The sequence below is a fragment of the Corynebacterium sp. c7Ub_26 genome (assembly GCF_053760365.1).
The window spans coordinates 576,715-692,057 of the sequence record NZ_JBSNBL010000001.1 but is presented as its reverse complement, the minus strand read 5'-3'; the positions used below and the strand labels follow the sequence as shown (position 1 = coordinate 692,057).

At 55.8% G+C, this 115,343-nt stretch carries 92 protein-coding genes, 5 tRNA genes and 3 pseudogenes (2 of these 100 only partly in view); 50 read left to right on the top strand and 50 right to left on the bottom strand.

Features of this window, described 5'->3' with window-relative positions:
- Positions 1–8, bottom strand: a tRNA-Val gene (locus ACWORE_RS02955) (it extends 64 nt beyond the left edge of the window).
- Positions 9–269: 261 nt separating this feature from the next.
- Between ACWORE_RS02955 and ACWORE_RS02950 the strand changes: the two genes are divergently transcribed.
- The 6 genes from ACWORE_RS02950 to msrB all read left to right on the top strand — a co-directional run bounded on the left by ACWORE_RS02950 (position 270) and on the right by msrB (position 2,355).
- Positions 270–342 (top strand) — tRNA-Gly (locus ACWORE_RS02950).
- An 82-nt stretch (positions 343–424) separates the two neighbouring features.
- Positions 425–499, top strand: a tRNA-Val gene (locus ACWORE_RS02945).
- A gap of 56 nt (positions 500–555) precedes the next feature.
- Positions 556–631, top strand: a tRNA-Gly gene (locus tag ACWORE_RS02940).
- Positions 632–723: 92 nt separating this feature from the next.
- Positions 724–794, top strand: a tRNA-Cys gene (locus ACWORE_RS02935).
- Between the two features lie 72 nt (positions 795–866).
- On the top strand, positions 867–1,769 hold the full coding sequence (locus ACWORE_RS02930) for a dihydrofolate reductase family protein (protein ID WP_455302478.1): 903 nt from the start codon (positions 867–869) through the stop codon (positions 1,767–1,769).
- Between the two features lie 154 nt (positions 1,770–1,923).
- Positions 1,924–2,355, top strand: coding sequence for a peptide-methionine (R)-S-oxide reductase MsrB (msrB, locus tag ACWORE_RS02925; protein WP_296135707.1), 432 nt, complete (start codon positions 1,924–1,926; stop codon positions 2,353–2,355).
- A gap of 84 nt (positions 2,356–2,439) precedes the next feature.
- On the opposite strand, the gene hemQ is transcribed toward msrB, so the two are convergent.
- The 3 genes from hemQ to hemE all read right to left on the bottom strand — a co-directional run bounded on the left by hemQ (position 2,440) and on the right by hemE (position 5,945).
- Positions 2,440–3,201 (bottom strand): hydrogen peroxide-dependent heme synthase, encoded by a 762-nt coding sequence (hemQ, locus tag ACWORE_RS02920; RefSeq protein ID WP_455302476.1) that lies wholly within the window; start codon positions 3,199–3,201, stop codon positions 2,440–2,442.
- A 126-nt stretch (positions 3,202–3,327) separates the two neighbouring features.
- Positions 3,328–4,797, bottom strand: coding sequence for a protoporphyrinogen oxidase (gene hemG / locus ACWORE_RS02915; protein ID WP_455302475.1), 1,470 nt, complete (start codon positions 4,795–4,797; stop codon positions 3,328–3,330).
- Positions 4,791–5,945: a uroporphyrinogen decarboxylase gene (gene hemE, locus ACWORE_RS02910; RefSeq protein ID WP_455302474.1), complete on the bottom strand. Its 1,155-nt coding sequence runs from the start codon at positions 5,943–5,945 to the stop codon at positions 4,791–4,793. Before hemE ends, hemG begins: the two co-directional genes overlap by 7 nt.
- Before the next feature lie 431 nt (positions 5,946–6,376).
- Between hemE and ACWORE_RS02905 the strand changes: the two genes are divergently transcribed.
- Positions 6,377–6,958: a DUF3000 domain-containing protein gene (locus ACWORE_RS02905; RefSeq protein ID WP_448234435.1), complete on the top strand. Its 582-nt coding sequence runs from the start codon at positions 6,377–6,379 to the stop codon at positions 6,956–6,958.
- Entirely contained in the window at positions 6,948–8,348 is a 1,401-nt protein-coding gene (locus ACWORE_RS02900; RefSeq protein ID WP_455302473.1) for an HRDC domain-containing protein, read from the top strand. Before ACWORE_RS02905 ends, ACWORE_RS02900 begins: the two co-directional genes overlap by 11 nt.
- A 99-nt stretch (positions 8,349–8,447) precedes the next feature.
- On the opposite strand, the gene ACWORE_RS02895 is transcribed toward ACWORE_RS02900, so the two are convergent.
- The 4 genes from ACWORE_RS02895 to dut all read right to left on the bottom strand — a co-directional run bounded on the left by ACWORE_RS02895 (position 8,448) and on the right by dut (position 12,153).
- Positions 8,448–9,839 carry a class I SAM-dependent RNA methyltransferase gene (locus tag ACWORE_RS02895; RefSeq protein WP_296135717.1) on the bottom strand — a complete coding sequence of 464 codons (1,392 nt, stop codon included), beginning with the start codon at positions 9,837–9,839 and terminating at the stop codon, positions 8,448–8,450.
- A 9-nt stretch (positions 9,840–9,848) separates the two neighbouring features.
- Positions 9,849–10,544: a DUF3159 domain-containing protein gene (locus ACWORE_RS02890; protein WP_455302471.1), complete on the bottom strand. Its 696-nt coding sequence runs from the start codon at positions 10,542–10,544 to the stop codon at positions 9,849–9,851.
- On the bottom strand, positions 10,528–11,505 hold the full coding sequence (locus ACWORE_RS02885) for a DUF3710 domain-containing protein (protein WP_455302469.1): 978 nt from the start codon (positions 11,503–11,505) through the stop codon (positions 10,528–10,530). The genes ACWORE_RS02890 and ACWORE_RS02885 overlap by 17 nt, the downstream gene beginning before the upstream one ends.
- Before the next feature lie 129 nt (positions 11,506–11,634).
- Complete coding sequence (gene dut, locus ACWORE_RS02880; RefSeq protein WP_296135722.1) at positions 11,635–12,153, bottom strand: dUTP diphosphatase; 519 nt, start codon at positions 12,151–12,153, stop codon at positions 11,635–11,637.
- 221 nt (positions 12,154–12,374) lie between these two features.
- On the opposite strand from dut, the gene ACWORE_RS02875 reads away from it, so the two are divergent.
- Positions 12,375–12,884 carry a DUF3093 domain-containing protein gene (locus ACWORE_RS02875; RefSeq protein WP_406604625.1) on the top strand — a complete coding sequence of 170 codons (510 nt, stop codon included), beginning with the start codon at positions 12,375–12,377 and terminating at the stop codon, positions 12,882–12,884.
- 158 nt (positions 12,885–13,042) lie between these two features.
- Here the strand turns inward: ACWORE_RS02875 and ACWORE_RS02870 are convergent, their stop codons facing one another.
- Together ACWORE_RS02870 and ACWORE_RS02865 are read right to left on the bottom strand one after the other, a co-directional pair.
- Positions 13,043–13,339 carry a DUF4193 domain-containing protein gene (locus ACWORE_RS02870; RefSeq protein WP_041628833.1) on the bottom strand — a complete coding sequence of 99 codons (297 nt, stop codon included), beginning with the start codon at positions 13,337–13,339 and terminating at the stop codon, positions 13,043–13,045.
- Positions 13,340–13,569: 230 nt separating this feature from the next.
- Positions 13,570–14,535 carry an inositol monophosphatase family protein gene (locus tag ACWORE_RS02865; protein WP_455302466.1) on the bottom strand — a complete coding sequence of 322 codons (966 nt, stop codon included), beginning with the start codon at positions 14,533–14,535 and terminating at the stop codon, positions 13,570–13,572.
- Between the two features lie 168 nt (positions 14,536–14,703).
- Between ACWORE_RS02865 and ppgK the strand changes: the two genes are divergently transcribed.
- Entirely contained in the window at positions 14,704–15,459 is a 756-nt protein-coding gene (ppgK, locus tag ACWORE_RS02860) for a polyphosphate--glucose phosphotransferase (protein WP_455302464.1), read from the top strand.
- A 455-nt stretch (positions 15,460–15,914) separates the two neighbouring features.
- Complete coding sequence (locus ACWORE_RS02855; RefSeq protein ID WP_455302462.1) at positions 15,915–17,723, top strand: RNA polymerase sigma factor; 1,809 nt, start codon at positions 15,915–15,917, stop codon at positions 17,721–17,723.
- 138 nt (positions 17,724–17,861) lie between these two features.
- Here ACWORE_RS02855 and ACWORE_RS02850 read toward each other — a convergent pair whose 3' ends face one another.
- Positions 17,862–19,589: a DEAD/DEAH box helicase gene (locus ACWORE_RS02850; RefSeq protein WP_455302460.1), complete on the bottom strand. Its 1,728-nt coding sequence runs from the start codon at positions 19,587–19,589 to the stop codon at positions 17,862–17,864.
- Entirely contained in the window at positions 19,586–19,825 is a 240-nt protein-coding gene (locus ACWORE_RS02845) for a DUF3039 domain-containing protein (RefSeq protein ID WP_012731701.1), read from the bottom strand. Before ACWORE_RS02845 ends, ACWORE_RS02850 begins: the two co-directional genes overlap by 4 nt.
- A gap of 145 nt (positions 19,826–19,970) precedes the next feature.
- Between ACWORE_RS02845 and ACWORE_RS02840 the strand changes: the two genes are divergently transcribed.
- The 5 genes from ACWORE_RS02840 (at position 19,971) to ACWORE_RS02820 (ending at position 24,897) form a co-directional block, all read left to right on the top strand.
- Positions 19,971–20,444 carry a DUF3099 domain-containing protein gene (locus ACWORE_RS02840; RefSeq protein WP_296135736.1) on the top strand — a complete coding sequence of 158 codons (474 nt, stop codon included), beginning with the start codon at positions 19,971–19,973 and terminating at the stop codon, positions 20,442–20,444.
- A 170-nt stretch (positions 20,445–20,614) separates the two neighbouring features.
- Positions 20,615–22,216, top strand: a complete 1,602-nt coding sequence (locus ACWORE_RS02835; protein ID WP_455302458.1) for a DUF7782 domain-containing protein — start codon at positions 20,615–20,617, stop codon at positions 22,214–22,216.
- Positions 22,213–22,689, top strand: a complete 477-nt coding sequence (dtd, locus tag ACWORE_RS02830; protein WP_455302457.1) for a D-aminoacyl-tRNA deacylase — start codon at positions 22,213–22,215, stop codon at positions 22,687–22,689. Before ACWORE_RS02835 ends, dtd begins: the two co-directional genes overlap by 4 nt.
- Before the next feature lie 380 nt (positions 22,690–23,069).
- Positions 23,070–24,050, top strand: coding sequence for a sigma-70 family RNA polymerase sigma factor (locus tag ACWORE_RS02825; RefSeq protein WP_455302456.1), 981 nt, complete (start codon positions 23,070–23,072; stop codon positions 24,048–24,050).
- Between the two features lie 172 nt (positions 24,051–24,222).
- The gene (locus tag ACWORE_RS02820) at positions 24,223–24,897 is read left to right on the top strand and encodes an iron dependent repressor, metal binding and dimerization domain protein (RefSeq protein ID WP_455302454.1); all 675 of its coding nucleotides are present in this window, start codon (positions 24,223–24,225) and stop codon (positions 24,895–24,897) included.
- Between the two features lie 85 nt (positions 24,898–24,982).
- Here the strand turns inward: ACWORE_RS02820 and ACWORE_RS02815 are convergent, their stop codons facing one another.
- Positions 24,983–25,582: a neocarzinostatin apoprotein domain-containing protein gene (locus ACWORE_RS02815; protein ID WP_296135745.1), complete on the bottom strand. Its 600-nt coding sequence runs from the start codon at positions 25,580–25,582 to the stop codon at positions 24,983–24,985.
- A gap of 365 nt (positions 25,583–25,947) precedes the next feature.
- Here ACWORE_RS02815 and ACWORE_RS02810 point away from each other — a divergent pair, with 365 nt between their 5' ends.
- Genes ACWORE_RS02810 through ACWORE_RS02800 form a run of 3 tightly spaced genes read left to right on the top strand, consistent with a single transcriptional unit; the run spans position 25,948 to position 28,912 of the window.
- Positions 25,948–27,018: a heme/hemin ABC transporter substrate-binding protein gene (locus tag ACWORE_RS02810; protein ID WP_455302452.1), complete on the top strand. Its 1,071-nt coding sequence runs from the start codon at positions 25,948–25,950 to the stop codon at positions 27,016–27,018.
- Positions 27,015–28,106: a FecCD family ABC transporter permease gene (locus ACWORE_RS02805; RefSeq protein WP_455302450.1), complete on the top strand. Its 1,092-nt coding sequence runs from the start codon at positions 27,015–27,017 to the stop codon at positions 28,104–28,106. Before ACWORE_RS02810 ends, ACWORE_RS02805 begins: the two co-directional genes overlap by 4 nt.
- A gap of 38 nt (positions 28,107–28,144) precedes the next feature.
- A complete protein-coding gene (locus ACWORE_RS02800) occupies positions 28,145–28,912 on the top strand; it encodes a heme ABC transporter ATP-binding protein (protein WP_455302448.1) in 768 nt (255 codons plus the stop codon).
- A 187-nt stretch (positions 28,913–29,099) separates the two neighbouring features.
- Here the strand turns inward: ACWORE_RS02800 and ACWORE_RS02795 are convergent, their stop codons facing one another.
- A complete protein-coding gene (locus ACWORE_RS02795; RefSeq protein WP_455302446.1) occupies positions 29,100–31,556 on the bottom strand; it encodes a neocarzinostatin apoprotein domain-containing protein in 2,457 nt (818 codons plus the stop codon).
- 636 nt (positions 31,557–32,192) lie between these two features.
- Here ACWORE_RS02795 and galE point away from each other — a divergent pair.
- A complete protein-coding gene (galE, locus tag ACWORE_RS02790) occupies positions 32,193–33,185 on the top strand; it encodes a UDP-glucose 4-epimerase GalE (RefSeq protein WP_455302444.1) in 993 nt (330 codons plus the stop codon).
- Positions 33,186–33,237: 52 nt separating this feature from the next.
- Here the strand turns inward: galE and ACWORE_RS02785 are convergent, their stop codons facing one another.
- On the bottom strand, positions 33,238–34,977 hold the full coding sequence (locus ACWORE_RS02785) for a hypothetical protein (RefSeq protein WP_455302442.1): 1,740 nt from the start codon (positions 34,975–34,977) through the stop codon (positions 33,238–33,240).
- A gap of 347 nt (positions 34,978–35,324) precedes the next feature.
- Between ACWORE_RS02785 and ACWORE_RS02780 the strand changes: the two genes are divergently transcribed.
- Positions 35,325–36,410: a PAC2 family protein gene (locus ACWORE_RS02780; protein ID WP_455302440.1), complete on the top strand. Its 1,086-nt coding sequence runs from the start codon at positions 35,325–35,327 to the stop codon at positions 36,408–36,410.
- Positions 36,411–36,432: 22 nt separating this feature from the next.
- Entirely contained in the window at positions 36,433–38,985 is a 2,553-nt protein-coding gene (locus tag ACWORE_RS02775) for a DEAD/DEAH box helicase (protein ID WP_455302439.1), read from the top strand.
- 41 nt (positions 38,986–39,026) lie between these two features.
- Here ACWORE_RS02775 and ACWORE_RS02770 read toward each other — a convergent pair whose 3' ends face one another.
- On the bottom strand, positions 39,027–39,983 hold the full coding sequence (locus tag ACWORE_RS02770) for a hydrogen peroxide-inducible genes activator (RefSeq protein WP_012731716.1): 957 nt from the start codon (positions 39,981–39,983) through the stop codon (positions 39,027–39,029).
- Positions 39,984–40,102: 119 nt separating this feature from the next.
- On the opposite strand from ACWORE_RS02770, the gene ACWORE_RS02765 reads away from it, so the two are divergent.
- The 8 genes from ACWORE_RS02765 to hrpA all read left to right on the top strand — a co-directional run bounded on the left by ACWORE_RS02765 (position 40,103) and on the right by hrpA (position 52,040).
- Positions 40,103–40,699 (top strand): peroxiredoxin, encoded by a 597-nt coding sequence (locus ACWORE_RS02765; protein WP_012731717.1) that lies wholly within the window; start codon positions 40,103–40,105, stop codon positions 40,697–40,699.
- 75 nt (positions 40,700–40,774) lie between these two features.
- The gene (locus ACWORE_RS02760; protein ID WP_455302436.1) at positions 40,775–41,299 is read left to right on the top strand and encodes a carboxymuconolactone decarboxylase family protein; all 525 of its coding nucleotides are present in this window, start codon (positions 40,775–40,777) and stop codon (positions 41,297–41,299) included.
- 188 nt (positions 41,300–41,487) lie between these two features.
- Positions 41,488–42,306 (top strand): ATP-binding cassette domain-containing protein, encoded by an 819-nt coding sequence (locus tag ACWORE_RS02755; RefSeq protein WP_455302434.1) that lies wholly within the window; start codon positions 41,488–41,490, stop codon positions 42,304–42,306.
- Positions 42,307–42,423: 117 nt separating this feature from the next.
- Entirely contained in the window at positions 42,424–43,035 is a 612-nt protein-coding gene (locus ACWORE_RS02750; protein WP_455302432.1) for an ATP-binding cassette domain-containing protein, read from the top strand.
- Positions 43,004–44,401: an MFS transporter gene (locus ACWORE_RS02745; RefSeq protein ID WP_455302430.1), complete on the top strand. Its 1,398-nt coding sequence runs from the start codon at positions 43,004–43,006 to the stop codon at positions 44,399–44,401. The genes ACWORE_RS02750 and ACWORE_RS02745 overlap by 32 nt, the downstream gene beginning before the upstream one ends.
- Positions 44,398–45,942: an ABC transporter substrate-binding protein gene (locus ACWORE_RS02740; protein ID WP_455302428.1), complete on the top strand. Its 1,545-nt coding sequence runs from the start codon at positions 44,398–44,400 to the stop codon at positions 45,940–45,942. Before ACWORE_RS02745 ends, ACWORE_RS02740 begins: the two co-directional genes overlap by 4 nt.
- Positions 45,943–46,004: 62 nt before the next feature.
- Positions 46,005–47,720, top strand: a complete 1,716-nt coding sequence (locus ACWORE_RS02735; protein WP_455302426.1) for an ABC transporter permease subunit — start codon at positions 46,005–46,007, stop codon at positions 47,718–47,720.
- 93 nt (positions 47,721–47,813) lie between these two features.
- The gene (gene hrpA, locus ACWORE_RS02730; protein ID WP_455302424.1) at positions 47,814–52,040 is read left to right on the top strand and encodes an ATP-dependent RNA helicase HrpA; all 4,227 of its coding nucleotides are present in this window, start codon (positions 47,814–47,816) and stop codon (positions 52,038–52,040) included.
- 30 nt (positions 52,041–52,070) lie between these two features.
- Here the strand turns inward: hrpA and nrdR are convergent, their stop codons facing one another.
- Positions 52,071–52,523 (bottom strand): transcriptional regulator NrdR, encoded by a 453-nt coding sequence (gene nrdR, locus ACWORE_RS02725; RefSeq protein WP_296135775.1) that lies wholly within the window; start codon positions 52,521–52,523, stop codon positions 52,071–52,073.
- A 792-nt stretch (positions 52,524–53,315) separates the two neighbouring features.
- Between nrdR and lexA the strand changes: the two genes are divergently transcribed.
- Positions 53,316–54,050 carry a transcriptional repressor LexA gene (gene lexA / locus ACWORE_RS02720; protein ID WP_455302422.1) on the top strand — a complete coding sequence of 245 codons (735 nt, stop codon included), beginning with the start codon at positions 53,316–53,318 and terminating at the stop codon, positions 54,048–54,050.
- 119 nt (positions 54,051–54,169) lie between these two features.
- On the opposite strand, the gene ptsP is transcribed toward lexA, so the two are convergent.
- On the bottom strand, positions 54,170–55,852 hold the full coding sequence (gene ptsP / locus ACWORE_RS02715) for a phosphoenolpyruvate--protein phosphotransferase (RefSeq protein ID WP_455302420.1): 1,683 nt from the start codon (positions 55,850–55,852) through the stop codon (positions 54,170–54,172).
- 320 nt (positions 55,853–56,172) lie between these two features.
- Between ptsP and ACWORE_RS02710 the strand changes: the two genes are divergently transcribed.
- From ACWORE_RS02710 to ACWORE_RS02695, 4 genes are all read left to right on the top strand, one after another.
- The gene (locus ACWORE_RS02710) at positions 56,173–56,952 is read left to right on the top strand and encodes a DeoR/GlpR family DNA-binding transcription regulator (RefSeq protein WP_012731729.1); all 780 of its coding nucleotides are present in this window, start codon (positions 56,173–56,175) and stop codon (positions 56,950–56,952) included.
- A 76-nt stretch (positions 56,953–57,028) separates the two neighbouring features.
- Complete coding sequence (locus ACWORE_RS02705) at positions 57,029–58,183, top strand: 1-phosphofructokinase family hexose kinase (protein WP_455302417.1); 1,155 nt, start codon at positions 57,029–57,031, stop codon at positions 58,181–58,183.
- Positions 58,180–60,447, top strand: coding sequence for a PTS fructose transporter subunit IIABC (locus ACWORE_RS02700; RefSeq protein WP_455302415.1), 2,268 nt, complete (start codon positions 58,180–58,182; stop codon positions 60,445–60,447). Before ACWORE_RS02705 ends, ACWORE_RS02700 begins: the two co-directional genes overlap by 4 nt.
- Positions 60,448–60,730: 283 nt before the next feature.
- Positions 60,731–61,000 (top strand): HPr family phosphocarrier protein, encoded by a 270-nt coding sequence (locus ACWORE_RS02695; RefSeq protein ID WP_012731732.1) that lies wholly within the window; start codon positions 60,731–60,733, stop codon positions 60,998–61,000.
- A gap of 87 nt (positions 61,001–61,087) precedes the next feature.
- Here the strand turns inward: ACWORE_RS02695 and ACWORE_RS02690 are convergent, their stop codons facing one another.
- From ACWORE_RS02690 to ACWORE_RS02665, 6 genes and pseudogenes are all read right to left on the bottom strand, one after another.
- Positions 61,088–62,389 carry a uracil-xanthine permease family protein gene (locus ACWORE_RS02690; RefSeq protein ID WP_455302413.1) on the bottom strand — a complete coding sequence of 434 codons (1,302 nt, stop codon included), beginning with the start codon at positions 62,387–62,389 and terminating at the stop codon, positions 61,088–61,090.
- Between the two features lie 82 nt (positions 62,390–62,471).
- Positions 62,472–63,878 carry a GTPase HflX gene (hflX, locus tag ACWORE_RS02685; protein ID WP_296136637.1) on the bottom strand — a complete coding sequence of 469 codons (1,407 nt, stop codon included), beginning with the start codon at positions 63,876–63,878 and terminating at the stop codon, positions 62,472–62,474.
- Positions 63,879–64,101: 223 nt separating this feature from the next.
- Positions 64,102–64,527: a FeoC-like transcriptional regulator gene (locus ACWORE_RS02680; protein WP_081429409.1), complete on the bottom strand. Its 426-nt coding sequence runs from the start codon at positions 64,525–64,527 to the stop codon at positions 64,102–64,104.
- Positions 64,528–64,567: 40 nt separating this feature from the next.
- The gene (gene feoB / locus ACWORE_RS02675) at positions 64,568–66,292 is read right to left on the bottom strand and encodes a ferrous iron transport protein B (RefSeq protein ID WP_455302615.1); all 1,725 of its coding nucleotides are present in this window, start codon (positions 66,290–66,292) and stop codon (positions 64,568–64,570) included.
- A gap of 229 nt (positions 66,293–66,521) precedes the next feature.
- Positions 66,522–66,668, bottom strand: a pseudogene (locus tag ACWORE_RS02670) (FeoB small GTPase domain-containing protein); the annotation flags it as partial.
- 176 nt (positions 66,669–66,844) lie between these two features.
- Entirely contained in the window at positions 66,845–67,129 is a 285-nt protein-coding gene (locus ACWORE_RS02665; RefSeq protein ID WP_204088587.1) for a FeoA family protein, read from the bottom strand.
- Positions 67,130–67,439: 310 nt separating this feature from the next.
- Here ACWORE_RS02665 and ACWORE_RS02660 point away from each other — a divergent pair, with 310 nt between their 5' ends.
- Complete coding sequence (locus ACWORE_RS02660; RefSeq protein ID WP_455302410.1) at positions 67,440–68,255, top strand: hypothetical protein; 816 nt, start codon at positions 67,440–67,442, stop codon at positions 68,253–68,255.
- Positions 68,256–68,257: 2 nt separating this feature from the next.
- Positions 68,258–68,923 carry a hypothetical protein gene (locus ACWORE_RS02655; protein WP_455302408.1) on the top strand — a complete coding sequence of 222 codons (666 nt, stop codon included), beginning with the start codon at positions 68,258–68,260 and terminating at the stop codon, positions 68,921–68,923.
- On the opposite strand, the gene dapF is transcribed toward ACWORE_RS02655, so the two are convergent.
- The 3 genes from dapF to ACWORE_RS02640 are packed head-to-tail and all read right to left on the bottom strand — an operon-like array spanning position 68,887 to position 71,639.
- A complete protein-coding gene (gene dapF, locus ACWORE_RS02650; protein WP_455302406.1) occupies positions 68,887–69,867 on the bottom strand; it encodes a diaminopimelate epimerase in 981 nt (326 codons plus the stop codon). The genes ACWORE_RS02655 and dapF overlap by 37 nt on opposite strands.
- Before the next feature lie 9 nt (positions 69,868–69,876).
- Positions 69,877–70,836: a tRNA (adenosine(37)-N6)-dimethylallyltransferase MiaA gene (gene miaA / locus ACWORE_RS02645; RefSeq protein WP_455302404.1), complete on the bottom strand. Its 960-nt coding sequence runs from the start codon at positions 70,834–70,836 to the stop codon at positions 69,877–69,879.
- Positions 70,812–71,639, bottom strand: a complete 828-nt coding sequence (locus tag ACWORE_RS02640; RefSeq protein ID WP_455302402.1) for a hypothetical protein — start codon at positions 71,637–71,639, stop codon at positions 70,812–70,814. Before ACWORE_RS02640 ends, miaA begins: the two co-directional genes overlap by 25 nt.
- A 113-nt stretch (positions 71,640–71,752) precedes the next feature.
- Between ACWORE_RS02640 and ACWORE_RS02635 the strand changes: the two genes are divergently transcribed.
- Entirely contained in the window at positions 71,753–73,075 is a 1,323-nt protein-coding gene (locus ACWORE_RS02635; protein ID WP_455302400.1) for a DUF349 domain-containing protein, read from the top strand.
- Between the two features lie 121 nt (positions 73,076–73,196).
- Here the strand turns inward: ACWORE_RS02635 and ACWORE_RS02630 are convergent, their stop codons facing one another.
- On the bottom strand, positions 73,197–73,985 hold the full coding sequence (locus tag ACWORE_RS02630) for an Rv2732c family membrane protein (protein ID WP_455302399.1): 789 nt from the start codon (positions 73,983–73,985) through the stop codon (positions 73,197–73,199).
- 50 nt (positions 73,986–74,035) lie between these two features.
- Entirely contained in the window at positions 74,036–75,655 is a 1,620-nt protein-coding gene (miaB, locus tag ACWORE_RS02625; RefSeq protein ID WP_455302613.1) for a tRNA (N6-isopentenyl adenosine(37)-C2)-methylthiotransferase MiaB, read from the bottom strand.
- A 284-nt stretch (positions 75,656–75,939) separates the two neighbouring features.
- Between miaB and ACWORE_RS02620 the strand changes: the two genes are divergently transcribed.
- From ACWORE_RS02620 to ACWORE_RS02605, 4 genes are read left to right on the top strand one after another with little or no spacing between them, the layout of a single operon-like run.
- A complete protein-coding gene (locus ACWORE_RS02620; RefSeq protein WP_455302611.1) occupies positions 75,940–76,668 on the top strand; it encodes an amino acid ABC transporter ATP-binding protein in 729 nt (242 codons plus the stop codon).
- A 15-nt stretch (positions 76,669–76,683) separates the two neighbouring features.
- The gene (locus tag ACWORE_RS02615; RefSeq protein ID WP_455302397.1) at positions 76,684–77,637 is read left to right on the top strand and encodes a glutamate ABC transporter substrate-binding protein; all 954 of its coding nucleotides are present in this window, start codon (positions 76,684–76,686) and stop codon (positions 77,635–77,637) included.
- Between the two features lie 9 nt (positions 77,638–77,646).
- Positions 77,647–78,336 (top strand): amino acid ABC transporter permease, encoded by a 690-nt coding sequence (locus ACWORE_RS02610; protein ID WP_455302395.1) that lies wholly within the window; start codon positions 77,647–77,649, stop codon positions 78,334–78,336.
- Complete coding sequence (locus ACWORE_RS02605) at positions 78,336–79,274, top strand: amino acid ABC transporter permease (protein WP_455302394.1); 939 nt, start codon at positions 78,336–78,338, stop codon at positions 79,272–79,274. The genes ACWORE_RS02610 and ACWORE_RS02605 overlap by 1 nt, the downstream gene beginning before the upstream one ends.
- A 30-nt stretch (positions 79,275–79,304) precedes the next feature.
- On the opposite strand, the gene ACWORE_RS02600 is transcribed toward ACWORE_RS02605, so the two are convergent.
- Together ACWORE_RS02600 and recA are read right to left on the bottom strand one after the other, a co-directional pair.
- Positions 79,305–79,928 (bottom strand): regulatory protein RecX, encoded by a 624-nt coding sequence (locus ACWORE_RS02600; protein WP_406604664.1) that lies wholly within the window; start codon positions 79,926–79,928, stop codon positions 79,305–79,307.
- A gap of 23 nt (positions 79,929–79,951) precedes the next feature.
- Positions 79,952–81,091 (bottom strand): recombinase RecA, encoded by a 1,140-nt coding sequence (gene recA / locus ACWORE_RS02595; protein ID WP_221926722.1) that lies wholly within the window; start codon positions 81,089–81,091, stop codon positions 79,952–79,954.
- 343 nt (positions 81,092–81,434) lie between these two features.
- On the opposite strand from recA, the gene ACWORE_RS02590 reads away from it, so the two are divergent.
- From ACWORE_RS02590 to ACWORE_RS02580, 3 genes are read left to right on the top strand one after another with little or no spacing between them, the layout of a single operon-like run.
- Positions 81,435–82,070, top strand: coding sequence for a biotin transporter BioY (locus tag ACWORE_RS02590; RefSeq protein ID WP_406604666.1), 636 nt, complete (start codon positions 81,435–81,437; stop codon positions 82,068–82,070).
- Positions 82,070–82,798, top strand: a complete 729-nt coding sequence (locus ACWORE_RS02585; RefSeq protein WP_455302392.1) for an energy-coupling factor ABC transporter ATP-binding protein — start codon at positions 82,070–82,072, stop codon at positions 82,796–82,798. Before ACWORE_RS02590 ends, ACWORE_RS02585 begins: the two co-directional genes overlap by 1 nt.
- Positions 82,799–82,803: 5 nt before the next feature.
- Positions 82,804–83,511, top strand: a complete 708-nt coding sequence (locus tag ACWORE_RS02580) for an energy-coupling factor transporter transmembrane component T family protein (RefSeq protein WP_455302390.1) — start codon at positions 82,804–82,806, stop codon at positions 83,509–83,511.
- A gap of 62 nt (positions 83,512–83,573) precedes the next feature.
- On the opposite strand, the gene ACWORE_RS02575 is transcribed toward ACWORE_RS02580, so the two are convergent.
- The 10 genes from ACWORE_RS02575 to dapB all read right to left on the bottom strand — a co-directional run bounded on the left by ACWORE_RS02575 (position 83,574) and on the right by dapB (position 96,264).
- Positions 83,574–84,488, bottom strand: a complete 915-nt coding sequence (locus ACWORE_RS02575) for a PspA/IM30 family protein (protein ID WP_455302388.1) — start codon at positions 84,486–84,488, stop codon at positions 83,574–83,576.
- A 102-nt stretch (positions 84,489–84,590) separates the two neighbouring features.
- Positions 84,591–85,040 (bottom strand): helix-turn-helix domain-containing protein, encoded by a 450-nt coding sequence (locus tag ACWORE_RS02570; RefSeq protein WP_455302609.1) that lies wholly within the window; start codon positions 85,038–85,040, stop codon positions 84,591–84,593.
- Between the two features lie 37 nt (positions 85,041–85,077).
- A complete protein-coding gene (locus ACWORE_RS02565; protein ID WP_455302607.1) occupies positions 85,078–85,677 on the bottom strand; it encodes a CinA family protein in 600 nt (199 codons plus the stop codon).
- A gap of 50 nt (positions 85,678–85,727) precedes the next feature.
- Entirely contained in the window at positions 85,728–86,405 is a 678-nt protein-coding gene (pgsA, locus tag ACWORE_RS02560; protein WP_406604671.1) for a CDP-diacylglycerol--glycerol-3-phosphate 3-phosphatidyltransferase, read from the bottom strand.
- A gap of 84 nt (positions 86,406–86,489) precedes the next feature.
- Positions 86,490–87,512, bottom strand: coding sequence for a TerC/Alx family metal homeostasis membrane protein (locus ACWORE_RS02555; RefSeq protein WP_296135831.1), 1,023 nt, complete (start codon positions 87,510–87,512; stop codon positions 86,490–86,492).
- 345 nt (positions 87,513–87,857) lie between these two features.
- Entirely contained in the window at positions 87,858–90,977 is a 3,120-nt protein-coding gene (locus tag ACWORE_RS02550; protein WP_455302605.1) for a DNA translocase FtsK 4TM domain-containing protein, read from the bottom strand.
- Positions 90,978–91,637: 660 nt separating this feature from the next.
- The gene (locus ACWORE_RS02545) at positions 91,638–93,797 is read right to left on the bottom strand and encodes an RNase J family beta-CASP ribonuclease (protein WP_455302386.1); all 2,160 of its coding nucleotides are present in this window, start codon (positions 93,795–93,797) and stop codon (positions 91,638–91,640) included.
- A complete protein-coding gene (gene dapA / locus ACWORE_RS02540) occupies positions 93,797–94,702 on the bottom strand; it encodes a 4-hydroxy-tetrahydrodipicolinate synthase (RefSeq protein ID WP_296135835.1) in 906 nt (301 codons plus the stop codon). The genes ACWORE_RS02545 and dapA overlap by 1 nt, the downstream gene beginning before the upstream one ends.
- A 38-nt stretch (positions 94,703–94,740) precedes the next feature.
- A complete protein-coding gene (thyX, locus tag ACWORE_RS02535) occupies positions 94,741–95,511 on the bottom strand; it encodes an FAD-dependent thymidylate synthase (RefSeq protein ID WP_296135836.1) in 771 nt (256 codons plus the stop codon).
- Positions 95,512–96,264, bottom strand: coding sequence for a 4-hydroxy-tetrahydrodipicolinate reductase (dapB, locus tag ACWORE_RS02530; protein ID WP_296135837.1), 753 nt, complete (start codon positions 96,262–96,264; stop codon positions 95,512–95,514).
- A 307-nt stretch (positions 96,265–96,571) separates the two neighbouring features.
- On the opposite strand from dapB, the pseudogene ACWORE_RS02525 reads away from it, so the two are divergent.
- From ACWORE_RS02525 to ACWORE_RS02510, 4 genes and pseudogenes are all read left to right on the top strand, one after another.
- Positions 96,572–97,553: pseudogene (locus ACWORE_RS02525) on the top strand (ABC transporter permease).
- Positions 97,554–98,414, top strand: a pseudogene (locus tag ACWORE_RS02520) (ABC transporter permease).
- Positions 98,411–100,348: an ABC transporter ATP-binding protein gene (locus ACWORE_RS02515; RefSeq protein ID WP_455302383.1), complete on the top strand. Its 1,938-nt coding sequence runs from the start codon at positions 98,411–98,413 to the stop codon at positions 100,346–100,348. Before ACWORE_RS02520 ends, ACWORE_RS02515 begins: the two are co-directional and overlap by 4 nt.
- Before the next feature lie 71 nt (positions 100,349–100,419).
- Positions 100,420–102,150, top strand: coding sequence for an ABC transporter family substrate-binding protein (locus ACWORE_RS02510; RefSeq protein WP_455302381.1), 1,731 nt, complete (start codon positions 100,420–100,422; stop codon positions 102,148–102,150).
- Positions 102,151–102,194: 44 nt separating this feature from the next.
- Here ACWORE_RS02510 and ACWORE_RS02505 read toward each other — a convergent pair whose 3' ends face one another.
- The 4 genes from ACWORE_RS02505 to ACWORE_RS02490 all read right to left on the bottom strand — a co-directional run bounded on the left by ACWORE_RS02505 (position 102,195) and on the right by ACWORE_RS02490 (position 107,188).
- On the bottom strand, positions 102,195–103,067 hold the full coding sequence (locus ACWORE_RS02505; RefSeq protein WP_406604675.1) for a YwiC-like family protein: 873 nt from the start codon (positions 103,065–103,067) through the stop codon (positions 102,195–102,197).
- 112 nt (positions 103,068–103,179) lie between these two features.
- Positions 103,180–105,462, bottom strand: a complete 2,283-nt coding sequence (locus ACWORE_RS02500) for a polyribonucleotide nucleotidyltransferase (protein WP_455302379.1) — start codon at positions 105,460–105,462, stop codon at positions 103,180–103,182.
- A gap of 275 nt (positions 105,463–105,737) precedes the next feature.
- The gene (gene rpsO / locus ACWORE_RS02495) at positions 105,738–106,007 is read right to left on the bottom strand and encodes a 30S ribosomal protein S15 (RefSeq protein WP_455302377.1); all 270 of its coding nucleotides are present in this window, start codon (positions 106,005–106,007) and stop codon (positions 105,738–105,740) included.
- A 215-nt stretch (positions 106,008–106,222) separates the two neighbouring features.
- Positions 106,223–107,188, bottom strand: a complete 966-nt coding sequence (locus tag ACWORE_RS02490; protein ID WP_455302375.1) for a bifunctional riboflavin kinase/FAD synthetase — start codon at positions 107,186–107,188, stop codon at positions 106,223–106,225.
- Between the two features lie 312 nt (positions 107,189–107,500).
- Here ACWORE_RS02490 and ACWORE_RS02485 point away from each other — a divergent pair, with 312 nt between their 5' ends.
- Positions 107,501–108,511, top strand: coding sequence for a tRNA pseudouridine synthase B (locus ACWORE_RS02485; protein WP_455302603.1), 1,011 nt, complete (start codon positions 107,501–107,503; stop codon positions 108,509–108,511).
- Positions 108,512–108,560: 49 nt separating this feature from the next.
- Here ACWORE_RS02485 and ACWORE_RS02480 read toward each other — a convergent pair whose 3' ends face one another.
- From ACWORE_RS02480 to infB, 5 genes are all read right to left on the bottom strand, one after another.
- A complete protein-coding gene (locus ACWORE_RS02480) occupies positions 108,561–109,190 on the bottom strand; it encodes a 4'-phosphopantetheinyl transferase family protein (protein ID WP_406604678.1) in 630 nt (209 codons plus the stop codon).
- A gap of 116 nt (positions 109,191–109,306) precedes the next feature.
- The gene (locus ACWORE_RS02475; protein ID WP_455302372.1) at positions 109,307–110,653 is read right to left on the bottom strand and encodes an MATE family efflux transporter; all 1,347 of its coding nucleotides are present in this window, start codon (positions 110,651–110,653) and stop codon (positions 109,307–109,309) included.
- On the bottom strand, positions 110,650–111,717 hold the full coding sequence (locus tag ACWORE_RS02470) for a DHH family phosphoesterase (protein WP_455302371.1): 1,068 nt from the start codon (positions 111,715–111,717) through the stop codon (positions 110,650–110,652). Before ACWORE_RS02470 ends, ACWORE_RS02475 begins: the two co-directional genes overlap by 4 nt.
- Positions 111,707–112,174: a 30S ribosome-binding factor RbfA gene (gene rbfA, locus ACWORE_RS02465; RefSeq protein ID WP_012731773.1), complete on the bottom strand. Its 468-nt coding sequence runs from the start codon at positions 112,172–112,174 to the stop codon at positions 111,707–111,709. The genes ACWORE_RS02470 and rbfA overlap by 11 nt, the downstream gene beginning before the upstream one ends.
- A 99-nt stretch (positions 112,175–112,273) precedes the next feature.
- Positions 112,274–115,343, bottom strand: the 3' portion of a protein-coding gene (gene infB / locus ACWORE_RS02460; protein WP_455302368.1) for a translation initiation factor IF-2. 41 nt of this gene lie beyond the right edge of the window; the window shows 3,070 of its 3,111 coding nt (coding positions 42–3,111); its start codon lies beyond the right edge, outside the window; it ends in the stop codon at positions 112,274–112,276.

Sequence of the window (115,343 nt, the reverse complement as noted above, 5' to 3'; positions counted from 1 at the left end):
ATGAGACCGACAAGCCAAAAATTTAGCACGATAGGGAGTCACGAACAAAAATCACGTTGACGTGCTCCCACAATCCTGTGTACCAAACGCGGTGAGGCTCTGTAGAGGCACATTGGCTCGATACGGTCGGTCCGCGTAGTGTTACGCCAGCAACCCCCCGAAATGATCATGCTAGAGCCTGTTTTCCTGGGGATTTGTGCATTAGCTATCGCTACGGCTAGTCTTTCTTTCGCGTGTTACGGGCTTCCGAGCCCAACGCAACACGTCATGCGGATGTAGCGCAGTTGGTAGCGCATAACCTTGCCAAGGTTAGGGTCGCGGGTTCGAGTCCCGTCATCCGCTCAACTGAAATTGACATTTCAGTTATCTAGGTTGACTTTTCGACGATGGATCTATCGAAGTTTCATGGTCTGGTCGACGACATGCGCGATTAGCTCAGCGGGAGAGCGCTTCCCTGACACGGAAGAGGTCACTGGTTCGATCCCAGTATCGCGCACCACTTATCGCAGCGGATTGAGAAAATTTCTTTCATACTTCTGCTGCACGATGAGTCTCGCGGATGTAGCGCAGTTGGTAGCGCATAACCTTGCCAAGGTTAGGGTCGCGGGTTCGAGTCCCGTCATCCGCTCCATGCACCAAGGTGTAAAAGGGCAGATCACTGCCCTTTTGCGCTATCGTGCATCATGATGCGTGAGTGAAATCCTTTCCGCATCATCGTCGTATGGTGGAATGGCCGAGTGGTGAGGCAACGGTCTGCAAAACCGTGTACACGGGTTCGATTCCCGTTTCCACCTCAATCTCAACATATTTATTTCAACGGGGATTTTCCACAGAACTCAGGGCGCACTTCCGCCTACTGTGGAGCCATGGCACCATCACCCACAGTTACGATTTTTCCGCTCGAAAACGATCCTGATATCGACAGCGCATTAGAGCGCTTCCTCCCCTTCCCTGCGCCACAGACACTGAACATTCGAGCAATCATGGTATCGACCATTGATGGCGCTTCCGTAGCATCAAGTGGCACATCAGGAGAGCTCGGCGGCCCGATCGACTCCGCCATGTTCGCCCTGCACCGACGTCAAACCGAAGCCGTCATAGCCGGTCTGTCCACGGCCCTCGCCGAAAGCTATGGCCCCATCGAGTTCACCGCGCATGAAGTCCAGACCCGAGCCGACCATGTGCTACCACCAACCGCAGACTTGGTCCTCACTACCCATCAGTTGGATGACAAAAAGCTCTCAGACCTCCTTTCTTCTCCCCTCACCACCACTGACGACACCAATGACGATCAGTCGGAACCGGTAGACGGAGACGAAAATTCTGGGAACCATTCGTCCGAGGAAACCCAGCACGGGGGCTCAGTTCTCATCCTCACCGATCGAAGTGCGTCAGAAGCATCGACTTTTAGCAAAAACCGGACAATGCTGCGGAACCACGGCATAAACGTCGACGTCCTCGACAAACTCGACGGCACACATATCCGTCAATGGTTAAGCGACCGCTACAGCGTCGTCGATTGTGAAGGCGGGCCTCGCTTTCTGGGATCACTCATATCATCACGCGCCGTAGATGAAGTGATCTTGACAATTCATCCCGGTGTACAGGCCGGCAATGCACCGCGAATTGCCTACGGAACCTCCGACGGAACTGACGAAGATGCCAAAACGATCACCGGCACCCCCACAGATGGTGAACTCCTCGCAATAGGGTATGACCAGGATGGAGCTGTGTTCCTTAGGTACGGTCTACGCAACGAGCACACCTAGACTACACGGACGGTGGTGCAATTAGCCCCTCCATCGGAAAGGGCGAACCAAAGCTTTTATACGGCCCCGTGAAATAACGAACCATAATGCGATGTTGAAATGAGTTAAAACAGTAACCTCTGTTAACAATCTCTTACGAAGCCGGAAGGAAACAATGCCTGACAAAGATGAACAACACGAGGACTTTCGTCGCCTTACCGATGATGAATGGCGAGCCCGACTCACCAACGCCGAATACCGGGTCCTTAGAGAATCGGGAACCGAAGCTCCTTTCACGGGTGAATACACCGATACCGAAACTGAAGGGGTCTACCGGTGCCGAGCCTGCGGTTCTGAGCTCTTCCGATCCCGCGAGAAGTTCCACAGTCACTGTGGTTGGCCATCATTCTTCTCCCCGCTCGCCGGAGACCGAATCATTGAAGTCGCTGATAATAGCCACGGGATGCACCGAGTTGAGGTGAAATGCGCGCAATGCCGTAGCCACCTGGGGCACGTCTTCGAAGGCGAGGGCTATGACACTCCTACGGATTTACGCTATTGCATTAACAGCATCAGCCTCACGCTAGAACCGGCAACCAAGGATTAGCAGCCAAAAATCAAGCGAGGACGTACCGTTTCCCCCTAGCAGTACGCCCCATGCCTTCGTAACGACAGCTTGTTGACGAAACGACTATGGCAAGAGATCGGTGATCTCAGCGATATCGTCAACTCGTCGTCCGGTGAAGAACGGAATCTCTTCACGGACGTGGAGCCGCGCCTCTGTGTAGCGCATGTGGTGCATGAGATCAACGATGCGGTCCAACTTCGGCCCTTCGAAGGCCAGAATCCATTCGTAGTCACCCAAAGCGAAAGCCGGGACGGTGTTCGCACGGACGTCGGGGTAATCACGTCCCATCTTTCCGTGGTCAGCCAGGATCCGACGACGATCCGCAGGATCCATCACGTACCAGTCATACGAACGGACGAACGGATAAACGGCAATCCACCGCTTCGGTTCTTCTTCCGCGATGAAGGACGGCACATGGGACTTGTTAAACTCGGACGGGCGGTGAAGCGCTGCCTGCGACCAGACCCCGGTACATGCACGTCCCAACGTCGTCGTACGCAGGAAGCGATTGTAAGCTTCCTGCAGATCTTCCATCTTTTCAGCGTGCCACCAAATCATGATGTCAGCTTCCGCACGAATACCGGAAACGTTGTAGATCCCTCGTATGGTGAGATCTTCGTGCTCATAGGAAGCAATAAAGTCACGCATTTCCTGGGCCACTGTGTCCCGGTCTTCACCCAATTTACCGGGGGCAACCTTGAAGACCGACCACATCGCGTACCGAACAGTCGCATTCAGCTTCTTATAATTCAGACGATGCTTGTGCTCAGGGTCAGCAGAGCTATCACTATTTTCTTGACGAACGTCGTCCTGTTTTTCAGTCATGGTCAACCTCTTCTTTTCTTCGTAAACTACCGGAACTTCGCGATGTGACGACGAAGCTCGATGCACACGACATATGTGGAACTTTGTTCTTGACTCCACGCGAAGGGAGGAGCCTTCTGATCACTGTCACATAACCGTATCCATCACCTTCTTCGCCGCCTCACGCGCTTGCGCGATACACGCTGGAACGCCGACGCCGTGCCAGATGGCACCTGCAGCTTCTAGCCCCTCGACTTGACTGATGTCCTTAAGCGCCACATTAATGAGTTCATCGTGGCCCATGCCGTAACGCGGCAAACCACCCCACCACTTTTGAAGCACCGTCTCTTTGGGGTGCAGACGTTGGCCCGTAATGGTTTCGAAATCGTCGATAGCGTATTTCACCAGCGTGTCTTCGTCTTCTCTGACGAGTGAATCGTCGCCCCAATGGCCGAATGAAGCCCTGATGAAAGCACCAACGTGATCGTCAACATGGGACCACTTCCGCGATGAGAAAGTAAAGGCTTTAGCATGAAGCCCCGCGTCAGGTGACACGAGAATACCCGTTTTCTCCGGGATAGCCTCGTCAGTCGGTAGCCGCAAACCAAGAACAACACTCGATGCTAGATCCATCGACCCCAGAATGTCTGCTGCCACGGGGGCAACCTTAGCGAGCTGCTGGCCCGCGACATCCGCCGGGGTAGCGACGACAACAGTGTCAAAGTCTTCAGTCTCTGTCGACGAAGAGCCACTCACGACGCGGAACCGACGGGAACTTCCTGCCTCCGCGGGTAATACCGCAGCGACAGGACTATCCACACGAATAGTGGCCGACGACTGCTCAACCAGCGCATCGATCAGATCGCGATACCCCCCGACGAACGACGCAAACACCGGCGGCTTTTTCGCCGACGCACTCGGCGACTCATCATCTGCCGCGCCTCCAGCCACCCGGGCCTCACGTGCTTCATCGCGTTGCTGTAGAACAGCACCTGCAGCTCGCGTTAATGTCACCGGCTCGCCGTGGTTCGAAAGGTCATCCATGGCTGCAGCTAATTCCGGGATCGTCGCGCGTAGACCAAGATCTTCGGCACGGGACGAATACACCCCACCCAGCAATGGGGAAACCACGTGATCCACGACCTGCTGCCCCATCCGCTCGGCGACCAACGCGCCGAGTAAGGTATCTTCGCCTTCCACCCACGGTATGGGGTATGCCTCCCCCTCGGCATCAATCCGTGCGCAGGTCTCGGAATCAACGAGGTCTTTTACAGAGGAACTATCAGCGGGAATTCCCATCACGGTTCGCGACGGAACTGAGTGTAAGGTGCCGTCGCCAATCCATAACCCGGATTTGAGGTCGGACGGATAACGGAGTCGGTCTTTCAGCCCCAAGGATGTAAAGAACCGAGTGGCATCGGCACGGAAAGCGAGGTACGCCTCTGCCCCCACATCAACACTGCCGGTAGCTAGATCAACGGTCTTAAGTTTCCCACCTACCGCGTCGGAGGCTTCAAAAACAACGACGTCGGCATTGGGGTCGCGACGGCTGATTTCATACGCCGCGACAAGTCCCGACAGTCCTCCACCAATAACCGCAACACGCGTCTTTACCACGAATGCACCTTTTCTACGATGTGAGAAATAATGTCCGGGTCAGTGTCTGCGAGAACACCATGCCCCAAGTTCACAATATGACCTGAAATCTTCCCTTCGGAGATAAGCTGATCCGTGGTGGTCAACAGCCGATCGATTTCCTTATCAACCGCTTCTTCACCTGCAAAAAGTAAGGCTGGGTCAATATTCCCTTGAAGCGCCAACCCACCAGGACCTGTGTCCCCGTTTTTGTCCGCTAAAGCTACGTTAATGCGCTGTGCCGCAGTAGCCATGTCCACCCGCCAGTCAACCCCCACGACATCGGGGCCCGTTTGCGCCATAGGACCGAGCAGCTCCCCCGTCGTCACGCCAAAATGAATGCGCGGAATAGGCCGACGGCCACCTTGTGAGGACCTCTCGGACACGAACCTAAAGATTTCGGCCGAGTACGGGGCAACCAGATCGGTATAGTCCCGTGCGTGCAAGTACCCCGCCCAAGAATCGAATAGCTGCATGGCATCAATTCCCGCGTCGATCTGTACTCCGAGGAAAACCTTGATGTAGTCCGTCAACACACGCATGAGGGCGTGCCATGAGTCAGGATCAGCATGCATCATGGCTTTCGTGTGTTGGTGGGTTTTCGATGGTCCGCCCTCAACCAAATAGGACGCAATGGTAAAAGGAGCACCGGCGAATCCGATTAAAGCCTGATCATCGCGGAGTTCCCCAATGATTTCTTGGACCGCTTCGCCGATGACCGAAATGGAATCCGGATCCAGCTCAGGGAGCGAGTCAATGTCCGCCCGTGACCGAATGGGACGATCGACGACGGGGCCACGACCAGCAACAATCTCCACCCCGATTCCTGCAGCCTTCAACGGCACAACGATGTCTGAAAAGAAGATCGCAGCGTCGACATTATGTCTGCGCACAGGTTGCAGAGTGATCTCAGCAGCGGCATCAGGAGTAAAGCATGCCTCCAGCATCCCGATGTTCTCCCGGAGCTTCCGATATTCCGGAAGTGAGCGGCCGGCCTGCCGCATAAACCAGACAGGCCGATGATGCGGGCTGGCTCCATTCGCGGCGTCGAGTAACGATGACTGCGACAACGTGCGGCGCGACGACGCTATATCTGGAGAATCGCCGGAATTCGTACTCATTCCATGCATATGGTTCATAGTGCCAGGTCTCGATCCGAATCGAGCACTCGCGACAATCGCCCCTACCGGGTGTACCCCACCGTCGCTAAAATTCCACTGGCACAGGCGATTTTGCGGTCCCCCCGTCGTTAAGTATTTTTTGCGACGCGGTAAGCCTGCCAGTGCGCAACGTTCAACCGATTACACATCAGCATCCCGCGCGTTTCAGCCCACATCACCGTTCCACCAAGCTAAACCGAGCTAGCACCCGACGGGAAACAACGCACAGGACTCATCGCTAGCTGGGACTTTGACATCAAACCCCCGGCGCGCCTCCTGAGCAAATACAGCAGAAAACTGTACCGTGCCCAAGTGTGAGCATTGATCAGCCATCGCACGACGACAATTCTGCTTCCCACCGGTTAAACGCTGCTACTCCTCGTAAGGAGACGTCAGCATCCATGAATCATGATGGATCCACCGACGAACCCCAGGTTTTCCATGACGCGGTGGCTTCCATGCATACGGCTTCATTGCGTAGGGAAATATCCATGGGGTCAATTCGCCCACCCCAGCGTTTAGCTCCATATAGCTACGCCGTGGGGTTAGAAGTAGATCACGAACAGTCGCGCACTATTCCGCGGGACACGGACGGCGATGCTTTTGGGCGGCTGATTCTCCTTCACGATCCTCGGAGCGACGGGAACTGGTCCCACGCTCTTCGCCTTGTCGCATATATCCAGGCAGACATGGATCCGGAGGTCGCGTCGGATCCGCTGTTGCCTGATGTCGCGTGGCAATGGCTTTCTGAGGGCCTAACCAGTGAGGGGGCACATTATTCGCAGCTCGGGGGCACGGTGACCTCCACGTCGTCGGCCCGGTATGGGAATATTGGGGGCCCGGGGAAGGCGTATCAGATTGAGCTGCGTGCGTCGTGGACAGCGGATGATACTGATCTTGCTTCCCACGTCGAGGCGTTCGCTCACGTTCTCGCGTCGGTAGCGGGACTTCCTCCTGAAGGAGTCGCTCAGCTTGGACAGTAGGATGCTGCGTTATGGCTTGTCCGGAGACAATGATCTTCCCGACGACGGTGACGAGGCTCTACTAGGCGATTGGTACATCTCCCCAGCACCCAAGCCCTCTCCTACTTTCCCTTTATCGCCACAATCTGCTTCTGTACCGTTATCGACACCATCGGGCGGAACTCCGTCGTTAATCTCCACCGAGGATGAGCTGAAGAATGCTGCCCGTGTGTTGGCAAATGGCCACGGCCCGCTCGCCGTCGATACTGAACGAGCGTCGGCTTACCGTTATGGCGATCGCGCCTTTCTTCTCCAACTGAAACGTGCTGGTAGCGGACTATTTCTTGTCGACGCTGAAGCCTGCCGCTCCGATATGGGGCTCCTCGCACCCGTCGTCAACCGGCTAACGTGGATTATCCATTCTGCACGGACCGACTTACCTGCCCTTCTTGATATGGGGCTTGCTCCTCATCGTCTGCTTGACACCGAACTGGGCTGCCGCATAGCTGGGCTGAAGAAGGTCAACTTGGGCGACATGGTGGATGGTTTAGTCGGTTACCGCTTGGCCAAAGAGCATGGGCATGAGAATTGGTCCCGACGACCCCTTCCCAACGAATGGCTCGATTACGCGGCTCTGGACGTCGAATGCCTCCTTGAGCTTTCCACCGCAGTGGCTGGGTTGCTTTCGGAATTAGATCGTTTCGCGTGGTGGACCGAAGAGTGTGAATATATTCGCACATCTACCTTGGCTGATGCCCCCTCAGTGGAACCTTCACTGAGGGTGAAGGGACTCAATAATCTGTCTACCCCTGCTCAACGTGAGCTTGCCTTTACGTTGTCGCGCGAACGGGACCGGCGGGCGCGGGCGGTAGATCGCTCTCCTCATCGGGTGTTATCGAATTCTGACCTCATAGCGATTGCTCGGAAGAATCCTCGGACGATTCAAGAAATGATGGATGCGGCACACTTCCGATCAATGCGAAACGCGCGCTCATGGTGGAGCGCGATTCAAGGGAAGCATAACAAGACCACAGCATCCCCATCAGGAATCGCGCGCTCTCATTGTGCAATCGACGACGACTGGGGCCCGTCACGACACCGGGGACATCACTCACATACTCACTATGCGGGAGGACGGCGATTCCCCAATTCTGAACGCGGGCAGAAAGCTGAAGAACTGTATTCCCTGTGTTCCGAGGCCATCAATGTGGTGTCTGAACAAACCTGTATCCCCCATGAAGTGATCATCACCCCACAGATAGTGAGGCTCATGGCGTGGCATTTTTCGTCGGAACCACAGGTCCATGCGACGGATATCGACATGTTCTTCGCCCGACATGGCGTCCGACGGTGGCAACGACGGATTGTGTCCCCCGTGTGTGCCAACGCTCTTGGAGACCATAACCATTAGAGGTCGCAGAATAGGCCTCGCACAGTTTATTAATCCCGCACAATCCGCGCCTTCATTTCCTCCACTTCCACCAGCGCCAGGCCCGGGGTGATTGCGGATCTATGACTTCTTGGTAAAAGCGGTAATGATCTCCATGTGATGGGTACCGGGGAACGCGTCAATGACCCTCATGGAGGAAATCTCATAACCGTGGTCTAACCAGGCCGCATAGTCACGAGCACCTGTCGCCGGATCGCAGGCGATGTGTACCACAGCTTGGGGGTGCGCCGCCGCTATCTGACCAATCACCTTCGTGCTTGCACCTTTTCGCGGAGGATCAAGAACAACGAGATCCACTCCCCCCTTGTTATTTCGCCGGAGCGACGACCATGCGCGATCAACCCTGGAGGTCAGAAACCTGATCGACGACGGACTGAATGAGGGCTCAGCCAGGGTGTTCAAGCTACGTCGACCCCACGTGCGAGCATTTTTATCAATCTCCACGGAATCAACAGGACCACGCGTTTTTTCGGCCAAAATGTCGGCGAACAGCCCGATCCCACCGTATAAGTCCCATGCAGCCCCACCATGAACCTCGGGGAGGAGCTCACGAACAAGCTCGCGGTAGCGTGTCGGAGCACCACTATGGGCTTGCCAAAAAGCAGTGGGTGGAAGGACGAAGGTTCGGCCCCCCGCGGAATGGGCAGTTCCCTCCGCAGCGCCATCGTTCTCAGCCGGGTTATTACTTGGTCCCGACGGAGTTGAGGTGGCATTATCGGATATCCGTTCAACGCAGTAGTTTCCGCCCTCAATTACCGTGCTGTGCCCCCGTCGTCCACGACGCGATCTACGTGAACGCGCCGTACCGGAACGATGTTTCGACGACGCACCACCATCGACTTCCACAATGTGGCGGATGCCATTGGAATCGAGCGCGAGTATTACTTCAGCGCCCGGACTAAAATGCATGGCATCCAGGCCATCCATCAAACCAGGCACGGCTTGGGAACACACCGCATTCGTCACAATGCGATGCCCGGACTTGACCCGGAGACCAGCGCGTCCTTCGTCGTCGACGGCCAGCCGCATTCTCGTACGCCACCCGCGATAGGGAGACAACGTCTCAAACGTCGGTTCGACGTCAAAATGCCCAATCCGACGCATTTGATCTGCCGTGATGCTGGCTTTCACTTCAGCCGACTTATCGGGCGCAACCTCTAGAAAGTCACAGCAACCTGCGCCTTCCTCGGCGGCTGGGCACGATATCGCTCCATCACCCCGTAGAGGCGAGCGGTGACCAATTTTTCGGGCTTCACCCCTCCACAGGGTTGCTGAACTGTGCTCGGCATCAATATCGACGGCGACATCACGGTCGCCAGCTACAGCACCGTCGACGAAAACAACGTGATTGTCAACGCGACCAATCCCCTGCCCACCGTAAGCAAAATCGGTGATATCCATCGTGACATGGGATGGAACACCGTCGTGTGGGTGATTCTCAGTGTGCGTCACTCGTCTACCTCACTCGTCTGTATCGGAAGCCGTTTGATCGATTTCGTCGATTGCGTCATCGTCCTTGACTGCATCTGCCCTGCGTACCGCCCAAACTGTCACAACCATGACGAGGATAGTGAGCGGCCACCCCATCGCAATCCGTGCGACGGCCAGGATATTCGTCGTCGACGATCCGTAAAGATGATTCTGAACGAAGAACCGTGCCGCAAAAACACAGGCCCACGCAATGGTCGCAAGAACGAAATAACGGCGTTCCGACGTATTCTTACGCCATCGCATACCGCGACCATTGAGCCCGCGCCAGATCACTCCTACAGCAGGCCAACCGACAAGGCAGGAGATAAAAAACACCAGCCCCACGACAGCCGAGTACCAGATCCCGTACAGGAAGTAGCCCTTAGCGGAACCGACGTACCACGCAATGGCCGCAGCGATAAGCACACCCATGACGCCGGATATGGCAGGCTGCATGTTTTCGTGCCGAACAAGGCGCCACACACAAATCAGAAGTGAAACCGCCAGTGCGGAGACCAAAGCCGGAGTGAGCCCCCACCACGAATTCACCGGGACGAGAACAAGAATCGGCACAGTCGATGACACTAAACCGGAAATCCCGCCCAGCTGTTCAAGAAGAGTCGGGCTATCACTCGAGGCCGACTGGTCTTGCTGTTTGATCTGGCGTCGTTCAGTACTTGTCATCATCTTCTTCACGGTCGAGCTCATCCATCGCGGATTCCATTCGCGCGGAGGCCTCACCGCCAGTTGAACGACGACGGCCAGCGCTCTCTGAATCAGCACCTTCCTGCCCCGCATCGGATGATTCTTGGTTTCCGCCTGGGAAGCCCGCGGAATCGTCGGCACTATTCCCTGACGACGCTGCGCTCTGAGGGTTCTCTTGTGCTTGCTGAGCCTGGGCGGCGCGCTGGACTTCCGCGGCACGCTGAGCCATTGCCTTCTGAAGCTCCTGAACCATGTCTTGGGGCAAGGCGACAGGAAGCGTTTCACCAGCCGGCATTGGGCCGTCGCCTCGTTTCACAATGGTACGAGCAGCGATCCCACGCGTGAGGGCGACCAACTGATCGTGAGACTCCTCTGGCCCTACTGCTGTCAGCCGTAGCATCCACCCGGGCCCATTGACACCGATCATGTGCATCATTCCATGGGGCCCAACACCGGTAATCTCTATTCCCCACGGGCCAGACTCATGATGAGATTCGAGTCCATCGTTAGTGATCTGCTGTTCAACCTCGTTCAGCTGTTCTTCCCACAGACCCCCGGAACGAGGAGCAGCGAAAGCAACTGGCGTCACACGGCCATATGGGCTGGCAACGTGAACAGCGCGTGGCCCCTCCTGGCTAACCTCCACCTGGATCTCAGCCTCATGAGGGATCGGGACAAGAAGCGACCCAAGGTCGATGTCCCCCTTGGCGAAGTCACTGAAGTCAAAACGATCGAGATCTTCGCGTCGAGAATCGAACGGACCCGATTCGCCCCCCATTACATCGAACGTCGAATCTGAGGGTGCTGCCCCGGACAGGCCGTTATTACCGGTGGTATCAGGTCCTTCATCACTAAATTCATTGCGCTCATCGCGTGAATTAGTGTGAAAATCCGATTCATTAGTTTCGTCGGGTTGCTTATTTTTCTTCCCAAAGGGCCACATAGGCAAACTCCTTACCCAGAATTAATGTCATGGCGGCATTGACGAGAGCGTGATCGCCTTATTTTTCTGAGCATTGCTCTGAACTGCTCGTATTAATTACTCGTTTTCTCTGCCTGGAACGTAAGGTCTCTACTGCTGCGATCGTAGAGCATGATCTACGCCATCTGTAGCTCCAACGCCCGTCGATCCATAGCCGCCCTGGCCTCGTTCTGTCTCATCAAGATGGTCAACCTCGACGACGTCGCTCAGCACAACTTCCTGGACGACAAGCTGAGCAATCCGGTCCCCCCGTGAAATGGTGACCGCTTCATGCTGATCAAGGTTGATCAGACACACCTTGATTTCGCCTCGATAATCGGCATCGATGGTGCCCGGCGTATTGACGATTGAGAGTCCCTTTTTTAGCGCTAGCCCGGACCGGGGATGGATGAGCCCCACCGTTCCTACCGGTAAACCAAGTGCGATACCAGTTCCGACCAGCTTCCGCTCACCTGGCTGGAGTACGACATCATCGGTCGACATCAAATCAATTCCCGCGTCGCTGGGATGAGCGCGTCGCGGAAGATCAAGGCCGGTATCTAGTCGTTGTACGCGAATACTGGGTGTCTTAGTCACGTCTTTTAGACTAACCGAGCGGCGGACGAACATAACCATTAGCGTTTTCGCCGACTCAGGTCATCGGCTCAACGTATCGACGTAGGTTAAGAGCTTGGGTGATGCCATGTTGTGGCTCATCTTTCCGTTATTACTGGTCATTGCTTTGTTCATCCGCGGTTCATCCACATAAAGGCGCATCAAGGCTTCACGATAAAAACACAGGAGACGACAAAACCGCGAGTGAAAATATAGGCACGCTAGACTAGGGAGCTGTGAATGAACAGCGTGATACTCCCTCACAGAAATCAACCCGCAGTGGCGACGTTCTGTACCGAGAGCGCCAGTGGATCCCGTTTTACTGGTGGGTTGCTGTTCTGGGCCTTGTTGTGCTGCTGTCCTACGAATTAGGGCTCAATCGCCCCTGGTATTGGACACTCATCGGAGCGATCGTCTTTGGGGCGGCGGCGTTATGGTCCCTCATTTCCCTATCGGGGAACGTCATACGGGTTGAGAAAACGTCTCACGGGGAGCGCTGGCTCTATGTGGGACCAGCGAAACTTCCGGCGTCGGTAATCGAGCGAACACTTGCCGTTCCTGCCACAGCAAAAAGCGCCGCTATGGGAAGGCAATTAGACCCGGAGGCTTATGTCGCTTCCCATGCCTGGGTGCCCGAGATGGTGATGTTGGTGCTGAATGATCCGCACGATCCGACGCCATATTGGCTCATCAGTACCAAGGACCCCGACGCACTTCTCGAAGCGCTGGATCGGCCCATCTACTAAGTTTTAGCGGGGCTTAAACGACGGATTACGTTCAGGATCGCCCGTTATTCACGCAGGCGTGTGGGCATGCTGGGCCGTCAACTCAGCGTACCGTGGTAGCGACGGCGCACGGCGGTAACCAAAGTGCTACCGCTGACGGGTCTGTGAAAGGTCAGCGACTAAGCGCAATCGCGGCACACCATTGTGCCGTCATTTTCGGTGTAGGCCAACCGATTCCTGTGCTGAACTAGGTAGCACACGCCACAGGTAAATTCATCTGATTTCTTCGGCACAACATCGACCGAAATCTCTTCATTGGAATAGTCGAAATCAGGGAGATCGATAGGCTCGACGATGTCGCCATCGTCGGTATCGTCCACTGGTCCTTTTTTATTCTCAGCTGCTTGAAGTCCTTCAAGCGAGTCTGTGTCGAAATCTTGCCTGTCCCCACGAGGGGCGTCATAGTCCTTGGGCATGTCAAGCGACCTCCGAAATGATGAAACTGCCGGTCGGACGCGCACTTTAGACCAATTTCTTAGCATTGTCACGTCCTACGTGGCCGCGCCATGTTTCACGGGTCTGCTACATCCGGCTCAATTCACAAAACAGCTGTTCAGAGGGCATGAACCAACTGGAATTTAAAGACGCGAGGAGGGGGAATTTTGGCGTCTTCTACTCCCCCACCCCCGGGGCTTGCTTTCGTCTACTACTCAGACGGTATTGGATCGAGTCCACCTGCTCGGGCTAACCCGTCTTTAAGCTCGTCAAAAAGATCAGGATGGGCCGCCATCAGTAACTCACCGTCACTCCCCGGGCTCGTCCGCTGAGGCACAGAAATGCGTGCACCGGCCTCACGAGCAATAAGAGCACCGGCCGCATAGTCCCAGAGGTTCAACCCATGCTCGTAGTGTGCATCGACACTGTCCTCGGCGACATGGCATAAGTCCAGGGCCGCTGAACCTAGCCGCCTGATATCGCGGACCGTCTCAAGCATCGCGCTCACCACTGTCCCCTGCACGTGCCGTCGAGAAGCTGTATAACCAAAGCCCGTAGACACGAGAGCGTGGGACAAATCGTGTTTACGCGATACCGATAGCTGCTTATCAGACGCGACGACGCGGGGCTCGGTGGTCTCGTGTTCCAAGGCCCCCTTCCGCACGTATGCACCACCGTCGCGTGAAGCGAAGTAAGTCAGATCGTGCCCGACATCGACAACAACCCCGGCAACAGTTTCGCCATTCACCTGCGCAGCTAAGCTCACCGAGTAAAAAGGTATCCCGTACAGGAAATTGACGGTGCCGTCGATCGGGTCGACGACCCACACAGTTCCTTCTTCAGGCAGTTCTCCGCCCGATTCCTCGCCAAACACGGTGTCGTTGGGCCGGACCGTCGACAATAACCGCCGGACTAATTGTTCGGTCGATGTATCTACTTCTGTCACCGGATCGTTGTCGGATGACTTCGTAGCTACCGAAGCGGAGAGGTCAGCGATCTTTGCCCGCTGGTCACGCACATGTCGTCCTGCAGCAATGGCTACTGACAGGGCCACATTAAGCTTTGAGCTCGCTTCATCGGTCAACGTGGATGGGTTCGACGTGTTCGGATCTGCTAATTGTGGGTTGGCATCCGAAGGATCATTGGTGCTTTCGGCGTAGTTTTCTGGAGAAGTCATACGAACCACGGTAACCATTTTCGCCCCTTGCTGCAGCCCAGTATCCCCCAGTTCCACTGACGACGGCACGGCGCACGCCGCCATTTCCTCGGGAGAATTCCTCCGATAACGGCTCGATCGTCGAATTCATCCGGAGTTGCCGTCATGAAATCCGCTACTATCGAAGTTATGAATAATTACGGCTTTGGTATAGACGTCGGCGGAAGCGGAGTAAAAGGCGCAATTGTTAATCTCGATAACGGGACTTTCGTCGGAGAGCGAATCAAGATTCTTACACCAAAGCCGTCGACTCCCGACGCTGTTGCTGACACGTGCCGTCAGATCGTTGAACAGACAGAATGGACGGGCCCTGTTGGGATTACCATTCCCGCCATTGTGAAACAGCAGCAAGCTCGTAGCGCGGCAAATATCGACAAATCATGGATCGATACCGACGTGTCGGAGCTCTTTCATCGCCATATTGGGCCAACCCGAGATATCGCTGTCCTCAATGACGCGGATGCTGCAGGAATAGCAGAGGTGGCCTACGGGAACCCTATTGCGCGGAAAGGCTCGGTCATTTTCCTGACTTTTGGTACAGGAATCGGCTCCGCCTTGCTCATTAACGGGCAACTGTATCCCAATAGTGAGTTAGGTCATTTAAACATCGATGGTAAGGAAGCTGAACGACGTGCCTCCTCTGCTGTCAAAGAGCGCAAAGACTTGTCATATAAAGAATGGGCAAAACGCGTGGACCGAGTACTCAAAGAGTACGAAAAACTCTTTTCTCCCACGACGTTTGTGGCCGGGGGCGGCATATCACGCAAGCATGAAAAATGGATTCCACGATTGACATGCGAAACGACAGTCGTGCCGGCTGAGCTTCTCAACCGAGCCGGAATTGTAGGCGCGGCGATGGCAGCGCGTGACCATATTTGCCCATAAAGTACATACGTTTAAGGACACAGAGTCGGAGCCGCTCGACGTGGAGCGAGGTACGTAGGTTATACTGGGCGGTCGATCCAGCTCGTTGCGCACATGAGTGACTCTGGCTGCCATACACCTTCATTACGCTCAGGTTACATCCTGGGCGTGTGACGCGATCGTCAATCACCATCTCGCGGGACCAACCCGCGACGGCGACGCGCTATCTGGGGTAGGCGCCAGCGCTTGAGATGCGGAAACAGTCAAATCTGTGCGCAGCACCAATCGAAATCTTCATCGATCAGGAAGGGCCATGTGGACATTATCGAGCAACCCCGAGTAGTCGCATTGACGTCAATCGGGAGATCGCAAGATAGGGAGACCGCCTCTGTCGGCCAGGAACCGAGTCTTCATGGAACTCTAGGAATAACCACGGCGCGCACAAGGTTTAATGACGGTGAAGGGGCAAAGCGATAGTGGAGACAGCGAAAACAGGCATGACTGAAACACCGAAAAAGGCTGTAGCCAAAAAAGCGGCCACGAAAAAGACCGCGGCTAAGAAGACCGCGGCCAAGAAAGCCACAGTGAAGAAGACTGCTGCGAATAAGGTAGCCAAGAAGCAGGCCTCGGCATCATCCGCCCTCCACGAAGATACGTCGGCAGCTGCGGACGAGCCTTCTTCCTCGTCCCAGGAAAAGGCTGCTCCGAAGAAGTCCACCGCGAAGAAGGCAACCAAGCGGACAGCAGCTAAGAAGTCGTCGGCCAAGAAAACCGCGGCTAAAAAGACTGCCGCCAAGAAAACTGCTGCAAAGAAGACTGCAGCTAAGAAGACGACGACGAAGAAATCCAGCGCTAAGAAAACGGCGGCGAAGAAATCAGCTGCGAAAAAGACCACGAAGACCGCCAATAAGCGGTCCTCCGCAAGCCGTAAGTCGACTAAGGACACGGCGGCCGAGAAGAATGCCGACGTAATCACGTCGGATGATCAGGTTGTCGACAAACATCCTGATCAGGATGCGTCGAATGGTGCGGATACTGATCTCCATCACGATGGGGACGCTTTCGAGCTGCATGATATCGATGATGACGATGACATCGATATGGATCACTCCGACCTGGATGATGATCTCGATGACGACGATCTCGATCACGATGATGACCTGGACAGTGACGACTTAGATGACGAGTCGGGACTGGACGAGGATGAGATGGACGACGACCACTCGAGCTCGCCCATTAAGCGCACTAATGATTCGTCAACTGACGACGATGATGACGATGACGACAGCGACAATGGCAACTTCGTGTGGGACGAAGATGAATCGGCAGCGCTTCGCCAAGCGCGGAAAGATGCTGAGCTGACAGCCTCCGCGGATTCCGTCCGCGCTTACCTGAAACAAATCGGTAAGGTCGCGCTGCTTAACGCAGAGCAAGAGGTATCCCTCGCGCAGCGTATTGAGGCTGGTTTATACGCGAACCACAAGCTTGAGGAGCTCAAGGCGAGCAACACCAAGCTCAGCCCGGCGCAATCGCGAGACCTCCGCTCTATCGCTCGTGATGGTCGCAAAGCGAAGAACCACTTGCTGGAGGCCAACCTTCGTCTTGTCGTGTCCTTGGCAAAGCGCTACACAGGCCGTGGAATGGCCTTCCTCGACCTGATTCAGGAAGGCAACTTAGGTCTGATCCGTGCCGTCGAAAAATTCGACTACACGAAGGGCTACAAGTTCTCTACGTACGCAACGTGGTGGATTCGGCAGGCCATTACTCGCGCGATGGCTGACCAAGCTCGGACAATCCGTATCCCCGTTCACATGGTGGAGGTTATTAACAAGCTTGGTCGTATCCAGCGCGAGCTTTTGCAGGACCTGGGCCGCGAACCAACCCCCGAGGAATTGGCCCGCGAAATGGACATTACCGAGGACAAAGTCCTGGAAATTCAGCAGTATGCTCGCGAACCGATTTCTCTAGACCAGACCATCGGCGACGAAGGCGATAGCCAGCTCGGTGACTTCATCGAAGACTCCGAAGCAGTTGTGGCTGTTGACGCGGTCTCCTTCACCCTCCTCCAAGACCAGCTCCAGGATGTTCTCAAGACCCTGACCGAGCGAGAAGCAGGAGTTGTTCGGCTTCGCTTCGGACTCACAGATGGGATGCCACGAACGTTGGATGAGATTGGCCAAGTCTACGGCGTGACCCGCGAGCGCATCCGTCAGATCGAATCGAAGACAATGTCGAAGCTGCGTCACCCGTCACGTTCGCAGGTTCTCCGGGATTATCTCGACTAGTCTGCGCAGACTAGCCCGCGCACTTTACCTAGTGTCGCCCGCACCCAAATCCCACGGGATGATGCGGGCGACAATGTATATCAAGACTCAATGTGCCCGTCCGTGCAGGTAATGCACGACGGCTGAGCGCCACGCAGATCACCACTTGCGTAGATAGTTAATTCGGCTCCGCAGCTGGTCAGCGGTGCATAACGCTGTTTGCGGTCCCCCACATGCCTGCCGAACTTCGTTATGTACTTGTCCATGTGGACGACCGGTTCGCGCGGCAGAAATCGATACCAACGCGTTAAGTTCTTTCCGTAGACGGGGAAGATCGTCAATGACACCGCGACTGCTATCGAGGTTGTGGCGATTGTCGTCCCCCTCACCCTCGCGCGGATCGTGGAACCGCCGCCGTGCTTCGTCGGCTTTCTTCTTTTCTCGTTCCCGAGCCTTCAACTGCTCTTGCTGATGGTTTTGCAGCAGCTGCCTCATCTGGTCCGCATTCAGCAGACCCGGAAGCCCCAGGTACTCCGCTTCCTCTTCGGACCCCGATAATGTCCCCGTGCCATAAGATGAACCGTCATAAATAAGGTGGTCAAGTTCCGCGTCTGCGCCAAGCGACTCGTACTTCTTAAGATCATCCGGTTCGGACTCGGTTCGGTTAGCTTGCGCCACCAATTCATCATCCCAACCCTCATTGGGCCGATGCGGTTTACCCAAAACGTGGTTGCGCTCAGCCTCCATCTGAGACGCCAAGTCCAACAACACCGGGATCGATGGCAAGAAAATTGACGCTGTTTCACCGGGGACACGGGCTCGGACGAATCGGCCAACAGCCTGCGCAAAAAATAGAGGTGTCGACGACGACGTCGCATACACGCCGACAGCGAGGCGAGGCACATCGACGCCTTCTGACACCATGCGAACTGCAACAAGCCACCGCTCCGTGGACCGAGAAAACTCTTCGATTTTACGAGAGGATCCGGGCTCGTCGGACAGAACAACAGTCACCGGTTCGCCCGACAAGCGCTCAAGAATCTTCGCGTAAGCACGCGCCGTCTTCGTATCCGTGGCTATGACTAGTCCTCCAGCGTCGGGAATGGCACGTCGATACTCTTTGAGACGGATATCGGCGGCACGCAGCACCGATGGAATCCACTGCCCTTTGGGGTCAAGAGCAGTTTTCCACGCTTTAGCCGTGTGCTCGGCGCTGAGGGGTTCGCCTAGCCTGGCTGCAAACTCCTCCCCTGCACTGTCCCGCCACCGCGCTTCCCCGGAGTACGCTATGAACACGACGGGACGCACAACACCGTCCCGCAATGCGTGCGAATACCCATACGTGTAATCCGCCCGGGAGACCTGATGGCCGTCTCCGTCTTCGATATACCGCACAAACGGGATCGGAGCATCGTCGGAACGAAACGGCGTACCCGTCAGCTCAAGGCGCTTCGCGGAATCGGAGTAGGCATAGCGGATTCCGTCACCCCAACTCTTCGCATCCCCACCATGGTGGATCTCGTCCATGATGACCAGAGACTTTTTCCTCGTCGCCAAGGAGTTGTGTTTAAACGGGTGCATCGAGACCTGAGCGTAGGTCACGACCATCCCGTCAAAAACGGGGTTGAGGGTCCCCGCCGAGTTCGTGAAGTTGGCATCCAGCGCAATCCCCATCCGCGAAGCGGCGTCGGCCCACTGATGTTTCAAGTGCTCCGTGGGGACAACCACGATGATGCGGTTGACAGCTCTCCGATCAAGGAGGCGCCGAGCAAGTGTCAGCGCGAAGGTTGTTTTGCCTGCTCCCGGCGTTGCTACTGCTAGAAAATCGTCTGGATCTGCGTCAAAGTACTGCGAGAGCGCAGCTTGCTGCCATTCGCGGAGTTTCACCGTCGGCGCAGCCCCCGATAAATGCGCTCACATTCCGGGCACACGGGCGAACCCGGCTTGGCTTGTTTGGTGACGGGAAAGGTTTCCCCACACAATGCCACCACGTAATTACCATTCACAGCTGATTCCACTATCTGGTTTTTCTTCACGTAGTGGAAATACTTTGGTGTGTCCGAATCAGTTGTTTGTTCTTCGGTCTTGGTGCGTTCAATCGTGGTTGTCTGCGGTGTTGTCACGGTTCAATCATGCCTTATACGTCAAGTCAGGTGGAGAGTCCCGAGCCATCCCATGCGATGTCCGGGAATCCAGATTGCCGGTTAGGAGCTATCTACCCTACCGCTAACGCTTCGTGATCGCAGTCGAGGGGCTACGGTGGGAAGTATGTTCCACCGACGCAAGCACGTCGCACTTATTACCGACGCCCAGAGGTCGCCAGTTGAGGATTGGCACCGCAGGCGGCGTGAGTATGCCGTCTTGCAGGGATCGCGTATCCCGTTCCTCTTGCTCGCCGCATTGGCGTACATGCTGTTGCACAACTTGGTACTGGCGGCCATTTTTACTGTGATCTCTGTCCCCCTTCCATGGATCGCGGTCGTGATAGCTAATGCCGTGGGTGAAACGCACGATCCGAGGAAGCCACAGGTGTACAAGCCTGCCGTGAATAGAGACGCCTATTACGCATTTCACGGTCTTGTCGACGGAGAACGCGCCCGTGAGTTAGTCGCCGGGAGTGAACAAGCTGCCTCACGTGACTCAGATGAATCAGAGGCAGCCGCTGAATCAAGGACAACGACGGTGGATGTTGATCCTGGCGAGGCCGAGCGGAATAACGTTGATCCCAACACGACCCAGTAATAGTCCAGCGCAGGGTGCGCTATCTACATCTTTTCACTTAGGATTCTCACTTACGATTGTTAGTGATCTACCCGCACTTTAAGTGCCCGTACGTTAACCGCTCGCACCGTGAGCGCTCCATGTGCTTTAGGTGCTTCTCGTTCTGATGAAAGGTTGGAGAACAGGCCACAATGGTGAGCACGCTACCTGATATCTCCGAGCTGCCGCGCTGCGCCACATCCCTCGCGAAACGCCTGAAAGAACTCGGCTATTCGTCGTCGGGCTTACACCGTGTTCTCGGCGATGATGGTCTGGCAGCCTTGGATCGGCACGAACCCGCCGCTGTTTCTTTCGCCTGCAATCGCTTTGAGCACCAAGCCCCGAATGAGCATGATCACCGCCTCGCCCGCGCGGTTCGGTTACTCATTCTTCGCGAGCCACAACCGCGCGACATGTTCGTCGACACTTTCGGCGACAGTTTCTTCACCGACGCTCTCTCCGCCGGCGTCATCGTCGACGAAACCGATACAGATCCACAGCGTTTTCGCATTGCAATTGATATCCGCCCACTGCACGTCGGCCCGTCGGAAAGCTCTGACTTCCTCGTTTTTAGCGATGCCGACGCCTCGATGGTTGATCATTCGGCCGGTCCCGACCACGTCGTGGGCGTGGGTGCTGCGTCGCGGTCACTTCTTCAGGCAACGGGTACGTCCCACGTCGGCTCAGTTTTAGATTTAGGGACCGGATCCGGTGTTCAAATTATGGGCCAGTGGGGACGAGCCCACTTGGTGACGGCAACAGACGTCAGCCCGCGCGCGCTCCTCTTCGCTGAAGCTACGTGCGCTGCAGCCGACGTTGTTTCGAGCGCCGAGTCACGTACGAAGGTGGAGTTCAAGCAGGGCTCGTGGTTCGAACCCGTCCGTGCTCAGACATTCGATCGCATCATCGCGAATCCGCCTTTTGTGGTGGGTCCACCGACGTTGCGCCACGTGTATCGCGATTCTGGAATGGAGCTCGATGGCGCCACTGCTAAGCTCGTCCGCGGTATCCCGGAGCACCTGGCCGCTCATGGTCAGGCATGCGTCTTGGGCGCGTGGATTCACTCAGATGATCAGGCCTGGCAAGCGCGGGTTGCGTCGTGGATTCCGGACCATGGTTATCGTGCATGGGTGTTGGAGCGTGATTGCGTCGATCCCCTGCATTATGTGGGCACGTGGATCAAGGATGAGTCTCTTGATCCTCGCAGTGAGCTGGGCCGATCGCAATCAGAGGCGTGGATTGACTATATGGATCAGGCCGGCGTGACAGGAATCGGCATTGGTTTTATCGCGCTGACTCCGATTGATCCTGAGAAAAACTCCGAGGTTGTGTGTGAGGAATTCACTCAGCCGTACACTGACCCTCTCGGCCCGGAGATTGAGGAATATTTCCGACGCTGCGCTTGGCTTGATGAGCGTACTTCCGACGAGATCCTGGACAGTCGGTTTAGTGTCAGGCCCGGTCTAGCCCTGGAAAAGGTTTCTCTCGCCAAGCCGGAGGCGGACTCCACGTTTACCGACGTCGTCACGCGAGTCACGCGGACCGACGGGCCACGTTTCTCCCACGAGATCGACGAGAATGTCCTGCGCATCCTTCGCGGTTTAGATCCGAATGGATTGTCGGCGCGCGGTGTGTGCGAGATCGCCGAACTCGTCACCCCTACTACAGAAGCCCAGAACCTGGCTGACCAATTTCTCCCTATTCTTGTCGACGCCATTCGCCACGGGCTTGTTATACCTGGAGATCTTGAATGAAAGCCGTAGTCACGCGTGTTCGTTCCGCGTCCGTTGTTGTTGATGATTCAGTGGTTGGATCAATCCCGGACTCGGATGTGGGAGGGATCCTTGTTCTCATTGGGGTAGCCACCGGAGATACCTCGGCCACAGCCCGGGCTATGGCGGAAAAGCTGGCTCGACTTCGGATCTTTGAGGGTTCGACGTCTGAGGGGCGCCCGACTGAGGTCTCTGCGCTCGACCTCGATGCGCCCATACTTGTTGTGTCACAGTTCACCTTGATGGGTGATACTTCCCATGGCCGACGCCCGTCGTGGTCTGCTGCGGCGAAACCGGCCGAGGCTGAACCCATCTTCAACACATGCGTAGAGGAGCTTCGCGACCGTGGGCTGAGCGTCGATACGGGCGTGTTCGGCGCCTATATGGCCGTCGAATCGGTCAACGATGGCCCGTTCACCGTCCTCGTCGATATTCCGAGTGAAGATCGCTCGTAGTCGGTTAATCACCATGGAAGCCCAGTCACGCCAGCAACCCCGAATAGGGGTAGGTGGAAGCGAGAGAGTCAATTCTGGCGTATAGGGCGTTTACCAGCACTTTTGCGGACGTAAATCACACTCATGTGACTTCAAACCCCGTCACACACGATGCCTATCCGCTCTTAACGGCGACCAAGAGCCGTGCGGAAAACTGCATATGGAACCTTTTCACCGACCCATGCGTTGGACTAACTGAATGCGATCGTGACAGCTCGACATTCCGTAGGGACGTTAATCAGGTGGCGTTCGACGACATACGTCCACATCGCCACCCCGTCCCAACCGACCGTCACATTGCACCGCTATCGCGACACCGAGCGCAGTTAAGGAGCCAGCACATGGACGAAGCGCACGTCAGTACGACAACCGAAGTTAATGGTGATCCTGGCCGGCGGGCCAACAACAATGAAAATCCTTCAGCTGATTTAGTTCGGGTTTACCTCAACGGAATTGGCCGTACCGCACTTCTTAACGCGAAAGACGAAGTTGAGCTTTCGCAACGGATTGAAGCTGGCCTCTACGCACAACATCTCCTTGAATCTGACGAGCAGTTCACACCGGCAAAGAAGCGGGATCTCAAGGCTATTGCTAAAGACGGGCGCGCTGCGCGAGCTCACCTTTTGGAGGCCAATCTCCGACTCGTTGTCTCATTAGCGAAGCGCTACACGGGGCGCGGAATGCCTCTCCTCGACCTCATTCAAGAGGGGAACTTGGGCCTTATTCGCGCCGTCGAAAAGTTCGACTACACCAAGGGCTTTAAGTTTTCGACGTACGCGACATGGTGGATTCGACAAGCCATTACCCGCGGAATGGCCGACCAGTCCCGAACAATTCGCCTTCCTGTCCACCTTGTCGAGCAGGTGAACAAGCTCTCCCGCATTAAGCGTGAGATGTACCAGCACTTGGGCCGGGAAGCTACCAATGAGGAGCTCGCGGAAGAGTCTGGTATCGACGAATCAAAGATCGATCTTCTTCTGAAGCAGTCCCGCGACCCGGTGAGCTTGGACATGCCGGTCGGAACGGATGAAGAGGCACCGCTGGGCGACTTCATTGAGGACTCCGAAGCAACTGATGCGGAAGAAGCCGTCGTAGCATCTCTCCGCCACTCCGACATCAGGACTGTTTTGGCGACCTTAGAGAAGAGGGAGCAAGACGTTATTCGTCTCCGCTTTGGTCTCGACGACGGTGTCCCCCGGACTCTTGATCAGACTGGTCGCGAGTTTGGGCTCTCTCGTGAGCGCGTTCGCCAAATTGAACGTGAGGTCATGGCGAAGCTCCGAAAGGGAGAGCATGCGGATAAGTTGCGGTCTTATGCTTAAGTGCTGAGATGCTTATCTCGCATTCGAGCTTTTAGCGTACCCACATTTATTGTCAGCGAAAGTGGGTAATAATGCCCCGGGGAAATATTTCCCGGGGCTCTTATGTTAAGGGTAAAGTAAAAACTAGTACCGTCGTCTTATTTATCGAACTACTTGAGGAAAGGCGTCCATCATGAAGGATCTCGTCGATACCACCGAGATGTATCTCCGGACTATTTATGAGTTGGATGAAGAAGGTATCACTCCCCTGCGCGCGCGCATCGCGGAACGCTTGGAACAATCAGGCCCCACGGTCAGCCAAACGGTAGCTCGCATGGAACGTGATGGACTCCTCCGCGTCGCGGAAGACCGCCACCTTGAACTTACCGACGCAGGCCGCCAGGTTGCGATCGCGGTTATGCGTAAACACCGCTTAGCAGAGTGTTTACTATCTACTACCCTTAAGCTTCCTAAAGAGAAAGTGCACGAAGAAGCCTGTCGTTGGGAACACGTCATGAGTGACGACATTGAGCGCCGTCTTTACGATGTCCTTGATGCTCCGACTCACAGCCCCTTCGGAACGCCGATTCCGGGACTTCCGCAGCTCGGGGTCAATGGCAGTGAACCGCAGATGGAGGGCAAACGACTCACGGATCTTGCTCGCAATGAACTCGTCACCGCGAAGATCCTCATGTTTAACGAAGTACTCCAGTCCGATTCCGCCGTGATGGCAAACCTACGGAACGCCGGAATTGTCCCTGGCAAGAAGATTCACGCGGTTGTTAATGACCGCAATGCCACGGTCTCGGTTGGTGATGAAACAGTGGCCATTCCTGTCAGCTTGGCCCACGCTATCGTCGTTGAGTAAAAACAGAGGTAGAAACTGAGTAGGGTGGTGCGCCATCGAGCTCCCCACCCTACTTTCATATTTGCGATGAAAACTTACATATCCATCACTGGAAAGTGACCGGAATATCCGCTACATCGACGAACCCGTTGCTATGGTCACCGAATAGCTTGATGACACACTCTTGGGTTTTACAGTCGATCTCGTCTCCACCAGTACTGACATTCTTCTGGTTGACGGTGATCTCTTCGCTGAACGAGCCATCGTCCGGAATGGCTCCGTGCTCATTTTCGTTAGAGATCCACTTTTGTGCATTCGGATCCCCGTGAGCCCCCAGACAATCGGGAACATCTCCGGTTTGCTCTTTCGCACACAGGGCGAGGTAATACCCCATGTCCGGATCCGCATCCTTAACATCTACCGTGACTTGCTGCCCGTCCCGCAGATCCTTTGCTTGCGACACCTTCATAACGACGATGTCATCGGTTCCGGTGACTTCTGTGCTTGCACTGTCATCAGTGTCGCTAGCTTTGGCGGACTGACCACTCGACTTAGCGGCAGATGCTGCACCGGATGATGAATCATTCGAGTCGTTATCATTGGAGCACGCAGCCACTCCGAGTGCACACCCCAAAGTGACGACGAGTGCACCGGCCCGCATACCCATTGTTCGTGCCGGTCGAGTGGAATGAGTGTTGTGTTTCATCGCGGAGGGCTCCCTCGTAGGGTTCGTAAAGTCGTACCGTGGTTAACCTTATACAAGAAAAGTATAACCGTCGGCTAAGACAAATAACTTAGCTACATCTCTGCATCTTAACGCACACGTCAACACCCCCTCACTGCATAAGGGTGGTGTGGCCTTTTCCTCTACCCCACCTATAGGTAAGCTAAAGCCTCGACGTGGAGGCTCAGGCTTCCAGTTTTGTCTGTAGTTCGACTCTTCCACGATCTCTGTACTGATCGTTGCGCGTGAAAGCTGTGACCTTGCATTACCCCTCAGGTTTCTTATCGGCCGGCCCTTGTAAAGCTGGCCGCCACCCCTTCAAACCCCTAACCATACTCGTGGGCGCCATGCTCGTCATTGGTTTAACAACCACCGCGTGCGACGTCCCGTCACGTGACGGAGAATCGTCGTCCAGTCAGTCGGATAGTTCGGCTCACCCAGTCCATGCGGAAGGGCTCGTCAATGCGTCATTAAATACTGGTGATCCCCAAATCCTTGCCCAGATTAAACCGAATCTTCCTGCGGAAACGATGTCGCAAGGCAAGAAAGTCACGGTGAAAAAGGCTGATCGTATTCTCGGTATTGACCGCTCCGGGGCTATGGCAGCATCTCTGTGGTCCATGGGCATGGGCGATAAACTCGTCGGAAGAGATATCTCCACCGATTTTCCGTCGGCTCAGAAGCTGCCTTTGGTAACGCCGGGTGGGCACTCTATTAATGCGGAGGCCGTTCTTGACCTCAATCCCGACGTCATTTTCACCGACGGAACAATCGGACCCCAATCCGTTTTCCGTCAATTGGAAAAGTCCGGGATCACAGTTGTGCGTACCGATCGAGACAGGAACCTTGATAACGCAGACAGCCTCATGAAGGAGATCGGACGTGCCTTAGGTGACGAGGATGCTGGCAACCAAGCAGCGCAGAAGGTGCGCAACGGTATTGATTCCGCAAGCAAAGCGGCCCAGGCAGAGTCTGATCATCGTCGCATGATCATGCTGTACCTACGTGGGACGAATGTGTCGATGATCGCCGGGCCAAAGTCTGGGGCACCTGACCTCATTAAATCCCTCGGTGGCGTCGATGCGGGTGAGGGGCTCGGGCTAGACAAGGCCTTTACTAACCTGACATCAGAAGCATTGGTCAAGGCTGCACCCAATACGATCATCGTGATGAAGGAAGGGCTTGAGTCCATTGGAGGCTTGGACGGCCTCCATAAGCTTCCTGGGTTTGATCAGACTCCAGCCGGGGCCCATAACAGCGTGCTGACTGTCCCCGACTCTCACCTGTTATCGTTCGGCCCCGACGCGGGCAACGTGATCACAGCAATGGCTCAGGCTTTGTATGGCAACTCGAAGTCGCCGTCGTCAACTGCGCCGTCCTCAAACGCTACACCTGAGGCCCTGGAGCGTCGGTCATGATGAAACGCTCACGCACACAGTCGTTCCATCAAACGCGAGTTGTCGCGACCGTCATCTTCTTCCCAACGATTATCGCTCTCCTCTCCATCAACCTGGTGTGGTCAGCCACCGCCGGGCAGGTGGAGACAACCCCCACTCAGGTGTTGGGATCGTTGCTCCACTCCATGAGAATATCCTGGTTAGACGGCCCCGATCACGCTAATGCCGAAGCCGCCTTATGGTACGTCCGCTTCCCGCGAATCGTCGTGGGAGCCATTGTGGGTGCAGGCCTGGGAGTATCAGGCGTTCTTCTGCAAGGCGTGTTTTCTAACCCGCTGGCTGAGCCGGGCATCATCGGTGTGTCCTCTGGAGCAGCCATCGGGGCCTCCGCAGCCATTGCTTTGGGGGCATCGACAACCGCAGCTCACCAGGGGCTCGGCCCGTGGATGGTCACGCTCGCGGCTTTCATTGCGGGCTTATGTACTACCGCGTTTATATACTTCGCGTCCCGACGGAATGGCCGAAGCGAAGTTGTCACTCTCATTCTGACAGGTGTCGCAACCAATGCCATGGCCGGCGGTATTATCGCGTTCCTTACCTTTATTGCGGATAATGCAGCTCGCGATCAGATCGTGTTTTGGCAAATGGGGTCTATTGCGGGCTCATCGTGGACAGCCGCAGGGATCATCTGCATCGTCACTATTCCAGTCAGCCTTCTGGCCTGGACTTTGGCTAAACCCCTCGACCTACTCTCCTTGGGTGAAAGTCAGGCCCATCACCTAGGGGTCAATGTTGAGCGTCTTCGCGCGTCGATCGTCGTTATTGTCTCCCTGCTCGTTGCGGTGGGTGTGGCCTTCACCGGCATCATTTCATTTGTGGGACTTGTTGTCCCTCACGCTCTTCGGCTCATCGTCGGCCCCGGCCACCGGATTCTTATACCGGCTTCGGCATTGGGAGGCGCGCTAACACTAACCATTGCCGACGTCGTCGCCCGGACGGCTATTCGCGGTGGTGACCTCCCTCTAGGGATGCTGACAGCGCTTATTGGTGGTCCCGTGTTCTTCTACCTACTCCGTCGTTCGCGTGGCCACTCAGGCGCATGGCGCTAGCGTCCACGACCAAGAACGATCCGTTAGGAAGGTTGTCCATGCTATCTCTTGAGTCAGTGTCCTTACGCCGAGGATCACGCGTCGTTCTTGATGCAGTTAATGTATCGATCAGCCAAGGAGAAGTTGTTGCCATCGTCGGGCCGAATGGTGCTGGTAAATCAACATTATTGGGCGTCACTGCTGGCGATCTCACTCCTGATTCAGGAACGGTCCGGATAGAAGACCACAACGTATCGACGACATCTGCGCCTGATTTAGCCCGACTGCGGTCGGTACTGACGCAATCGAACACCGTCGGTTTTTCCTTTACCGCCGGCGAGACCATTGCGATGGGGCGTGCGCCCTGGGCCAAAACCGAGACTGCCGACGAGGCAGCTGCGGCAATGGATACCGCGATCGAAGAGACTGGCGTTCGTGAGTTTCTTTCCCGCGAGTTTCATCACCTCTCTGGTGGTGAGAAAGCTCGAGTATCTTTGGCTCGAGTTCTTACTCAAAACACTCCGTTAATCCTCCTTGATGAACCAACTGCTGCGCTCGATATTCGCCATCAAGAAGATGTCATGAAGATTTGCCGGCACCGGGCTAAGAACGGTGCCGCAGTGGGGATCGTTCTTCACGATTTATCCCTCGCTGCAGCGTGGAGTGACCGCATCATTGTCCTTGACCACGGCCGGGTGGCCGTATCCGGAAACCCCGATGAGGTATTACAGCCCGAGTTGCTGAGCAACATTTACGGCTGTCCGATGCAAGTTTTTCGCGGGCCGGATGACTCCCCCATTGTTGTCCCGCTGAGAAAGACACAATAAGTTTCTCCCACAACCATCGCGCACGGTCGGTGTTTGGCACGGCTCGTGATTGCTGTGAGCACCACTGTTGCGGCGGAGATGGCTCCGGCAGGTATAACTGAACCCCACCTCACGGTACAAACCATGAGATGGGGCTAAGTCACAAGCTGCTGCTATCCATGGGATGATCCCATGGACGCCGGCTTAGCTATTCGTTGTCTGCACTGTCATCATTGGACGAATTCGGCTGCTGGGCTGCGGAGTTCCTCCGCTTTTCGATGCCGAATAGTGCAGCAAACACGATGGCGAGTGTGCCAAGGATGCCGATGATAATTCCGTAAAGCCATCCGTGATCTGAGCTCGTGTTCTCGGAGTCGATGGCTTGGTCGCCGTCGGAATCTTTAGAACCCTTAGAGTTCTTGTTCTTCTTCTTGGCTTCGCGGGCTTTCTTCCGCGCTTCTTCTGCCTTCTTCTTTTCCTCAGCCTTCTTCTCGGCCGCCTTCACCGCGGACTCTTTTTCCTGCTGAGTACCGGTAACCGTAATGTCTGTCACCGTGTCTTGGCTGCGGTCTGTCGAACCGTGTGCTGCAAAGGTGAAGATAGCGCACTGGTTCTTAATGCAGTTACCGCCATCAAAGATGGGCTCGATGTTCAGCGTGGTGCTGAACGATCCGTTTGACGAAATCTGCTGTGGCCGCACCCAGTTGGTCGCTCCGAAAACAGAGGCATCCGTGAAGGAGAACTTCGATTTTTCGGCAACCCCGACATAAACGCCGTTGCCGCCAGTCTTGAAGCCTTGGCCGGTCACCGTAACAGGAGTTTTTCCGGTCGGAGAGATCGTGGTTCGTGATACCGAAACTCGCGCTCCGCTGCGTGACTGACCCGACGTGCCACTTGCGCCCGAAGCTTGGCTGAGGCCATATCCGCCGCTCGAGCTGCCCGAACCTGAGCTGCCTGAACTCGAGCCGCCACTCCGGCTAACACCTGAGGCAACAGACTGTGCTGCCTGCTGTGCGCTTGATGCAGCAACTCCACCCGCAAAGCTAACCGGTGTGGCCGTATCTTGACTACGGTCGCTCGACCCATGTGCGGCAAAGGTGTACACCGCGCACGCATTCGTCAGGCAATTCGCGCTTCCGAATGTGGCTGACACGGGAAGATCAACAGAGAATGATCCATCAGAATTGAGGTTGCCTTTTTGATTGGAGACCCACACCGTACCGGGACCGAAGACATCAGCATTGGTCGTACTGAATTGATCCTGCTGGGCAATCCCGACATAAACACCATTGCCGCTGGTCTTGAACCCTTGACCACTAACCCGGATCGTGTCTCCGCTCGGGTTAAGTTTCTGAGTCTTCGACAATGTGACCGCCGCGCCACTCGAGGAGTGTGCCCCGGTGGGTGCCGGTGCTGACTGGGCAGGCGCTCCTCCCTGGGGAGCAGCAGAGCCTGAGTTTCCGTTGCTGGACTGCCCGTTTCCACCTGGGTTCGCTGCGGGAGCGGCCTGGCCGTTGTCATTTCCGCCCGATGCTGCCCCGTCGCCGGAGGTAGCGGGGGGCGTCACAGCTCCGTCTTCCTTCTTGGCTACCCCACCTTTGAAGGAGACAGGCGTTGCTGTGTCCTGGCTCCTATCAAAAGATCCGTGTGCAGCAAGTGTAAAGATCGAGCAGTGGTTGTCTTTACAGTTCGCGTTACCGAAGGTCGAGCTGACGGGCAAATCGATGGAGAAGGAACCATCGTCGTTCAGATTACCCTTGCTCTTCGAGACCCACTTCGTATCGGGGCCAAAGGCGTCGGGATTAGTGGTGCTGAACTGATCATCCTGGGCGATACCTACATAAATTCCAGGCCCATCAGTTTTAAACCCTTTACCTTCAACTCGAACAGTATCTCCGCTCGGATTGAGGTTAGTGGTTTTATTTACTGAGACAGTTGCTCCGCTGCTTGATGTGCTGCCCAGGGAGCCGGAGTTTGGCTGGGAATTGCCGCCATTATCCTGGCCGGAATTGCTGTTGTCGCTGCCGCCATCGCCGTAGTGACCGCCCTCTGTGTCAACAGTGACCGGGCTTCCGTTACGGAAACTAATGGGTGTCCACGCGTCCTGGGAGCGGTCAAAGAGCTTCGGGAATGCGGTGAATGACGCGACATAGCACTGGGTGGTGGTGCAGTCGACGTCCCTAAACTTGGTATCGACGGTCAAGTCGGTCGTGAAATTACCCTGGTCATCGGCTTTTACCTTGACCGCTTTGCCGTAAGTCTTTGGATATCCGGACGCGGGCTTTTCGATTGTCTGGGTGACGTAAATAGATTCACCAGGCTTGTAACCCTTACCCGTCGCTTTGAGAGTATCGCCACCACTGATGTCTTTATCTTTATCGAGAGTCAGCGTCGGTGATTGGGATTGTTCATCTCCCCCACCACTATTGAGGAATCGGCCAAGATCAGGCGACCCCGGGAATCCCAAGTCATTGATCGCGTCGCTCAACGAAGACAAATCAACTGCCGACGCAGCAGGGGCAGCAGCTGAACCCATCCCAATGATAGACACCGTTGACAAGGAGGCAACGAGGGCACGAGCCGCGGTACGACCATGCTTTTTCTTACTCGTGTTGCGTGAGCCACTGGGTGCGTGGGTCTCGGAGTGATCTCCGGTGGGAAGCATGAACTCTCCAGGTAATCGAGGGGGCATTTCGAACTCGCCCGGCGCTGCGATCACGACGATGTCCCGTTAACCGATCCGATGTAAGGGAGGGCGTCGTTAGGGAACGCTGGTGCATCAAGAAGTAGCGTTCCATGGCTATCACTTCCCATGCTCAGTCATGCAAATGACAGCCAAGGTTACGCATCTATCCTGATATGAAGGTAAAGCTTACTTGCTGTTAAGTCAATATTTTTCTGCCCTGTGCCTCCCCACTATTTCGCACTCGATCGGGCGGAAATGAAAATGATCACATAACCACGCGATTAGTGGGGCACGTGTTAACAATGTGGCGTAAAAGGCCAGTTTTCGCGCCCTTCTCTCAGCCTTTTTAGGGGGTAAGTGTTTAAAGAGTTGTCCTCTTCGTGTTGTGAGTAACATCAGCGACTTCTCAGTTTGTCGGAAGCGTGTGCCATTCATATGAGGGCTAGACTGAGGACCCACGCCACACGGCACCCGACGACGGCGACTGGCCCCGTTCCCCTGCAGTGAACGTACGCATAGGCCTAGCCAGTGGCACGTCGCGTGAAAACTGGGTGCTCCGTAGATACAAATAAACAGACTGAGACTAACCACCACGTACGAAAGGTGAAGAACAGTATGAAGATTCTCGTAACAGGCGGCGCAGGATACGTTGGCGGCACCGTCGCCAAAGTGCTGCTTGAACAGGGCCATTCCGTCACCGTTATTGACGATCTCACGACGGGAAACACCGACCTTATTCCCGAGGGTGCAAACTTTGTCCGCGGAGATGTCCGCGATGTCGCCGCAGATGTCCTCGCTGACGAAAAGTTTGACGGCGTTGCACATTTCGCCGCCCGCTCGCTCGTCGGCGAATCTGTTGAGAGGCCTCAAGATTATTGGCACCACAATGTTGTGACCACATTGACCCTCCTGGACGCGATGCGCCATTCGCATGTGAACAACTTGGTTTTCTCGTCCACCGCGGCCACATATGGAGAACCGGAGACAGTTCCCATTACTGAAGAGTTCCCCACGCGGCCGACGAACCCGTATGGTGCGACGAAGCTCGCTATCGATCACATGATCACGTCGTACGCCCACGCCTTCGGCTTGGGAGCAACATCGCTGCGCTACTTCAATGTGGCCGGGGCCTACCACGGTCAAGGCGAAAACCGCCCCGTCGAAACCCACATCATTCCCATTATTCTTCAAGTAGCTCTAGGCCACCGCGATGGAGTGAAGATTTTTGGCGACGACTGGCCGACGAAAAACGGCACGTGCATCCGGGACTATATTCACGTCAAGGATCTTGCCGACGCTCACCTCCTGGCGCTTGAAACCAACAAGCCCGGTCAGCACAGGATTTACAATCTCGGATCCGGCGACGGGTATTCGGTCCGTGAAGTCATCGAGATGTGTCGAAAAGTGACTGGCCATCCGATCCCGGCGGATATTGCTCCCCGACGGGCCGGCGACCCCGCGATTCTTATTGCGTCCAGCGACAAAGCTCATCACGAACTCGGGTGGAATCCGACACATACTGACCTCGAGACCATTGTGTCTACAGCGTGGGACTTCGCTCAATCGCTCGGAGATCGTGCGCATTCTTTGCCCAAGGCGACGTCATAGAGAGCACGCAGCTAGACGACGCCATACATAACGCGCACACCATGCGGCCGCGTCACTCTCTCCTAGCCTTTGCGTTGTCTTCGACGGGATCGTGGCTCCACCGCTGTAAACGCCGAGCTGCTTGTACGCCCTCAGACAGTGTTGATGCCCACGGCTCGAAGCGGAACTTATGGAATTCGTCGATGATGGCGTCGACATCAATCGCTCCGAGGAGCGTGTCTATCACTTTTCGTTCACTCGTGACATCGACACCACGGGCGGCGAGGGCGTTGACAGTAGTCACGAGATCATCAAGCGATTCGACGCTCAACGCGGTCAACAGCGCGATACCAGAATCGGTTTTCTGCCCACGATGAAGAGCGAGGAGCGAATAAGGCAACGACGCTCTTTCGTCGAATTTCTGTTCCTGTAAAGCGCGACGATAAGCCACCCCTGCCAAGGATTCATGTTCATTCCGATCCATGATCCCCCACATACACAGGGCAAATGAACGCGACTGGGATGGGAAGGCCTGGGCTGCACTCAAGAAAATATCTCGAAGGGTATGCCGTAGTGGCGAATAGCGAAGACCATGGCTGATGTCCCGCAAACTGCCAGTATTGAGAGCTCGAATCCAACGTTGAGCCACAACGGGATCACTAAAATCGGGCTGTTGTCCTTCTGATGATGCACTGGCAGCAATGTCCTCGGCTATCTCGCCGATCAGGGTGATGAAATCTCGAAAGCTATCAAGGCACAGTGACATCAGCGCACTACTGTCTAGACGCTCGTCGCTACCGAAAGCCGTGTTGAAACGATGTCCGGTCTCCCATGGACAAGCGGTGTATTCGCCCCTGGGAGATTCACTATCCATGTTCAGATCGGGGTCGAATTCGGCACCATCGGTGAAGTGACTAATGAACTCGCGGATGTAGATATCGCTGAGCTGCGCTTCTTCAGCAATTTCATTACCCGCCTCGGGCGGAAAAGGCAGCACCGATTCGTCGGCGTCAAGAATGCTGGCCGCGTCGCTGTTCGGCAACGACGAATCCGTACTAGCACGGAGGTCAGAGAACCAGCTTTTCAGAGCTTCGCCGTGGCCAACGCGCCCGGTGTCGAGATGGCCGCCTGCGTCGAAAGACATGACGGCAAATGGCTGTCCCGCCCGTAGCGTGTCAACGCCAACGACTGCTGTGACCTCAACGCCTTTCGCCCACAACGTCGACATAATGGTGTTGATGGCTCGGATCGTGTCCGCAGATCCGTTTTCAGTGTGATCATCGACAGTCACGGTCGCGCTAAGACCATCGCCGCCCACTTGCTTTGTGACGTGAGCAGATGTGAATGTCGCACCAGGCAGCCCGGCGTTCACTGCTCCCGTGGCCGTCGCCCGTCGTCGATGATTGAGAGAGGACCTCCCGGATTGGCCATCCTTCATCATCGACGCCACAAGATCGACGGCCCCAGGTTCGTCGACAATTAACCAACATGCTGACGAGAGAGGGATATCAAGGGAGCCCAGCGCACGGTCGAAGCTATCTGCGTTATCAACTGGAGCCGCGAGTACACACGCTCCGCTAGACATTCGTTCTGACGAAGATTCTCTCTGGCCAGCGGATGTCTTGGCACCACCACAGTTTTCGCAGCGGGAGTCACCGATCAGGATCAGGTTTTTGTTGGTTGAGTTCTCTCCGAGGATCCGTGGCAACGTTCCTAGAACCGCGCCGACGGTGTCAGAGGATGGGCGGGGACGGGCAAAAATGGAAAACACGTCGGACGTACCGGTGCTACACGAGGAATGGCAATCTGTCATGGCCGCTAGTTTGGCAATTAATGTCGCACCATCACCGCCGAGACGAGGGCAAAACTGCGCACGCTGTGGATAACTATTACCCTGTGGATAACTGGTAGAGCACCATCGGTCACGGCCTCCCAAAGAGCACTGGAAGATACCGTGCCCACCACTATTATTGTGAACTAGTGTCGATACGGGGTGATCGTGACGGTACGTGGAGGTACACGGAAACAGGCACGACGGGGCTAAATTCGTGGAATACCACTACTTATCATGGTGTTGTGGGTAGTGTCGCGTTAATATCGACCCTTTTAAATAACGACCAATTAAACGACGAAATGAACAAATGATATCGAGGACTAATAATGACAATGGATAATGACGAAACGATGTACGAGCTTGAATATCCTGAGCCGGAAACACAATCCGACGCTAGTAACGGCCTATCACTCGTCGTAGCGCTCCAGGGCTACGCTGACGCTGGCCAAGCTATTGATAACGCAGAGTCGCACATCAAAGCAGCCTTGGAACATGCACCATTAGCGACATTTAATAACGATCTGCTTATTGATTATCGCTCACGGCGGCCTGCCGTACATATCGTCGACAATGAGTTAGCACCTGCCGAAAAGACAGAACTCTCTTTAGACGTTGTGCGTGATAATGCAGGAATTCCGTTCCTTCTTTTATCCGGGCCGGAACCCGATTTACGTTGGAGTGCGTTTACTGAGGCCGTCACCGACCTCTCTAAACGTTTTAAGGTGACAAAAGCGGTGAGCCTTTATTCCGCTCCGATGCCGGTTCCTCATACCCGCCCTCTTATCGTGACCCAACATGGCTCGTACAAATCGGATCCGCTCCGGTATCCCCGCTTTGATGGGCGTATTACCGTACCGGGATCCGCTCAGCTCGAGCTCGAGATGAAAATGGCCAAAGAAGGTATTGAGACGGCAGGGTTTACGGCCCATGTTCCGCACTACATTGCCGCCTCGGAATATCCCTCTGCGGTGGTCAAACTCCTCCAAGCTGTGGAAGAAACAGCAGGTGTTTCTATTCCTTTGCAGGCCTTGGAACGGGAGTCAGAAAAAGTTGAGCGCGAACTCGAAGAACAGGTTGAGGAGTCGGGTGAGATAGCTGCCGTCGTCCATGCTCTCGAAGCCCAGTATGACCAAGAAACCGCACGGTATAGGGAGCGTCATGACCGCGGTCTACTGAGCTCGGACGGCGAGGTGCCCACTGGGGATGAGATCGGCGCAGAACTAGAAAAGTTCCTCGCGCAGGTGAACCGCGATAAAGATACTCAGGATATCGATGCTGGGGATGACAGTACCGAGGATATTGGTGCCGAGTCCTGGGACGAGTCGGATACTCCCCGTTCTAATGACGAGGACGACAACGGTGGCGACCGTCGGCCACACTCCGATGGAGGCGATGACTCAGACGAAGACTAAACGAGACTATTAGGATAGAGCCGTGAACCTAGCTAGTTATCTTCCCGACCTTGCTGACGTCCCCGAATCCTTATACGACGAAGCAATTTCTGATTCATTTCGAAGCTGGGTTCGCTCGCGAGGAATTACCCTCTTCCCTGCCCAAGAAGAAGCAATCCTCGGAACAGAAGCCGGTGATAATGTCATCGTCGCAACACCCACCGGTTCTGGGAAATCACTTGTCGCCTTGTATGCGCATTTCTTCGCCCTCGCGCATAACAGGCGAACATTCTATACAGCGCCAATTAAAGCACTGGTCAATGAAAAATTCTTTGCCCTGTGCGACGCCTTTGGTGCGAAAAATGTCGGGATGATGACAGGAGATGCCACTGTCAATGGCAAAGCTCCGATTATTTGTGCAACTGCCGAAATCGTAGCCAATATTGCCCTACGCGATGGTCCCGATGCTGAGATAGACCAGGTAGTGATGGACGAGTTCCATTACTATACCGATCCCCAACGAGGGTGGGCATGGCAAGTTCCGCTCCTTGAACTTCCATCGACACAATTTGTTTTGATGTCTGCCACCTTGGGGGACACAACTTTCCTGCGCAAAGACTTAAGCGCCCGAACGGGACGGGATACAGATCTCGTTGATGGAACTGAACGGCCGGTTCCCTTATCGTTTTCTTACGTCTATACGCCTATTCACGAAACAATTGAGACGCTTATTAAAGACGATAGGGCGCCCATTTACATTGTTCACTTCTCACAGCGGGAAGCGGCGGAACGTGCTCAAGCCCTCAAGGGGCATGTGAAAATTTCCGCAGAGACCAAGGAAAAGATTCGCGAAACAATCGGGGACTTTCGTTTTTCCTCAGCATTTGGGCGTCAATTATCCAGTCTCGTCCGTCAAGGCATTGGTGTTCATCACGCGGGCATGCTCCCGAAATACCGTCGTCTCGTCGAAAAACTTGCCCAGGCTGGCTTACTAACAGTGATTTGTGGAACTGACACACTCGGTGTGGGTATTAACGTTCCTATCCGCACGGTGCTTTTTAGTGGGCTCGCGAAATACGATGGCCAGCGACACAGAGTTTTGCGTTCCAGGGAGTTTCACCAGATTGCCGGGCGAGCCGGTCGCGCTGGTTTTGATACTGCGGGTTATGTCGTCATCGAGGCACCTGAACACGAAATTGAGAATTATCAGGCACGGCAGAAGGCCGGGAGTGATCCCAAAAAGCTGAAGAAGCTGCGGAAAAAGTCGGCACCCGAAGGCCGTGCAACGTGGGCCGAGAGCACCTATGAGCGTCTCGTTAATGCTGAGCCGGAACAAATGACCAGCCAATTTGCGGTATCTAGTTCCATGTTGCTCAACGTGTTGTCCCGCCCGGGGAACGGCTTTGAGGCCATGAAACGCCTCCTGCGCGGTAATCACGAAAGCCGTGCAAAACAAAACCGCCATATTCATATGGCTATTGATCTATTCAGGGGTCTTAAGCAAGCCGGAATAATCGAGCAATCTGACACCCCGGACGATACTGGTCGTTATTGTCACGTGACCGACGAATTGCAACGCGACTTTGCATTGAACCAACCGTTATCGCCATTCACCGTCGCTGCTTTGGAGATTCTCGATCCTGATAGCGAGACTTTTACGCTCGATATCATCAGCGTGATGGAGTCAATTCTCGACGATCCGTCGCCGCTACTCCGGGCTCAAGAAAAGAAAGAGCGGGGCGAAGAGATTGCCGCGCTCAAGGCAGAGGGCGTCGACTACACCGAGCGAATGGCGATCGTCGAGGATATTACGTGGCCGATGCCTCTTAAAGAGGAGCTTGACGAGGCGTTCGAGGCATATAGCGAAGGACACCCCTGGGCGCGAGAATTCTCCCTCTCCCCTAAGTCTGTTGTTCGCCACATGATCGAGCGCGCAATGAACTTCTCCGACCTCATTGCCGCTTATGGTTTAGCCAGGTCAGAAGGGGTCATTCTTCGTTATCTCACCGACGCGTGGCGGACTTTGCTCAATACGGTCCCCGCGGAGTATCACACCGATGAGTTAGACGACATCATTGATTGGCTATCCGAACTCATTATCCAAGTTGACTCGTCGTTGTTGGATGAATGGAACCGTATGGCTGATCCTGATACTCCGATCACCGATAAGGAAGTTGAAGAACGTGCCTTCGGTGATGGTAGTGAACGTGCACTCACTGCCAATACGCGGGCATTTACGCGTATGGTTCGGAACGTCTTTTTCCGGTTTGTTGAGCTCTTTGCCTTCGAGAAAGAGGACGAGCTCGATGAACTTACCGACCGCGTAGCAACCGAAGATCTAACTGACACTCCCGATTGGCCAGCAGCACTCGACGATTACTTCGACAATTTCGCTGATTTAGGCGTGGACGCATCTGCCCGGTCCGCAGACATGATCAACATCAAAGAAAACGGGCGTTCGTGGTCGGTGCGCCAAATTATCGACGATCCGGATGGCAATCACGATTGGGCCATCACCGGGACCGTCGATCTTGATGCGTCTGATGAGGCCGGCGACGTTCGGCTCTCTGAGCTCAGCATCGTTGAGGGCGATTAGCCACAAGATCAGTAGCTTCCACCTCAATCACGACGCCTCAATCAGGACAGAGCATTCGCGTTCCGCGACACTTCTTCGAAAGCCCGCGTAATCTGTCGGCCAATGTGCTGGAACTGCTCTCCCCTGCTCGGCGACGTACTGGAGCGATAAGCCAGTCCGATTTCGCGATGGCAGGGCACAGACCCTTTCTTGAACTTCGCGATCGCGATATTTTCCTGGCGTCCTTCCACGGGCAAGGCAGAGGCAGGCACCAATGTAGAACCCAGGCCACCAGCCACACACTGCACAACCGTCGTCAAACTAGCGACTCGTGTGACAGCTTGGTTTGCTTTTGAGCCTTTACCAGTACGGCGGCAGAGATCCAGAACTTGATCACGTAAACAGTGGCCGTCGTCGAGAAGAAGAAGGTTGAGGTCCTCGAGTACCTTCGGGTCAACGTTTGTCTTGCCAGCTAATTCATGCCCCTCTGGTACGACGAGGAAAAAGTCTTCGTCGTAGAGATGCTGCTCGATTAGTCCACTCTCACCAGATGGGAGGGCAAACACGGCGACATCGATCGTTCCTTGCTTCAGGCTTTCGACTAAATGGTGAGTTTGTTCTTCGACGATATTCGGCTGAACTTCTGGCATCTCGAGGTTGATGAGCTGAAGAAGGTGCGGAAGGATATACGGCGCGACGGTGGGGATAATTCCGATCGTGATCGGCCCGGAGGGGGAATCGCTGACGCCTCGAGCATGGGCGACGAAATCATCGGTAGTATCCAAGGCTGCGCGTGCGTAAGGAAGGAGAGCTTGCCCAGCCGAGGTGACAATGACTTTCCGTGTTGAGCGTTCAATAAGCTGTAGGTTCAGGCCGCTCTCGAGAGCAACGAGAGCCTGCGAGAGGGACGGTTGCGAAATCCCCAAACGCGCTGCTGAAGTACTAAAGTGACGGTGCTCCGCGATGGTCACGAAGGCACGAAGTTGAGCGATTGTAGGGCGATACTCTCTATTATTCATGGTTATAACTGTACACTAGATATTTAAGTTTTACCTCTTGACACACTCGATAAATCATGCCATGCTTTATAGCGTCAGATAATTAACCAATCGATGACACTTTCAAGTAGGAGGAAGCAATGGCATTGCTGACCATCGGTGACCAGTTCCCTGATTTCGAATTGACCGCACTGAAGGGCGGAGACCTGCGCGAGGTCAACGCTAACCAGCCCGAAGACTACTTCGAGGAGATCAACAACCAGTCCTATGAGGGCAAGTGGCGTGTCATCTTCTTCTACCCGAAGGACTTTACCTTCGTATGCCCCACCGAAATCGCAGCATTCGGCAAGCTGAATGACGAGTTCGAGGATCGCGATACCCAGATCCTCGGTGGCTCCGTCGACAACGAGTTCTCCCACTTCAACTGGCGTGCAACCCACCCGGATCTGAAGACGATTCCGTTCCCGATGATTTCTGATATCAAGCACGATCTCATCAAGGCCCTTGGTGTTGAGAATGCTGACGGTGTTGCAGACCGCGCTACCTTCATCGTTGACCCTGACAACGTCATCCAGTTCGTGTCCGTCACCCCGGACGCTGTTGGACGTAACGTCGACGAGGTTCTGCGTGTTCTCGATGCACTTCAGTCCGAGGAAGTCTGCGCCTGCAACTGGCAGAAGAATGACCCCACCAAGAACATCGACAAGATGGATGTTCTCAACGAAGAGCTGAAGTAAGCACCTGCTTCCAGCTCCATTCGACTGTCTCAGTCGTCACCGAAACTATCTCGCTATCATTAAGGACGGTTCATAATGGCACTTGACAACCTTAAAGAGGGTCTCCCGGAGTACGCGAAAGACCTCAAACTGAACTTGGGCACCCTCTCGCGCTCGACCGAGCTGTCGGAGCAGCAGCTCTGGGGCACGTTCCTTGCGACTGCTGCAGCAACGCGGAATGACACCATCGTCTCGGAGATTGCTGAGGAAGCATCGCAGCACCTTTCCGATGAGTATGTCAACGCCGCCTACGGTGCAGCGTCGATCATGGCCATGAACAATGTCGCGTACCGCGCGAAGTCGTTCCTCGGCTCCGACTATGCCCAGGTCCGCATGGGTCTGCGGATGAACATCATCAACAAGTCCGGGATCGACAAGGTTGATTTCGAGCTCATGGCTCTCGCCGTGTCGACCATCAACGGTTGCCACGACTGCACCAAGGCTCACGAGAAGACGGTGACGAGTGAAGGCCTGACCAAGGAACAGGTTTTCGAGGCCGTTAAGATTGCCGCAACCATTCAGGGTGTAGCGCAGGCCATTCAGATCGAGGCTGCTCGGTAGAGTTTTTGCCCCTTTGAGTTCAGTGTGACTCTCTGAGTTTTTCTTCCCTGGCGTCCAGTACGCCAGGGATTTTCTTACATACCCCTTATTTGTTCTCCTTGCAATACTTTATCGACAATTATTTGCGGTTGATTTAAGATCTTCTACGTCCGAATCTTTGCCCCCTGTACTGAGGAGAACGTTAGCCTGTGGTCCGGCCCGCGCATCTCAGCACGACACGTCGCAGTCCTGGAGATTTAGGCTCCTCAGAGGAGTCGGCCTCTCCTAGTTCGCCCCACTCTCCTGGCTCGATTGTCTTCAGGGATTTCTCATTGGCCCCTCTCAACGCCGAATCAACTACTACCCCGGCCGATCCTCCTTCTCGCCCGCTATTGCACATCACTGAGCTGCATATTAACCCCGGGGAATGGGTGGTCGTCTCGGGGCAATCTGGAGCAGGCAAAAGCCTTTTCCTCAACTCAATTATCGACGCCGGTACACGGCCATCAGCAAATTCATCTCGACATCACAACCCCCACCACGCAGGAATACAAACCACTGGTTACTGTTCGATCTCAGGAACTCTTGGCTTTTGTGCTCAAAATTCGTCGACGTCACTTGATCCTCTTACCCCTGTGAGGACACAAGTTTCATACGCTCTACCGAGAGAATCCCGACGAGAAGCAATCGACCATGCAGATGCCCTGCTCGATCGCGTAGGGCTGGACGGCTCCCGTTATCCCCTGGAATTATCCGGAGGCCAACGCCAGAGAGCCTGTCTTATCCTCGCATTGATTCACCAACCCGACGTCCTTGTCGCAGATGAAGTGACCAGTGCGCTGGACCCCGTCACTTCATTAGCAATAGGGGATATCCTGTGCGAGTTTTATGACGCCTATCACCCAACAATCGTGATGGCGACGCATGACGTCTCTGGCTTCGTTCCTCTAGCAACACGACATCTACACATTGATGACGGTGTCGTCGTCGACAAGGAAAGCGCAGAGAGAGAAGCCACATGCCGATAGTTTCTCCCCCCCAACCAGCCGTCGGAGCTCTCTCGATCTCCTTTTGTCTCTTTACACGACGCCACGTGCGAAGGGCGTTTCCATGATTGTTCATGCGATCTCCACGCCGGCGAAAAAGTGGGGATCGTCGGCAAGTCGGGCTCCGGAAAGACCAGCCTCTTGCGAGCGATAATGGGCAGCCTTCCGTTAGATGACGGCGCTCGCACAGCTCCTGACCACCGTGGATGGTGCGCATTTGTTCGACAACAGCCAGATGCCACCTTGCATCCTCTCATGACGGTTCAGTCCATCATCCGGGAAGCGACGCTGATCGCAGGAGTGGAAGCGCCCGACTATGAGGAACTTGTCGGCTCATTAGGGCTCCCGACGGATGTTTTACATCGGCGGCCTCACCAGTTATCCGGAGGCCAGCGTCAACGTGTTGCTTTAGCCCGTGCACTAGCAACCCGCCCCTCTGTCGTTCTTGCCGACGAAGTTGTCTCTGCCCTCGACACGGAGAGCGCGACAACAACCATGAGCGTTCTAAGCGCCTACCAGCAAAAATCATCGTGTGCAGTGGCGGTAACGGGTCATGACGTGAGGTTTATGGTCTCGACGTGTGACCGCATCATCGTTCTTGACGATGGTCGCATTGTTGATGATCGAGCCGCAGCAGAGATTGGTAGCTCAGATGTTCCGCAGACCGCGGATTTGATTCATGCCGATCGAATTTTTCGAGGAGGTGTATGACGTGAAAGCTTTGTCGCTATTCGGAGGTCGTCGGAAATCTGGGCAACCGCTCCCCGCGTATATCTACCTGCTGTTGATCAGCCAATTACTGTTCAACATCGGTTTCTATATTGTTGTGCCCTTTCTAGCGGTCGTCCTGGCAGATGGTTTTGCTCAAGCCGGAACAATGATTGGCTTAGTCCTCGGTTTGCGGACATTTTCACAACAGGGGCTGTTCTTTCTCGGCGGAGGGCTCACAGATAAATATGGGGCGCGCCCTATCCTGTTGACGGGGATTTCTCTGCGCGTAATTGGATTCATCACAACCGGCATGACCAGCCATTACGCCACGGTCAATGGAAAGAGCGACAATCTGGCCAACACATGGTCACTCGTCGGATTCATAGGCGGCGTCGTCATTATTGGCTTTGCTGCCGCATTGTTCTCTCCCGCCGTCGAAACGTCATTGGCCGACTCAGGCGCACGCCTCGAAGCCCAAGGAACGAGCACGAGAGCCCACATCTTTGCCTTAGATTCCGCCTATTCAACCGTCGGCTCTGGACTAGGCCCGCTTATTGGAGCACTGCTCCTTCCTCTCGGGTTCGACATTTGCTGCTACGCGGCAGCTGCGATCTTCGTCTTTTTGGGCATCACTCACTTGATCATGCTCCCCACCTCAGTCCACCCAGCCCGGCGCGGACCGATCACACAAGACTGGAGCCATGTCCTCCGAGATCGCCGTTTTCTCGTTCTCGCAGCGGCATATTCCATGAGTCTCGTCGCCTATAACCAGATGTATCTGTCCCTGCCTGTGGAATTGACGCGAGGGACGGGGTCGGATCAATCGATGGGAATCATGTTCCTCATTGCTGGGGTGTGGGTCATCATTCTCCAAGTCCCGCTGGCTCGGATAGCGGCTCGGTATAGCCCCACGCGGGCGGTAGCCGCTGGTTTTCTCATCATGGCTAGCTCGTTCACCATCGTCGCAGTGTGCGCACCGTGGTCCCGGAGCTTAGCTCCCGCCATCGCCTTCGTCGTCGTTCTCAATGTGGGAAACATGATTGTCAGCCCGATCGCGCGCGACCTCGTTGGAGTACACGCGAAGAACATCAAGTTGGGTACGTACTACGGGGTCCTCAATTCGGTTGGTGGGGCGGCCGTTCTCATCACTTCGCCGCTTCTCGGAAAGCTTTTAAACAGTGCCTACCATCCCACGCAATCAGCAATGATTCCGTGGATCGTTCTTGCTGCCGGGATGGTGGGTGCTGCCATCACTATTTACGTGTGGGGCCGACGCACGGCGAGGCTTTTACAACAGCCACGTCATGCCGACGCGCCTGACAACTCATCACAATTAACTGATCAGATAGAGGAGTTCTCATCATGAAACGACTGTCGCTATTACTTGCCGTCCCTGTGGCAGCGACTGTGCTCACGGGATGCTTCAATAATTCGGACTCAACCGGTAACGACGGGGCAACAATCGGATTGGCCTTTGCCCCGGTGGCAAGTATGTCGCCCTATTCCGACGACGCCGTTCTAGCCAGTCGGATGGGTGTCGGGGAAACGCTAGTCACGTTAGGAGAGAATGGCGATGTTATGCCGTCATTGGCTGAGTCATGGTCGGATGATTCCCCACGGTCGGTAACCTTCCACCTCCGTAGCGCTAAGTTCCATGACGGAAAGCCGCTGACCGCTCAAGCTGCGGCCACCAGTCTCACCCACGCGTGGAACGCCACCAACCGGCCGAAAGCCCTTGGGAAAGCCAACCTTACATTTGACGCTTCCGACGACCACACGTTGGTGGTGACGTCAGAAAAGGACGATCCCATCCTGATTCAGCGATTCGCCGACCCGGGAACAATGATTCTGTCACCTGATGCTTTCACCGGCGATGCCAAGAAAGATGGGGAAAAGAACGACGGTAAGGACGCAGAAGCAAAAGAGGGTCCCTCTGATGCTGCACCGGACTTGGTGAAACACGGAACCGGACCATTTTCACTCGACAAAAAAGCTAGCTCGACCCAAGCGGATCTGAAGGCGAATGACGATTACTGGGGCGGCAAGCCGAAGCTCAATTCAGTCACCGTCAAGTTCATGACCGATGCGAGTGCCCGTACTGCTGCTTTCCGTTCAGGAGAGGTGCAACTCGCGACGGCTATTCCTACCTCCCAGGTTTCGGAGATTGAAAAGTCGGCGGGCGAGATCAAGTCAACGCCACTTCCCCGCGCAGTCCTTCTCCACCTCAATACGAAGAAGGGGGTATTCACCGATCCCGGTTTACGGGCAGCAGCGCAGGAGGCCATCAACAGCAAAGCCATCACGGACTCTGTGTTTGAAGGAAAAGCAGATGCTGCAACCGACCACCTGTTCAATCCGGCTGAAGAATGGGCACGTACCCCGGATGACGCATCCAAGAGCGCTGTTCCTGCTACGCAACCATCACAGCAGAAGATCAAGCTTGCCACCTGGACTGAGCGTGGCGAACTGCCAGAAGTCGCATCGATTGTTGCTGACCAGCTACGCCACGCAGGCTTCGTCGTAGATGTGACGACCAAGGATTACGATTCACTCGAAAGTAGCCTCCTTGACGGCCAATTTGATGCTGTTATTGGGAGTCGTAACTACCTCATCGGTGCAGCCGACCCCGTTTCCTACCTGCAGTCCGACTACACGTGCGACGGCACATACAACTTGTCGCAGCTGTGCGATCCGGAGATTGATGAACAAATCTCGCGGGCAGATGCTACCTCTGATTTCAATGAGCGACGCACGCTCGCGACCGAAGCGGGAGCGCGCATCGTGGCTGACAATGCGGTTGTCCCCGTCGCCTACCCGCGTGGCTACGTTGCGATGAAGGGCATGAAAGACGTCAGCGTGGATTCCTTTGAGCGACAATTGCTCACTGCTAAGAGTCAGCGTGACTAGTTCATCGACGCACCCGCACCAATCCCCCTTGTCACTCCTACGGATCCTCTATACCCCTCATCATGCCTTCACGACACCGTCCTACGTGCTCGTACCGCTCCATCCTGGGCCTCACAAGAACAACTGTCCTCATCGTGCTCGGAGGACTGCTGTTTGCTGCCGTCCTTCCATGGCTTTCCGGGCGCGATATCGCGGTGTCTGTCTTTCGAGCACGTGAGTCAGAACGGACTCCAGATCCGGAAGTCATAGAAAATATTCGGAATGAACTGGATTTGCCGTCGAACCCCATCGAAGATATTCAGCGATTCTTTATCGGCTTCGTCCATCTGGATTTCGGTGTCTCATGGGTAAATCCATCCAACTCTGCATGGAACACTGTCTTGGCAGGGTTTGGTCCATCTGTCTTCTTAGCAGGAACGGCCACTCTACTGGGCACCATGATCGCGTGCGCTCTGATCTGGCCACGGGTTAACGCTTATTCACAGGGACGCAGATCCCACGCAGGTCTATTATCGAGCGCGGTTTTATCCTCCGTCCCTGAATTTGTCCTCGCTAGTCTGCTGATCAGCTTCATTGCCATTCAGCTGGGATACTTGCCCGCGACCGGGTGGGATGGCCTCCGCTACGCAATTCTTCCGGTCATCTCCCTCACCATCCCCATCTCAGGAATGCTCTCACGCATTCTGCTCATCGCCGTGGACACAGCAGCGACCGAGCCTTGGGTCAGAACCTGGTTGGTAAACGGGATACCCGGTTACCGAGTTCGCAGAAGCCTCATCCGACGAGGTTTTGCGACATTAACGCCACAAATCTTCCTCTTTTTCGCTGGAACCTTAGCGTCAACAGCCCTCGTGGAGAACATTTTTTCCATTCCTGGAATCGGACGGATCGCTGTCCAAGCGGCAACCCACCAAGACGTGCCCGTCATGCAAGCACTCCTGACCTTAGTTCTCTTCATCGGTGTAGCGTGCGGGTTTCTCTCGAGATGCATCCATTACTTCATGATGCGTCCGATTGCTCAGTCACACGAAGCCGGGCTCTCCCATGGACAACCACATATCGATGTCGGGTGGGTGCCGCCACTCGTGGCGATCATCCCGTTAATAGTCGCGCTCGTCGTCGGCAGTTTTCGATCCTCGGCTATCACACCCACCGCTCGCTTGGAGTCTCCCTCTATGACGCATCCACTGGGCACTGATCAGGTAGGACGAGATGTACTTGTCAGAATGGCCGACGGAGCAATACCCACCGTCGGAATCGCTCTTATCACGACGGTGGTCTGCGTGGTCATTGGTGTCATCATCGGCCTCAGTGGGGACTGGGCACGCGTCCTCGGTGATACGTTAAACGCTCTCCCCGCTGTTTTTATCGGACTGGTTATTGCCTCCGTGTTTGGAACCTCTGTATGGACAGCAGCTGTGGCCGTCATGGCTGTCGGCTGGATTCCGATAGCAGCACATTGCAGTGCGTTAGCCCTCGACATACGACATCAAGGTCACTACGAGTGGGCCCGAGATAGTGGCGCCGGACGATGGAGATTACTCATCGTCCACACCATCCCCTTCGTTGTACCCGCTGTACTCCGCCACGGTGCGACTCGTCTAGGGCATAATATTTTGGCTCTTGCCGGACTGGCGTTTCTTGGTATCGGCGCCAGGCACGATTCTCAGCGAAGCCGCTCCCTATGCAGACCGGGCCCTATGGTTTGCCCTCTCCCCCACATGTGCCCTCATCCTGGTCGGGCTATCGACGACTCTCCTTGCCGACCATATCGTTAGCCGACGCCGTTCTTAATTGCCGGATGCGTAATCGCCGGCCGAGCAGCCAGCAGCCGAAGCAAGCATCGTCGTCCAGGTAGACTGTGGGAAGTCATGACGAACAAATCCAACCGCCACACCACCGATGCTCGGACGACAACCACGTCGACACCCGACACAATCCCCAGTGCCCCATCACGCAAAGAACTCTATGCTCAGCTCAGCGAGATCAGCGCGGCTGATGAGCACCGGTTTCGTCGTCGTCTGAAAAAAGCCCGATCTGACCGGGCCCGGCACGCCATCGCTCGTGACTTAGCAGTGGCACGGACTCAATTCGCCGCAAAAATCGCAACGCTTCCGACTATCACGTATCCCCCTGATCTACCCGTAACCCAGCGAGTCGACGACATTGCTGACGCTATCCGAACACACCAGGTCATTATCGTCGCTGGTGAAACCGGGTCGGGGAAAACAACGCAGATACCCAAAATTTGTTTAGCCTTAGGGCGTGGTCGGAAAGGCATGATCGGGCATACCCAGCCGAGGCGGTTGGCTGCGCGTACAGTAGCCGAACGAATCGCCAGTGAGGTTGGCCAAGATATCGGCCAAAGTGTCGGATACGCCATCCGTTTTGATGACCGCGTCGGCCCCTCAACAGCCATCAAGCTCATGACCGACGGCATTCTCCTGGCAGAAATGCAACGTGACCGGCTTCTGCGGGCTTATGACACGATCATTATTGACGAGGCCCACGAACGAAGCCTCAACATCGATTTCATTTTGGGCTATATCAAGCGACTATTGCCACAACGCCCAGATCTCAAGGTCATTATCACCTCCGCGACGATCGACCCTGAAAAATTCGCACGCCACTTTGCGGATGCGGAGGGAAATCCGGCACCCATTATCGAGGTCTCGGGGCGAACCTACCCCGTTGAAATTCGGTACCGGCCCCCGTATATCGAACGCGAGCGGAAGGATGGCTCCGTCGAGCGGATAGAAAAAGACCCGCAGGAGGCTGTGTGTGAAGCATGTGAGGAGCTCATGGCCGCCGGCCCTGGAGATATTCTTTGTTTCTTCCCCAGTGAACGCGACATTCGCGAAGCTCATGACGCCATCGAGGCGAAGAAATGGCCTGGTGTTGAGGTCACTCCGCTTTTCGGGCGCCTATCCAACGCGGAACAGCACCGCGTCTTCAGTCCGCACCGCGGCCGTCGGATCGTACTTGCAACCAACATCGCTGAGACATCGTTAACCGTTCCCGGGATTCATTATGTTGTCGACACCGGAACGGCACGCATTTCTCGCTACTCGACTCGGACGAAAGTCCAACGACTACCCATCGAACCAATTAGTCAGGCGAGCGCGAATCAGCGATCAGGCCGTTCCGGTCGTATAGCGAAAGGCATTGCTATACGGCTGTATTCCGAAGAAGACTTCAATTCGAGGCCAGAATTCACCGACCCCGAGGTTTTGCGTACCAATCTCGCCAGCGTGATCATCACGATGACCTCGTTGAAACTTGGCGATATCAACGAGTTCCCTTTCATCGATCCGCCAGAACCACGAGCTATTCGCGACGGCATGATGGTGCTTCACGAACTCGGCGCTTTAGGCGAGGGCGAGCGCGATGGCTCCCCGGTGTTGTCCTCCATCGGTCGCGAAATCTCCCGTATCCCCGTCGACCCCCGGCTAGCTCGAATGCTCGTTGAAGCCCATCACCGCGATGTCGTGGAAGCTACTTCTGTCGTGATCGCCGCATTATCTATTCAAGATGTCCGCGAACGCCCGACTGACCACGAGCCCCAAGCGGATCAGGCTCATGCACGGTTCAAGGACACGGATAGCGACTTTGTGTCGTACCTCCGCCTATGGGCATATCTCACGAGCATCAAAAAAGAATTGTCGGGCAATGCGTTCCGGAAGCGATGTCGCGCAGAATACCTTCACTACATGCGGGTCCGCGAATGGATGGATTTCGTTCGACAACTGCGTCGAGTCACCGAAGACCTGTCGTGGTCATGGGACCAGAATCGTCTTACTCCTGTCATACCTCATAACGACGAACCGTCGACGCCTTCCAAGAAAGAGCGCTCGCGCCCGAACAAAAAGGCGAAATCACAGAACAATAACGCGCATCCCGATATGCCGATGATCACCGTCGATCACGGTGGGCTGCACCGATCTATTCTCTCCGGGCTTCTCTCTCAAATTGGCCTACGCAGCGATGTGAGAAAGGAATATCAGGGCACTCGGGGGACGCGGTTCTTCATTTTCCCTGGCTCATCGCTGCATCAAAAGCAGCCTCAGTGGCTGATGGCTGCGGAAATCGTCGAGACTTCACGAATGTTCGCGCGTGATGCTGCCGCGATCCAACCGCGCTGGATTGAAGAGCAGGCATCGGATTTACTGCGCCATCAATATTCAGAACCTCACTGGTCACGCAAACGATCTGCAGCAATGGCATACCAGCGGTCAACCCTCTGGGGTTTACCGGTTGTCACTGATCGGCCGACCTCGTACCACCGCATCAACCCGCGCGAAGCCAGAGAGATCTTCATCCGCAGTGCCCTCGTCGAAGGTAATTGGGTTACGCGACACAAGTTCTTTCACCACAATCGCGACAAGCTAGCCACTGCCGGAGAGCTTGAGGAAAAGACGCGTCGCCGTGACCTACTTATCGACGACGACACTCTATACGATTTCTATGATTCGCGGATCCCGACCTCGGTAACGACGGGACGCCACTTCGATGCGTGGTGGAAGAAGGAATCGAAAAAAGATCCGCATCTCCTTGATTTCGATCCGGATAAGCTTCTCCATCCCGAAGCGCACACCATTAGCGAGGACGATTTTCCGGACCGATGGCGAGCCCATTCCACCGACGTCGAGCTGACGTACAAATTCGAACCAGGCGAAGACGACGACGGGGTCAGTGTGCGGATTCCGCTCCCCATTATTGGGTCATTATCGTGGGCTGATCGGTTCGACTGGAACGTCCCCGGATTACGAAGCGAACTAGTGACGGCACTTATCCGCACTCTCCCGAAGCCGCTGAGAACCACTGTTGTTCCTGCTCCCGACTTCGCACGGCGGGCCATCGAGATGATGCATCCGTACGAGCAGCCACTCACGGACTCACTCGCTGACGCTCTCAGAGCGGTGGGAGGCTCGGGCATGACTTCTTCAGACTTCGACGTCGCTAAGCTTCCTCTTCACTTGAGGATGAATTTCCAAGTTATCGATAGACACGGGAAGGTCATCGATCAAGATCGAGATCTGGATGCCTTGAAGAAGCGGCAAAGTTCGGCGGCAACGCAGGCAATGTCTGCCGCGTTCAAGCGAAGCAAAGTCGGTTCGGCTCTTTCTCGAGGTCATTCCCACGACGATGGTTCGGCTCAAGACTTGCCACGGACGCAGGCTGATTCCCGAAATGGCACCGCCCGCCGTTCCAGGGAGGACGCGACGACTGTTCCTGATCTCGGGAAGGTGTATGCGGAATGGACTGACAAGGGCATCGGTACTCTCCCCGAGAGCGTTCAAACCACGATCGACGGGCAGCCAACAACAGCGTATCCAGCGCTTAAGGTCACGTCGAAGGGAATTGAGGTGGTGACCTCCGCCTCTCAGGCCACTGCTAAATCCATGATGTTCACTGCAGTACTCACCTTGTTAGTGCAGTCCATCAAGATCAATGAGAACCAAGCAGTGAAGGGACTACCGCTACAGCAGCGAGTAGCGGTAGAGCACTATCCCCATGGGGGCTTGTGCGGACTGGTTAACGACTGCCGAGTTGCGGCGATCAAGGACGCTCTGGTGGAGCACGGCGTCATCGAGCGATCTCCGGATGCCTTTGAAGCCCTACAAAAAGAAATGGCGCACTCTATTCCTGCAGCAACGCGGCGCATGGTTGTGGCCATGGCACCAGGGCTCGTCGCGTATGAGTCCATGGCCGAAGAGATCAAGAAGTGGGACGGGCCAGCTATCGACGATATTAAACGTCAGCTGAATATTCTCCTTCCTCCTAATGCGGTGACACGATATGGCACCGGTCATTTCAAGCACCTTCAGCGGTATATGAAAGCGGTCGAGATTCGTCTGGAAAACATGGAGCGTGACCCCGACCGAGACGCCGACGGCCAGGAAGAGATTAACAACCTTGAACGCGCGTTCCGCTCAAAGCTGAAAGGACTGCCTCAACAGCGAGCAAACTCCTCCGCAGCACGAGCCATCATTTTCTCCCTACAAGAACTACGCGTCCAACTGTTCGCAGAGCGGTTAGGCACCGCGCAGAAAGTGTCCCCCCAAAGAATTACTAAAGCGATCAAAAAGCTCCGTTAGGTCTTGGGCGATCTGATGGCTACCTATTCCCTACTGTGAACGCCGTGCCTTGAATTCTGTGATCTCCCGTTCGAAGTCCTCCATGCTGCTAAATGACTTGTACACGGAGGCGAAACGCATATAGGCGACTTCGTCGAGTTTCCGTAGAGGCTCTAGTACTGCAAGACCTACATCGTTTGAGTTAACCCGTGAACCTCCTTGAGCACGCAAATCGATTTCCACTTCTTGGGCAAGGAGTTTTAACGCGTCGTCAGAGACATTTCTCCCTTGACAAGCACGTCGGACACCGCGGATTAACTTGTCTTTACTAAAGTCCTCTGTCACGCCGTTCCGTTTTTCAACCAACAACACAGATTTCTCGACAGTGGTGAAACGACCCTGGCACTTAGTGCACTGCCGCCGCCGACGAGTGACAAAGCCATTTTCCACGGTCCGCGAATCAATCACCCGAGACTGTGGGTGGTGACAAAACGGGCAAAACACGACGATGATCTCCTATCTACACGGATAACGCCGGAAAACACCGCCAGTATATTAACCCTCACCAGAGGGCGTGACGATCACTGATTGACTGTATGGTGTTTCCTGGTTCATGCCCGCATCCCGCGGTTCTTCCCAGGCGTAATACAGGCTCGCACCCATGAGCAAACCGATTACGACACTGTACGCTGCGATTCTACGTCGCTCAGGAAAAACTGACCGTCTACACGGTTGGGCATATCTTCTCGACGGGTACGCCCTAACGGCAGGACCTCCCCGATGAGCTCTGGGATGAGGTCGGTTTTTCTCCACTACTCTACGGGTGGTGGCAGGCTCTGCATGCCCATTCTTACGTGATACATGGCGTTGGACGGGCTGAGCTGGATAACGGCGGGTCAATGTCGGGATTTGTGTAGGCATGGGACATCCTTTCGACAATGTCGCGAATAAAAAATAATCGAACATCTCATCCCTCATTGAGGGACATCGCCATGACATCATGAAGGCCGGACATAAGAGCACATCACAGCTCATAATTCGAACACTAAAACCCGTTTACCTAGCATACAAGTATGTTTTATTCGAACACGTGCCACCTAATAGAGGTTTGTCATTGTCGTAACTCGCCGGTATTCACGACGACTTTTCCCTAACAACGTGCTAAGTCATCGAACGCACGTCCACGTGCCGTGGGGTGATGTAAACTGATCTCAACGCCGCGTACCAGGCGCACAGTACGGCCAAAAACTTCAGCCATAAGGACCTCTAGATCTAGAACTGGGAGAGACCAGCCCCATGCCTGCAAAGAAATCCCGGAAGTCAACGAAGCCTGACATGGATTCATTGACGGACCGGCAACATCGCATCATCGACGTTATTCATGATGCAATTGTGCTGCGTGGCTACCCGCCGAGCATTCGAGAAATCGGCCAGGCCGCTGGCCTGACCTCGACATCATCGGTGGCATACCAACTCAAAGAGCTCGAGCGTAAAGGATTTCTCCGGCGAGACCCGAATAAACCTCGAGCAGTGGGGCTGAAGATCGCGGATCCGACGAAACCTGCTGGGGCCTCATCGCTGCACCACGCGGATGAAGAATCCACGCCATCTGCATCGGATGAATGCGCGAACAGCGATATTGAGTCCAACCACCCCACCCCTGTCTTTATTCCGACGATCGGTCGGATTGCTGCAGGTACGCCGATCCTGGCAGAACAAGAAGTTACCGACGAGTTTCCTCTCCCCCGAGAACTTACTGGCGAAGGGGACTTATACATCTTGTCGGTTGTCGGTGAATCCATGAGAGACGCCGGAATCCTAGACGGTGATTATGTCGTCGTGCGCTCACAAAATGTGGCCGAGATCGGTGATTTCGTCGTCGCGATGATTGATGGAAATGCGACGGTCAAGGAATTCCACCGGGACCGAACCGGAGTGTGGCTACTGCCCCACAACGATGCGCTCGATCCGATCCCCGGTGATGAGGCAACTATTCTCGGCAAGGTCGTCACAGTTCTTCGATCACTGTGACGCGCGCCAACAACCCACCCCTAATTAACTAAGCCGAATTACCTAGCGACGATCCCCCCGGGCCGGAGCAGGAAAGCAATCCCGCTCCGGCACTGTGTTCCTACACAGCTTCTGCATCTTTAGACAGCGTCAGCAGCTGCTTTCTTCGCGTCGACGGCGGACGTAGCGGCAACCGCAGCGGCCGCCATCTTCTGGCATTCCTCGAGGGTGCGATCGCCAACCTGAGCACCCACACCCGCAGCAGAAGGAGCGGCAACGGACAACGAGTTCACGCCCAAGCCCGTCAAGACGCAGGCAAGAAGCGGATCGGAAGCTGCCTCGCCACAGACTCCGACGGGAGTTTTCGTCTCCGCGCCGGCCTCACAGACCATCTTGATGAGCCGCAAAACAGCAGGCTGCCACGGGTCATTGAGGTGAGCCAATGGGGAGGACAAGCGGTCAGCCGCCATCGTGTACTGAGTAAGGTCATTCGTTCCGATCGAAACGAAATCAATTTCCTGCATGATTTCCCGGGCACACAGCGCAACCGCAGGAACCTCAACCATGATCCCGGGCGTTAAGCCACGGTCGTGGCACATACCCGCATACCACCGAGCTTCGTCGGCAGTTGCCACCATCGGTGCCATCACCCAGGTCGGAGCGTCGCCGCGATCGTTATCCTCGACCGCTTTAGCGATCGCGTCCAACTGACGCTCCAGAATGTCCTGACGATCCCACGCGATGCGCACACCACGAACGCCAAGAGCCGGGTTGTCCTCTTCCTCCGCCTCGACGAAGGGAACGGGCTTATCCGACCCTGCATCGAGAGTACGAACAACGACCTTCCCCTTCGGGAAAGCATTCAGCACGCGACCATATGCCGCTGCCTGATCGTTGATCGACGGCTCCGTCGTCGAAGATAAGAAGAGAAGCTCAGTGCGGAACAGGCCCACTCCCTCAACGGCAGTCGACGCGGCCGACGCAGCCTGGGGACCATCCTGAACATTGGCTAATAACTGAACTCGGTGACCATCTTTAGTCTGAGCAGGGCCTTCCCAGTTTGCGATCTTCTCTGCAAGCTGCTCCCACTCATGAACTGCCTGCTTCGCGGCGTCCTCATCCGGGTTGACCGTGAGCTCTCCGGCAGCACCACTAATCATGCCTTCAGTCTCACCTGAGGAAATCTCAACATCGGTCGGTCCAGTTGCAACAACGCAAGGAATATTGAGCTGACGGGCAATAATTGCCGTGTGCGACGTCGGTCCACCACGACGCGTGACGATGCCGATGACTAAGTCCGGATTCAGCGTTGCCGTATCCGCGGGTGCGAGATCGTCGGCCCACAAGATAGATGGCGTTGTGAGGACCGGGAGTCCAGGCTCCGGAAGGTCCTGGAGGTGGGCCAAAACACGGTCGCGGACATCTTCCAGGTCGGCGACAAGCTCCGCAAAGACTCCCCCGTTGGCCGTAAACATTTCAACAAATGACGCGGTAGCAGTGACTGTTGCGTCGATCGCATTACGTCCCTGCTTGGTGGTCTTCTTAACTTTCCGACGCCAACCGCGGTCAGAAGCGAGCCCCGCAGTTGCATTAACAACATCTGCAGCGTGCCCCTCGAGGCTCTTGGCGCGTTCCTTGAGAGCCTCGGTGACTGCGTTAGCCGCTTGTTCAAAACGTTCGTATTCAGCCTCGCGCTGACCTTCGTCAACCTCAGCCCCAGCTTCCGGAACAGCGGGACGCGGGGCCACCACTGCGATTGGACCAAGGGCGACACCAGGTACTACGGCCTTACCTTTGATCACGGCAGTTTCTTGGGTGTCCATTAAAGTCGCTCCTCATGTCGGATTTCTTTAATCCAAGTCTAACGGGTGATTCCAGAAATATACCATCATTCAGAGTGGGAAAAGTCACAAAACTATGCCCGAATGCTCACGTTCACAGTAAAGTAAACGTAAAACCACAGAAAAGCCACTGATTGGATGGTCTCTTTATGTCCGATCGGGGGCATTCAGACACGGTCTGATGACCGTTTGAAAACGAAACGCGTACTCTTAGGAGCGAAGAAACATGAAGACAACGTAAAACCAACGAATCAAGCGCAGACTCAGCGTGAACCAGACGTGAAAGGACAAGTGACACAGACATGTATGCAGAGGAACGACGGAGACAAATCGCTTCTCTCACCGCCGTTGAAGGCCGCGTCAGCGTCACAGACTTGTCCGAACGATTCTCAGTGACAGCAGAAACGGTTCGTCGAGACCTTGCTCAACTCGATCGGGAAGGCGCTATCCATCGCGTGCACGGCGGTGCTGTGGCGTCCACCAATTTCCAGACATTAGAGCTGCCCATCGACAGTCGCGCAAGGGCCGCGTCCGGCGCTAAGGCCGCTATCGGCCGAACCGCAATGGATTACCTCCCACCACAAGGTGCAGGCATTTTTCTTGACGCGGGGACAACAACAGCGGTCTTGGCTAATCACATCGCGGATTTGTCGTCGGGACGCGGATGGCCCATCGTCACGAACTGTCTTCCCATTGCGATGAATCTGGCAAGCCGGAACTTAACCGATCTTCAGCTACTTGGTGGCCAAATTCGTGCGATTACCCAAGCTGTTGTGGGCGATACTGCGCTGCGTACGCTCGCGCTCATGCGTGCTGACGTTGCGTTTATTGGCACGAACGCGTTGACGATTGACCATGGCTTATCGACGGCTGACCCGCAGGAAGCAGCTGTCAAGAGAGCCATGATCACTAATGCCAATCGCGTTATAGCCATGTGCGATTCGTCGAAATTTGGCCGTGATTATCTGGTCAGCTTTGCTGCACTGAGTGATATTGACGTTCTCATCACTGACTCTGCCGCCCCGGAAAGTTTCCTTTCCCAACTTCGCGAACACGAGATCGATGTCGTCGTTGCACAGTAAGCGCGTGTAAAAGAGCTCGACGCTCTTACGAACACAACAGCGATGTCGATCCACCGCCACCATTTCTAGAGGAATAGTGTCTTCACACTCATCATCGCCGACTCCACAAGAAGGGGAAACACACGATGGCTCTAGTCCATCCGGCATTGAAGCATTAGATAGTCAGTCCTTGCGAATCCCCGACAATGCTGTCGTCACAGTGACCCCTAATCCCTGCATGGATCGCACGGCTGCAATATCCACCCCACTTGATCGAGGTGGAGTAAACAGGATCACTGACGTTACCGATGTACCAGCCGGCAAAGGCATCAACGTAGCGATGGCTACCTACAGGGCCGACGAACCAACCGTCGCCATTGCCCCGGCATCTGCAGGCGATCCATTTACTTCTTTAGTTCATAAAACAGGTCTCAGTTTTGTATCGACACCAGCTGACCATCCCGTCCGCGTCAATCTCACTGTCACGGAACCCGATGGCACGACGACGAAACTGAATGAGCCAGGCAATCCTCTTGAGCCTGACCACGTCGACACGCTGACCCGAGTGATTTCGCAAGTCGCGCAGCGTGCATCATGGATTGTCCTCTCCGGTTCACTGCCACCTGGACTGCCTACATCGTGGTACGCCGACATGGTCGGAGCGATTCGTAAGAGCGCCGACGGGCACGACGTCAAAATAGCGGTCGACACGTCAGATAAACCGCTTGAGGAACTCGGTGCCCGGATTCTGAAGGATCCGACTGTGGCCCCCGATCTTCTGAAACCTAATGGGTTCGAAATCGGCCAGATCCTCGGCCTCGACGGGAAAAACATTGAACACGAGGCATCACAAGGAAATCTCAAGCCCGCGACAGAAGCTGTGCAGCTTTTGGTTGACCACGGCGTACGTTATGTCCTGCTCACACTCGGTGCGTCGGGCGCGGTCTTAGCTACCCAACAAGGGACCTGGTACGCCTCTCCGCCTCCCATCACTCCGGTGAGTACTGTCGGAGCGGGTGATTCAAGCTTGGCCGGCTTCATTATCGGTACCCAAAGACGCGGTCACAGTAACGGAAAGAGCTCAGCTACAGACAGTTCAGTTGAGAAAACTGCACTTCAATACGCTGTAGCCTATGGCTCTGCGGCAACGTCGCTGCCCGGAACGACAATCCCCTTTCCCTCCCAAACACAACCTGAATCCGTCACCGTCATGGCTGGCGCTGGAGCAACAGCCTTGAAAGGAGTGTCATGACATCATCGAGCGGTTCCGGATCTACTCCGAACAAACCGACACAAAAAGAAACAGCACCAGCGGAGGGAACGCAGGCGAACTCCTCGGAGCCTCCCGTAATCACCCCGGACCTCATCATGCTTGACGTGGGTCCCGGTGACACCAAGGAAGCTGTTATTAAAGCTTTGGCTTCACATGCAGCGGTAGCCGGTCGCGCTGATGACGCCGAGGGGCTGACCTCTGACGCCTTGACTCGTGAATCGAAGTCAGCCACGGGTGTGCCTGGTGGCGTGGCAATTCCGCACTGCCGCACCAGCCATGTGGAAGTTCCGACGCTGACCTTCGCGCGACTCTCGAAGCCTGTTGATTTCGGTTCTGCCGATGGACCCGCCGACCTGGTTTTCCTTATCTCCGCTCCGATGGGCGGAGGGAAAGCACACCTGCGGATCCTGTCGAAATTAGCCCGTAGCTTGGTCAAAGCCTCCTTCCGGGATTCGCTGCGTGAAGCATCCGATGAGAAGGACGCAGCCCAGCGCATCCTTGACACCTTGGCTGCCAAACCAAAGAAGAAGTCCGCATCGACGGCGTCGGCAAGCAAGAGTGCAGGCTCAGCGGCGGCGGGTAGCGCTGCGGGGTCGACGCCCGTCGGAGCAGCTGGAGCATCAGCTCAGAGCGCCGACAGCAGCGATAACGCTGGTGGATCCGGACAGGCTGTTACCCACCTTGTCGCGATTACAGCGTGCCCAACCGGTATTGCGCACACGTACATGGCTGCGGATTCTCTATCCCAAACGGCCGACGCACGTGACGATGTCGAGATCACGGTTGAAACTCAGGGATCGTCCGGAGTCACTCCCCTTCCCTCCGACGCCATTAAGAATGCCGACGCGGTCATCTTCGCAACGGATGTCGGAGTTAAGGACCGTGAGCGGTTCGCTGGCAAACCCGTCATCGAATCTGGCGTGAAGCGGGCCATCGATGAACCCGCGGTCATGATCGATGAAGCCGTCGCGGCATCGAAAGATCCCCATGCACGCCGCGTCAAGGGGAAAGCGTCATCGTCGTCTGAGAGCTCTCAGGAAGAGGGCGAGGGACTCGGCTGGGGCAAGCGCATCCAGCAAGCCTTGATGACCGGCGTGTCGTACATGATTCCGTTCGTGGCAGCAGGCGGCCTCCTTATGGCGCTGGCCTTTGTGCTGTCTGGTGCGGATATCGCCAAGGTCTACGAAACCGTCGTCAACCACAATGCTCTGTGGAACCTTCCTGGGCAACACATTACTGTCGACGGCGAAACGTACAACTTCAGCCAGGCTCCTCTGCTGATCTACCTTGGTGCTGTATCGGCCTATGTCGGCACGCTGGGGATGAACTTCCTCGTTAGTGCCCTATCGGGGTATATCGCCTACGCCCTCGGTGGCCGTCCAGGTATCGCGCCAGGATTCATTGGTGGTGCCGTCTCCGTCGCTGTCGGTGCAGGGTTCATTGGGGGTCTGTTCACCGGCCTCATCGCAGGTCTCATCGCAATGTGGTTCAACACGCTTAATCCACCGCGGTGGCTTGCTGGGTTGATGCCTGTTGTGATCATTCCTTTGGTGGATTCGCTCATCACTGGCTTCGCCATGTTTATCCTGCTGGGACGCCCGATCGCCTCGCTGATGGACGCCCTGCAGAATGGTCTGAACTCGATGTCCGGCTCCTCTGCGGTTCTCCTCGGAATCATCCTGGGCCTCATGATGTGCTTCGACCTCGGTGGCCCCATCAACAAGGCAGCGTACTTGTTCGCCACGGCCGGCCTGAATGTCGACGATCCTGCGTCGCTGAAGATCATGGCTGCTGTCATGATTACCGGTATGGTTCCGCCTCTGGCCCTGGCTCTTGCGACGACTCTGCGGCCTAAGCTCTTCAATAAGGCGGAGCAGGAAAACGGAAAAGCGGCATGGTTGCTAGGCCTATCCTTCATCTCTGAAGGCGCTATCCCGTTCGCTGCTGCGGACCCGCTGCGCGTGGTTCCGGCTACGATGCTCGGCGGCGCAGTCTCCGGGGCTATCTCGATGGCAGCTGGCGTCGAGCTGATGGCTCCCCACGGCGGTGTGTTCGTGATTCTGGCCGTCACCCACGTCCTCATGTTCTTCGTCTCACTGGTGGTTGGCGTAGTCATCGCTGCTGCTGGTGTCATCGCCCTGAAGACATGGTGGCCGGTCAAGACACGCGATGCTGCGAAATCGCCAGCGTCGTCAGCACCGTCAGCGCAGAACAAAGAAGCTTCTGCCAAGACCACAGCGTAAAACAGAAGCTCGGCCAATACACTGACATTGGCTTAAAGATTGGGCTGGTACCCGCTGAACAACAAAGCAGCGATACTCCCCGATCAAGAGATACGGAAAAGGCTGTGGCACATGGCACTTCCCGTATCTGAACTACCACACTTGCAGCAACTTATCCGCTACGATAAGTACCGCTGTAGAAATAAATAAAATGCTTTGTGCAGGAGGACTTTAAGTCCGTTATTCTGGCACAAAAGGATCCCGATGATCCACACCTTGTTTTGATTAACAGAAAGGTTCACTTATGGCTTCCACAACCGTGACTGTCGGTTCTACCGTTGGTCTTCACGCTCGTCCCGCAGCTGTTATCGCCGAGGAAGCATCTAACTATGATGACGAAATCTTGATCTCGCTTCCCGACGATGATGATGCAGAACCTGCCGACGCCGCTTCTTCCCTCATGATTATGGCCTTGGGCGCTGAGCACGGTGACACCGTGGAAGTTTCGTCTGAGAACGCCGAAGCTGTCGAGAAGATTGCGGCTCTGGTTTCGCAGAACCTCGATAACGAATAATCCACTAGTTGTCGGGACCGCCACTGTGCGGTGACCAACGGCACTATTGATGGGGATGGCCGAATGTTTCTGGTCATCCCCATTTTTTTAATACTGACGCTGGCTGGCATCCTGCCCTTCCCCAACGTGCTCGAAAAGATAGCGCAAGAGCGGGTATCCAACGATGATCCCCACTGATCCCCACGCGATGCCCTCAATATCGACTGATCCCACCCGCAACGTGAGATTTCCTATTCCCGCTATTAATGCCACTGCGGCCGCGGTCAAATTAACGGGATTGGTAAATCGAACAGTGTTATCTTGCCAAATACGAATTCCGAGCATTCCGATCATGCCGTATAAGACCATGGTCGCGCCGCCCAAAACTCCCGTGGGAATAGTGAACACTAAAGCGCCGAACTTAGGAATAAAGGCAAGAATTATTGCGGTCGCAGCAGCAACCCAGTACGCAGCCGTCGAATAGACTCTCGTAGCCGCCATGACACCAATGTTTTCGGCATAACTGGTTGTACCCGATCCGCCGCAGAATCCTGCCACCGTCGTCGCGATACCGTCAGAAAATAAAGCCTTCCCCGCTAAGTCATCCATATTTCTTCCCGTCATGGCAGAAACAGCCTTTACATGGCCGACATTTTCTGCAATTAACACAACGACGACAGGGATCGTCGAAATAACGATCCCCGTGTGAAAAACGGGAGAATGGAATTGTGGGAAACCAATCCACGCGGCATTCTCTATCGTCTCTGAGGTACCTGGCGCTAAATTACCTGTTAGCGACGCGAAAACCCACCCGACGACGACACCAAAAAGAATTCCTAGCCGCGCGATCATCCCCCGGCCCGCCACGGTGAAGAGCAGAATAGCCGCCAGAGTGACGCCGGCTACTAATGGCTGTTTTTGCACGTTGGATGTGGCGGCAGGGGCCAGATTCAAACCGATGAGTGCGACGATTGCTCCCGTGACGGGTGGAGGCATCACGGCACCGAGGGCGTGTTGTCCCGCGGCCATCACAACGAGCCCCACGACCGCGAGCGCTAACCCCGCGGCAAGGACGCCACCCAGCTGGGCGGAGAGTCCCCCGCTATGTGCAGCGGTCAACGGAGCAATAAACGCAAATGAGGACCCTAAATATGAAGGAAGGCGATTCCTCGTGATGAGGAGAAACGCCATCGTCCCTAGACCAGAGAACAACAAGGTGGTATTGACGGGGAACCCGGTGAGGGTGGGGACGAGAAGCGTCGCCCCGAACATGGCAATGACGTGCTGCATTCCCACGCCGATAGTTCGAGGCCAACTTAATCGCTCATCTGGAGCCACGACGGCACCAGGTCGGGGTGTTTTTCCGTCACCATGCACGGACCACGGCAAAAGACTCTTTTTTGCGCTCACGCTTTCTTATTATTCAACCTGAGCAGTTAGATCCTTATCACGACCCCTATAAACACGAGCACGCCCCTGTAAGCAAAGAAAATTATGAGTATTCGTCCGCCTGAATAAACTCTTTCACCTCTTGAGCAACACGAGCAGGAACGCGCACATCAAGAACAGTGCCGTCGGAATCGTATTGTTCGTCTATAACGGTTCCATACTCATGGACTTTCGCCACAATGTCACCACGGGTGTACGGGACATGAAGCCTCACATGGGTATCCAGAGTGTTTAAGAACAGTTCGATTCGGGAGGCGAGTTCATCAATATTCTCGCCAGTCTTCGCCGACACGAAAACAACGTCGTCAAGCTCGTGGCGAAGCTGCGCGAGAACAATGGGGTCGGCCTGATCTATCTTGTTCACAACAATGATTTCAGGGGGCATGGCCTCCGCCCCACTGTTGCGAACGTCGGCAAGAACCTCGTGAACAGCAGCTATTTGCTTCAGTGGGAAGGGATCGGAACCATCCACAACGTGCAGCACCAAATCTGCCGACGCAACTTCCTCCAGGGAGGATCGGAACGCCTCCACCAACTGTGTGGGCAGGTGCCGGACGAAACCAACAGTGTCCGAAAAGATCACCGCCCTTCCGTCGGCAAGTTCTGCACGACGTGTCGTGGGGTCCAAGGTAGCGAACAGAGCATCCTCCACCAGCACCCCTGCCCCGGTGATGGCATTGATTAACGACGACTTCCCCGCGTTCGTGTACCCAGCAATCGCGATTTGCGGAGTGGTAGAGCTATCCCGTCGGTCTCGCTTAATTTCACGAGCAGTCGTCATGCTCCGCAATTCCGCTCGCAAACGAGCCATATCCTTACGCAGCCGTCGGCGATCAGCCTCAATCTTCGTTTCACCAGGGCCGCGGAGGCCAACACCGCCATTAGAACCGGCTCGTCCACCCGCCTGCCGGGACATCATGTCGCCCCAGCCGCGAACTCGCGTATAAAGATATTCCATCTGAGCGAGGGAAACCTGCGCCTTTCCCTCTTTGGACTTCGCATGCTGAGCGAAAATATCGAGGATCAGCATCGTGCGGTCAATAACCTTGACATCGAGCTGCTTTTCTAAAGCAATAAGCTGTCCGGGGCTCAGCTCACCGTCGCAAATCACTGTATCTGCGCCCAATGATCGGACCGCGTCACGGAGCTCAGCGACCTTGCCGGATCCGATGTACGTGCCCGCGTCGGGCTTCTCGCGCCGCTGGTAAAAAGATTCGAGGACCTCAGATCCGGCTGTCTCCGCGAGAGCACGGAGTTCTTCCAGATTTGCTTCGAATTCAGCGGTCGTCCCGGCGGTCCATACGCCGACCAGAATGACTCTTTCTAGCCGCAGCTTTCGATATTCGACGTCATAGCCGTCGGATTGCTCGGTGGTGTGAGCTTGGCTACCACGCGACAGCGCACGGAGTTCGTCACGCTCGCTAAGGTCGAGTTCGCCAGCGGTGGGCATGTGCGCATAGCGAACTCTTGTGTCGTTATGTAGGCCTCCCCCGCGTCGGCCATGGTCATCGGTGAGGTGAGTGTCGGAGTCCGAGTAAGACGGATAATTATGTGAACGTTCAGTCATTGCTCACAAGTGTCTCACAACTAGCCCTCACGCAGTAGTGCGTTCGCTATAGGCTGATGAACCGTAGCGTGCATGCGCTATGTCCACACAGGCCACGGCTCTACACCTAGTGCCGGCCCGCGGAGCTAACAGCTTCAGGCACAGCCGACGTGGACGCAGCCGGCCAGCACTGTGGGCGACGGGTTAAAACCAGCGCAACCGGTCCCGTTCCGCCGATGTGCGATCCGCATCCAGCCCCTCCGTCGGCCTTACCCAATGGGCAGGATGAGCATCCTCCGCCGGGGCAGGATGTACCCAGCGGTTTCTTGGTCAACCAGCCCATGCGTTCGAGGTGCTCAATGGAGGCGTCGACGGTGGTTCGGGCAAGGCCCGTGTTTTCAGCGATCCGTGACCGGTCAACGGCCCCAGAGGCAATGGCGTCACGAACCATGGCAAGCGGACCTTGTGAAGCCGACGATGCCGATGCACGCCCGGAGGAGTCACCCCGCGAAGGTACGCGTCGCGATAAATCTCGTTCTCGACGAAACAGCATTGCTATCACTGCTTTCACGAATCAATGTAGAGGAAATAATCTAGAAGAAAAGGCGTAGTGCCTGGAACGTAATGACGGCCAAAGCCCAGGCCACTGTCAGCTGTATGGCTATCCCCACCACCGTCCATTTCAATCCGATTTCTCTCTTTTGGGCAGCCAGTGTAGCCACGCATGGGGTGTACGCCAACAGGAAGACCATGAAGGCCCACACTGCTGGGTACGTGTGACCACCCGATGAGTGGTTAAAGTCTTCGCGAATGGCTTGAGCCAGCGCAGAGTGCCCCTGGTCCACGGCATCTTCATCCGACGGGTCCTGCAGGGCGTATGTCTGAGCCCACGACGAAATCACTGCTTCCTTGGCGACGAAGCCCGTGATCAACGGACCCGACAGCGACCAGGAATCGAAGCCAGCCGGGGCGAACACAGGTGCCACTGTTTGCGATACCGCGCCGTAGACCGAATCCTGCGGGTCGAGTTCGTCGTCACCCCAGCTGTGACCGCCGACGACGGGAGTCGACTGCAGCAGCCACACGACGATGACCGTCGCGACGATGATCCCGCCAGCCGTGTGCAAGAACCCTTTCAAACGCATCCACATAGCGGATAGTGCCAATCGAGGCACTGGCAACTGGTACACCGGCAAGTCGATAACGAGCGGTTCCGACCCCATACGCCGCCACAAGGTGTTCTTGATCAGCAGCCCTGTGAGCACAACCAACGCGATAGAGATGACGTACATGGCGAAGACAACAGAACCGCTGTTGTGGGGGAAGAAGGTCGCGGCCAGCATGACGTAAACGGTCAACCGGGCGGAGCATGACGTGAAGGGCACGAGCAGAGCAGTCAAGATCCGTTGACGAGCGTTGCCCAAAACTCGTGTTGCGGAAATGGCCGGAACGTTGCATCCAAATCCCACGATGAGCGGGATGAAGGCCTTACCTGGCAGGCCAATCGCTCGCATGAGCCGGTCCGCAACCACTGCAGCACGAGCCATGTAGCCCGAATCCTCCAGCACAGCCAGGCATAAGAACATTAACGCCATCAGCGGTGCGAAGGTCAGAACCATTCCCACGCCGCCGATCAGCCCGTCGACAATCAACCCGTGAACAAACGGATAGTCAAGCCCCAAGGCCTGAAGTAAGGATGTCGCCCCATCACTGACGGGACCGCTGAAGAAGTTATCCAGCCAATCCTGCAGAGGCGCGGCCACCGTCGTCGTGATTTCAAAGACGCACCACATAGCCGCAAGGAAAATCAGTGGCCCGGCGATGGGGTTAAGAACAACCCGGTCGATTCTTTCCGAGACGGACCGGGTGTGATCGTTGTGGATCGTTTCCTTCGAGACCGCTTTATCAATCCAGCTGAAACGTGCGTCGGAGACAGCCAGTTCGCGGTCCGGGCCCTCTAATTCATCGGGAATGTGCTGGCAGCACATCGGCCGGACGGTATCGGCCGGCATCTGTAGCTGCTTTTCAACTGCAGATGCCAACTCATCGACGCGACGTTTACGCGGATCGACCGCGACGACGGGAACCTGAAGCTTCCGCGACAGCACATCAGGGTCAACCTCAAACCCCTGGTTTAGCGCAACATCGCCCTTGGTGAGAACGACAACCATACGATACGGGTGCTCGGCTACTTGAGCCGCGAGATAGAGGCCACGCGAAATCGTGGCGGTATCTGCAACGACGATGACCAGATCCGGCCGCTCCTCCACGTCACGTTCCAAAAGGAGTTCACGTGTGAGAGCTTCATCAGGGCTCATCGGGTCGAGAGAGTAAGCACCCGGAAAATCGATCACGTCATAGACTGTTTCACCCGAGCCGTGTGACGTCTCGGAGTGGTGTCCCCCCCTTTGCCGATTCTTCTGTCTTCGGCTCCTCGTGCTCGCTGGAGCAGTGAGGGCATGCATCCGCCGAATCGACCTGAACGGAACCCGCGTGCTCGTCGCACGTATCTGCGTGATCGACGGCGCTGTGCTTGTCCTTCTTCACTTTCCATGCACCGCGAGACACCGAGACAGTCGTGCCCGGCCAGTTGCCCATTTTGGCTTTTGCACCGGTGAGGGCGTTGAACAGGGTTGACTTACCGGCATTGGGCGCACCGACGAGGGCGATGACTGGTGAGCCCTTCGGCGCCATGGCCGTTCCATGGCTTTCGCAGTGACAGGATGGTGCGTCGGCGAATTGTGTTGTGAGGTCCTTGGTAGATGTGGCCGTCGCCGTGCTGGACGTTGCGACACCGCCCTCCGTCTGAGGACCTAAAGAGTCATTCATTTTTCCTCCGAGAATCCCCTACCGTCATGGGGAAATGACCTCTATGACGAGGTCGAGATGGCAATGTGCTTGAGAGTAAAAGCATCGAGCGCGTATCGAGCGTCAAGAACCTTCACGATGCGGCCGCCGCCGGCGGCGTTTTGAGCCACATGAACGGTAGTGCCCTCGCGCAACCCCAGTTCACGGAGTCGACGAGCGAAAAGAGCATCGACGTCTGAGCCTACGATTGTTGCGGAATGTCCTGGTGGCACGTCATAAAGAGTGCTCATGGCGGGCGAAGAAGTAGTTGCATGACGGTCCGAGCGACTCATGGAAATCTTTCCCATTCCAGGTCTCCTCATCGGCGGTCACCTTGCACTACCTTTCACAGTGCACGGTGACCGCGTTTCCATACTTGCCAGAGAGAGGGAGCCATCTGGAAGGCTCACCGAGGGGTGATCTGCGGGTGGTTGTCCTCGGTCTGGTTTTCCTTAACTTATTTCCAGGTCTATCAGAATTGTGGTTCTGTTCGGCCTATAACAGTTTTCATGGTAGCACGACACAAACGGGCATAAACAAAAAAATGAGGGAAACAAACAAACACTGTGAGCAAACCCGTGAACGGCCGAATTCATAAGAGAGCTAGAATCGACTTCTATGAGCACACCTACCGAAACCCCCGCTGACTCCCAGACTGCGGGAGCACGTACCACGACGGGGCTCACAGCACTTGGAATGGGGGGCGTCCCCTGGCAAGAGCTTTTAGAAAAAGCCTACTCAACCGGCACTTTGTCTGTCACCGGTGAACTATCAGGTGGACAATTGCTCGCGTTTAATGACGCCAGTGGAGCACAGTTATTCATCCTTGCCGCCCCACCGTATGCCGCGTATGCCGGCTTTGACGCATTGACCGAATGCGAAGCAGAAATATCGATGTTATCCGACGTCCTGGCGCTGCTCAGCGTTCATGATGACGAGGGCAACGTTGTGTGTGACATTGCCGCCAACCTCGCCCAAGGTCCGCTTCTGGTTGATGAACCCACCCAATTGGGAACGGTCAATCTTTCTGCTCTTGGTGTTGACACCCACGTCTACTCCGACGAAAAAGGGTTCTCCGACGCCGGCGGAGCAACGACCGGTTTCGTTATCTCGCACGGTGCAGCCGTGGTCAATGCGGGATCAGGCGATACCGAGCCGTCAGCCGCAGGTGACGTATCACTCGTCGTGGCATCCGCAGAGAAACGGACGAACGGGCTCACGGGCGAATCGTTCTGGCACGTCAATGTCGACGCCCCATTCCCCGTCGATCTGTGCCTTCCCGAATCTGCCGCCGAAAGCATCACTAAGGGCAATATTGTCGCTGGGCGGGTGCTATTCACAGCGTCCGTCGCGGCCGATACCAGCGCTGGCGGGTGCTGCGGTGGCGGAGGCGGCGGCTGTGGCTGCGGTGGCTGCGGATGTGGTGGCCATTAAAAGTGACCAGCTCCCCTACCGATAAGGATGGTGTTCCGGCGCTGACGTCACCTCACAGTGATGTCCGGGTATGGCGTCTTATCTCTCTAAGCACCATCCTCACCGTTATCGCCCTGTATCTGATCATTATTTTCCATTGGCTCGGCTTTGGGCTTGTTCTCGCGTGCGCTGTCGTCGCCATCGTTATCGCACGAACGTCAACATTCTCCGCCGAACAAGAACAAGTTCGTCAGTCCATTGAGTTGTCAGCTGCGGACATCACTGCAGTTCTGGACCAGTGGGAAGCATTTCAGAACGGCACATCAGCCGAGGCTGTTACCGATCGATCCACGCATTCCGTGCTCTTGGATGAATCTCACCAGGAGAATCCGATCATTAGCCGGTTCCATAAAGCCAGGGTGTCGAGCGAATTGTTTATCGACGATCTTGAGGGTGTCGTTACTCACGCACGCACCATTCACATGCTGGAGCACATCCTCTCAGCAACCGATGAGATGGCGCGCGAACTACAGGAAGCGTGGGTTGAGGCTCGGCAGTACGCTAGCCAAGTAGACAGCCCGGCGGTACGGCTTCCTGAAAGCCAGACACGTACTAGCCCGTCCACATATGGATGGACTCCTGGGGCTTCTAGCTATAGGTCGTCTTTCCCACGCAATGCGGGCGCATAATGCGCCGAGGCGTATTCACGCAATTGGTCGATATTAATTGTTCCTGACGCAACTATTACCGACGGACCTTCCAAGGTGGCCTGCTCGTCCTTGATAGTCACCGTGACCTCACCACCAGGAACGACGACGTGGACCGTGCCGTCGACCTGACCGCGGTCAGCCAATGCCGCCACTGCTGCCGCAACCGTTCCCGTCCCGCATGATCGGGTCTCCCCCGACCCTCGTTCATGGACGCGCATCGACACAGTGCCATCACCATCTCGACTGTCATCCGGGTGAAGAGGAGTGAGAACCTCGACGTTAGCTCCGTGCGGGAAGAACTCCTCGTCGAGAACAGGCTTGAGGTGAAGAGGAAGCTCGCGCAGACCAGCGTCGTCAAGATCGGGAATAACACATGCTAAATGGGGGTTACCTACATCAATCCCCACACCGGCAAACCTCTGTCGATCAAATGCAGCTACGGACTGACCAATAATGCCCACACGTCCCATATCGACGGCGATCCGTGCTGATGAGTCAGTCGTTTGTGAGGGGTTGACGACGGTTAAGCGCTTTATTCCCGCTCGCGTGCCAATCGAAAAAGTCGGCGAATCACTCACGAGATGATGCGCGAATAAGTAGTGCCCAAATACCCGAGATCCGTTCCCACACATCTCAGCAATCGACCCATCGGCATTGCGATAATCCATGAACCATTCGGGAGCATCTGCCGGCGCGGTATCACCGGACTCACCAACAGTCTCTTTTGCAATGATGCCTTTAAGGATCAAGGCTTCGGTGCGAGCAATGCGGATCACGCCGTCGGCACCCAACCCGGCGCGTCGATCACACAGGACACGAACGAGTGCTGGGTCGAGGTCGATATCAGCGTCGAAGTCTGGCAGGAGGATGAAATCATTCTCTGTGCCGTGGCCTTTACTGAAGAGGGTTGTCTGTTCGGGCATGGGGCCATTCTAGACGTGGTTGTCGATGATCGACGTGGCTTCGCTGACGGTGTCCCCGGCCGCGTCGATCCAGTGGGTTCGTGGGTCGCGACGGAACCAGGAGCGCTGTCGTCTGACATAGCGACGGGTTCCTGTGATGGTGGACGATATGGCGTCGGCGGTTTTCATGTCGCCGGCCAGCATGGCAAGTACTTGGGAATATCCGATCGCTCGCCCAGCGGTGGACTGCGCAATGAGCCCTTGCTGGGTGAGGCCGTTGACTTCGTCGATGAGGCCCCGGTCGAACATGGTGTGGGTGCGTAATTCTATTCGCGGGTTCAGCCACTCCGACGACGTTTGTAATCCGATGATGAGTGTTCCCCATCGTGCTGGCGCGTTGATGGGTGGCTGTGATGCCGCGAAAGGCTTCCCGGTCAATTCAATGACTTCCAGGGCGCGGACAGTCCGACGCGGATCATTGACTTCGATAATGTCGGCAGCCGCTGGGTCAATAGCAGCAAGTTCCTTATGCAGCTGTTGAACACCTATATCGTCAAGGCGATGTTGCCATTTAGCCCGAACTGTGGGGTCGGTAGGCGGGAACTGCCAATCATCGACGAGCGATTGGACATACAGCATGGAGCCACCCACCAAAACTGGCGTTTTCCCTCGTGAACGGATGTTTTCAACATCGTCGACGGCAGATCGTTGATATCGTGCGACGCTCGCCTGCTGGGTGACATCAAGTTTATCGAGCTGATGATGCGGGATGCCCTCACGCTCTTCAGGCGTCAGTTTTGCCGTGCCGATATCCATACCGCGATAGAGCTGCATGGAATCGACGTTGACGATCTCCCCGTCATAGCGGTGCGCGAGTGCGAGCCCCAATGCCGACTTGCCCGACGCGGTGGGACCGACGATGGCCACGGGGAAAGGCAAAGATGCTGGCACGTTATCATCCTGTTCTACATCACGGTGGTGAGCTGCCATACGCCACAATGGAAACCTATTCCTCCATAGGCCGGTGGGCCGTCATGTGTGCACGGATCATCGTGTTGCTCGGCGGTGGTTTGAACGCGGTCATCGATAGAGGACCAGTGATACAGGGTACTCACACCGGAAGGGTGGGATCGACAAAAGTCAGCCCAGGCGATCCACGGTTCCGGGTCAATCCCACAGTGTGCTGCAGCAGTCACGTCAAACAATGGTGCCGACGCCTGAGCTGCAGGATCGATAACAAAACGCCGAAGTTGCTCCTCGAGGGCCCACGCTCCGGGAACATCGCCTAAAGGGGCGTCGGGGTGAAGTCCCGCTCCCCCGTCGGCGGCAATCAGAAGTGGCCCATCCAGCAGCGGCCCATCGTCGGCGAGAAACTGCACGTCGTGGATGTCGACGCTGATGATCTCACCGTCGTATCTCCACCGTCGAAGAAGGGCCCGCAAAACGAGATCGGGTAAATACGTTCCAGCTCCCACGTTCACGTCAATTCCCCATGCCTTGAGAGAACCAACGTGACGTGTCGCCATGGAATCGTCGAGGTGGAAGGCAATAGTGATGGGCCCGTCGGTAGGGAGTATCCACTGCCGGGCACGGTCAATTTCTGTGCGGAGTTGTGCCGGATACTGGGCGTGACCAGTCGCTTCGGGGATAAGCAGAGGAGTTGGCGGCAGAAGCACGACAATGCGCCCCCGGCGCGTCCCAGGCTTGGCGTCGGAACTATCGGTTGGATCTGGACGTCGATGCGACGCGGGTGTGGTCGACGAAGCCGGTGAAGCCGAGTGGGAATGGGTCACATCACTACCCTAACGGGTAGACTCTCGGCGGGAAGTCGTGCAGTCTAAACAGTGGATTGTGTTTGGCAGCCGTGCCGCGCGGCAAAGAAAGAAAGAGTGAGGAACACCGGCCCATGACTACTTCTTCGGTCCCTTCAGCGCCTATCCCTGGACCCCGAGGCGCTCATCCCACACCGGCATCCATGTCTGGCCATGCAGCAACGACGACACCGCCCCGTCGAACGAACAACCCCGAAGACCACGGGCGTATCGACGATGATGGAACAGTCTGGTTAATCACTCGTGACGGTGAGCGCGCTATCGGTGAGTGGAAAGCCGGCTCGAAGAGCGAAGGATTCACTTTCTTCGGTAAGCACTTCGATAGTCTGCAAACTGAGGCGGATATCCTCCGCGTACGTCTCCACACCCACCCCGAAGAGGCTGCCACCACTCGCAAGTCGGCCGAGGAACTACAGGCTAAAGTCGCCGAATCAGCTGCTCTTGGTGACGTCGATGGCCTCTATGACCAGCTCAGTTCAATTATCGACGACAGCTACACCGTCGCTGAACAGGCCGAAACTGAAAAGAAACAGCGCCGGGAGAACGCGATTGCCCAACGTGAAAAGCTTATCGACGAGGCTGAGCGCATTGGTTCGGATTCGACGGAGTGGAAAGAATCCGGCGATCGTCTGCGCGAGATGCTGAACGAGTGGAAGAGCATCCACGGTATCGACCGGAAAACGGATGATGCACTGTGGAAGCGTTTCTCTGCTGCTCGTGAGCAGTTTTCGCAGCGCCGCGGTGCACATTTTGCCGAGTTGGATCGGAAACGCGATGAGGCTCGTCGTCTCAAGGAAGATATCTGCGAGAGAGCGGAGAAGATCCAGGATTCGACGGAATGGAGAGACACCGCGCGTCAGTTCCGCGACCTCATGACGGAGTGGAAAGCTGCTGGCCGTGCACCACGTGGTATCGATGACAAGCTGTGGAAGCGCTTCCGTCACGCCCAAGACACGTTCTTCTCGGCACGGAAGGCCGTTAATGAGGCTAAAGACCGTGAGTATGAATCCAACGCTGAGAAGAAAGACCAGCTCATAGAGCAGTACAGCGACAAGATTACCCCTGAGGAGAACTTGGGCGCTGCTAAGAAAGCTCTTCGTGAATTGCAATCGCAGTGGGAAAGCATCGGATACGTGCCGCGGGGTCGTGTCCGCGAGTTCGAGGATAAAATCCGTGCACTCGAGAATCGGGTCAGTGACGTCGAGAATGAGCAATGGCGGAAGACTGATCCCGAACGGCAGGCTCGCGTCGCCCAGTTTGAGGCTAAAGTCAATGAGCTCTCAGCGGCAGCGGACAGTGCTGAAAAAGCTGGGAACAACAAGAAAGCCGCAGACCTTCGGGCTCAAGCCGAGCAGTGGGCACAGTGGGCCCAGACTGCTCAGCAGGCAGTGGACTAAGGAGCGAATGGTGGACTGAGCAGCACAGAGAACTGAAAAGCCCCACGAGTAACCGGGCCTGGTGGCCGTTATTGATTCGTGGGGCTTTAGTTCTGAGTTATGGGAGTTCTGAACCGGAGTCCTATTTATCCGCGGGCGGCTGTTTCCGCTTACGTTGGTTTTCCGCCACTTGGTGTGCGCGCTCCCTGGCACGTGCACGTCGGTTATCCACCGGCTCCCTGTACTCCTGAACGGTCAATCCCGTCCGAAGATGCTGCTGGGCAGCCCGCGCTTCATCATCGCGGTCGGCTTCTTCACGCCGGATTTCTGCCAAAACGCGCTGGAGGACTGATCGACGGAAAACGACGGTAGAGATGGTTGCGAAAATAACGATGATCGCGGCGAAACCAAAGATAAGCCCGAACGAGGGACCGGATCCCGGCTCTGTCGGTGGACGTGACTGCCGCATCCAGATCGCGAAAATACCGAATACCCAGCAAACTCCGGACACAACCCACGTCACCCAAGCCACGAGAGTGGAGCGTGAAACGATCACGCCAATCGGTAAGAAGATTCCCCCGACCAGCGCCAACCACACATAGATACGCTCCGGCCATGTGGTGACCATCTCTTGAGCGCGGTCGGAGTAAAACAGGACGTCAAAGCCATACACGCTCCCCGAGTGCGGGAGGAAAATGGCGAACAACGTCCCCAGCATCCCGAGCAAGAAAAAAGGAAGCTGACGGTTGATTACCACGGTTCTCGACGCCAAGCGTTCTTCCACATTGATGTTGGCGCGTTTGCTTTCGCCGAAAGCTCGAAGCGCTTCTCTGCGCTCCTCAGCCGTCATCTCTTGGGGCTTTTTCGCAGGTTGATGCCGCTGAGCCGAGCCGTCGCCATCACTACGTCCAGACCTCTTTTTCATTGCCATGCCTCTTACCCTAATCCGTAAACCTCATTCGTGATTCTTACCAAGCTTGGCTACCTTTTCATCGTCTTGATCGTCGGCATTCCCAGACCAACACCGCGTGGCGTCGGAGCGGAAGCAGCCTCAGTCCGGTCCCCCGCCGGCATACGACGATGAGCAAGGACACCCGAGTCAGACAACAGGAAGTGAGAGCGTGAATCGGTGATACGCACCCACACCACATCTCCTGCGCGGATCGCCCGATCAACACCCGGTTTCACGCACTTTTCAACGGAAACTCCGCCGGAAGCCGTCGGATGTGCCATCGGAGTTGCTCCAATGGAATCCCATGCCCGGGCTGTTTCTTCCATCGGTGCAGCATCAGGGGCAAAGTGCACCAGGCGACCGTCGCGTGTTCTGCCCGACAAACGATGTGTTTGAGCCGAGCGTCGACCATCGTCAGCCTGAACAAGGACCTCGACGACGTCCCCAACCATCTCGGCATTGAGCTCGGCGCTGATTCGCTCTTGAGACTCAACCAGTCGCTCATACCGATCCTGCACCACGGCCTTCGGTACCTGATCCTCCATCGCCGCTGCGGGCGTCCCTGGACGCGGCGAGTACTGGAACGTATATGCGCTCGTAAACCGTGCTTTTTCGATGAGATCGAGTGTCTGCTGGAAATCTTCCTCAGTTTCTCCAGGGAAGCCAACAATAATGTCAGTCGTAATCGAGGCCTGAGGGAGCTTCTCACTAACTTCGTCGAGGATCCTCATAAAACGCTTCGTCCGATAGGAACGACGCATCTCTTTGAGCACCTTGTCTGAACCCGACTGCAAAGGCATATGCAGCTGCGGGCACACATTGTGCGTCTCCGCCATCGCGTCGATGACGTCGGAGGTGAACTCGGCAGGGTGTGGGCTGGTGAAGCGGACGCGCTCCAGGCCCTCGATATCGCCACATGCGCGCAACAGCTTTGAAAATGCGCTGCGGTCGCGCTCTAGCGTCGGGTCTTCAAAGTGGACTCCATAGGCGTTGACGTTTTGGCCCAGAAGTGTCACTTCGCTCACGCCGTCGTCGACAAGAGTTTGTACCTCCGCCAAAATGTCACCTGGTCGGCGGTCTTTCTCTTTCCCACGGAGGCTCGGGACGATGCAGAATGTACAGGTGTTGTTACACCCGACAGACACGCTCACCCAGCCGGAATATGCGGAGTCACGTTTCGCGGGGAGGACCGAGGGAAACTGCTCTAACGCGTCAGCAATTTCCACCTGGGCTTCATGATTGTGGGCAGCACGCGCCAGAAGAGTCGGGAGCTTCCCAATGTTGTGGGTACCGAACACCACGTCGACCCAAGGTGCTCGCTTAACAACGACATCCTTGTCTTTCTGCGCCATGCACCCCCCGACCGCAATTTGCATGTCGGGCTTTGTGTCCTTGGCAGATTTCAGTTGGCCCAAGGTGCCATACAGCCGGTTATCCGCATTTTCACGTACTGCACACGTGTTGAACACAACAACATCGGCAGGGTCGTCGCTGCCAACGGGCACGTAGCCGGCTTCCTCCAAAAGCCCGGCCAGCCGCTCCGAGTCATGCACATTCATTTGGCACCCGAAAGTACGCACCTCGTAGGTGCGCGGACGGGTGGTCGTCGTCGAAACCGAAGAATGAGGCGAAGCTGTGAAATAGTTCATGGTCTGTAAATGATTAATTGACATATCAGGGGTTGTGCCGTTCATCGCGGACTATCGTACTGGTCACCCCCGACAGACGGGGAATTGGTTACGGTGTTGTTAAGTTTTTGTTTCCCACACAGCTTTGGCTAAAGAAACCCTTTAAGTTTTTCCGTATGCCAGAAGTTTCCGGATCCGACGTCACAGCGCCGTCGACACAGTCCATTCCCGCACACGCTGCAGACAGCTCTGCACCTCATCCCGACGCTGAAACGGCTGTCAAAGATCCTGGGCATCGCCCGCCGATGATCTCTATGTCCCATGTCAACAAGTATTTCGGCGACTACCACGCGCTCCGCGATATCAATCTGACAATTCCTGCAGGACAGGTCGTGGTTATTCTCGGCCCCTCAGGTTCGGGGAAATCGACTCTATGCCGAACGCTTAACCGGCTCGAGACTATCGACGATGGCGAGATCGTGATCGATGGCGAAGCGCTTCCTGAAGAAGGGAAGAACCTGACTCGGCTGAGGGCGGAAGTCGGCATGGTTTTCCAACAGTTCAATCTGTTTTCGCACAAGACCATCCTCGACAATGTCACTCTTGGCCCTATCAAAGTGCGGAAACGGAGTAAGGCCCAAGCTAAGGATCGGGCTATGGCTCTGCTCCGACGGGTCGATATTGATAGCCAGGCTCACAAGTATCCTGCCCAGTTATCCGGTGGCCAACAGCAGCGTGTTGCCATTGCACGCGCCCTCGCCATGGACCCCAAAATCATGCTTTTCGACGAGCCGACGTCTGCTCTCGACCCGGAGATGGTGAACGAGGTTCTCGACGTCATGGTCGGACTGGCTAGAGAGGGTATGACGATGGTGTGCGTGACCCACGAGATGGGTTTCGCCCGACGAGCCGCTGATCGTGTGTTGTTTATGGCCGATGGCGCCATCGCCGAAGACGCCGATCCGGAATCATTCTTTACGAATCCCCAGACGGACCGGGCCAAAGATTTTCTCTCCAAGATCCTCGGTCATTAAAAGGGGGCGTGAAGAATGACACGAATGCAGTTCGCCGGCCGTCATATCGGCCAGTTTGTTACTTATTTCCGACGGGGCACGTGCCGACGCCACACCCGCGTGCGCGCGGTGGTGGCCGCGGTGACTGCCCTTGTTTTCGTCACCCCGACGCTCACCGCGTGTGGGTCGTCGGAGCCCGTGAGTGTCCTCGACGAAATTAAAGCCGGGCATATCGTCGTCGGCACGAAATATGACCAGCCGGGTATGGGAATGCGCACACCGGATAAGAAATTCGTCGGTGTGGATCCAGATGTCTCGCGGTATGTCATTAACCACATCGCAGAGAAAAACGGTTGGGATAAGCCGAAGATAACGTGGCGCGAAACGCCGTCTGCGCAGCGAGAAACGCTGATTAAGAATGGCGAAGTGGGCATGATTACGGCCACGTATTCCATCAACAAAGGACGCGCGAATGCTGTCGCTTTTGGTGGGCCATACCTGGTCACTCATCAGGCGCTACTGGTGAGGGATAAGGACACGGGGATCAAATCTCTGACAGACCTGAATAGAGGGAAACGTTTGTGCTCTGTGAGTGGGTCCACTCCCGCCCAGAAGGTCAAAGAGGCACTCCCCGACGTCCAATTACAGGAGTTCGATTCCTACTCGTCATGTGTGGAAGCGCTCCACCAAAAGAAGGTTGACGCCCTGACCACCGACGCCACCATTTTGTACGGGTTCGCAACTCAGTACCCGGGCGAGTTCCGCGTTGTCGATATGAAACAGGATGACGGATCGTGGTGGACCGATGAGCACTACGGGATCGGGCATGCGAAGGGTGACACCAAGTCGACCGAGGCAATCAACGATGCCCTGAAAGACATGTGGGCGTCTGGAGCTTACGCGTCCATTGTTCACAAGAATCTTGGCAACGACTTCCCCGTGGGCGATGAACCCGCCATCGGCGATCTCAGCTTTTTGCAGAAGGGATAAGGGGGATCAATGGAGACAACGACTTTATGGGGTGACCTCAGCGATACGCTATGGCCTGCATTCTGGGTCACCATCAAACTCACGGTGTACTCAGGGATCGGTTCACTGATCCTGGGCATCATTCTGACCGCCATGCGGGTGTGCCCCGTCGGGATATTGCGCACCTTATCGTCACTGTTCATTACTGTGTCGAGGAATACTCCCCTGACGCTGATTGTGTTGTTCTCATCGATTGGGCTCTACCAAAACTTGGGCCTGACGCTTGCCCCCGAGAACGACAACTTCATTAAAAACAACAACTTCTGGTTGGCAGTCCTGGCCTTTATCATCTATACCTCGGCTTTTGTCGCCGAATCTTTGCGGGCGGGCATCAACACGGTCCCCTTCGGGCAAGCGGAAGCTGGCCGATCACTGGGGCTGTCTTTTGGACAGAATTTCTCTGCCATCGTGTTTCCCCAGGCTTTTCGCGCGTCGATTGTTCCATTGGGCAACACCCTGATTGCGTTGTCCAAGAACACGACTATCGCGTCCGTCATCGGTGTGGGCGAGGCATCTCTGTTGATGAAATCGACGATCGAGAACCACGCCGACCAGTTGTTCTTGGTGTTCGGCATTTTTGCTCTCGGCTTTATCATCTTGACCCTGCCCATGGGGCTTTTCTTCGGCTGGGCTGATAAACGATTGGCGGTGAAACGATAGTGAGTACTCGCGCAACTGTCCTTTATGACAACCCTGGCCCACGCGGGCGTCAGATCAACCGCATTCTCACGGCCATTACTGTCGTGGTTGCCGCTCTGGTCATCGGGTGGACGATCTCAGTGCTGGCCAAGAATGGTCAGTTGGATGCATCCAAGTGGGATCCGTTTATTAAGTCGACCACCTGGACGACGTATATTCTCCCCGGTCTGTGGGGAACGCTGAAAGCCGCCTTTGTTTCCATTATTTTGGCTATGCTTCTTGGGGCGGTGCTGGGGACTGGGCGTTTGCATCATCGGTGGATCGTTCGCCGGATCTGCGGGGTAATTGTCGAGTTCTTCCGCGCTATTCCCGTGTTGATCTTGATGATCTTCGCCTACCAGCTTTTCGCTGAATATGCGGTGTTCTCTTCAGAGCAGTTGGCTTTCGCTGCCGTTGTTTTTGGGTTGACGCTGTATAACGGCGCGGTCATTGCCGAGGTCCTTCGTTCGGGGATTGAGGCGCTTCCAAGCGGGCAATCGGAAGCTGCTTTGGCGCTGGGTTTGACTCACCGGCAGACGATGCGAATCATCCTTCTTCCTCAGGCTGTGGCCTCGATGCTCCCCGCCTTGATCGCTCAGATGGTGATTGCTCTCAAGGACTCCGCATTGGGCTATCAGATCGGGTATGTGGAAGTCGTGAGGTCTGGCATTCAGTCGGCTTCGTATTACCGAAACTTCCTCGCGGCGCTCGTTGTTGTTGCAGTGATCATGATCATCGTCAACATTGGGCTGACGAAGTTCGCGGAGCGAATCGAGCTTCAGCTGCGGGCTGGGCGTGCTCGGCGCAATATTGTGGCCCATGTTCCCCACCAGAAAGAACAGGGAGTGGAGACCAAGGATGAAGCCGTGGTCGACTGGCATGACCCGGCCCACCGCGATCTACGCAGTACGTTCGAATAATTCCCGGCGGTATGAGGGTTCCTGGCGGTGTTACTCACCATCGGGATCGCTGCTCAGTTCGGTGATTCTCTCCTCCACGACGTCATGAGCGATCCGCTGTGACACTCCCGCCGGGAAGCCCCGTCGTGCCAGCGCCGCGGCAATCCGTCGGAGATGGGCATATTTTTCTTTCCGATCAGCGGGAACCGTCCGAATCCGCCGCGCACGGTCTTCGGCAACGTGACGAGCTAATTTCTGTTCATCGTCGTCACTGACCTCGGCTAACGCATGATCGCAGTCGGCATCGGAAACCCCTTTTCTTCGGAGTTCTTCGCGCAGGACACGGCGAGATTTTCCGCGACGTGTCCTGCGTTGTCTTACCCATTCTTCGGCAAATCGGCGGTCATCAATCAGTCCGCTTTCGGCAAGGTCGGCAATGACGGTATCCACGCTAGCCTGGGGAAACTCGGCTTCAAGGAGACGATCCCTCAGTTCCTGCTCTGATCTAGCCCGGTGATCCAACAGGCGCAATGCTCGCGATCTAACAGGTCGGACAGCATTTTCTTCTTGCGCAATAGATCTGCTGGGATCCACGCGAGAGATGGCTTCACTGAGATGCCCGATAATGTCAGCGGTGGACTCAGCAGAGTTATCACTGTCACTGGACTTAGGCATCGCCTAATTTAGCCCTTTCGCATCTATTCGTCGTCGTCATCGAAGTCTACATTCGGGACGACATCGATCGGGTCGTCATCAGAGCTGGTGCTTTCTGACTCCGCCGCATCATCATCAGTGACATTCGCGTACGGTCCGACCTTCGCGGCCCTCATGATTTTATCTTCAATAGTCCCGGCGAGGTCACTATTATTCTTGAGATAATCGCGGACCTTTTCTTTACCCTGGCCGAGCTGTTCGCCTTCATAGGTGTACCAGGAGCCTGATTTCTTGATAATGCCGTAGTCAACGCCCAGGTCAATAATCGAACCCTCCCGCGAAATACCTTCGCCATAAAGGATGTCGAACTCGGAAACCTTGAACGGCGGCGACACCTTGTTCTTGACAACTTTTAGTCGCGTCCGGTTACCAATAACGTCTTGGCCATCTTTCAGTGCCTGAATACGGCGAATATCACAGCGAACGGAAGCGTAGAATTTCAGCGCCTTACCACCGGTGGTGGTTTCAGGCGACCCAAACATCACACCGATCTTTTCTCGCAGCTGGTTGATGAAAATGGCGGTTGTGCCCGACTGAGACAGCGCGCCTGTCATCTTTCGAAGAGCCTGGCTCATCAAACGAGCCTGAAGCCCCACATGGCTATCGCCCATCTCGCCGTCAATTTCCGCCTTCGGGGTTAGTGCAGCCACCGAGTCGATGACGATGATGGCTAAAGCGCCCGAGCGGATGAGCATGTCGGCAATCTCCAAAGCCTGCTCACCTGTGTCCGGCTGCGCAACAAGCAGCGCGTCGGTATCGACCCCGAGCTTGCGGGCATATTCAGGATCCAGAGCGTGCTCAGCGTCGATAAAAGCAGCAATGCCACCGTCTTTTTGAGCTTCAGCAATCGCGTGAAGAGCAACCGTAGTCTTACCTGACGATTCTGGGCCGTAAATTTCTACAACTCGGCCGCGGGGGAATCCGCCAATCCCTAATGCAACGTTAATCGCAATGTTGCCTGATGAGATCGAGCTAATCGGAGGACGCTTATCATCCCCCAAACGCATAACCGCGCCTTTACCAAAATCCTTCTCGATCTTCGCTAAAGCCGTATCGAGGGCTTTCAGGCGTCCGTCGCCACTACTCTGATTTGTTTTCTTTTTCGTTGCAGTTTTACCTGCCATTGTCCACCAATCCTTCATCGAAGTCAGAGCACTACCGCTGGTATCTAGCAACCTGACCTAACAACACAACATGTACCTGATGACAGCCACTCGCCCGGTCACAGTACAATACGTTCTCAGACCAGCACGACTGTCCTCATCACACGGAATAGACGATGTTACTCCGGTTCTGGTTCCAAGATAGAGAATATTCTGGCGTCGGACACGGCAACACCGCTCTTCATCATACACAAACGTATGTTCGATTCAAAACGCCACCGCCCACCAACCCGCTATCAGCCGCGAGCCACTATTAACGTTCATTCGTCGAGCAATACTAGTGTTAGCCATACTTTTTATTACGATGTCAGCCATGGGTGATAAAACACATAACGCTGGTTCTACCTCCACCTCTGCTCCCCACCAGCAATTATCACGCCGATCTTCATGGTCGAGCCGGGACGTCGCATATGTAGCAGTCTTTGCCGCACTCTTCATAGCAATGGCCTTCGTCTCTATCCCGATAGGAGTGGCCGGCGTTCCTATTGTCATGCAGAACGCAATCGCGATTATGGCCGGAATGATTCTCGGACGACACCGCGGAACAGCTGCCATCGGGCTTGTACTTATTCTCGGCCTTATCGGTCTACCGGTACTTGCAGGTGGACGATCTGCACTGTCAGCTTTCGCTGGCGTTAGCGGCGGATATGTTATTGGTTACCTGATTTCGGCATGGGTATGTGGGGCGATCGCAGAAATAACTCCGCGTCGTCGGCCACTCCAGACGGTTCTCTTTGTCATTGTCAGCGTGCTCGGAATTTTCGTCCAGTACTTTTTTGGCGCCATATGGATGGTTGTCATCAAAGGCTTTAGCCTGAAGGCAGCATTGACAAGCCAACTCGCCTTTATTGGCCCCGACCTGGTGAAGATGATTGTTGTCGGACTCATCGCTTCAGGAGTCGCGGCTGCTTTCCCTCGTTTACTACCCGAACCTCGCTAATGAATTCATCCGTCACCCCACCCATTATTCAGTTCGACAATGTCACAGTGGCTTTTGATGAACGCACAATTCTCAATGACATTTCCGTTAAGCTTTCGGAACGACGAATAGCCATTATCGGAGCAAATGGATCCGGAAAATCCACCTTCGTGCGCATGATTAACGGGTTGGGAACGCCGGATAACGGAACAGTCACCGTTAATGGTCTCAATCCTCAGACCGACGGCCGCGATGTCAGAAAAAAGGTGGGGTTTGTTTTCTCCGACGCTGAAAATCAAATATTGATGCCGACGGTGTATGAAGATATCGAGTTTTCTTTACGAAACATACGTGTAGATGGCCATCGCCTTTCTCGTCGTGAAAAGAACGCTCGTGTCATGGCGATGCTCAGCCGATTTGGGCTGGATAACCGTGCGCAGGCATCGCCGTATCGGTTATCCGGTGGCGAAAAGCAAATGCTGGCACTAGCTGCGGTGCTCATCGGGCAACCACTCACCATTATTGCTGACGAACCAACAACGCTTCTTGATCTATCCAACAGGCTCAAACTTGGACGCTTGTTCGATAGCTTCCCCCAACAATTAATTGTCGTTACCCACGACTTAGATTTTGTGTCCGATTACGACCGTGCACTCTGGATCGACGGTGGACATATCCGAGCGGATGGGCCCGCGAATGAGGTGTGTAAAACATACGAGGAAGCAATGCGCGCTAGGGACCAAGCCTGACAAAGATGAAGAACAAGAGTAATTCTCGTACTCCCCGACAGTGGTTGACTATGCCTCTCGGCCACTATGTTGATAAAAATACCGTCGTCCACCGGCTTAAACCCACCACGAAGATTATGTTCATCATGGTGATGGTGGTGGTTATCACAGTCCTGTCACGGACGATAGGGAGCCACGTCACCACACTCGGCCTAGCGATTCTCGGAATTGAAGTCCTCGTGACCGTCGGTGTTTTCGCCCTCGCCCGCATACCACTCAGCGTCGCAGCATCGCAGTTATTGCCCGTGATCCCTATTCTTGCGTTTATCACCGTATTTCAGGCCTGGAGCGCGGGATGGTGGTCGGCTCTGTCACTGGCCACATCATTGTTGGTCAGCGTAGCTCTGGCATTAATTTTGACTCTGACAACGCGAATCGGCGACATGATCGAGTCGCTCGACCGAGCTCTCCGCCCCCTTGCGCGTTTTCACGTCCCTGTGAACGCAATCAGCGTGGCCATTGCCATCACTATCCGCCTAATCCCCCTTCAGATGGAAAACATCCGCGTGGTCATTGAAGCTCGCCGTGCTCGATCCTCGCGGGGACTACGTGCTTTCGCTTTGCCGGTCATTATCCACTCGATTCGACGTGCCGAAGCAATGGGAGAAGCCTTAGAAAGCCGCGGATTTGATGACTGGGATCCGACGTCGTCGGAGCCTGACTCTCAGGGGTAGGCACTGAAAAAGCACGGTAGCGACCCCCTCACTACCGCGCCTATGAACGTAGCTATGGCAGGTTAGTTCCCTTCGCGTAACTGCCGCAGCTTCTCAGCCACTGCATCCTGCGAGACATTGTCGCCGCCCTGGGAAGAGCGGGTGAATTCCCCATGAACGGAATTATCAGTATCGCTACCGTTCTGGGGCGACTGCTCCAGTAACCGCTGAGAGGAACCGGCAATGCTCCGGTTAATGTTAGACCCAGAGCGCCCACCGTTATTCATCGACGCACGAATTTCTTCCAAGCGAGAGTGCCCTGCCATCTGCACGCTGGCCTGCTGTACCTCTACCATGCGGTTTTCGACTGAATTCTCCGCCAGTTCAGCCCGTCCCAAAGCATTCGAATAACGCTTCTCGATCTTGTCCCGCACCTGATCCAGGTTCGGCGAGTCGTCGTTGGCGGTCAGCTTGTTCATCGAGGAGATCGAATCGGCAACTTTCTCCTGCATCTTGGCCTGCTCTAGCTGGCTCAAGAGCTTTGTGCGCTCCTCAGTCTTTTGCTTCAAGGCCATCGCATTACGTTCAACCGCGGCTTTTGCCTGCTGGGCTTGCTGTAAAGCCTGATCATAGAGCTGTTTGAGATCTTCTACCGACTGCTCTGTCGTCACCAATTGCGCGGCAAAAGCCTCCGCTGCGTTTTCGTATTCGACAGCCTTCGATGAATTACCTTCACTCCGGGCTTTATCCGCTAATGACAGAGCCTGGCGGGTATTGCCCTGCAGCTTTTCCACCTCTGCCAGCTGTCGGTTAAGTTTCATTTCCAGTTGACGCTGGTTGCCAATGACAGCTGCGGCCTGTTTCGACAGTTCCTGGTGTTGTTCCTTCGCAGCCTGAATGGACTGCTCAATTTGTACTTTCGGATCAGCCTTCTCTTCGATCTTGTTGTCGAAGAGAGCCATCAAGTACTTCCACCCTTTTGAAAACGGGTTCGCCATCGTGAAAACCGGGACCTTTCTACACAGAGCTGCTCAGCAACCGATGCTGACAATAACAACGTGGATGAACAACAAGGATGGCACAGAGCACGTGGGTGACTACTACACGGTGGCGTCGAGCTCGTGCCTGAAATCAACTGCTTCCGCCTCCAGGGCCATAATGCTAATGCACTCCAGAAGAACATCTGAAACGCAGACTCCAAGAGCATGGCAGACAGAGGCTAAGAGTTCAGACGACACTTCTTTACGGCCACGTTCAATCTCTGACAGGTAACCGGGGCTCACCGACGCAACATCCGATAGCTCCCTAAGTGTCATCGACGCACGAACACGGAAAGCTCGGAGCGCCTCACCCAGCGTCTCACGCAGGAGAGGTTCAGGTGTTCCCGCCGACGAACCGATAGTGCCGTCGAGAGGGGTCTCACGGTCGTGGCTGAGTACGGGGCTATTGCCCTGTGATTGATGGTGCGGAAAAAGAGCAGGATTATCTAGAACGGTGGTCTGAGTTCTCATCACTGTGTGTAACGAATCTTTGCCCACTTTTGTTCCCATCATTGCTATTTTCTATCGACGCTGTCTTCCGTCGACGCTATTTCCCATCGATATCGAATTCCGCTAACCAGTCGCAGCACGAAGATAACGCCGCGGATACAGACAAGCGTCGAATCGTCTCACGATCTCCACCGATAAGGATATCCGACGTAGCTCGTTTATCTGCATAATTGTGGCGAAAAAGCACATTACCAGCAAGCTGCGCAGTGGCTTCCTTTCCATCAGCGATGCCGATGAATACTTGTCCTACCGGCTTGCCCTCTTGAGACTCTGGCCCAGCAACACCGGTGAGGGCGACCCCAAGCGTGGCCCCGCATGTCTCGCGGATATGAGCGGCTAAGTACCGCGCGGTGGTTAGTGCCACTGCCCCGTCGGCGTCGAGGACGTCACGGGGCACCCCACCAAGGCTCGCTTTAAGCTCTTTCGCATACACGACGATGCCGCCACGTAAGACGGCCGACGCGCCGGGCACGGTCGCCAGCGTCGCGCTCAACAAACCGGCTGTTAACGATTCTGCACACGCAATAGTCACGCCCGCTGACGAAAAGCCGTGGACGACGCGTCGGGCGGCCTCAGACAGCTCGTCATCGGTAGGGCGAGCGAACTCAATAGCACTTTGAGGCGCAGAATTTGACACCAAGACCACTTCTTTCCATCCACTAGTGGATGACTATGAACATCGCGCGACTACGCCGACGTCGTCGCAGATGATGCTGCTCGTGATTGCCGCGAATCGAGCAAATATTGAATACCAGTCACCACGGTGACGATGACAGCAGCGGCCATGACGATACCGGTGAGCCAGTCGGTCCATCCGGGCAGAGGCATGAGGAACAAGCTGACGGCTAGCGACTGTAGCGCCGTCTTCAGCTTTCCGCCCTTAGATGCAGGAACCACTAACCCGCGGTGAAGCATCACCATCCGCCACAGGGTGATACCAATCTCGCGGATCACGATCAGACATGTCACCCACCACCACAGATGGCCGATGATATTTAGCCCCACCAGTGCAGAGATCATCAGAGCCTTGTCGGCAATGGGATCCGCAATCTTGCCAAAGTCGGTGATGAGGTTACGTGATCTGGCTAGTCGTCCGTCGACAAAGTCGGTGACCATGAGCGCGATAAACATGAGCAAGGCCAGCCAACGCGATGCAGCAGATTCCCCCCCGTTCCGTAGAAGGAGCCACACGAAAACGGGGATAAAGACGATGCGGATGACCGTGAGAACGTTGGCAATGTTCAGCAGCTTTGCGCTTTCTTGCGTGTGACGTGGAGCTGGCTGCGTATAGTCACTCACCTCGTGGTTGTCACTCGCAGCTTCCGAAACCGTCGGCCCATGAGCCTTGTCGTCTGACGCGTTCACACTTAAACCTTACCGCTTACTACAACGATGAAACCGTTTTATCACCAAAATTGGTTAGCAGCCACCCGTATCGTTCGACGGACCTCACATGCGATTACGGACGGAGATACCTCCGGCCTCACGATCCCGGCGATCCTTAATAACGCTCGCTACCACGGTCACGGTCAGCGTAACGACGATGACACCCAATGACAAAACTGTCGAGATTTCTGGAACGTGGACATCTTCACCGCCATTAATAAAGGGCAGATTGTTCTCCTCCAAGGCGTGGAACAGTAGTTTCACGCCAATGAAACCGAGGATGACACCGAGACCGTACGGAAGATAGACCAGACGCTCCAAGAGGCCGTCGAGCAAAAAGTACATCTGACGAAGCCCCATGAGAGCAAAGACGTTGGTTGTGAACACGATGTACGGTTCCTGGGTTAAGCCATAGATCGCGGGAATCGAGTCCAGGGCAAAGAGAAGGTCGATAGCACCGAGGGTCACCAGCGCCAGCAACATTGGCGTGACCATGCGCTTGCCATTCACTTTTGCCACCATTTTGTGGCCAACAAACTCGGACGACACCGGAACGAAGCGGCGGAGCGTCCGAACAACGAACATGTCATCAACATCGGTTTCTGGCGCGTCGCGGACTTCGTCGACCACCAATTTGATGGCCGTGTACAGCATGAAGATACCGAATAAATAGAAGATATCCGACCACGCGTTAATCGCTGCAGCGCCCAGAGCGATGAAGATACCGCGAAAGACGATCGCCAGCGCGATGCCATAGGCCAGGACTTTTTGTTGCAACTCTCGCGGAACTTTAAACGAGCTGATAATTAGGGCGAAAATGAAGAGATTATCGATGCTCAGGCTCAGCTCAGTGAAGTAACCAGAGAAAAACTCAAGCCCGTGCTTGTGTGGATCCCCCGGGGCCGGCCAGGACACCCACAAGAAGATCCCAAATATCGTGGTCAGACCGACGTACATGCCCAACCACAAGCCAGCTTCTTTCATGCTGGGTGTGTGGTCCCGCCGGACGTGCCCGACGAAATCGACCAACAAAATTCCAACGAGGACGACGATTGTGATCGCCCACGTTAACCCATCTACATGCATTAAATACCTCCGGTCGTCATTACCAAGGACCGGAGGTCTTTCCCACTAGGCTCACCACAACATCGACCATTGACAACCACGCGGACGCACCGCCTTCTGTCTTACACAGAAAGCCGTGTGCCCTCGGCTGATCATGATCGGCCTAGCCGTTGATACCGGGTGCTGCTGTGCTCGTTCACCTACTCACATACTCCACACGAACACAGGCACCGTGTTGACGACACCAACGCGACGGGGATACTCCCCTCCAGCTACTAGAGGGTACATGAACCATGTGTAAAAACCACGATCATGGGGCGCAACCAGCCAAGACAGCATTACAGGCCGGAAGAAACGAGTACCCAATCAGACGATGCCGCTCGACGGGTTGGCGCTCACTACTTTTGTCGTTGAGGCGGAAGCTCCGCCTGGTGCAGCGTCAGCTCCCTCGTTGTCACTCGGGTCTTCTTTCGGCGCCTCAGCGGGATCGGCACCTTTGATCATCCACAAAATGGTGTCCAGCTCCTCCGGTTTCACCAACACCTCACGCGCTTTCGACCCTTCTGACGGGCCAACAATTCCGCGTGACTCCATCAAATCCATTAAGCGACCAGCCCGAGCAAATCCCACGCGAAGCTTGCGCTGCAACATCGATGTCGAGCCATACTGGCTGGTCACAACGATCTCGACGGCTTGCAACAGGTCCTCGAGATCGTCGCCAATGTCCTCGTCAATCTTCTTCTTCGAGGATTCAGCCTGCTCGACCACCTTGGGATCGTATTCCGGCTCACGCTGAGCCTTCGCCGCATCGACGACGGCCTGCACCTCAGTGTCAGTGACAAACGCACCCTGGATACGCATCGGCTTGCCCGCGCCTTGGGGAATAAACAGGCCATCGCCCATGCCAATGAGCTTCTCAGCCCCACCTTGGTCAAGGATGACTCGCGAGTCTGTCAGCGACGAGGTCGCGAAGGCCAGGCGCGAGGGAACGTTCGTCTTAATCAAGCCGGTGACAACGTCGACCGACGGGCGCTGCGTCGCCAATACTAGGTGGATACCCGCGGCACGAGCTTTCTGGGTGATCCGGACAATCGAGTCCTCAATCTCTTTTGGAGCCGTCATCATCAGATCAGCGAGCTCATCGACTACACAGACGATAAAGGGGTAAGGCTTGACTTCGCGTTCAGAGCCGAGAGGAGCTGTGTACTCGCCCGTCTCCACCTTGCGGTTGAAGTCCTTGATGTGCCGGACACCGGCGGACTTCATATCCATGTAACGCTGTTCCATTTCATCAACCAACCACTGCAGCGCGCTCGCAGCTTTCTTGGGCTGAGTGATAATTGGAGTGATGAGGTGCGGTACTCCCTCATATGGCGTGAGTTCCACCATCTTCGGATCCACCAGGATCAGACGAACGTCCTCCGGCGTCGCGCGCGTCAGCAAGGAGACCAGCATGGAGTTCACGAATGCAGACTTACCTGAACCGGTAGCACCAGCCACCAGCAAGTGAGGCATCTTCGCTATCGAGTGGGCGACGAAATCGCCTTCGATGTCTTTACCCAGGCCGATCAGCATCGGGTCAGTGTTCTGCATGACCTCAGGAGCATGCAGAACATCAGAGAGCCGAACCATTTCACGATCGGCGTTCGGCACCTCAATCCCCACCGCAGACTTGCCGGGGATCGGGGTGAGCAGACGCACGTTGTCCGTCGCTGCCGCATAAGCCAGGTTGGACTGCAGGTTTGTAATCTTGGATACCTTGACGCCCGGCCCGAGCTCAACCTCATACCGCGTCACTGTCGGCCCACGCGAGTAACCGGTGACCTTCGCATTGACCTTAAACTCCGAGAAGGTCTCCGAAATCGCGGCAATCATCCGGTCATTGGCTTCGGTCCGAGTCTTCGCCGCTTTGCCCGGAATGAGCAGATCCGCACTAGGCAGCTCATAGTGATGTCCCGCCTCCGATGACGATGCGGCAGTACTGCGGTCTTGGCTCCCCGAGGCCGACTTCGACGCCGCCGAGGCACGCTGCGATTGCTTTTTCCCGGGCGCTTTACTTGCCGCATCAATACCCGACCGCGCAACAATTGCCCGACGCATGGCCTCACGACTGACACTGACCGCGTCCGTACTGCTCTCGCCGTGTCCACCGTCGCCATCGTCCACCAGCTCAGGTGCGCCTTCACCCGCAGCATTAACTTTTACTGCCGACGATTGAGACGAACCCTCATTCGCTGCGGAGGGAACATCGTCATCCTCGGTGAGAGAGGCGTCGACCCGCGTGTTGTTGACGCTATCTCGTTGCTCCGCAGCATCTCGTTGCTGTTCAGCGTCTACGGACGTCGGCATACCACCATGGAAACCGGCGATGTCAACGTCGGTCGGTTGATCGTCCAGCGTCGGCGCAGGCCTTCTCCCCGAAGTGTTGCGGGACGAGCGACCACGATCACTAGCCCGTGACCCCGATGAGAACACACGCGTCGGCGCAGCATCTTCGTCCAAGGGATAGTTGTCCATCGGCGTATTGCCATACGAGCCGTACTGTTGAGCGTCCGAGGGCAGCACATCGTCGTCAAACCCGGAGCCGTCATCGATAATCGCGTGGGAAGAGGACTTCTGCGACCCCTCCCCGACGATGAGGGGCTGTCCATCTCTGTGTACCCGAGGATCGGAAGGCACGTTGCGTGCTGGGTAATGCCTGCGCCCTGAATCGTAAGGAGTCAGGTCGCGGTCAGAGCGGGCATACCGACGATCGACTCCAGCGCCATCGTCATAGCCGGCACCCTCATTCTCGGCGTCGATGTCATAACCGGATTCGTCATACTCGTCGGCGCCACAGGAGTCGTATGAAGCGTCGTCGTATGCTCCCCTGCCCCATCGGAAGCCCATCCATTCAGACACGGCATGAACCGTATCTTTAATGGTCGTTCCAGCAAGTGTGATCGCCGACCAGACGATAATCAGGAGCAAAATCGGCACAGCAAGCCACACCGAAAACCCGGTTGCCAAGGGCGTTCCGGAGAACAAACCTATAGCACCACCGGCGTGGCTCCGACCTGCCCATGTCGACGGTTGGCCCGCGAAAAGGTGGGCGAGCCCCAGCATCGCAATCAACAGCAGTGCCAGTGCCCCTCCGGACCGATAATGATTCACTTGACGGACGGTCACGCCCACCATCAGTACCCAGGCGACGAAAAACAGAGCAACAGGAACCAGGTACGCAGCTGCGCCGACGACCATCATGAGGCCGGTGGACAGGGCGCCACCCACCGGACCGCCAATCCCGAACCACAGTGATCCAGCGGTGATGAGTCCGAGGGCCGCGACGATCAACGCGGGGGTATCGTACCCGCCGCCAATCACTACTCCGGCATCGTCGGCGTAGGCGTCACGACCCTGGTCGCGACCCTCATCTACGACACCCCGCTGTGCGGAGGACGCGCGCCGTCGGGTGCTGCCACCACGCCTATGTCCCCCCGACGACACGTTTTCTCCTTCGGAATAATCGTCAACATTCTCTTCGCTATCGGCAGTATGCCGGTCTGAGGTCTCCGACGCCCGAGACGCCCGACGGAACCGGCCCCTGCCCCGTCGTGATTCCCGGTCAAGGCTCTGGTGATGACTATCGGAGCTGCGACCGCCCGGGACATCACCAGCGTCGGCACTATCGTCTAAAAGATCGTCATCATTCGACCCTCGGACACTGCCTTGTGGTCCTCGGACGGAAGCGACTTTGCGGGTCAGACTTCCCAAACCCCGCGCTGTACTACTGAAAAAACCGGCCAGGCCAGAGCCCACGGCCGAAAATGCGCTGCCTGTGCGCTCGAATTCCTGGGTAGGAATCAGCTCCTCGCCACGGTTAGCGGGTCGGGAGCCCCCTCGTGGTTTCGATGCTGGCGCACCCCTCCGGGACCGTGCACGCGTAGAACTCGCAGGGTGAGTCTTCCGGTTACGTGTACTGGTTTTCCGAGGGGCAGTCATGCATGCCACTTTAGACTCTCAGATCACATCATTCACATTATTAACCTACGCAGGGCGTTTAGATGGCTGCTGTGTGGCCGCCCACCACGCACCTCATAATGAAAAAGTCCTGACCCCAATTTCACGGGACCAGGACTCTCACCAGGCTATGAGGTAGTGCCTACATCACAGCGATTCGCGTGTACCCGTCACGTCGGACACTAACGGCTCGTCGGATGTCATGGGAACCACCGTCGGGACAACAAATGGCTTCCGACGCCACTTCTCACCCACGAACTTGGTGATCCGACGCTTGATCTGCTGAGCCATTCGGTAAGGGTCGTTTTCGCCCTCACCCGACAAATCAAGCAGAGTGTTATCGACGAGATCCTCGACCTCATGCATCATCTCGCGCGACTCGTCCGAGAAACCGGATGCCACAACGTGAGGCTTCTCCAACGCCATGCCCGTCCGGTTATCGATCACGACGGTGACGGAGATGACGCCGCCCTCGCCCATCTGGGCGCGGTCTTCCAGAACCTCAGCGTTCACGTCGCCCATGGTGACACCATCGACGTAGAGGTTTCCGACAGGGATCTGTCCAACAACATCGGCGTGCTTATCCACGAGATCAACAACCACGCCATTTTGTGCCAGCACGGTGTGATCCTCACGAACACCCGTCGAGATAGCCAGTTGCTTGTTGGCCCTCAGGTGACGCCATTCACCGTGCACAGGCATGAAGTTCTTCGGGCGCGCTGCGTTGTACAAGAACAAGAGCTCACCGGCGAACCCGTGGCCCGAGGTGTGGACCTTAGCGTCTTTACTGGTCACCACGTGGGCGCCGATCTGCGAGAGCATGTTGATCACGCCGAAGACGGCCTCTTCATTGCCTGGCACCAGTGACGACGACAGAACAATGAGGTCACCATCGCGGACAGTGATCTGGCGGTGTTCACGCCGTGCCATACGGGACAGTGCTGCCATAGGCTCACCCTGCGTACCCGTCGTCACGAGAAGAACCTTGTGCGGAGCCATCTTCGCGGCGTCGTCCATAGAAACAATGGTGTTTCGTGGAACGTCCAAATAGCCCATCTCTTCCGCAATTTGCATATTGCGGATCATCGACCGGCCATTGAACGCAACTTTGCGACCCGCCGCAACGGCAGCATCCACTGCAGCTTGGACGCGGTACACGTTCGACGCGAACGACGCAATAATGACGCGCTGCTTCGCTTCGGCAACGAGACGTTTCAACGTCGGGGCCACATCCGCCTCCGACCCGGAGAAACCAGGCGTCGCGGAGTTCGTCGAATCGGCCAGCATGATGTCAACACCCTCATCACCGAACCGGGACAATGCCGGCAAATCGGTGGGGCGACCACCCGTCGGAGTCTGGTCGAGCTTGATATCACCCGTGTGAATCAGAAGCCCAGCTCCTGTCTTCAGCGCAATACCAAGGCAATCCGGAATGGAGTGGTTCACATTCCAGAAACGCAGGTCAAACGGGCCATACTTCTCGTGAGACGTCTCATTAACTTCGATCAGCTTCGGGTGCTGATGGTGCTCACGACACTTCGCCGCAATCAAAGCACACGTAAAGCGCGAGGCCACGATGGGAATATCAGACCGCAGTTTCAGCAACCACGGGATCGCACCAATGTGGTCCTCGTGGCCGTGCGTAACAACCAGCGCCTCGACACGATCCATCTTGTCTTCCAGATAGGAAAAATCAGGAAGAATCAGATCGACGCCGGGTTCGTCGGAACTTGGGAAAAGAACGCCACAGTCAATGATGAGAAGCCGGTTGTGGTACTCGAAAACAGTCATGTTGCGGCCGATTTCGGAAATACCACCCAAAGCGACGATGCGCAGACCGTCTTTTGGTGCCTTGGGGGGCTCAGGCAGGCGCTGAGTGAGGTCAGCTCCCTGCATGGATTTCACGACAGAGCGGTTCTTATTGTGTCCCCTGTTGCGGTCACGGCCTCGTTTATTGGGGCGATTGTTTTTCCCGTTCTTATTCGAGTTCCGGGAACCGCCACGCTCTGAACGACCGTTGTCGTTTTTGCTGTTACTGCCACGGTTGTTGCGGCCTTTATTACCATTGCCGCCACCGTGCTTGTTATTGCCACCACGGTTCGATCGGCCCGATGAACCATTGCGGTTTCCATCACGTCCATTGCCTTTGTTGCCGTCGGCGTGGCCTTGATTGTCATCGGAGGATGGTGAGGACTGACTACGTGTAGTGGCTTTCGGCTCTGTGAACTCTGGACGCTGATCTGCGTCAACATCAGGCGACCCGGCCTTACGCGTCGATCGCCGACCGCGAGTGCGGTTATCTGGCACTACAGAACACCAGCCTTTCGCATATCATCAGCAAGCTCATCGAGCTGTGACGGACTGGGAGAAATTTGAGGCAAACGAGGTTCTCCTACATTAATGCCCTGCAAGAGCAGAGCTGCTTTGGCAAAACTAACCCCGCCGAGTCGTGCTTGCGCATGATAGAGCGGGGACAACGATGCTGATAAACGCTGAGCTTCAGGGAGATCTCCGGAATCATACGCGTCGTACATTCTTCTCAGCACGGGAGCAGCAATGTGTCCGACGACAGAGATAAGGCCCGTTGCACCAACCGACAACCACGGAAGGTTGATGGGATCGTCTCCGGAATACCAGGCCAATTCAGTGGACTGAATAAGCTCCAAGGCCTCTGCGAGATTCCCTTTCGCATCCTTAACAGCTGCAATACGCGGGTGCTCAGACAAGCGCGCCAGCGTCTCCTTCGCAACCGGAATAACACTACGCGATGGGATGTCATAAATCATGACGGGTACGTTCACAGCGTCGGCAACAGCCGTAAAATGCTGAAAAATGCCCTCTTGACTTGGCTTCGAATAGTACGGAGTCACAACGAGGAGTCCATCCGCGCCAGCCTCTGCCGAAGCACGGGATAACTCGATACTCGTCGCCGTATTGTTTGTTCCCGACCCCGCGATAATACGGGCGGAATCTCCCACCTCTTGTTTAACAGCCTTGAGCAACCGCAACTTCTCTTCGACGGTCGTCGTCGGGGACTCTCCTGTAGTCCCAGCGAGAACCAGGGAATCACACCCTTGATCAACGAGGTGCTTAGCCAACGACACTCCTGCGGATATATCGACGTGACCGTCGCTATCGTAGGGCGTCACCATTGCTACGGCAATAGTTCCGAAAGTTTCGGCGCCGGCCCGTGTTGCAATACCAGTGCTCATATCGGTCAAGGGTACCCGTGGGGCACGGGCACAAACAACTAGCTTTCACTAACAAACGGGCTTGTCGCGACCTCAGTTCCGTCGCTGAGCTCGGTCACAGAAAAATCACCGAACGCATGAGGTGCCACCGACTGAAGCTCTTTCAAGATCGCAATAGCTAAGTGCCGGATCTCTTGATCCGCATTTTCTGTCGCTCTCATCCCAATAAAGTGACGCCACGTCCGGAAATTCCCCGTGGCAACCAAGCGAGTTTCGGTTGCCGACGGCAAAATCGCCCGTGCTGCTTGCCGTGCTTGCTTCTGACGCAAGAGGGCATTCACACGTCCCGACGCCCCGCCCGGAGTCTTTTTCTCGAGGCTGCTCAGTAGCTCCGAAAAGGTATCTCTGGCTACATCACACGCTTCGAGGAACAAATCCGTTAACTGTTTGTCTTTCGCAATTTCTGCGGGAACAACGACATCAATGTCATCGTCCGGCGTGAACCGCTGCGAGAGTTGAGAAAACGACAAGTGACGGTGCCGCATAAATTCATGGGCACATCCCCGGGAAAGCCCCCGGATATAAAACGTCGCCGTCGGATGTTCAAGGAGAGCGGTATGCCCTACCTCCATGATGTGCCGAATATAGGCTTCATTCGAGGCCGTGTGGGGGTTCGGGCGATCCCATGTTTCATAGCAGGCGCGACCAGCAAACTCGACTAATGAATCCGCATCGGAAGAGTCTTTAATAAAGCCCAAATCCATCCCCGACGGGAGAGTAAAAGACGTATGGGCAATAAGAGACACTTCACATGGCTTAGGTGTTGCCATTTACAGCCCCAAGAAAGAATCCAAACCGATGGTTAAGCCTGGGTGTTCAGGCACTTTACGCACGCCCAGGAAAACACCAGGAACAAATGAGGTGCGGTCATAGGAATCTTGACGGATCGTCAAACTCTGCCCCTGGGAGCCGAAAATAACCGCTTCGTGTGCAACAGCACCTTTCATCCTGATGGCGTGGACAGGAATTCCGTCTACCGACGCTCCACGGGCTCCGTCAAGTGCTTGCTCGGTAGCGTCCGGCTGATCGCCGCAACCAGCCTTGTCCCTCGACTGAGCAATTGTTTGTGCTGTGTGAATGGCAGTACCCGACGGCGCATCCTTCTTGCCTGGGTGGTGCATCTCGACCACTTCAGCAGAATCGAAATACGGCGCAGCTATTTCCGCTAATTTCTCCGTCAATACTGCGGAGATAGCGAAGTTCGGGGCAACTAAGACACCTATCTTAGGCGAATCCTTGAGCCATTCGCGGACCTGGTCATAACGATCATCAGTCCACCCGGTCGTTCCGACGACTGCGTGAATTCCATGGTCAATGAGGAATTTAACGTTATCCATCACAGCTGAGGGTGACGTGAAATCGATGGCGATTTCCGCACCTGAATCAACCAACGTGTCCAAAGAATCATCGCGGTCAACCGCAGCAACGAGTTCAAGGTCTGACTCCCCCTTCAATGCCGCAACGAGTGTCTGTCCTACATTCCCCGAAGCACCGATGACACCGACTTTGAGTGGTGAAGTCATTATTTCTCCCATCATTAGTGGATATATCTGTCATGTGGGTGGCCGCGGCCACCGCAACGGCGTTAGTCTACCCCTTCTCTCCCGATATCGAACTACCCCCGGACGGTAGCCCCACAGCCCGAGTGGCCACGATCAACGTCACGAATCGTAGTCATGTTCTTCCAGCTCAGCTTGATAGAGACCGCGACGTAATACAACCGAAACATTTTGTAACCTCTTTGTTTCGACATTTAGCGACGCCTCGTCATCAATCAGTTTTACATTTCAATGCGTAAAGCTTGTCTTCGTGACGATGAGGCCCCTGACTATGACGAAATATTTGGTGAAGAAGCTAGGCGGATGGCTCGCCATCATCTTCATTGCCACTAACATCACATTCTTCCTTGCAACCGCATTCCTAGATCCCAAGTCAAACTATGTCGGCAGACGACCTCCGCTGCCAGAGGATCAAATTCAACGCACTTCAGCCGCTGAATCTCTCTGATAACACCCCACTCTTCGAGCGGTGGTGGACATGGTTATCAAATATCTTGTTTCACTGGGACTGGGGAGAGTCTCCCCTCGGCGAGTCTGTTAACCAGCAGATTTCATTTCGTATTTGGGTCTCGGCAGAACTTCTTCTGTTAGCAACAGTGTTATCCGTCATCATTGGCGTCGCTATCGGCGTATATACCGCCAGTAATCAATACAAAATGGGCGATCGTATTTGGCAAGGAATTTCGATTGTCACCATGAACCTCCACATCGTTGTCGCATCGATCATTACGGTGGCATTTGGTTTATGGGTCAACCGAATCACTGGTTCCCGAATTTTTTATGTCACCGGCGCATCGAAATATGGCGTCCACGGATTCTTTCCGACGCTCCTCGACTTTCTTCAACACGTCGCGCTACCGACGTTCTCACTCCTGTTGGTGAGTTACGCGGGCTACCACATGATGCAGCGCTCACTGCTCCTCGATAATCTCAACGCCGACTATGTCCGCACGGCCCGGGCCAAAGGTCTGCCCCGGCGTAAAGCTATCCGGAAACACGCCTTGCGGACGTCGATTATTCCGGTGGCTACCTCAGTGGCGTTCTCCATTCCCGGAATTTTCACCGGCGCCATTATGACCGAGAAGATTTTCGCCTGGCAGGGAATGGGCGATTATTTCATTACGGCGTTATCGCACAATGACATATACGGAACCGTAGCCGCTGCCGCCTTCGGTGCTTTCACGACCGCGGTGGCAGCAATTCTCGCAGATATAACTGTCGTGATCTTAGATCCCCGGGTAAGGGTGAGTTAAATGGCTCAGCATAAAACTGCCTTATACGCGCGTCGTTTCGCGCGAAACAAACTGGCCCTTATCGGCGTCATTGGTTTTCTTATTCTGGTTTTCGCTTCGATTTTTGGACCATATTTTTCGAAGTGGAGTTATGAGGAACCGGATTTTCTCCACCTCGCCTCTGCCCCGAGCGCTGAACACTGGTTTGGAACCTCAGACTCCGGAAATGACCTCTTCGCCCAGACAATCCACGGTCTAGGACGGTCACTCATCATCGCTGTGACAGTCTCCCTCGGTGTGTCTATTCTCTCCGCGCTCATCGGATGTATCGCGGCACTCTTGGGCGGCATCGCGGAAAAGATCATTTTGACCTTCATTCACTTTATGTTGGCCATTCCCTCCTTCTTGATCATTGCTTTACTAGTGTCTGGTTCGGGTGGCGACTGGAAGCTATTGATATTAGTTCTGATCATTTTCGGATGGATTTATCCGGCGCGCGTCATTTGATCGATGGCGTTATCGGTCAAACAGAATGACTATGTCAAAGCAGCCCAATATATGGGTGTCAACACTCCCCGCATTGTGATTAGGCACCTGATTCCCAATATTGGTTCGCTCTTAATTATTCAATTTGCACTCGGAGTTCCCGCGACGGTGATGACAGAAACCGGCCTGTCATTCCTCGGGCTAGGAGTGAAGCTCCCCGACGTATCCCTGGGCACTCTCTTAACAGTCGGTACCGGAGCCGTCGACGCATCACCCTGGCAGTTCTACTTCCCGGCCCTGATCCTTACACTCCTGACAATTTCCATGGCGTTTATCGCTGACGGCCTGCGCGATGCTCTGGATCCCTATTCTGCTGCTGGAGGACATGTCTCATGACATCTGAAGCGTTGTCATCTACTCAGACGAGGTCGACTGAAAAAGCTGAAAAGCCTTTTCTCTCCGTCCGTGAACTCACCATTCGTTTCCCCTCCGAGGCGGGAACTGTTCACGCCGCCCGCGGTGTTGATTTCGACCTCTATCCCGGACGCACGCTCGGGATCGTCGGCGAATCCGGATCAGGTAAATCCGTCACTTCTCTGGCGGTCATGGGTCTTTTGCCCGATTCGGCGGCGATTTCCGGGTCAATCAAACTTGATGGCCGCGAGCTCATCGGCATGAACGATAAGGACATGAGCGCCATCCGCGGAAAAGACATCGGCATGATCTTCCAGGATCCGCTGTCGTCCCTCACCCCTGTGTTCAACGTCGGTGAACAAATCGTTGAGGCCATTCAATGCCATTCCTCCATGGCAAAGTCCGACGCCTGGAAACGCGCTATTGAGCTACTCGATATGGTCGGCATTCCGGAGCCACACGAGCGTGTGAAAGCCTTTCCACATGAGTTTTCCGGTGGTATGCGGCAGCGTGTCGTCATCGCCATTGCAATCGCTAACAATCCGCGCATACTTATTGCCGACGAACCCACCACCGCTTTGGACGTCACCGTCCAGGCGCAGATTCTGGACCTGATCAAGGTGGCGCAGAGGGAAACAGGCGCGGCGACGATCATGATCACACACGATATGGGCGTTGTCGCAGAAACGGCCGACGACGTGCTCGTCATGTATGCCGGCCGGCCCGTGGAACGCGCCGATGTGTCGTCGATTTTTCACAACCCAAAGATGCCGTACACGATTGGGCTGCTGGAATCGACTCCCCGCGTAAACAAGCAGGCGGGAGGAGCGCTGCCCACTATTCCTGGGCACCCGCCTATGCTGATCGATCTCCCGCAGGGATGCCCTTTCGCGGCGCGCTGCCCCGTCGTTATCGACAAGTGTCGGGAGAAAGAACCTCTCGCGATTCCCCTCGACGATAAGCCCGACCACAACACAGCGTGCTTCCGCTCCCACGAGGTTGTTGATCAAATGATCGACAATACGAGGATGTATCCGCCACCTGTCCCCGCCGATGACATTTTCGCCGGAACGCCACGGAGCGAACGGTCGACAGTGTTGTCTGTGACGAACCTCCGCAAGGAGTTTCCGTTACTCAAAGGTGCCCTCGTTAAGCGCCGAGTGGGTACCGTTCACGCTGTTCGTGGCGTCGATATCGACATTAAACAAGGCGAATGCTTTGCGATCGTCGGTGAATCGGGATCCGGTAAAACAACCACACTCCTAGAGATCATGGATCTAAATCCGCGGGAAGGAACTGCGATCGAACTGTGTGGAGAATCCGCGGCTCGTTTCACTCGGAAGTCACGTCTGAAGGCTCGCCAAAATATTCAGATTGTCTTCCAGGATCCTATGGGCTCTCTCAACCCGCGCATGACGGTGCGCGAGATCATTACCGAGCCATTAAAGAGTCTTGGTTTCGACGGGGACGTTAACGAACGCGTGACCGAGTTAATGAAGCTTGTTGGCCTCAATGCAGCACATATCGACCGCTTCTCCAGTGCGTTCTCTGGTGGTCAGCGGCAGCGCATTGGTCTTGCCCGTGCTCTGGCAACAAATCCTGCGCTCATCGTGCTGGACGAACCGGTATCGGCCCTCGACGTTTCGATTCAAGCCGGGATGATCAACCTTCTCGACGACCTCAAGCGTCGGTTAGGACTGTCCTATCTGTTCGTTGCCCACGATCTGTCCGTCGTTCGACACATCAGCGATCGTGTTGCGGTGATGTACCAAGGAGAGTTCGTCGAACAGGGAAATACCGACGACATTTTCGACAACCCCCAGCACCCATATACGAAAAAGCTGTTGGCCGCTATCCCGATTCCGGATCCTCACGCAGCGCACGACCGATCCGTCCACACTGTGGATGCCAAGTAGTGAGTGTCGTGGCCATGCATCGTGATCGAGTGATCCATCAACCCGCCACATCTTCGTCGGAAGGTAAAACCGTGAACGTCCCCTTACTCGCGCCCCTGCGGCACTCCGTTCGACACGCACACCGGCGCGTGCGCGCGAAGGTCATCATGGCCCTCGTCGTGATTGTTTCGACATCAAGTATGTCTCTGACTGCCTGCGGATATAACGACGACGCTGAAGGCTCTAACCGTGGATATGACCAAATTGCCGACTACAAGCCGACGAGCCGAGACCAAATAAAAGATGATGGACATCTCAATTTAGCTATTGACGAATTAACGACCCAAGAGAATCCTTTTCATGGTGACGGTACCGCGTACACCACCACGATATGGTCGTATTACAACCCTCAATTGGCTATGTACACCCCGCGTGGTGAGTTCTCTCCGAACCATGACTATGTGACTGATATCAAGGAAGACACAAGTTCTGGCAAGACGGTTCTGACCTACACCATCAATCCGCGTGCTGTGTACAACGATGGCACACCGATTGACTGGCGCGCCTTTGAAAACACGTGGAAAGCAAACAACGGGACTGATGAGGATTACATCCCCTCCTCCACCGAGGGATACAAGCTCATCGAGTCTGTTACGCCCGGTGAGAATGATAAACAAGCAGTAGTGACGTTTTCCCAGGTTTATCCCTGGTGGAAAGGCCTATTCAGCATACTGCTTCCCCCACAAGTTTCGGATGCGAAGAAATTCAATAACGCATATAAAAGCGCTTTGCATCCGGAATGGGGCGCTGGGCCCTACACCGTTGACCACGTTAACTTTAAAAAAGGCGAAGTCGTCTTTAAACGGAACGATAAGTGGTGGGGCGATAAAGGAAAACTCGATTCCATTACTTTCCGACAGATGGAACCCCAGGCCTCGATCAATGCCTTGCGTGCCGGTGAAATCGACGCGACCTCAGTCGGTAGCCGTGAGCGGCTCAAAACAGCAGAAAAGATGGGCAAACTTGTCGACATTCGCACCGGAGCCGCACCGTTTACGTCGCTGATCACTCTCAATGCGAAGTCAGATATTCTCTCCGACATTAACGTTCGTAAGGCGGTCATGACGGGAATTGATCGGTCACAGCTTGCCACCATCAGGTTCAACGGCATGGGATACTCGGAGAAACTCCCTGGGTCTTTCCAGCTCTTCAGCCGTCAAAAGGGGTATGACGACAACTTCGGTGCCGTCGTGAAGTTCAATAAAGACGAAGCGCAACAGATACTCGATCAGGACGGATGGAAACCTGGGTCCGACGGTGTCCGGAGGAAAGACGGTAAGAAACTGCAACTGAAATATGTGCTGCTTGGGGATGACAGCCTCTCTCGGGCAACGGCCCAAGCAACACAGAAGATGATGTCCGATATTGGTGTGCAGCTATCGATCCAGGAACGGCCGAGCTCGGAGTTTTCCGACGTTGTTACGCGTCGTGACTTCGATATGTTCCCGATGGGATTTAGCCAGTCGGACCCGTATGGCGTCGCATATTTCCAGCAGACCTATGCCTCTGATTCTCAGCTGAATCGATCCGGAACTGGTACCCTAGAGATGGATGAAAAGATTAATGAGCTGCAGAAACTTCCGACCGAAGATGAACAAATCCGTCGGGCCAATGAACTCGAAAAAGAGGCGTTCGCGCGGTACGGGATTATGCCGGTGACCAATGGCTCGTCCATTACGGCGGCTAATCCGGACCTCGTTAACTTTGGTCCTAAATTCTTCGGCAGCGTCAAACTGCAGGACATCGGGTGGAAGAAGAAGTAGGGGCTCGCGGTAGGACTCATGCTGGGCCTGTGAGAAGCTACGCCCTACAGCGCGAGTGCTATGACGACACCAAGGGTGACGAGCTGCTCAGTCTTCCCGACCCGCTTTGGCGTCCACTTCCCACCATTGTGCGCCGAGCGGGGTACTGCCCAGCTACGAAACAGTGATATAGCGGCCGCAATAACAAGCAACCAGGTTCCCACGGTCCACCACAGACGTGTATAGGGCGAGAATCCTGTGACAACCCCACATGAAGCTAAGACAGCAAATACGAGGGATATAAGAACAAATGCCGCGTGATATCCGATACTAAACGTCAAATAACGCGAGTTGTTACGCTCACGAATCATTGTCTTAACGTAGATAATCGTGCCCGTGAAGTAGATGCCCAACATGAGGGCCCACCACCATGCGATTCCGTTGATACTCCCCCGGATCGTGTGGTCGGCCACGGGAACCATTAATACGGACGCAACCACCGTCGCAATACCTGAAAGCAAAGAACGTGGGCGTTTTCTAACGACTTCCCACAGAGCAACACCCATGACAATGGCAAACACGGGTGCCCACACCAACAGGCTCGGACGAAGCGCCACGGTAATAAGCGCCGCCACGAGTGTGATTGCACAATACGTAGCCGTCGCTACAAAAGCCTTCTGTTTACGCTCGGATGACCGGCCGTTCCGCGGTGGCGGTATCTTAACCCAGAGCCCCCACGCGAAAAACGCAAAATAGCCGACTACCCAGGCTATTAATAACACCACCGACCGGGTTACCCCCATGATCACTGCACCGGCCGATGATGAGTCATTCACCAAAGTACAAATGCCTAAGCCCATTCCCATGATGATGGGAAGCAGAAGCATTGCCCACGCCCCATGTTGGTTAGGTACCCAGGGGCTAACTGCACGTGCAATGCGAATTAGTGTATAACCGTTAGCCGAGCCTTAACAAGAAGCTCAAAACTACATGGGAGGGCCCATTAAACGCGAACCGCTCTGGTTATCCCAGAGCGGTTATTAGCCAAAATTAGTCGTCGACGGGAACCAGCGAGATCTTCCCGCGGTTATCGATATCGGCGATCTCAACCTCAAGCTTGTCACCGACGTTGACGACGTCCTCGACCTTCTCGATGCGCTTCTTGCCACCGAGCTTCGAGATGTGCACAAGCCCATCGCGGTTGGGAAGGATTGACACGAACGCCCCGAACGCCGTGGTCTTCACCACAGTGCCCAAGAACCGCTCCCCCACCTTCGGCAGTTGAGGATTGGCAATCTCGTTAATCCGGTCGACCGCTGCATCAGCGGAGCCACCGGAGGTTGCAGAAATGAACACAGTACCGTCATCCTCGATGGAGACGCGGGCACCGGTATCTTCCGTGATCTGGTTAATGTTCTTGCCCTTCGGGCCGATCACTTCACCGATCTTCGAGACCGGCACAGAGATCGTCGTGATACGCGGTGCATAGTCACTCATCGGGTCGGGCTCATCAATGACCTCAGCCATCGTGTTGAGGATCTCGAGCCGAGCCTCGCGAGCCTGCTTCAACGCGCCAGCAAGAACATCCGACGGAATGCCGTCGAGCTTGGTATCCAGCTGAAGCGCGGTAATGAAGTCCTCCGTGCCCGCGACCTTGAAGTCCATATCGCCGAACGCATCTTCAGCGCCCAAGATGTCCGTGAGGGTGACGTATGTCATCTTCCCCTTGACTTCGCCGGACACCAGACCCATTGCGATACCTGCAACCGGAGCCTTCAATGGAACACCAGCGTTGTACAGGGACAACGTCGACGCGCACACCGACCCCATCGAGGTGGAACCATTAGAGCCCAACGCCTCGGAGACCTGGCGGATGGTGTACGGGAAATCATCGCGCGACGGGATCATTGGCTTCAGAGCGCGCTCTGCCAACGCACCATGCCCAATCTCACGACGCTTCGGAGAACCAACACGGCCCGTCTCACCGGTGGAGTACGGCGGGAAGTTGTAGTGGTGGATGTAGCGACGGTGATCAACAGGACCCAAGGAGTCAACCTGCTGCTCCATCTTCAGCGTGTCCAGCGTCGTTACACCGAGGATCTGGGTTTCACCACGCTGGAACAGCGACGAGCCATGGGCACGAGGAACAAGGTCGACCTCAACATCGAGATCTCGGATATCCTCGACGCCGCGACCGTCGATGCGGAAACCGTCGGCCAAAATACGCGACCGGACGACCTCTTTTGTTACGGCGTTATGAGCGGTTCGGATCTCCGCTTCACGCTCCGGGAACTCTTCGAGCAACGCCTCAACCGTGTCATCCATGTCCGACGAGAGAGCTTCATCCCGCTCTTGCTTATCAGCAATGGACATGATGTCACTGATGCGGCCTTTGGCCTCAGAATCCACAGCGGCCAAAACGTCAGCACCATAGGGCGGGAACAGAGGAAATTCCTCGGTCTCCGGATCCACAGCCTGACGAAGAGCCTGCTGAGCGCCACATAGTTCAGCAATGAACGGCTTTGCTGCCTCAATACCCTCAGCAACGACGGACTCGGTGGGGGCAGGCGCACCATCATTGACACGCTCGACGACGGTTTCCGTCGCTCCCGCTTCCACCATCATGATCGCAACATTGTCGGTCTTCTTCCGCGGACTCGACTTGCGACCACGACGACGTCCCTTACGTGGCTTCTCCGGGACCTGTTCGTCGGTCAAGCGGCCGGCAACGACCATCTCAAACAACGCGGACTCGTGCTGTTCGCGGGTGGGGAATGCAACCCACTGACCATCCTCATGATCGTCGTCAACGATGAGAGCCATTCTCACACCACCGACCGGGCCCGACACGGGCAAGCCCGAAAGCTGGGTCGACGCTGATGCCGCGTTGATCGCGACGACGTCGTACATGTCTTTCGGGTCCAGGGACATCACGGTGACGATGACCTGGACCTCATTGCGCAGCCCTTTCACGAAGGTGGGGCGCAACGGGCGGTCGATCAGGCGGCACGCCAAAATAGCGTCGGTGCCTGGGCGGCCTTCCCGGCGGAAGAAAGAGCCAGGAATACGGCCAGCGGCGTACATGCGTTCTTCCACATCAACGGTCAACGGGAAGAAATCGAAGCCCTCGCGGGGTTTGGATGACGCGGTCGTCGTCGACAGCATCATGGTGTCTTCGTCGAGATACGCAACGACGGAGCCATTTGCCTGGCGAGCTAGTTGTCCGGTCTCTAATCGAATAGTGCGTGAGCCGAAGTCGCCATTGTCAATCGTGGCTTCGACAGAATGGGTGCCAAACTCTTCGTCATAAAAAACGGAGTGATTATTGGTCATAAAAGGGGGAATCCGTCCTTCTCTATGGGTGCCCCGGGCGATCATCGGTGTCGCCAACGAGAAATCTCTTCTTCATATATCTTCAGGCGACCCCATCTTAGCAGGTGAAACCTGGAAGAGCAGGACGACGGGGTATGAACACGCCGAGCTACCTCTACGGGAGGCTTCATTACCGATACCACAATCATGTCCGGGCACCGCCGACGAGCTCCAGATATGAAAAACTCGGCCCTGCCGCACTGTACAGAACCGAGTCAGAATGGCCGACGCCGTAATTAACGGCGGAGGCCCAAACGAGCAATCAGGTTACGGTAACGATCGACGTTGTTAGCAGCCAGGTACTTCAACAGACGCTTGCGACGACCGACCAGGAGCATAAGGCCACGACGTGAGTGGTGATCGTGCTTGTGCTCACGAAGGTGCTCCGTCAGCTGACGAATGCGCTCGGTCAACAAGGCAACCTGAGTCTCGGTTGAACCGGTGTCGGTCTCATGAAGACCGAACTCGGAAAGGATTTCTTTTTTCTTTGCAGCGGACAAAGCCATAGGAAAACTCCTAAAATTGATGTCGTTATTTCAGTCCGTATGCGCCGTGCCGCAAAGAGGCACAGCTTTCACAACTGCAACGGACCGCAGTTGATACTCGGATGAGGCTACCACATGTTCGGATGGACTCGAAATACCATCCGACAGGGCCTGAGCCAGGGGAATTCAAAACCGGGGAATACTGAAGCGCCGGACTCTGCTCCTGTTTTCCGCGCTTATTTCCGGGCCGTCATCGCCCGTACCGCGTCAACGTCGCGGTGCATGGCAGCAAGGAGCTCGTCAACACCCGAAAATGTTTCCATTCCCCTGACGTAACCAATAAACTCGACCGTCACATACACCCCGTACAGATCCGCGTGCCTATCCAGCACAAAAGATTCAACCGACCGACGATCGTCGTTAAATGTTGGGTTCATGCCCACAGAAATGGCGGTCGGATACCGAACTCCCGGCTCCATGTCTCCGTCGACGGTCTCACCAGGATCAATCGTGAACCAGCCGGCATAGACGCCATCCGCAGGCAGCGCGCGCTCCGGGCTGACATAGAGATTGGCCGTGGGATAGCCCAGTTCTCGGCCACCGCGCCCGGCCCCGTGCTCGACCTCGCCATAGACGGAATATGGGCGCCCGAGAGCCCACGCGGCTTCGTCGACATGCCCTTGATCGAGTTGAGAGCGAATGAATGTCGAGGAAATCGTATGGCCGTCCTCGCTCAAGAGCGGGACGATGTCCACATCGCAGCCATACCGAGGCCCCTCGGTTTCCAGTGTCTGAGACGTCCCTGCCGCTTTGTGACCAAAGGTGAAGTTCTCGCCAACCACGATGACTTTGGCATGAAGCTGATGGACAAGAACCTGCTCGATGTACTCAGTGGGGCTCAAGGCGGCCAAGCTCCGTGTGAAATCAACGGTCAGGAAATAGTCCACGCCCAGCTCTTCTGCCATCGCTTGACGGTCCTTCAGACTCCCCAAGAGACGTGGAGTGCGTTCCGGTGCGAATACCTTGACCGGGTGCGGTTCGAATGTCATCAACACGCAGGGAACATCTAGTTCACGAGCACGACGGACAGCAGTACCGATAAGCCGACGATGCCCACGATGAACACCATCGAACACACCAATAGTGACGACGGACGCGTCGAGGAACTGCGGTATGTTATCCAACCCGTGCCAAATATCCACGTGAATAGCGTACGTCACAGGGGCGAAGTTCTGCGATACGGCCCCGATATAAACAAGAGTGCCGACGCTCCCCGCCGCGGCTTACGGTCCCCGCCCCCATAATCCTCTCAGCCCCATGGTCCTTCGCGCTCCATGAGGAAGACGTCAACTACGCTAAACCCCGTGAATGCCTCAGAGAACCCCGGCCAGTCCTCTACACCACGTCCACGTACACAACGTCCACGCGGCGAAACATCACACACCGCAAGTTCGTCGACGCATTCATCGGTGCTGGACCGCTCCGGCATTGTCATCGTCGATAAGCCCGCAGGGATGACGAGCCATGATGTCGTCTCGGCGATGCGCCGCCTGATGCGGACGCGTAAGGTTGGGCACGCTGGAACGCTCGATCCGGCGGCCACCGGCGTCTTGATCCTTGGAATTGAGCGCGGCACAAAATTTATGACGCACTTAGTGGCAAACACGAAGTCGTACGACGCCACAATCCGCCTCGGTTTCGCCACCACAACCGACGATGCGGAGGGAGAACCGATCCCCTACCTCCGTGACTCTGAGGAGAATTCCAGCCAAGCAACAGCGGGTTTCCTCATTAGCCCGGCCACTCGCGAGCGGCTGTCAGTGTTGCTTTCTGAACCCGAGCGGATAGACCGGGCCCGCGCGCAACTCACCGGCGATATCATGCAAAGGCCGAGCAGCGTGAGTGCCATCAAGGTGGACGGCCGTCGTGCCTATGACCGCGTGCGATCTGGGGAGACAGTTTCTCTCCCCGCGCGACCTGTCACCGTCTCGACCTTTGATATTCGCAACGTGAGAACGGCGACTATCGATAATGGCGATGACAACAATGGCGAAGAGGGTGTCACCGTGATCGACCTCGACGTCACTGTCGATTGTTCTTCGGGCACGTATATTCGGGCGCTCGCGAGGGACTTGGGCGAAATACTGGGAGTTGGGGGACATCTGACGGCACTTCGTCGCACGCGCGTCGGCTCTTTTAGTCTCGACGACGCCAAGACACTCGACCAACTGCGCGATGAGCAGTCCCTAGCCGAGCAGCGGATCCGCGACGAACAGGTGACCGGCGAAACTCCACGGGCATCGCTTAGCTATTCCCTCGACCAGGCCATCACCCGGTCCTTCCCTATCCGACACTTAAGTGACGACGAAGCCACTGCGGTCTCCGTGGGGAAACGTATTTCCGGGTCGGAAATGAAGGATGTCTACGCGGGGGTGTCAGCCGATGGACACGCTATAGCTCTAATGAAGAACGAGGGGAAGATAGCGAAAACGGTCTTCGTCGCCCGTCCTGCAACCTTGTCATAAACACATCTTGTCATGAAAACCACCGCGGACCACGCTCGAGCTACGTGGTCTACGTAATCCACGTACTTGTCACGACGTACCCTGAGCCGACCATCCATCGCCCCGGTATCGTCCGAGGAACCGCTCCACAAGCCGCGTCATGATGGACGAACGCAGTCAATGTTCCGTCGTGGTGGAGTTCAATGTCTGCCTCCCCAAAATCGAGGAAAACCCGGGCCAGCGGAAACCACGATTTATACAGCGCCTCTTTCGCCGAGAAGACCACTGTACCCAAGATATTTTCTGCCGACGAAAACTTTGGATCTCTCTCGTGGTGTTGCACGTGCTGTTGCCCATGACGTTGCACAGCAGCGATATGTTGCAGGTCGCGAGGGGTAAGAACAGCATCGGACACACCGTCAGGTAGCGGCTTGGCTACTTCCGCATCCACGCCGACGGACTTCAGCGTATCTGTTCGCGCGACGACCGCTGCGCGGAAACCTGTCGTGTGAGTCAGCGATCCAACGGTGCCGCGTGGAAAGAGAGGCATTCCGCGCTCGCCTTTCCCAATGACAGTGTCGGCATGGCCATGCCCGGTGAGATCCGTTAAAGCGTTTCTGGCGCACGCGCGTGCATCAGCGAATTGGACCCGCCTGAGCGGCACAGCGTCGCTGACATAAGCGCGTTCTTGGGGATGCAAAGCGTCCCAGCTCCTACGGCTGACGGACGGCCACTGCGCGTTGTGTGACGATTGCGTCGGGTCAGGGACACGCAATTCAGACCAAGCACAGCCGTCGGGAAAGAACCCCGTCGGGATCACTGCGCGCCCACTCGGGCCCAGTTTCCGCGGAGGAATCGGAGCGTGGTCGTCGCCAAGCGGAACAAGAAGAACGTGATAAGGCCCCACCAGACACCAACCAGTCCCCAACCTTGACTCAGGGAAATCCAGGTCAGCGGCAAGAAGCCCACCAAAGCCGACACCAAGGTCGCGTTACGGAGGAAGATTGCGTCGCCGGCGCCGAGCAAAATCCCGTCAAGGGCGAAAACAAAACCGCCCAGAAGGACCAGAACCACGAGCTGCCGCCACGGCCCCGACATCGCGTCGAGCACACTCTCCGAATGGGTGAACTGGCGGGGAATCCAGTAGTACCCCGCGGACATGCCACCGGCGAGAACCACGGCGAAGAGCGACGACCACTTAATGATGGATCGCCCCACGGCCTTCGCATTAGTCGACTGCCCCGCCCCGAGAGCAGCACCGACAAACGCCTGCGCGGCAATAGCTAACGAATCGAGAACCATGGTTAAGAAGTTCCACAGCTGCAACAACACCTGGTGGGCTGCCAGCGATGCTGCACCGAAACGACCAGCAACAGCGGCCGCCGAGATAAAGGACAGCTGAAAACTCAGTGAGCGTGCGATCAGGTCACGCCCCATCACCAATTGGTCTTTCATGATCGACCATCGCGGTTTCCACGAATTCTCGTACTTGCTGTTCTCCCGTATTAGGCAGACGAGGAAGCACAATGCCGTAATAGTCTCACCTGTGACATTGGCCAGGGCAGAACCGACAATCCCCAACCGCATCACTAATATCGGCACCAGGATAAGCGCTGGGCCGACCCCCGCCAAGGTGAAATACAGAGGGTACCTGGCATTTTGGACCGCTCTCAGCCAACCGTTCCCCGCCATGGTCATGAGAGTCAGGGGCACCGCTGGCGATGCCACGCGCAGCCACCTCGTCGCCTCTCGGCCTACCCCGGGATCATCCGCCAACCAGTTCGTCAACACCGGAGCCAGAATCCAAATCATCGCCGCCAGGGCAATTCCCACGAGCACAGCGATCCATGTCGACTGCACGCCTTCTTGAATCGATTTATCGCGTCGGCCTGCACCATAAAAACGTCCCGCGCGAGCAGTCGTCCCGTAGGACAAAAAGGTCAGCTGTGTGGTGACTTGAGCAAGAATGGTCGTTGCTGCAGCAAGAGCAGCCAAATCCGTCTTACCTAACCGCCCGACCACGGCCGTATCAAACAAGAGATAAATAGGGGTGGCAGCCAGGACACCCAGAGATGGGAGAGCGATCGATAAGATCTTCCAAACACCAACCCCGTCGCCATTCCTGCCGGAATCGACAGAATGATCGACGTTATCACTACTCATCGACCGTTTTTCTCCTCTTGGTTCACACGCTGTCGAAAAGCATCCATAAAACTGTCCCGGGTGCCTTGCCAAGTTAAACCAGCGGCCTGCGCATGGCCCCCACCTCCTAACTCTTCCGCCACCCGAGCAACATTAACCGCACCACGGGACCGCAACGACACCACAATCTCACCCGGCCGATATTCCTTCAGAACCATGGCGACCTCGGCCTCCGACGCCGTCCGAACCACGTCGATCACTGACTCGACATCGCATTCAACAGCCTCTTGAGCTTGGCTATCGGTGACAACACCCCACACCAAACCACGGCCATTCACTGCCGACGGCTCATACACCAGGTCGGACAACACGGCACCCAACATCCGCAGATACGGAACGGAGTGGTCATCAATTAACGACGACGAGATGCTCCGTGTATCAATTCCCGTCGATGCCAGCCGATGGGCCGTCGCGAATTGAGTGGGGCCACCCCAGCGGAAACTCTCTGTATCGGTCACTAGACCGGCGTAGAATGCCGTCGCCATGGTCCGGTCAATCGTTTCCGAATACATGTCACACAAGGACGTGAGCATGGTCGTCGTGGAATCGGCATCCGGGTGAACCCAGTTAATGCTGCCAAAATTGGTTGCGGTCTCATGGTGATCAATCACCAGGGAGCGCCCTTTCTCTGTGGCGCGCTCAACCATATCGACGGCAACTCCACACCGATCAAGGGACGCTGTATCCACACACACCACCGCGATGGGATCACGCGGGATGTCCTCAAGGGGGACGTACACATCCTCTGTATTCAGAACAGAGAAAGCAGATGACGGCACTCCACCGTCAGCGTCCACGGCCACAGCAGTGCCACCCCATCGGCGGATGAGATGGACAAGGGCGCAGGCCGAGCCCACGGTATCCGCATCAGGGCGCACGTGACTGATCACAACGCAGGGATGCAGAGCGCGTTCATCGTCGGCAAGAGCATGAGACTCCCAGGCCATGGCCTGTAGGAAAACCCATGCGTCCCGATCTGTCACCGGCAGCCCGCGTGGAATGAATGTTGAATCGTTACCATCCATCCGCTTCGCTCTCAGGACGTCCCTCGTGCGGCGAGGTTTTATACGGATTAGCGTCCCCGGCTGGGGTTGCTCCTTCGGCTTGACGCGCAACTTCCTGGTCTCGCTGTCGAGCCTGGGCCAAAAGCTCCTCAAGACGAGCACTTGTTTCAGGGACGGTGTCCAGAGTGAATGTCAAGGTCGGAGTGAACCGAACTCCCAACTGGTCCCCCACGGCTTTCCGCAGTTGACCGCGTGCCCGGTGAAGTGCTTCGGCCGCTTGTTCACGGTCAGGTTCCTCGTCGAGAGTGCGCCCACGGACCGTGTAAAAAACGGTAGCGTCATGTAAATCGCCGGTGAGCTGGGTATCGGTGATGGTAACGAGCTCTAAACGGCGGTCCTTCACACTATGTTCGATGGTGTTCGCCACGATAGTTTGGATGCGCTTAGCCATGCGCGCAGCGCGAGCGCGATCAGCCATTAGAAAAACTCCCTCCACTATCTACGTGGAGGGAGTTTACCTGACGATCACCCCGATCACCCGATCAGGAGATCGCCCTGGCCGACGAAGGGCTTATGGTTACTTGCTCTTCGAGGCCTTCTTGTTCTGCTTGTCCCGAGGGACCTCGACCAATTCGTAGGCCTCGATCTTGTCTCCGACGGAGATGTCGGGGTAGGACAAGACCATACCGCACTCATAGCCGTGCTGAACTTCTTGGACATCGTCCTTACCGCGGCGCAGCGAAGTGACGGTTGCTTTATCAGCAACAACATTGCCATCACGAACCAACCGGACTGTCGCATTTCGCTTGACGACGCCCGTCTCAACCATGCAGCCGGCAATAAGACCAACTGCGGAGGCCTTGAACAGCTGACGGATCTCGGCTGTACCCAGGTCACGCTCTTCGTAGATCGGCTTGAGCATGCCACGAAGAGCAGCCTCGATTTCTTCGATCGCCTTGTAGATGACCGAGTAGTACCGAACATCGACGCCCTCAGCGTGAGCAGCCTCAGTGGCTTTGCCCTCGGCACGGACGTTGAACCCGATGATGATCGCATCCGAGGCAGCCGCCAAGTGGACATTTGTCTCGGTGACGGCACCGACACCACGGTCGATGATGTTGAGCTCAACTTCGTCTCCGACGTCGAGCTTAAGCAGAGCATCTTCCAGGGCCTCAACGGTACCGGCGTTATCACCCTTAAGGATGAGGTTGAGGCTGCTGGTCTCCTTAAGAACCTTGTCCAGATCCTCGAGGGAGACACGCTTGCGGGAGCGAGCCGCCAGAGCGTTACGACGCCGTGCGTCACGACGATCCGCAATCTGGCGGGCCGTGCGATCGTCCTCGACAACGAGGAGGTTATCGCCAGCCCCTGGGACACTAGTGAGTCCCTGAACCTGCACGGGCACCGACGGACCAGCATCGGTGATGTCATTGCCACGTTCGTCGGTCATACGACGGACGCGACCATGCGCGTCACCCACGACGATCGAGTCACCGACGTGCAACGTACCGCGCTGGACGATGACAGTGGCAACCGGGCCACGTCCACGGTCGAGGTGGGTCTCGATGGCGACACCCTGAGCATCCATGTCCGGGTTGGCCACCAGCTCGAGCGATGCATCCGCAGTCAACAGAACTGCTTCCAGCAACTTGTCGATGTTCTGGCCCTGCTTCGCAGATATATCCACGAACATGGTGTCCCCACCCCATTCTTCGGGGGTGAGACCGTATTCGGTCATCTGGCCACGGATCTTCTCCGGGTCCGCGCCTTCTTTATCAATCTTGTTGACAGCGACGACGATCGGGACGTCGGCAGCTTTCGCGTGATTGATTGCCTCTACGGTCTGGGGCATAACACCGTCGTCGGCCGCGACCACCAAGATGGCGATGTCGGTGGACTGAGCACCACGGGCACGCATGGCGGTGAACGCCTCGTGACCCGGGGTATCCAGGAAGGTCACCAAGCGGTGCTCGCCATCCAAGTCAACCTTCACCTGGTAGGCACCGATGTGCTGGGTGATGCCGCCGGCCTCACCCGATGCTACATTGGCTTTACGGATCGTGTCCAACAGACGAGTCTTACCGTGGTCAACGTGACCCATGACGGTAACCACCGGAGGACGCTTGGTCAGATCCTCTGCGCCACCTTCGTTCTCACCGAACTGGAGGTCGAAGGATTCGAGGAGCTCACGGTCTTCATCTTCAGGTGAGACAACCTGGACCTTATAGTCCATCTCGTCGCCAAGAAGCATCAAAGTCTCGTCAGAGACCGATGCCGTAGCGGTGACCATTTCACCCAAGTTGAACAAGGCCTGGACCAAAGCGGCTGGATCAGCATCGATCTTGTCGGCGAAGTCAGCCAAGGAGGCACCACGCGCGAGGCGAATAGCCTTGCCATGACCATTGGGTAGCTTAACGCCACCGACAACGGTCGGGGCCTGCATTGCCTCGTACTCGTGCCTCTTCTGCCGCTTCGACTTACGACCGCGACGCGGAGCGCCACCTGGACGCCCGAATGCACCTGCAGTTCCACCGCGACGGCCTCCGCGGCCACCGCGTGGACCACCACCGTGTCCGCCGCCAGGTCCGTGTCCACCACGGCCCCGGCCGCCACCGAAGTGGTTCGAGGACTTGAAAGGCATCTGACCCGGGCTCGGGTGGGATGGCATCATCGCGGGGGTGGGAGCGTGCCCACTGCCCTGCTTCGAAGAGCGCTCGTTGCGGTTACCACCGCGACCACGACCGCTCGGCTTCGTGTGTGCACCGGGGCGTGGTGAGTGCTGACCGCCACCGCGCTGGCCGGGCTTACCCGACGTTCCACCAGGACGTGGCATATCTCCCCCACGCGGGCGCGGGGCAGGCCGTGTTCCCGAGGAGAACGGGTTATTCGCTACACGAGGAGCTCGCTTACCACCGGGCTTTGCACCTGGCTTCGGAGCGCCTTGCCCCGGCTTCGGGGTCGAACGCTGGGAACGCGCAGCCTGATCACTCGGCTTCGGACCGGGCTTCGGAGACTTCTTCCCCGCAGCCGTCGGTTCTTCAAACCGTGGCTGACCGGGCTTCGGCGATGATTTCCCAGCCGATGGCTTAGGCGATGCCGCTGACTTGGAGGCAGACGGCTTTCCAGCACCCTGAGCGGACGACTTGCTACTACTCTGTGCGGGACGGGGAGCATTCGGGCTTCCCGAGGCACGGGCAGCTGTACCCGGAGTTGGACCAGATGGGCGCCGCTGCTGTCCCGACGTTGACTGACCGGCTGCCGAGGAAGCCTTCCCACTAGCTTTGTCAGCAGATGCGGAGGCTGCAGCGGAGTCCGACTGCGCACTACCAATTGACGTACCCGACTGATTCGCTTTAGAGGTTTCTCCGCCTTTGGCGTTCTTTCGATTGGCCATCGACGCAGGCGACGGCGATGCCGAAGGATTCCTACGATGGGCCGCTGCGGCAGCAGCTGCGGCAGCTGCTGCCGCCGGATTCGACTTCGATGACGGTGACCCGGAGGACTTATCAGCCACCCCGTAGTATTCCTTCATCTTTTTAACGACGGGAGGCTGGACCGTCGACGACGCGGTCTTGACAAATTCTCCCTGCTCTTCGAGCGCAGCGAGCAGCTTTTTACTTGTTAATTTAAGACTGCTGTCTAGCTGG

Coding starts and splice junctions, on each gene's coding strand:
- recA (WP_221926722.1), bottom strand. CDS start 81,091: ATGGCAGGTAAAACTGCAACGAAAAAGAAAACAAATCAGAGTAGTGGC.
- ACWORE_RS02665 (WP_204088587.1), bottom strand. CDS start 67,129: ATGGGAAAGATTTCCATGAGTCGCTCGGACCGTCATGCAACTACTTCT.
- ACWORE_RS02610 (WP_455302395.1), top strand. CDS start 77,647: ATGGAGACAACGACTTTATGGGGTGACCTCAGCGATACGCTATGGCCT.
- ACWORE_RS02805 (WP_455302450.1), top strand. CDS start 27,015: ATGATGAAACGCTCACGCACACAGTCGTTCCATCAAACGCGAGTTGTC.
- ACWORE_RS02620 (WP_455302611.1), top strand. CDS start 75,940: ATGATCTCTATGTCCCATGTCAACAAGTATTTCGGCGACTACCACGCG.
- msrB (WP_296135707.1), top strand. CDS start 1,924: ATGCCTGACAAAGATGAACAACACGAGGACTTTCGTCGCCTTACCGAT.
- ACWORE_RS02930 (WP_455302478.1), top strand. CDS start 867: ATGGCACCATCACCCACAGTTACGATTTTTCCGCTCGAAAACGATCCT.
- dapB (WP_296135837.1), bottom strand. CDS start 96,264: ATGACTTCACCACTCAAAGTCGGTGTCATCGGTGCTTCGGGGAATGTA.
- ACWORE_RS02615 (WP_455302397.1), top strand. CDS start 76,684: ATGACACGAATGCAGTTCGCCGGCCGTCATATCGGCCAGTTTGTTACT.
- ACWORE_RS02770 (WP_012731716.1), bottom strand. CDS start 39,983: ATGAATAATAGAGAGTATCGCCCTACAATCGCTCAACTTCGTGCCTTC.
- ACWORE_RS02570 (WP_455302609.1), bottom strand. CDS start 85,040: ATGGGAACAAAAGTGGGCAAAGATTCGTTACACACAGTGATGAGAACT.
- ACWORE_RS02515 (WP_455302383.1), top strand. CDS start 98,411: ATGACATCTGAAGCGTTGTCATCTACTCAGACGAGGTCGACTGAAAAA.
- ACWORE_RS02590 (WP_406604666.1), top strand. CDS start 81,435: ATGTCAGCCATGGGTGATAAAACACATAACGCTGGTTCTACCTCCACC.
- ACWORE_RS02840 (WP_296135736.1), top strand. CDS start 19,971: ATGTTCCACCGACGCAAGCACGTCGCACTTATTACCGACGCCCAGAGG.
- ACWORE_RS02765 (WP_012731717.1), top strand. CDS start 40,103: ATGGCATTGCTGACCATCGGTGACCAGTTCCCTGATTTCGAATTGACC.
- hflX (WP_296136637.1), bottom strand. CDS start 63,878: ATGCCCACCGCTGGCGAACTCGACCTTAGCGAGCGTGACGAACTCCGT.
- rbfA (WP_012731773.1), bottom strand. CDS start 112,174: ATGGCTGATCGCGCTCGCGCTGCGCGCATGGCTAAGCGCATCCAAACT.
- dtd (WP_455302457.1), top strand. CDS start 22,213: ATGAAAGCCGTAGTCACGCGTGTTCGTTCCGCGTCCGTTGTTGTTGAT.
- dapA (WP_296135835.1), bottom strand. CDS start 94,702: ATGAGCACTGGTATTGCAACACGGGCCGGCGCCGAAACTTTCGGAACT.
- ACWORE_RS02815 (WP_296135745.1), bottom strand. CDS start 25,582: ATGAAACACAACACTCATTCCACTCGACCGGCACGAACAATGGGTATG.
- ACWORE_RS02905 (WP_448234435.1), top strand. CDS start 6,377: ATGAATCATGATGGATCCACCGACGAACCCCAGGTTTTCCATGACGCG.
- ACWORE_RS02800 (WP_455302448.1), top strand. CDS start 28,145: ATGCTATCTCTTGAGTCAGTGTCCTTACGCCGAGGATCACGCGTCGTT.
- ACWORE_RS02585 (WP_455302392.1), top strand. CDS start 82,070: ATGAATTCATCCGTCACCCCACCCATTATTCAGTTCGACAATGTCACA.
- ACWORE_RS02870 (WP_041628833.1), bottom strand. CDS start 13,339: ATGCCCAAGGACTATGACGCCCCTCGTGGGGACAGGCAAGATTTCGAC.
- hrpA (WP_455302424.1), top strand. CDS start 47,814: ATGACGAACAAATCCAACCGCCACACCACCGATGCTCGGACGACAACC.
- ACWORE_RS02630 (WP_455302399.1), bottom strand. CDS start 73,985: ATGGCAATGAAAAAGAGGTCTGGACGTAGTGATGGCGACGGCTCGGCT.
- ACWORE_RS02485 (WP_455302603.1), top strand. CDS start 107,501: ATGACGAGCCATGATGTCGTCTCGGCGATGCGCCGCCTGATGCGGACG.
- ACWORE_RS02760 (WP_455302436.1), top strand. CDS start 40,775: ATGGCACTTGACAACCTTAAAGAGGGTCTCCCGGAGTACGCGAAAGAC.
- ACWORE_RS02835 (WP_455302458.1), top strand. CDS start 20,615: ATGGTGAGCACGCTACCTGATATCTCCGAGCTGCCGCGCTGCGCCACA.
- feoB (WP_455302615.1), bottom strand. CDS start 66,292: ATGAGCCCTGATGAAGCTCTCACACGTGAACTCCTTTTGGAACGTGAC.
- dut (WP_296135722.1), bottom strand. CDS start 12,153: ATGTTCGTCCGCCGCTCGGTTAGTCTAAAAGACGTGACTAAGACACCC.
- ACWORE_RS02780 (WP_455302440.1), top strand. CDS start 35,325: ATGACAATGGATAATGACGAAACGATGTACGAGCTTGAATATCCTGAG.
- ACWORE_RS02885 (WP_455302469.1), bottom strand. CDS start 11,505: ATGTGGCCCTTTGGGAAGAAAAATAAGCAACCCGACGAAACTAATGAA.
- ACWORE_RS02475 (WP_455302372.1), bottom strand. CDS start 110,653: ATGAGTAGTGATAACGTCGATCATTCTGTCGATTCCGGCAGGAATGGC.
- ACWORE_RS02890 (WP_455302471.1), bottom strand. CDS start 10,544: ATGATGACAAGTACTGAACGACGCCAGATCAAACAGCAAGACCAGTCG.
- galE (WP_455302444.1), top strand. CDS start 32,193: ATGAAGATTCTCGTAACAGGCGGCGCAGGATACGTTGGCGGCACCGTC.
- thyX (WP_296135836.1), bottom strand. CDS start 95,511: ATGGCAACACCTAAGCCATGTGAAGTGTCTCTTATTGCCCATACGTCT.
- ACWORE_RS02820 (WP_455302454.1), top strand. CDS start 24,223: ATGAAGGATCTCGTCGATACCACCGAGATGTATCTCCGGACTATTTAT.
- ACWORE_RS02555 (WP_296135831.1), bottom strand. CDS start 87,512: ATGCATGTAGATGGGTTAACGTGGGCGATCACAATCGTCGTCCTCGTT.
- ptsP (WP_455302420.1), bottom strand. CDS start 55,852: ATGGACACCCAAGAAACTGCCGTGATCAAAGGTAAGGCCGTAGTACCT.
- ACWORE_RS02600 (WP_406604664.1), bottom strand. CDS start 79,928: ATGCCTAAGTCCAGTGACAGTGATAACTCTGCTGAGTCCACCGCTGAC.
- ACWORE_RS02785 (WP_455302442.1), bottom strand. CDS start 34,977: ATGACAGATTGCCATTCCTCGTGTAGCACCGGTACGTCCGACGTGTTT.
- ACWORE_RS02710 (WP_012731729.1), top strand. CDS start 56,173: ATGTATGCAGAGGAACGACGGAGACAAATCGCTTCTCTCACCGCCGTT.
- ACWORE_RS02470 (WP_455302371.1), bottom strand. CDS start 111,717: ATGGATGGTAACGATTCAACATTCATTCCACGCGGGCTGCCGGTGACA.
- ACWORE_RS02580 (WP_455302390.1), top strand. CDS start 82,804: ATGAAGAACAAGAGTAATTCTCGTACTCCCCGACAGTGGTTGACTATG.
- hemE (WP_455302474.1), bottom strand. CDS start 5,945: ATGCATGGAATGAGTACGAATTCCGGCGATTCTCCAGATATAGCGTCG.
- lexA (WP_455302422.1), top strand. CDS start 53,316: ATGCCTGCAAAGAAATCCCGGAAGTCAACGAAGCCTGACATGGATTCA.
- ACWORE_RS02680 (WP_081429409.1), bottom strand. CDS start 64,527: ATGCTGTTTCGTCGAGAACGAGATTTATCGCGACGCGTACCTTCGCGG.
- miaA (WP_455302404.1), bottom strand. CDS start 70,836: ATGGCAGCTCACCACCGTGATGTAGAACAGGATGATAACGTGCCAGCA.
- rpsO (WP_455302377.1), bottom strand. CDS start 106,007: ATGGCTTTGTCCGCTGCAAAGAAAAAAGAAATCCTTTCCGAGTTCGGT.
- ACWORE_RS02575 (WP_455302388.1), bottom strand. CDS start 84,488: ATGGCGAACCCGTTTTCAAAAGGGTGGAAGTACTTGATGGCTCTCTTC.
- ACWORE_RS02795 (WP_455302446.1), bottom strand. CDS start 31,556: ATGCTTCCCACCGGAGATCACTCCGAGACCCACGCACCCAGTGGCTCA.
- ACWORE_RS02735 (WP_455302426.1), top strand. CDS start 46,005: ATGCCTTCACGACACCGTCCTACGTGCTCGTACCGCTCCATCCTGGGC.
- ACWORE_RS02740 (WP_455302428.1), top strand. CDS start 44,398: ATGAAACGACTGTCGCTATTACTTGCCGTCCCTGTGGCAGCGACTGTG.
- ACWORE_RS02810 (WP_455302452.1), top strand. CDS start 25,948: ATGCTCGTCATTGGTTTAACAACCACCGCGTGCGACGTCCCGTCACGT.
- ppgK (WP_455302464.1), top strand. CDS start 14,704: ATGAATAATTACGGCTTTGGTATAGACGTCGGCGGAAGCGGAGTAAAA.
- ACWORE_RS02825 (WP_455302456.1), top strand. CDS start 23,070: ATGGACGAAGCGCACGTCAGTACGACAACCGAAGTTAATGGTGATCCT.
- miaB (WP_455302613.1), bottom strand. CDS start 75,655: ATGAACTATTTCACAGCTTCGCCTCATTCTTCGGTTTCGACGACGACC.
- ACWORE_RS02745 (WP_455302430.1), top strand. CDS start 43,004: ATGCCGATCGAATTTTTCGAGGAGGTGTATGACGTGAAAGCTTTGTCG.
- dapF (WP_455302406.1), bottom strand. CDS start 69,867: ATGCCCGAACAGACAACCCTCTTCAGTAAAGGCCACGGCACAGAGAAT.
- ACWORE_RS02660 (WP_455302410.1), top strand. CDS start 67,440: ATGAGCACACCTACCGAAACCCCCGCTGACTCCCAGACTGCGGGAGCA.
- ACWORE_RS02500 (WP_455302379.1), bottom strand. CDS start 105,462: ATGACCAATAATCACTCCGTTTTTTATGACGAAGAGTTTGGCACCCAT.
- ACWORE_RS02635 (WP_455302400.1), top strand. CDS start 71,753: ATGACTACTTCTTCGGTCCCTTCAGCGCCTATCCCTGGACCCCGAGGC.
- ACWORE_RS02695 (WP_012731732.1), top strand. CDS start 60,731: ATGGCTTCCACAACCGTGACTGTCGGTTCTACCGTTGGTCTTCACGCT.
- hemQ (WP_455302476.1), bottom strand. CDS start 3,201: ATGACTGAAAAACAGGACGACGTTCGTCAAGAAAATAGTGATAGCTCT.
- ACWORE_RS02700 (WP_455302415.1), top strand. CDS start 58,180: ATGACATCATCGAGCGGTTCCGGATCTACTCCGAACAAACCGACACAA.
- ACWORE_RS02865 (WP_455302466.1), bottom strand. CDS start 14,535: ATGACTTCTCCAGAAAACTACGCCGAAAGCACCAATGATCCTTCGGAT.